Origin of the sequence: Gordonia sp. JH63 (assembly GCF_009856645.1) — a bacterium.
Taxonomy (GTDB): Bacteria; Actinomycetota; Actinomycetes; order Mycobacteriales; family Mycobacteriaceae; genus Gordonia; species Gordonia hongkongensis.
The window spans coordinates 4,833,627-4,948,969 of record NZ_CP047235.1; the positions used below are offsets into that span (position 1 = coordinate 4,833,627).

The window sequence follows — 115,343 nt, forward strand, 5'->3', positions numbered from 1 at the left end:
ACCGAGTAACGGGAGAACTTCCTCGCGGAGAGGATTCAGGTGGAGAGTTCCTTGTGGCGGCGTCGATAATCCGCCGCCTTCTTGCGATTGCCGCATTCAGCCATGCCACACCACCGCCGTGAGCCGCCGCGCGACACGTCCACGAACAACCGGGTGCAGTCAGGGTTCGAGCACTCGCGCATCTTGGCGAGGTCGGCGGACGCGAGCAACTCGATGGCGTCCCGCGCGAGCAGACTCAATCCATTACGAGTCGTCCCTGTCACTTTCGCCATTCCGTCGATGTCCAGCGTGACAGTGGGCAGAGGCGTGGCGGCAGCAGAATTGAGCACGGCAGCGGACTCGGGATCGAAGTTCCTCCTGCCGACGGACGTGTCGTCGCCGGAGCCGAGGCAACCGACCACCACGTCGTAGATCGCCTCACGAACCCGTCGGGCGTACTCGATGTCCACGGTGTCCGGATCGTCCACCAGGTCGAAGAGTCCCGCTTCGGAGAACCACCGGGACAGGTCACCGGAGTCGCCGAGGAGTTCGGTACGTATGGTTCGACGCCACAGCATCGTACCCGCGAAATCGAGGCTCGACCGCCCGCTGACGAACACAAAACCCGACACATAACCATCTTGACAGGTGACGGTGCTCGATTCAACGTATCGAGGTGTTTCCCCGCCGAGAAACAGCCGAGGCCCCGGCAACCAGAACGGTTGCCGGGGCCTCGGTTGGTCACGAAAACGCTAGAGCGCCTTGAGTTCCTCGATGACGCTGTCGACGCTCTTCTTGGCGTCGCCGAAGAGCATGCTGGTGCCGTCGGCGAAGAACAGCGGGTTCTCGATACCGGCGTAACCCGAACTCATCGACCGCTTGAGCACGATGGTCGATCGCGCCTCGTCGACGTTGAGGATCGGCATGCCGTGGATCGGGCTACTCGGATCATTGCGCGCCGCGGGGTTGGTGACGTCGTTGGCGCCGATGACGATGGCGACGTCGGTCCGGCTGAACTCGCCGTTGATGTCGTCCATCTCCTTCATCGAGTCGTACTCGACGTCGGCCTCGGCCAGCAGCACGTTCATGTGCCCGGGCATGCGACCGGCGACCGGGTGGATCGCGTACTTGACCTCGACACCCTTGGCCTCCAACAGCTTCGCCATCTCCTTGACCGCATGCTGGGCCTGCGCCACGGCCAGACCGTAACCGGGGACGACGATGACCTGGTTGGCATATGCCATCTGGATCGCGGCGTCGGCAGCCGAGGTCGCCTTGACGGTGCCGCCGGCCGCACCCGGACCGCCCGCGGCAGCAGCATCGCCACCACCGAACGAACCGAACACGATCGCGGGGATCGACCGGTTCATCGCCTTGGCCATGAGGTTGGTCAGGATCGAACCCGACGCGCCGACGATCATCCCGGCCACGATCAGCGCCGTGTTGTCCAGCGCGATACCCGCGGCCGCAGCCGACAGACCGGTCATCGCATTGAGCAGCGAGATGACGACCGGCATGTCCGCACCACCGATGGGGAACACCACGAACAGACCCATCACGCCCGCGGCGACCAGGACTCCGACCATCCACCAGACGCTCGCGCCACCACCGTTGGAGGCGTTGACACCGAGATAGATCGCCAGCCCCAGCGCCACGATCAGCAGCACGATGTTGGCGGCCTGGAACAGCTTCGCGTTGGAGACGAAGGTCTTCTCCAGCCCCTTGGGCATGATCTCCTGCAGCTTCGCGAACGCCACCAGCGAACCCCAGAACGAGACCGACCCGATGATTGCGGCGATCAGCGAACCGATCACCAGCGGCGACGCCGGTTCGACGTTGTGGAACGACGAGAACCCGGAGGTCTCGATGAACTCGGCCCACGCGATGAGCGCGACGGTGCCGCCGCCGACGCCGTTGAACAGCGCCACCAGCTGCGGCATGGCCGTCATCTTGGTCTTGAGTGCGGGCGGAATTCCCAGCGCCACACCGAGAATCAGACCGACGGCGATGAGCACCCAGTTGATCGTCGGTACGCCCTCGGTCGAGTGCCCGTCGGAGCCGACAGCTCCTTCGTTCCACACGTAAAGCAACGTTGCGGCGACGGCCAGACCCATACCGACCGCGGCGATCCAGTTGCCACGCACCGCGGTCTTCGGTCCGGTCAGACCCATCAGACCGTAGATGAACAGGGAGAACGAGACGATGTAGAGCGCGGTCACCAGGTAGCCGACGCCCTCACTCGGGGTATGCGCACCCGCCGCGAGTACCAGCTGTGACACAGAAGTCTCTGGGGAGCCGTTCACTTGGCCACCTCTTTCTTACCCTTGAACATGCCCAGCATCCGGTCGGTGACCGCGAAGCCACCGATGACGTTGAGCGTGCCGAACACCAGCGCGACGAACGCGATGATGCGCACACCCCACCCGGCGTCGGCGGGCAACTTGCCCAGCACGACCAGTGCACCGAGCACGACGATGCCGTGAATGGCGTTGGTGCCCGACATCAACGGAGTGTGCAGGGTGTTGGGGACCTTGGAGATGACGGCGAAACCGACGAACCCGGCGAGCACCAGGATCGCGAGATTCGCGAGAAGACCGGCATACATCAGGCAGACACCTCCTGCTCGGTACGGGTGACACACGCAGCCGCGACGACCTCGTCGTCGAAATCCGGTGTGATGGAGCCGTTGTCGTCGAGCATCAGCTCGATCAGCGCCAGCAGGTTCTTCGAGTACAGCTCGCTGGCGTGCTCCGGCATCGTGGCCGGCAGGTTCAGCGGAGCGGCGATGGTGACGTCGTGTTTCACGACGGTCTGACCCGGCTCGGTCAGCTCGCAATTACCGCCGGTCTCACCGGCGAGGTCGACGACGACACTGCCCGGCTTCATACCCTCGACCGCGGCCGCGGTCACCAGACGCGGAGCCGGACGACCCGGCACCAGCGCAGTGGTGATCACCACGTCGAAACCCTTGATCGCGTCTTCGAGAGCCTGCTGCTGCTGCGCGCGCTCGTCGTCGGTGAGCTCACGGGCGTACCCGCCCTCACCGGCGGCGTCGATGCCCAGATCGAGCCACTGCGCGCCGACCGAACGGACCTGCTCGGCGACCTCGGGACGCACGTCGTAACCGGTGGTCCGCGCACCCAGACGCTTGGCCGTGGCCAAGGCCTGCAGCCCGGCCACACCGACACCCAGGACCAGCACCGTCGCCGGCTTCACCGTGCCGGCCGCCGTGGTCAGCATCGGGAAGAACCGCGTCGACACATCCGCGGCCACCACGACCGACTTGTAACCTGCGACATTCGCCTGCGAACTCAGCGCGTCCATCACCTGGGCGCGCGAGATACGCGGAATGGCTTCCACCGCGTACGCCTCCACGCCTGCTTCCCGCAACGTGGCGATCTGATTGTCGGCGTTGCGCGGCGCGAGAAAGCCGATCAGCTTCTGCCCGCTCCGCAGCTTCGCGATCTCCGCATCCGACGGCGGCGACACCCTCAGGACCACATCGGACCCATATGGATCGCCGATCGTCGCACCGGCCTCGGTGTACGCCTCGTCGGGGATCAGGGCGCCGAGACCGGCCCCCGACTCCACCACGACGGGCACACCCTTGCCCACCAGCGCGGCGACGACCTTCGGGACCAGCGCCACCCGGCGCTCTCCCTCGGCCGTCTCGCGCACGACACCCACTGTCATCTATCTCACCTGTCTGGTCCGGCGCCATCGAGCAGCGCCGCGGTTCGGCGCCAGGACTCGGCGCGTCTTGTCAACGAGGTGACCCGCTTCCAGATCGTGCAGCTCCGCCATGTGGGGGCGCAGCGGACGACCTGACGCAGGTCACGAGGTGCTCGGATGGGACAGGATGACTGTCACCCGGCTCACATAACGGTGCGATGAACATAACATGCGCTCTCAGCGAGAGTTCAGGTGAGTCAGATACCTCACTCAACCCTTGACGCTGCGGTTTTCGCTATTTCTGGACAGGTGTCTGTACAGATGTCGTCCCGCTGGCCTGCCGAGTCTTTCCGGGCTTGGGCTCCGCGTCGCCCTAGACGATGGTGTAGGTGCGGTCGTCGAGTCCGCTCGCGCCGTCGGGTGCCGGTGCCTGATAGCGCTCGATCTGCGGCTTGCCCTGCTTGTCGATCGCCCGGCACTCGAGGGTGTGGTTGCCCTTGGTCGCCTGCCAGGCGAACCGCCACTGCCGCCACGTGTCGATGCTGTACTCCGTCGTCAGCTCCGCGGGTTGCCATGGCCCCTGGTCGACGCGCACCTCGACGCGGTCGACGCCCGTGTGCTGGGCCCATGCGGTGCCGGCCACGACGACCTCCCCGGCCGGATGCTCGGTGCCATCGGCCGGACGGTCGAAGCGCGACGCCATCTTGATCGGGCCGAGCGCCGACCACCCGCGTGTCGTCCAGTAGGCCTTGGCCTCGGAGAACCGCGTGATCTCCCAGTCGATGACCCATTTGGTCGCCGAGACGTACCCGTACAGCCCCGGCACCACCTGCCGGACCGGGTATCCGTGCTCGAGGGGAAGCGGCGAGCCGTTCATCCCGACGGCGAGAAGCGCGTCGCGCTCATCGGTCACCGCCGAAATCGGTGTGCCGCAGGTCCATCCGTCCACACTCGTGGACAGCAACATGTCCGACCCGGGCCTGACCCCGGCAAGATCGAGGACCTCGCGCATCGGCACCCCCAGCCACTTGGCGTTGCCGACGAGGTCGCCACCGACCTCGTTCGACACGCAGGCGAGCGTCACGATCCGCTCGGTCATCGGCATGGCGAGCAGGTCGTCCCAGGACAGGGTCACCTCGCGGTCGACGTCCCCGTGAATCCGCAGTCGCCACTCGTCGGTCGTGAGCGTCGGAACCTGCAACGCGGTGTCGATGCGGTAGAAGTCGGCGTTGCTGGTCATGAAAGGGGTTGCACCCGAGAGCTCGAGCTGCGCACCGGCCGGGATCGGCGGCGCCTGGCTCGCCGCACGCGGCAACAGCACTCGGGCGCGGTCGGCGACGACGCCCGCAGTGTCGGCGAGCACTCGCCGGGCCACGACACCGACGACGACCGCGGCGGCCGCGATACCGCCGGCGGTGAGCACGAAGCGGCGCGAGAAACCCGACCGCACAGCCGATGTGGGCTCGTCGCCCGCGGCGTCGGGATCCGCCTCGGGGGACTCCGCCCCCTTGGGACGTAGCTGCGCGATGAGGACGCGCAGCACAACGATCCCGACGACGCCGGCGATGATCGACGGCAGTGCGTGCGTCCAACCGGCATCGGGACGGTTGAGTGCGGCCAGCATCCCGACCAACCCGAAGGCTCCGATGATCACCGAGCCGAGCGGAGGTCGTCGTCGTTCGAGGTATCCGCACGCCGCCGCGAGCACCGCGATGATGATGCCCATCCCGATGAACAAGGCGAGCTTGTCGGCAACGCCGAACGTCTCGATGGCCCACTTGCGTACGGCCTCGGGCGAATGGTCGACGACCGACGAGCCGACTGCGAAGTACGGGGAGGCGTCGGGCGAGATCGGGACGGCGGCCAGTTCGCCCGCGGCGAGGGCCGCGCCGACGGCGACCACGCCGGCCAGCGCGGGAGCCGGCGAGGATGCGTGACGCGTGGTGATCGAGGCCATATCCCTTGGTACCGGAGAACCCTGTGAATATGCCGTGCGCCGGATGGTCCGAGACCGTGCGGTGACCACCGACGGCACCCCGTCGACGAATCGTTATCAAGACTAGAACAGGTTCTAGTTTGTCCGCTAATCTGAGCGGTATGGCTACCAGCACCGAGATCCCCGAGACCGTCGCACTTGATTCGGTGAGTGAGTTCTCCGACGAGGTCGACGTCGTCGTGATCGGATTCGGCATCGCCGGCGGATGCGCCGCCGCCGAGGCCGCTGCCAACGGCGCGCGTGTGCTGTTGCTCGAGCGCGCCGCCGCGCCCGGCGGCACCACCTCGCTCTCCGGTGGATTCTTCTACCTCGGCGGCGGGACCGCAGTACAGCAGGCCACGGGCCAGGACGACTCCGTCGAGGAGATGGAGAAGTACCTCACCGCCGTGTCGATCGAACCCGAGGCCGACAAGATCCACGCCTACTGCGTCGACAGCGTCGACCACTTCAACTGGCTCGAAGGACTCGGCTTCACCTTCGAGCGCAGCTTCTATCCGGAGAAGGCCGTGATCCAGCCCGGTACCGAGGGACTGATGTTCACCGGCAACGAGAAGGTCTGGCCGTTCAAGAACCAGGCCGTCCCCGCGCCACGCGGGCACAAGGTCCCGGTACCCGGGGAGACCGGGGGCGCGAAGCTGGTCATCGATCTGCTCGTCACCCGTCTCAACGAGCTGGGTGCCGAGGTCCGGTATGAGACCGGCGCCCGCCAGTTGGTCGTCGACGAGCAGGGTGCGGTCGTCGGCGTGACGTGGAAGACGCCCGACGCCGAGGGCGTCATCCGCGCGGACTCGGTGATCATCGCCGCCGGCGGTTTCGTGATGAACCCCGACATGGTCGCCGAACACACCCCGCATCTCGCCGAAAAGCCGTTCGTGCTCGGCAACACCTACGACGACGGCCTCGGCCTGCGCATGGGCCGATCGGTCGGCGCCGCACTGAAATACATGGACAAGGCGTTCATCACCGCGCCGATCTACCCGCCCGCAAGCATGGTCATGGGCGTCATCGTGAACAAATTCGGCGAGCGGTTCGTCACCGAGGACTCCTACCATGCGCGGACATCGGGATTCGTCCTCGAGCAACCTGATTCGGTGGCTTACCTCATCGTCAACGAGTCGCACATGAACGAGAAGCAGAACTACCTGGTCCCGTTGATCGACGGCTGGGAGACCATCGAGGAGATGGAGCGGGACCTCGGCATCCCCGAGGGCAAGCTGCAGGCGACCATGGCCCGCTACAACGAGAACGCAGCGAAGAAGGAAGACCCCGACTTCCACAAGGCACCCGAGTTCCTCGAGCCCCAGGACACCGGACCGTGGGCGGCATACGACCTGTCGCTCGGCAAGGCCATGTACGCCGGGTTCACCATGGGCGGTATGGCGACGTCGTTGGACGGCGAGGTGCTCGACGAGTCGGGCACCGTCATCCGCGGGCTCTACGCCGCCGGGGCCAGTGCCACCAACATCGCGCAGGACTGCAAGGGATACTGCAGCGGAACGCAATTGGGCGAGGGCTCCTACTTCGGCCGGCGCGCCGGGCGGCACGCGGCGGCACGGGTCGCCACCAGCGCCTGACGGTCGGGCACCCGATCGAAAACCGCCCGCCGGCGAACCATAGACGACGAAGAGTCGTCGGCGTAGCCGGCGAGGGCGGTTTCCGATCAGCGCCGCGGCGTGAACCCGCGGAGTCGCAGGCTGTTGCCGACGACGAACACCGACGAGAGCGCCATGGCCGCGCCGGCGATCATGGGATTCAGCATCCCGGCGGCGGCGAGAGGAATGGCCGCGACGTTGTACCCGAAGGCCCAGAACAGGTTTCCCTTGATGGTGCCGAGGGTTCGACGCGCCAGAGCAATGGCATCGGCCACCGCGCGCAGGTCACCGCTCACGATCGTCAGATCGCTGGCGGCCATCGCGACGTCGGTGCCGGTACCCATCGCGAGGCCGAGATCCGCCTGCGCAAGCGCCGCGGCGTCGTTGATCCCGTCCCCGACCATCGCCACCACGTGGCCCTGCTCCTGCAGTTCGGCGATCACCTCGAGCTTCCGCTTCGGACTGACCCCGGCGGTGACGTCGTCGATTCCGACACTCGAGGCCACGGCCCGGGCGGCGCCCTCATTGTCGCCGGTGAGCAACATCGGAATCAGACCCAGTCGCCGGAACTCGGCGATCGCCGCGGCCGACGAGGGTTTGACCTGGTCCGCCACCACGAGAACCGCGACGGGAACAGATTGTCGGGCAGGCTCTTCGGAGGAATCCTCGGCGATCAGGACGACGACCGCGGTTGCGCCGTCGGATTCCGCGACGACCACCGCATCGTCGAGCGGCGGTGGCAGGGGCGCGTCGATCGTGTTCGGCGACACCACTGTCACGAACCGGTCGCCGACGATCCCGGCGACACCGGCGCCCTGCGTGGACACGAAATCACGGACGCGGGAGTCGATGTGGTCGCGTCCCGCGTCGACGATGGCCGCCGCGATCGGGTGTTCCGATCCCGACTCCACCGATGCCGCCCAGCCCAGGACCTGTTCGCGCGCATAGCCGTCGGCCACGGTGATCCCGGACAGCGACATCTCACCCGTCGTCACGGTGCCGGTCTTGTCCAGCACGATCGTGTCGACGCGTCGCGTCGATTCCAACACCTCCGGGCCCTTCAGCAGGATGCCCAGCTGTGCCCCTCGCCCGGTACCGACCATCAGGGCCGTCGGAGTGGCGAGTCCGAGCGCGCACGGGCACGCGATGATGAGGACCGCGACGGCGGCGGTGAACGCGAAGGTCACATCGCCACCGGCGAAGTCGGTCGTGGACGCCACGCCGAGCCAGAAGCCCAGGGTCGCAAGCGAGATCGCGATCACGATCGGGACGAACACCGACGAGATCCGGTCGGCCAGTCGCTGGACGTCGGCCTTGCCCTCTTGCGCCGCCGTCACCATGCGGGCCATCTGGGCGAGCGCGGTGTCGGAACCGACAGCGGTCGCACGCACGACGAGCAGACCGCTGGTGTTGACGGTCGCGCCGACCACCGAGTCGCCGGAGGTGACCTCGACCGGCACCGACTCACCGGAGACCATCGACGCGTCGACCGCCGACGCACCGTCGACGACGACTCCGTCGGTGGCGATCTTCTCACCGGGCCGGACCACGAACTCGTCGCCGACCGCCAGCTGCGCGATGGGGATTCGGGACTCGGCGCCGTCGGACCGTCGGACGACGACGTCCTTGGCCCCGAGGTCCATCAGCGCGGCGAGTGCGTCACCGGCCCGCCGCTTGGCGCGCTTCTCGAAATAGCGGCCGGCCAGCAGGAAGGTCGTGACTCCGGCCGCGGCCTCGAGGTAGATGTGCGACGATCCGTCGGTCCGCTGGGGCAGCAGGTCGAATCCGTGGGTGAGCCCGGGCGTGCCCGCGGTGCCGAGGAACAGCGCGTACAGCGACCATCCGAACGCCGCGAGGGTGCCGACGGACACGAGGGTGTCCATCGTCGTGGCGCCATGGCGCAGGTTGATCCACGCTGTGCGGTGGAACGGGTAGGCCCCCCACACGACGACCGGCGCGGCGAGCGTCAGGGACAACCACTGCCAGTACGTGAACTGCAGCGCCGGGATCATCGCGAGCGCGATCACCGGCACCGAGAGGATCGCGGAGACGATCAGGCGCTGCCGGAGACCGTCCAATTCGGGATCGCCGGACCCCTTATCTGGGTTCTCCGGAGCGTCCGCCGACGAATCGGTCAGGATCGGCGACGCGTCGTAGCCGGCCGCGCGGACCACCTCGACGAGGTCGCCGGGCGCCAGACCCGCAGGTACCTCGACGTGGGCACGTTCGGTCGCGTAGTTCACCGACGCGGTCACACCGTCGATCTTGTTGAGCTTGCGCTCGATACGGTTGGCGCAGGACGCGCAGGTCATGCCGGAGATGTCGAGGTCGACCAGTTGTCCGGTGCTCGCGGTCATGGGTGACCACCTTCATGCGGGTCGGATGTCGGTTCGCCGGTGACGACGCCGTGTGACGGTGCGTCGTGAGTCACCGGCTCCACGTCGGGGCCCCACGCACGCCCGACGCCGAACGCGATCACGAAGACCGCGATCAGCGCGACGATGTAGGCCAGGGGCCCGGTGACAACGGATCTCATGGTCAGACCAGCGCGTAGCCGGCTTCGGTGACGGCGGCCGCGACCTCGTCTCGACCGAGCTCACGGTCGGCCGCGACCCGCACCGAGCCGTCGTCGACGGTGACCTCGACACTGGTCACGCCCGGCAGCGCCTCGATCTCCTCGCGAACGGACGCGGCACAGTGGCCGCAGGTCATGCCGGTGACGGTGTAGGTGCTGGTGGTGCTCATGCGTGAACTCCTCGGATCGTCGAAGTCAACGGGGTTGGATCAAGAAGGACGGTCAGGACTTGACCAGGCGAGAGATCGCGGCCATGGCTTCGTCGACCTTGGCCTTGCCGGCCTCGTCGCTCTCCTGCGCGGCATGCACGACGCAGTGGGCCATGTGCTCTTCGAGGAGGCCGAGGCTGACCGCTTGCAGCGCCTTGGTCATCGCAGACACCTGCGTCAGGATGTCGATGCAGTAGGTGTCTTCCTCCACCATCCGCTGCAAACCGCGCGCCTGACCTTCGATGCGCTTCAGGCGGCGCAGATAGTCATCCTTCCGGCCGATGTAGCCGTGCTGGTGCTCGTCCATGATCTCTCCCGTCCGAATACCCCTCAAGGGTATGCCCGACCAGGTATACCACCGTCGAACCCGAAACGGTACCCCCCTACCGTATGCGCCGGCTGAAGGAAACGTGCGCGCGTCACCCTCCGCCCCCTGAGGAGCGAGCTTGCGAGCGAGGGAGCGGTTGTGAGAACCAGCGGTGTCCTGGTTTTTCGGATGCCCCTACGAGCGGAGTGCTGCGGCCAGTTTGGCCAGGGCGGCGGCGACCTCGTCGAGCGCGTCCCCGATGGCGGCAACACGCGCCGCGTCGAATCCCGGAGCGGTGGAGTCGGGCACGGGCACGGCCGGGACGTTCCGCGGCGCGATGCCCTTCGTCTCCGAATTCGGGACACGGACGGACGGGCCGGCCTGGCCGCTGCCTGCCTGTCCGTCGAACGATCTGCCGGGGTCTGGCGCCGGCGAGTAGGCGACGTCGTAGCCGTCGGTCCGGTGGCGTCGGCCGTGGTAGTCCTCGGCGGCCAGCGGCTCGGCATTGGTCGACCGGCGTCCGCCGCGGTACTCACCCGGTTCGGGCTCGGCCGCCGGGGGTTGCGTCGGCAGGGCAGCCGGGTGCGAGTCGGGCAGGCGGTGCGAACCCATCCGTGACGAACCCATCTGTGACGAACCCATCTGCGGCGGCGGCTGACGCAGTGGGTCGACGGCGTGATCAGGCGCGACGGTCTGCGGGTTGGAAGCGCTCGCGCCGGTCATCACCGACGGTGCGTGGCCGTTGCTGCGCGCATAGAAGTGCGGGCCGCCGTGCCCGGCGAAGAACACGCATCCGGCACCCTCTGGGGACGGAACCGGGCACGGATTGCGTTCGATGAGCGACTGCGCGCGGTCGTCGAAGTCGTTCCATTCGAGCCACAGCCGGCGGTCGTGCCGTGGGTGAGTACTCGCGTCGGTGGCGTGATTGCCCCGATGGCCGATCGCCAGACGGCATTGCAGCAACCAATCGGAGTCACCCGACAGCCCCAGCGCCGCGCGTTCGGTCGGCCGGCACACCACCGTCGACCAACAGCCTTCGCCGTTCATACGGACTCCCCTTCATGCCTTGCATCGCCGCGAGATCTTCGCGCGACCACACCCGTGTGGCGCGCACGGTCGTCTTCTCGTACCCGTCGGCTTCCTGCCGCCCGGTGGCAAGCCCCCCGGCATGCGCTTCTGCGGTGGCCCTCCCCCGGTGGCCACGGTGCGGTGAAGATCCCGCGGGTCAGTGTACGAAGCGGGCCGGTCCGGTGCCACCCTCTTGGCCCCGCGCGTCCGAACCGAGGAACGCGAGGATCCTCGCGTTCACCTCGTCCGGCTGGTCGAGGTGCAGGAAATGGCCCGCCCCGGCGACGACCGCGGCCGCACTGCCCGCCGGCAACACCTCGCGGACCGCGTCCGCAAGACGCGACTGCATGCACCCGTCGTCTGCACCATGCAAATACAGTGTGGGAGAACGTGATTCGCCCAGCCAGTCGTTCCGCAACGCGGCGTACCGAGGATGGGTCCGCGGCCGGCGAAGTGCGCGGTAGTACCCGAGCGCGGCTGTCCGATGGGCACGTGTGGGCAGCGCCGCGAGCGCGTGGTCGACGTCCAGTCGGTGGTCGGGCCGGACAGGGGTCGCCGCCGAATCCAGCCGCCAGCGGCGCCACAGGAGCGGGATGAGGCGGTCGAGAGTCCGTTCGGGCAACCACGGCAGCTGATTGAACGCGATGTACCAGCTCATCACCGCCTGACGCGCGAGCGTCTTGACGCCGTCGACCCCACTTCCGATCGAGCGCCGGACCGCCGGAACCGGCGGGACCGACATCGAGACCACCCGCGCGTACGGATTGTCGTCGCGGTGCGCCACCGCGTTCGCCGTCATCGCGCCCCAGTCGTGCCCGATCAGGACGGCGTCGGCGCCGGCTCCGACCGCGCGATGAACCGCCAGCGCATCGTAGGCCAGCGCCGCAACGTGAAAGTCGTTGTCCTCCGGTATCTCCGACGGTGCGTAACCGCGTGTGAACGGGGCGACCACGCGGTACCCGGCGCCGGCGAGTTCGGGCCCGAGATGCCGCCACGTCCATGCCGAGTCGGGAAATCCGTGCAGGCACACGGCCACCGGACCGGCCGCGGGACCCCACGCGAGCGCATGCAGGGTGATGTGTCCGAGCTCGAGGGTGATTCGTTCCGGGTCCCCGAGAACAGGGGCGCGGGAATCCGGGCCGTCGCGATCGGGGGCGCCCTGGGGCCCCGAACCGTCTGCGGAGATCTGGGTCATCGGGGTCAATCTATCTCCCACGGCACCCCGGAGGCGTCGACTTGACCGGCCCGCTCAGCCGGGTAGGCCCACGGGACGGGCCTCCCGCAATTCGCCGTCGACGATCCGGAACACCCGCGACTCCGCCACATCGGCGGTCAACGGGTAATCCGTGCGGACATGCGCTCCGCGGGATTCGGTGCGCGCGGCAGCGGCGGCGACGACCGCGGACGCGGTGAGCGTGAGTGCCGCGTCCTCGATGTCGCGTACCGAGTCGGCCGTCCGACGCGGCGCGGCGGCGAGCGTCGCGGCGACTTCGGCGAGACCGGCAGCCGACCGTCGTAGCGCGACATGACGCGTCATCATGTTCTGGAGCTGTTCGCGGTCCAGGACGGGGACCGGCTGCTCGGCCTTCAGTTCGGCGCATTCGGGGACCGGGATCTCGCGACGCGCGACTGCCACGGCGGCCGCGCGACGGCCCATCACCAGGCCTTCCAGCAGGCTGTTCGATGCCAGCCGATTGGCGCCGTGCAGCCCGGTGCGCGCGACTTCGCCGGCCGCGAGCAACCCATCGACCGCGGTGCGGGACGACTCGTCGGTCACGACCCCGCCGCACAGATAGTGCGCGCCGGGGACGACCGGGATCCGTCCGGACGCGGGGTCGAGGCCGGCCGCGCGGACACCGGCGGTCACCGTCGGGAAGCGGGCCTCGAAGTCGCCGACGTCGGCGATGTCGAGATACACGCACGGGTGCCCGGTGAGCTCGATCGCGGTCTGCACCGCGTCGGCCACCACGTCGCGGGGAGCGAGATCGCCCATCGGGTGGACGCCCGCGGTGACCGACCGGCCGTCGACGTCGATGAGCCGTCCGCCCTCGCCGCGCACCGCCTCGCTGATGAGGGTCCGCCGACCCCGCGCGCCCGCGGTGTAGAGCATCGTCGGGTGGAACTGGATGAACTCGAGATCGGACACCTGCGCCCCGGCGCGCAGTGCCAGCGCGATGCCGTCGCAGGTGGCGCCCGCCGGATTCGTGGTGGCGGCGTAGAGGTGCCCCGCCCCGCCGGTCGCGAGGAGCACGGTCGGGGCGAGGACCGACGTGGGACGGCCGTCGCGCAGGCACGCGACACCGACTGCCCGGCCGTCGTCGAGGTGGATCGCGGTGGCGATCGTGTCGTCGAGGAACCGGATCGGCGGCACGTCTCCGCCGGCGGTCTGCCGGACGGCCTCGTGCAGCGCGCGCTGGATCGCGGCCCCGGTCGCGTCGCCGCCGGCGTGGATGATGCGCCGGCGGGTGTGGCCGCCCTCACGGGTGCGCAGGAGCAGACCGTCGGTGTCCCGGTCGAATTCGGCACCCCAGCCGATGAGGGCCGACACCGAGTCCCAGCCGTCGGCGAGGATGGGGCCCGACGCCGCGGCATCGGTGAGACCGCCGCCGGCGGCGACTGTGTCGGCGAGGTGGCGGTCCACGGAATCGGCGTTGTCCGAGCTTCCCGTCTCCGCGCCGGGCATCACGACCGCGACACCACCCTGCGCGTAGAACGTGGACGTGGGTTGCTCCGCGTTCGCGACGTCCCAGCCCGGCCCCTTGTTGAGCACGACGACCCGGAGCCCCTCGTGGGCGGCCCAGAGCGCCGCCGTCAGTCCGGCGATTCCGGCACCCGCCACCACGAGGTCGGCGCGGACCGTCTCCTCGGTCCCGGTCAGTCCGCGAGTCAACCCGCTCATGTCAACCGCCTCTCGCCGCGGCTCAGGGTGCCGCCGGCCCTCCGGGCAACACCCCGGATGTGTTTTCGATTCCCAGTCGAAAACCCTACCCTGCGGGTGCGCCACCCGAAATGCTCGGCGGCCCGCCGGCTCCGATGTTTGATCGTCTCCGGCCCCGATGTTTGAGCGCCTCCGGCAAGGGCAAACCCGGTCAGCATGAAAACCCTCTGGTTCGACCCCGCAGGTGAGGCAGCCCCCGAGTACCTGCCCGATGTCCGCCCGGAGACGATGCCCATCGACGTCGTCGACAGATTCGACCAGGTCATCGTCGGAGGTGGCATCACCGGTCTGACGACCGGCCTGCTGCTGGCCCGCGCGGGCCAGTCGGTCGCGGTCCTCGAAGCCCGGCACATGGGTGCCGCGGCGACCGGCCACACCACCGGCAAGCTCTCGCTGCTCCAGGGCACTCGACTGTCGTCGATCGCGAGCCGCCACGGCCACTCGGCCGTACAGGACTACGTCGACGCCAACCGCGAGGGACAGGCCTGGTTGCGCCACTATCTCGAACTCCGCGGCCTGCAGGTCGACGAACGCGCTGCCCTCACCTTCGCCGCCACCGCGTCCGGCGCGAAGTCGGTGGAGAAGGAGTTCGAGGCCTGCCGCGCTCATGACCTGCCCGTCGAACACGTCGACTGCCCCGAGTTGCCCTTCGACGTCCGCACCGCCATTCGCCTCGACGGTCAGGCCCAGATCGACCCGATGGTCGTGCTCCGCGCCCTGGCCGACGACCTGCGCGCACACGGCGGCCACTTCTACGAGGGCGTCCGCGTGCAGGGTCTCCGCCACGGCTCCCCGAACGTCCTCTCGACCGATGCCGGTGACGTCCGCGCCGACTCGGTGGTCATCGCAACCGGACAGCCCTTCCTCGACCGCGGCGGCTACTTCGCCCGGGTCCATCCCCAGCGGTCCTACGCCGCGGCGTTCACCGTCGACGGGGACATCCCCCGCGAGATGTACCTTGGCTCCGACAACCCGTCGGTCTCTCTGCGGACGGTCTCCCGGCCGGGCTACGACCGCGAACTGCTCATGGTCGGTGGCTTCGGACACGAGGTGGGCCGGACGAAGTCCGAGCGACAGCATGTCCTCGACCTGATCAGCTGGACCCAGAAGCACTTCCCCTCGGCACAGATGGTCGCGCGCTGGTCGGCTCAGGACTACACGACGATCGACGAATTGCCCTATGTCGGACCGATTCTGCCGGGCGTCGACTCGGTGCAGGTGGCGACCGGGTTCGCCAAGTGGGGTCTGACAAACGGCGTCGCCGCGGCGCTCGCGATGACGGGACGCATCCTCGGTTCCGAACCACAGTGGTCGACGACCCTGCGCCCGTGGCGCACGACCGAGATCAGCCGCCCCGGCTCGCTGGCCTCGGCGGTGTCGGCCAACGCGCAGGTCGCGGGATACATGGCCGCCGGTTACCTGTCGCTGCTGAAGCCTACCGACGGCGCACCCGAGGAAGGCGACGGCAGCGTCGGGCGTTCCGGCGTGAAGCCCGAGGGCGTGTGCACCGTGCAGGGCCAGACGCGGTCCGTCGCGCCGCTGTGCACGCACCTCTACGGCGTGCTGCGATGGAACGACGCCGAACAGTCCTGGGACTGCCCGCTGCACGGTTCGCGATTCAGCCACACCGGCGAGGTCCTCGAAGGTCCGGCCACCCGGAACCTGGCCTCGCACAACGACTGAGCGGGACACAGCGGACCGTCGGCGGGCCCGACGACGGTCCGCCGGGTCAGTTCCGGGCGACGGTCGGCGCCGAACCGGCAAGCGCGGCCTCGCCCAGCATGCGGCGGAACACCGGACCGGTCAGCGTCGCGATCGGGCGCTGCACTGCTCCGGCCAGGACGCGGACACCGACGTCGAGTGCTCGCGCGTCGAGGCCCACCGGAATGCGGTCCCGGCCGCTAAGGGCGCCGTGCAGGATCGCCGCTGCCGCGGCATCGGGCCGCGTCCCGGGCAGGCGGCGGTTGAAACCCCGCGTCACGAAGTCCCGCACCCCGGGCGTCACGTACAGCGCGCGGGCGGCGATCTCGGTGTGCACGACGCCGGGATGAACACTGTGCACGCGGACGTCGGACCCTTCGGAGCGAAGCTGTAGCTGGATGGTCTCGGAGTACCCGCGCGCGGCGAACTTGGAGGCGGAGTACGCCGACTGCGTGGGGCAACCGAGAAATCCGAAGGCGCTGGAGGTGTTCACGATCGACCCGCCGCCGGCCGCCTGTAGATGCGGGAGGAAGGCCACGGTGCCGTTCACGACGCCGCCGAGGTTCACAGCCATGATCCGCCGCGCATAATCGTCGTCCTCCTCGAGAACGCCCGCCACCATCGTGATCCCGGCATTGTTGAACACCATGGCCGGCGGGCCGGACCGACCGATGACGGCGTCGGCATATGCGGTCATCGCATCGGCGTCGGACACATCGACCTCGTCGAGATGCACCCGGCCACCGGCGTCGCACAACCGCACCGTCTCCTGCGCGGCCGGAAGGTCGACATCGCTCAGGAACACCTCGACACCCGCACGATCGAATCGCCGCGCGAGTGCCCGGCCCATGCCCGCCCCGGCACCGGTGATCACCACCGGCCGCCCGGCGCAGCGCCGACGGAGCCGGCCATCGGAGACCTGCGGATGCCACAGCCGCGCGGGCGGAAACGCCTGGTCCATGCGCAGCGACCGCAGTTCAGACCAGTTCGTCACCCGTGCGGACTACCCGCTTGCCCCGGCGCTACACATCGCACAGAATCGCCGGGCACGGCTGCACCTCGACTCGCGCGTTCACCGCCCGCGTCCGTCGTCGGCGTTTACGGTCGGGGGCCGCGGGTAACCCGCGCACCGGACAGCGAGGCCCGGAGCACACCGGCCGGATGAGATCGATACGGACGAGGGGAGTCGACCGTTGAGTGTGTCGGATGCAGTGGTCGTCGGGGCCGGCCACAACGGGCTCATCGCCGCGATCCGGCTCGCCGATGCGGGCTGGGATGTCACCCTCCTCGAAGCGCAGCCCGAGGTCGGCGGCGCGGTCCGGAGCGCCGAGATCACCCCCGGATACGTCACCGACCTGTTCAGCGCCTTCTATCCACTCGCGGTGGCGTCGCCGGTCTTCGCCGACCTCGACCTCGCCGATCACGGTCTGGAGTGGAGCCGCGCACCGCTGGCCTTCGGCCACCCCGCCGGGCCCGACGACGTCAACGCGCCCGTCGTCTTCCCCGATGCCGCGGACACCGCCGCGCACCTGGCCACCTTCGACGAGCGTGACCGGCGCGCCTGGCTCGACCTGGTCGAGCAGTGGCAGCAACTCCGGCCCGCCATCCTCGACACCCTGTTCGGTCCGTTCCCCCCGGTCCGCGCGCTGTTGTCGCTCCTCCGCTCGCTCGGCACGGCCGACGCCCTGCGCCTGGCCCGGTTCCTGATCCTGCCGGCCGATCAGATGGTGCGTGAACTGTTCCACAGCGAGAAATCCGGTCTGCTCATCATCGGCAACTCCCTGCACGCCGACATCCCGCTCCACGCACCCGGTAGCGGGTTGATGGGGTATCTGCTGACCATGCTCGGCCAGGACACCGGTTATCCCGTACCCGTGGGCGGGGCGAGCGCGCTGCCCGCGGCCCTTCGACGACGCGCCGAGAGCGCCGGCGTGACCGTCGTCTGCGACACCCGCGTCACCCGGATCGACGTCCAGGGCGGGCGGGCCACCGGGGTCGTGGACAGTACCGGCCGCCGATGGCCGGCGAAGCGCGCCGTTCTCGCCGACGTGGCAGCGCCCACGCTCTACACCGAGCTGCTCTCGGCCGACGACGTGCCCGCGCGCGTCCTCGACGACCTGCGGACCTTCACCTGGGACACCCCGGTGGTCAAGGTGAACTATGCGCTGCGTGAGAAGATCCCATGGCGCAGTACCAATCTCAGCGGAGCCGGCACGATCCATCTCGGCGCCGACGCGCGCAACATCGCCTACGGGACCGCCGACATCGAAACCGGCCGTGTCCCGGAGCATCCGTTCCTACTCTTCGGCCAGATGACCACCGCGGACCCGGGCCGGTCCCCCGCGGGCACCGAAAGCGCTTGGTCCTACAGCCATCTCCCGCGCGGGGTGACCGACGACGAGGCGGCCCAGCTGCTGGCCCGCAGGATGGACGCCGTCCTCGAAGCCCACGCGCCCGGTGTCTCCGACCTCATCGTGGGCCGGCATGTCCAGACCCCGCACGACCTGCAGGCCGCCGACGCCAATCTCGTCCACGGGACTGTCAACGGCGGTACGGCACAACTGTTCCAGCAGTTGATCTTCCGTCCGACGCCGAACCTGCGCGGTGCGTCGACGCCGGTTGATCGCCTCTACCTGGCGGGGTCGGGTGCGCACCCCGGTGGCGGCGTCCACGGCGCCTGTGGCAACAATGCCGCGCGTGCGGCCCTCGCCTCAGACGGGTTCCGCGGATTCCCGCGAAGAGTGTTCGACCGCAACATCATCCGACGAATGACCAAGACCGACAACAACCACTGAACGGAGCAGCGGAGCATGAACCGAGTCGAACGTCATACGAGTGCCACACCGGCGCAGGTCTGGTCGGTGCTGTCCAATGGCTGGCTGTACGCCTCGTGGGTCGTCGGGGCCTCCCGCATCCGCAATGTCGACCACACATGGCCGCAACCCGGATCGAAGATCTATCACTCGGCGGGGGTGTGGCCGGCCCTGCTCAACGACGAGACGGAATCCGTCGAGTCGAAGGCCGGGCTTCTCGAATTGTCGGCCGCCGGGTGGCCTTTCGGTCGCGCACGGATCCGCATGACGATCGAGAAGGACGGTGACGGTTCCCTCATCGGCATGGAGGAGTTCGTGGAGACCCCGCCGCTGAGATGGATTCCGCCGACCATCCAGGAAACCGTCATGTCACCGCGCCTCAACGAATGCCTGAAACGGCTGGCGATGCTCGCCGAGAACCACGCGGGCTGAGAGGGTTGCAACCGGGTCGGTGCGGGTACGCCCTGTGGCATGACCACAGCACTCGCCATCAACTGCACCCTCAAACCCTCTCCTGCTGAATCGAGCAGTGAGCTCATCGCCCGACACATCCTGGACGCACTCGCCGAGCAGGGCGTGACCGGGGACATCGTCCGGGCGGTGGATTTCGACATCCGGCCGGGAGTCGAACGAGACATGGGCGACGGTGACGAGTGGCCCGCGCTCTTCGAACGGGTTGCGGCCGCCGACATCCTGGTGATCGCGACCCCGACGTGGCTGGGCCACATGTCCAGCGTCACCCAGCGTGTTCTCGAACGTCTCGATGCCGAGATCTCCGAGACCGACGACGCCGGCCGCCCCGGCATGCTGGGCAAGGTGGCGATGTGCGGTGTCGTCGGCAACGAGGACGGCGCCCACAAGATCATCGCCGACGTCTTCGGTGCGCTCAACGACATCGGGTTCACGATCCCCGGACAGGGCAACACCTACTGGAACGACGAGGCCATGGGCGGCCGAGACTACAAGGACCTCGATTCGGTTCCCGACCCCGTCGACTCCGCCACCCATGCCGCCGCCCGAAACGCGGCACACCTCGCCCGACTGCTGTCGCAGAACAGCTTTCCGCCCTACGAATGATCGGTGATCGACCGGCACGCCTTCTATGGTCGCCGCCTTCGTGTCGCTGGTCAGCAGCAGTCGAGCCTGTCGGCCTCGGAGATTCTCACTCGGCCCGCAAACCAGCAACCGAGACGGATCAGCTTCGGCATCGACGACGCTCCCCCTCGTATTGCTGACAATCGCAGCGTTTCGCCATTGGCGACTACATTCATTGCACGGCAAAACTTTTCGTCGATAGTGGATTTTTGTGACTAAGCCGCAGGATCAGTCGTAGCACATCAGCAGAGCGACCTACCGGACGTGACAGCCGTCAGAGCTCGTAACGTGTGGACGTCAGCACGAGTCCACCCCAACGAACGTTCGCGTCAGTCAGTCCGGGTGTCTAAGGTCAGCTAGTGGGAACGAGTAGGCTGCGCGGGATTGTGGTCGTGGTCGTGACCTTTGTGGTCGTGATGACGTTGGGTGCCACTGCGCTGTTCATCTGGCGGGCGCGGGAACCTGCTTCGTGGCCGCCCCCTGACCTTGGCAGTGTCCCGTCTCTGGTGTGGTCTGTTCATGCAGAGCATGTGCCGGGCCACGATGGCGAAGCGTTGCTGGCTTTGCCTGACACACTGGATGCCTACTACGGCTATGTATCGGTCCTGGACGCGCCCACTGTGATTGTGGGCGCTCTCGGCCGTCTTGCATCCGGCAGCGATGTAGATGAAGGCAGGCGAGTCGAGTCGGTGACGCTCGTCGGATTTCATCGTGTCGACGGATCGGTGCAATGGGAGCGCTCCATCGGCCGCGTCCGGCAATGTTCCGACAGTGTCGAGTCCGGCGTGATCGCCTGTTGGAACGACGATCGCGTGTTGTTCGTGGATACTGTCGACGGTCGCCTTCTGTCGGAGCTCAGCCCCAAGATGGCCAACGTCGATGTGGTGATGGCGGGCGACCGCGCCTACGTCACCGGCATCAAGTCCCAGGGTGGCCGGCACCACCTCGTGGTGTCCGCGGGGCCGCCATCCGCGCCGGGATCAACGTACACGCGTTCAGTGCCGGTGGCTGGGCCACTGTCGGGGATCGTCGACGTACTGCCATCGGGAGAAGTCGTCGTTGTGACAAACCTCGAGGATGCCGCCATGTACCGCTTCTCTGTGCACGACTTCGATTCCGGTCGAGCGGGTTTCAGTCTCGACTCGACTCATCTGCTCGTCGTAGGTGATGGACTGTTCCTCAACAGCCCGGTCATGGTCGACGGCGGCAGTCGACAGCAAATCCTCGACGAGCAGGGAACGGTGGTCTCCACGGCCGCAGTGCCTGCCTACACACATTCCGGGATGGCCGAGGCCACCAGCGAGCAACCGCCGGTACTGATGGCCGACGGCGCCTACGACCCCGAAACCGGGCGCCTGCTGTGGCGCGACCCGCTGCTACTGCGTCGCGACAACAGCGGCGCTGTTCAAGCCATGGCTGGTCGAACGGTGATCGTGGCAGCTCAAGAGACCGGCGATCTCATCGGGTTCGATTCCGCGACGGGCGAGCAGCGCTGGCGAACACGATGGAAAGACGCCTACTGGGTGTACGGCGGAATGACCGACGGGCGGCACTACGTCTTCAGCGACTACACCGGATTCCACGCACTACGCATCACCGACGGTGCCGTTGTTTGGTCTAAGCCTCTGCCCGAAGGCGCCGATCCCCGTCGAACCACGATCCTCAACGCCGGCGGCAACATTCTCATCACCGCAAACGCCACCATCTCGATGTGGCGTGGACAAGCACTCTCGCCGTAAACGCCCCGCATCTCTACAGTGCGAGTTGCGGGTACTTCTGTAGCGCTGCCGCGAGGTCGTCGCCTTGCAGCACCCCCTCTGTCATCTGTTCCCAGTCGAGGCGTGCTGCATGGACGGCGTGAAAGATCGAGTGGCTGAGCCAGTTGCTGTCACCGCGGCCGCGGACAGCGAACTCGACGTCGTACAGACTCTGTCCAGGTCTGCGCCGTCGGCGTGAGGCCGAGTGTTGTTCGTCGTGCTGCCCGTTTCGTGCCGACGTCAGTCCGATACGGCCTGGCTGGTAGCGACCGACACACGCAACGATGGGTGCCACTACGTCGTACAGTGCGGCAGCGAAGCGTTCGGCCTCATCGCGGGTGGCAAAGATCTGGTACTCGAACTCGATCACCATCGACTCATCGAACGGCTCGTAGTCGTCTTCTGGGACCACCCAGTCGTCGTCCGTCATGTACCTGAGAATCGCACTTCGCGGCCCACCGGGTGTCGTGATTTCGCGTGACCCTCATGTTTTCGGTTCATGCCAGGCCGGCCGATTGCACCGGGCGCCTGCGTCGCATCGATTCCGCGAACGGCGCCCGCACCGACGGGATACCGGTGTGCCGGCCGCCGATGCGCGGTGAGAGAACCGGCGATGTAGACCACGCCCGTCATGCGTGGCAGGCGCCGAACTGATCTTCCGGGTTATCCCCACAGCGGCTTTCTGGGCCGACCTCGACGCGCGCCCGGAATCTACCGGACGACCTTGATCGTCTCCAGCGCATCGTCGGCGGCATCGGGGAGGTTCATGCCGGCGTTCTTGCCGGTGCGCAGGTACTCGACCACCGCCCCGTTGAGGACCTCGCCCGGTACCACGACGGGGATGCCGGGCGGATAGGGCGTGATCTGCTCGGCCGCGATCCGGCCGGGGGCCTCGTCGAGGGGCACGGCCTCAGTGTCGCCGAAGAACGCGTCCCGGGGCAGCATGCGGCTCTCCAGTTGCAGCTCGTCCGGGTCGGGTTGCTCGATCTTCGGCGGCGTCTCGAACGACCCTGCGGCGCTGGACAACTTACGCAGGGCATCGAGCAGACGCGCGGCGGTGTCCTCGTCGTCGGCGTGCGACAGGGTGGCCAGGATGCGACGGTGATCGCTCAAACCGACGTCGACGCGACAGTTCTCGCGCAGCCAGTCGGCGCACTGGTAGCCACTGGCGCCGAGTTCGTCGACGTCGATGAGCACCTGCATCTCGTCCAAGTCGTGGCTCGCCTCCTCGTGGAGTAGCTCGTCATGCATCACGTTCAGACCCGGGATCTCGTCGACGCTGCGTCGGACAGACCGCGCCAGTTCGAGTGCCCGGCCGAGGACTTCCCGGCCGGATTCGACCATGTACCGACGCCAGCCGTCCAGTGCCGAGTAGACGAGCACATTGGGGCTGGTGGTCATCAGGAGGTCGGCGCACTGCGACAAGCGCGAACGATCCACCAGGTCGCCCTGTACGTGGAACACCGAACCCTGCTCGAAACCGGCCCCCATCTTGTGGACGCTGACCACGCAGACATCGGCGCCGGCATCCATTGCCCAGGTGGGCAGCTCGTCGTGAAACGGCAGATGCGCGCCCCAGGCCTCGTCGACGATCAGCGGCTTGCCGAACTCGTGGCAGACGTCGGCGATGGCCCGGATGTCGGCGCAGGTGCCGTACGGCGTGGGACTGACCAGCAGGAAGCCCGAGGCCTGCGGGTCGGTCTCCCACGCCTTGCGGACCTCCTCCGGCGACGGCGGGTGGGTCAGGTGGAACGTCTCGTCCCAGCGCGGACGGACCCAGCGCGGCCGCAGTCCCGAGAAGATCAGTCCCGCGACGATCGACTTGTGGGCATCCCGGGTGATGAGCAGTTCGCCGTTCTCCCCACCGGCGACGGCCATCATCGCCGCCTTCACCGACAACGAACTGCCGCAGGTGGAGAAGAACGCCATCTCGGCGCCGACCGCCTCGGCCATCAGATCCTCGGCGTCGGAGAGGTAGCCGCCCGTCATGCGCCGGTCGTCGAGGCCACCCGACGACAACACATCCGAGGCGAACGCGTCCGCACCGATCGCCGACCGGGTCCGCTCGTCCACCCCGCGGCCCTGGCGGTGGCCCGGCGGCGTGAACCCGTATCGTTCGTCGCGGTGGTACGCCTCGAGGGCGTCCAGGAGCGGTGCGCGGGACTGGTCCATGATGCGATGCCTCCCTGTTGATCCGGTTGTCCGATGTCGTACGGCTCAGCCTTTCTCACCGTCCGCGAGATGACCCGCGTCCTCAGAGGCCTGGCGGCGCAACCGCTCTCGGTATCCATAGGTGGCCCGCAGGACGTCGTCGTAGCTGTCGGCACTGGAACCGAGGGCGCCGGCGAAGATCCCCATCGAGGTCGCCAGCCACGCAAGGTACACGTAATTGCGCAGCCCCACCGGATATCCGAGCTGCGAGGCGAGGAAGTTCTTCTCGATGACGATGAGCGCAGCCGCCAGTGTCGCCAGGAACAACCCGGCGTACAAGACCACCGCACTGAACACGACGGTGCACACCGTCGCCATGTTGTAGAGGCGCGCACGCGGTTTCGCGGTGACCGTCACCCGTTCCCACAGGCGATTGTTGACGATGAGCCACAGCGAGGCGAGCACCAACGACAGCAGGGTGATGGCGGCGAGACGCCACGCACTCAGCGCATTGGCCATCGACCAGATCGTGGAGAAGAAGATGCCGAACGACGCCGCTGCGGCGGCTGCGGCGGTCATGCCGGTGAGGGTCGGGATCAGCCGCCACGGCCGATTTCCCCGCACCATTCCGGCCATCAACTTCAGACGACGCGAATAACCCTCGGCGCATACGTATTCGGTGTCGCCGTCACCGATGACGACGATGCCGCGCTGCCGCTCGAACTCGCGCATGGACCCCTCCCCGGTCACCGCCTCGGCGATGGTCGAGATCAAGGTTCGCAGCGCTCGCCGGGGAGCGGGTCCGAGAGCTGGGAGCGAGACGACGGCGGCGTTGCGTTCGCGGTCGAGTTCGGCCAGCACCACAAGGTTTCGTGGGCTGCGATCGTTGCCGTCGGCGTCCCGCGGCTTGTACAGCCGCGGCATCTCGGTGACGAACACGATTACCTCGTCGGCCGAGTCATCCGTGCCCCAGACGGTCTCCAGATCACCGCGCGGCGTCATCTGCAGTGTGGTATCCCTCGTGACGGTGTGTCCGCGGTACTCCAGTGACAGCTCGTCGGCGATCTGCTCGAAGCGGTCCTCACCGCGCTCGATCAGAGCGGCCGGAAGCCCGTGTTCGGCGACGATCCGCAGCGCTACGGCGCGCCGCCGATCGTCGTTCTCGGTGGTCATGTGCGTCTCTGCCGTCATGATCAGGCGGGGCCTCAGTCCGGCGGCTCGGACTCCCCCGCCGCAGGAGAGTCCGGGTTGTCCTCGTCGTCGCGGGCGGTGGCGGCGGAGGGATCCACCTGCTCGTCCGTGTCGGGTTCGTCGACGGTCCGCTCCTCGAGTTCGTCGACCTTGCGTCGAGCATCATCCGGCGTCGCCTCGGGCGTGCCGGTTTCGGCTGGTTCCATGGGCAATTCCTCAGACATCAGATTCATCGATCCTTCGGTCGGTGTCTCGCGATGGAGCCTCTGTCGCATGTCCGGTTTCCCGGTGACGGCATGACGTAAACGCGATCACGCCCCGGTCGCGAGATGTGGATCGGCCACCGGCTTGGACTCGGCCGAACCGCGTTGACGTAGAACAACCGACAAGACGACGATCGCCGCCACCGCGATGAACTCGCTCTGCCAGTTCTGCATCGACTCGAACCAGAACTGCGAGGTGGCCAGGTACTGCCACACCGAGACCGCGCTCTCGCCGTGCTGTTGTTGCTCGTCGCTGTAGGCGCGCGCACCGCCCACGGCGTGCAGCGCGAACGAGGCGAAGAAGAGTGCGAAAAACGCGATGGTGAGCGAGTTCTGGTAAACGAACAGCACCGGCCCGCCGCGTCGCACCGGCCACGGTGCTGCGCGCATGTCGTCGGCGGCACGCGGGTCCGCGTCCTGCGGGGCAGGACCGTCGACGGGCTTCGATTCCGACGAACCCTTCTGATAGAGGAACGCGGTCAGCACCACGTACATCCCCATCTGCAGGAATTCCGATTCCCAGTTCTCGAAGGTCGCTTCGACGAACTCGCCCGTCGTCAGGTATCGCAGCACCGAGATCGGTGGCGAGCCGTGCGAGGCCTGCTCCGCGTTGTAGACGTGCCACCCCGAGACAATCATGCCGAGCAGGAACACGAGAAACAGACCGAAACACACGAGGAACAAACCGTTGTCGCGCAACAGCTCACGGCCTCGCCGGAGACCGCCCTCCCGTGTGGCCACCAGCACTCACCCCGTCTCAGTCGTCGGCGGACATCCTCGGCGCATAGCGAAGGACCGCTCCGATCCCGTCGCGCGGGGCAACGCGCTCGTCGATCCGGACCAGATCGGCGCCGGTGAGAACCGCCGCCACCGGCAGGGCCTCGTCGGCACGCAGCGTGCGTTCCGGGGCCAGGCCCAGCTCAGAGAGGTTCTCCGCCGTCGGCGCGATCGTGGCGAGGCCCCCCGCGGCGTCTCCGCCGTCGAAGACCGTCGCATCGCCGAGGTCGCCGATGATCAGCGTCTCGACCTCGCCGTTACGCAACGCCCCGCACACGGCCGTCAGTCCTTCGACCGCGAGGGCCGGGCGATGCCCGAGTCCTGCCTGCAGACTCTCCGCCGCGTCGGCCATCGTGCGATTCTGGCGCAGTTCGAGTTCGGTGGTCACCGCCTTGCGGACGTCGTCGTCGGCGATGCCGCTGTCCCGGGCGCCGAGTTGGAGGTCGACCAGTCGCTCGGCGAGCCGCTCGGGAGCCGTTGAACGCAGATCCGACATCGACGAGAGCTCACCGATCACGAACACGAGCTCGGGGTTGTCCGAGTCGACGATCGCGGTCAGCCGGTCGGCGATCTGACGAATGTTCTTGCGGTTCTGCTCGTCGCTGCGCTGCTGCGGGTCCCCGTACCCAGGCGATTCCGCACCGGCGGCGTGGTGGATCGGATAGCCTTCTCCCTCAACGCTTTCGCGCATCAACGAGGATCCGCCGGCTTCGAAGAGCTCGATGTCGGCGCCGGCGTGATCGACCGCGGCGATCACATGTCTCGGGGCACTCGTGCCGTGTTCGACCAGCGGAACCAGGTACGGCACCGGCGAATACCGTGCCACGGATGTGACCGGTGGCCGGATGAGATGGTCGTCGAGGAGGACGCCGTCGGGACCGGCGATCACCGCACGGCCACTGGGCCCGACGGCCGGCGTCCCGTCGAGCAGGACGTTGCCGATCGACTCGGCCACCGCCGCGTCGGCCCCCGCCGACTCGAGCTCCTCGCGCAGGGCTCGCCACCGCAGCTCCATAGTGTGAGCGGCGTCCTCGGTGTTGTGGGAGTCGTCGATGTAGATGGTGGCGAACGGACCGGTTGCAGTTGCCAGCTCGCGGAATCGGGTCGAAATCATGCGCGGCCTCCTTGCCTGTCGTCGGGGCACGTCGACTCTCTCGACGGGTGCCCACCGGATTCAGGCCGCAAACATGACGGCACACCCCTACAGCGTCGAGGTGTCGATCACGAAGCGGTAGCGCACATCCGATGCCACGACGCGGTCGTAGGCCTCGTTGATCCGGTCGGCGGAGATCACCTCGATCTCGGCGCCAATGCCGTGCTCGGCGCAGAAGTCGAGCATCTCCTGGGTCTGCGCGATGCCGCCGATCATCGAACCCGCGAAACTCCGCCGCTTGCCGATCAGCGCGCCGGCCGGGACCTCGATCGGGTGTTCGGGGAGACCGAGTTCCACGAGTGTGCCGTCGAGGGCGAGCATGCCCAGGTACTTGCCGATCGGAAGATTCGCCGACACGGTGTTCAGGATCAGGTCGAAGGTGCTGCGCAGTTCCCGGAAGGTCTGCGGATCGCTGGTCGCGTGATAGTGGTCGGCGCCGAGCCGCAGGCCGTCCTCCATCTTCTTCAGCGACTGCGAAAGCACCGTGACCTCGGCGCCCAGCGCGTGCGCGATCTTCACGCCGACGTGGCCGAGCCCGCCGAGTCCGACGATGGCGACCTTCTTGCCCGGTCCCGCACCCCAGTGCCGCAACGGCGAGTAGAGGGTGATGCCGGCACACAACAACGGTGCGGCCTCGTCGAGTGCGAAGCCGTCGGGAATCCGCAGGACGTAGTTCTCGTCGACGACGATCGAGGTGCTGTAACCGCCGTGCGTCGGCGACCCGTCGCGTCCGACGGCGTTGTAGGTACCCACATTGCCCCGCTCGCAGTACTGCTCCTCGCCGAGCCGGCACGGTTCGCACTCACGGCACGAGTCGACGAAACAGCCCACGCCTACCCGATCACCGACGGCGTACCGGGTGACGCCCTCGCCGACGGCCGCGACCGTCCCGGCGATCTCGTGGCCGGGCACCACCGGGAACCTCGTCCCGCCCCACTCGTCGCGCGCCGTGTGGATGTCGGAATGACAGATGCCGGCGAACGCGATGTCGATCGACACGTCGTTCGGACCGAGATCGCGCCGTTCGATGGTGGTCGGTTCGAGCGGGCGATCGGCTGCCGGCGCGATGTAGGCGTTGACCGTGGTGGGCATGCAGAACTCCTCGGTGTGATGCGGGGTCGGGTGAAGCAGGGTCTGGCGAACTCCGGGCCCCACCGCTCCCTGAGGAGGCCCGGAGCTTGCGGACGGCCCCCACCGCTCCCTGAGGAGGCCCGGAGCTTGCGGAGGGCCGTCACGAAGGGTCTCGCGACGAACCCCACCGGGCACACCCCGTGAACGGAAGAGGCCCGAGCGAGACCAACGGACTGACACGAACAGATGCGGGCCGATGCATGTGTCCGATGTGGCCAGTGTGCCCGCCGACCCCGCCGCATCGCCATAACAGCACGTCGCAGGGCCGCGTAGGCGATCCGCCGTCGCCCTATGGCACTGGATTCGCCGCCGAAGATCGTTACAATGACCGACGGTGACGATCAACAGCTCAGTCGACGACGGTCAGCGCACGCAGTTGCACCCGGTGTCCCCGATCGCCGAGCTCACGCGATTCGGGACGACCACCGCTCACGCGGCTGCGGGCGTCGGACGCTTCGTCCTCCACACGGCAGGCGACGCCCTACGGGGTCGCCCACCCGGCGCCGCCCGCGTAGCGCACGAGATCCGGACCACGTTCGAACACCTGGGTCCGACCTATGTGAAGCTCGGCCAGCTCATCGCCTCGAGTCCCGGCGTCTTCTCCGAGTCGATGTCCACCGAGTTCGAATCACTCCTGGACCGCGTGAAACCCGCCGACCCCGCACTCATGCGTGCACAGTTCATCGCCGAACTGGGCCGGGCACCCGAGGAAGTCTTCGCCACCTTCGATCCGGTGCCCATCGCGTCGGCGTCGATCGCCCAGGTGCACACCGCGACCCTGCACGGCGGCGAGGAGGTGGTGGTCAAGATCCAGCGCCCGGGCATCGCCGACCGCCTGGCCCCGGACGTCGCGATCCTCGAGCGCCTGGCCGGCCTTGCCGAGATCTCCGAGTACGGGCGCATGCTCAGCGCGCGGCACGTGGTCGAGGACTTCGCGGCCGGCCTCGACGCCGAACTGGACTTCCGCATCGAGGCCGACACCATGCGCGAGTGGTTCGCCTGCCTGCAACCGGGCCCGTACGGCGACCGAGTCCGCGTGCCGCACGTCTACGACGACTTCACGACGCAGCGCGTGCTGACCATGGAACGAATCCACGCCATCCGCATCGACGACGTCGCGGCCGTACGCGCCGCAGGCCACGACGGAGTCGCGCTGTGCCGCAACCTTCTGCTGTCCCTGCTGGACTCGGCATTCCACGGCGGTTTGTTCCATGGGGACCTGCACGCCGGGAACGTCCTCGTCGACGACGCGGGCAAGCTGGTCCTCCTCGACTTCGGCATCGTCGGGCGATTCACCCCGCGCACCCGGCGCATACTCCGCCAGCTCGTCGTCGACCTCGTGGTCCGCGGGGACTACGAGTCCGCCGGCCGGGCGATCTTCCTCCTCGGCGCCGTCCACAAGCCGGGTTCGACGTCGCAGGGCGCGGAGGACATCAAGAAGGTGACGACTCCGCTGTCGACCACCGACCTCGGTTCGATGTCCTACACCGACCTCGGGCGGCAACTCGCCGCCGTCGCCAAGGCCCACGACGCACGGCTCCCGCGTGAACTCGTCCTCGTGGGTAAGCAGTTGCTGTACGTCGAGAAGTACACGAAACTGCTGGCGCCCCGGTGGAAGGCCATGTCCGACAAGGAGATCTACGGCTACATGGCCGGCATCCTGAAGGAGGCCGAACGCGATCGTCGAGCCGCCCAGGGCTGACTCCCCGCCGCGAATCCCGGCATGTCGGACCGACTGTGGCCAACTGTGGCAAACGCGACAGTTAGGGTGGGAGCGATTAGCTGATTCCAGGAGTCACACATGAGACGTTTTGTGCCGGCAGTGCTGGCCTTCTTCGGCGCTGCGTGTATCGCGGCGGCCATCGCCATACCGCTCTACCTCGTGCCGCAGTTGAAGGTGGTTCCGCTCGATCTGGACATCACCTCTGACGCGACCACGGTGGCGGCGGACGGTTCGACTGGAGAGCGCTTCCCGGCGGTGATCTTCGACCGCTGCTCGGTGTCCGAGGATCGTGCCCGCACTCTCGAGGCGCATCTCACCCAGCAGCGACGCTCGATCATCATCGAACCGTCGGACAGCCGCCAGGCGAGCCTGCAGTCGGCGCAGACCGTGCGCATCGACCGCCTGCGCGACGCCGAGGGAACCGAGACCGAACCCAGCTTCGCGGCTGCGGGCGAGACCCGCACCTGTGAGGACGGTCTGCTGACCGCGACCATCGACCGCGTGTCGGTGAACCGCAAGACCTCGGCACCCAACGGGGCGGTCAGCTCGCTGCAGCTCGAGGCGGTCCCCGAGGGCGGCAACGTCAATGACGTGTCGGTCGCCATCGACAACCGCACCGGATACCAGTACAAGTTCGGTTTCGACGTGCAGCAGCGCGACTACCCGTACTACGACCTCAACACCCGCCAGGACTGCGCGGCGAAGTTCGAGGGCGAGGAGACCATCGACGGGATCAACACGTATCACTTCGTGTGTGACGTCCCGGAGACCGATCTCTCCAACCTCCCCAACGCGCAGGGTGAAGCAGCTCTGGGCACGATGCTGACGATGCCTGCCCGCTGGTGGGGCATCACCGGGCGCGGAGTGCGGGCGAACGACCCGATCACGATGCACCGGTACGCCGCCGCGACCCGCCACGTGTGGGTCGAGCCGGAGACCGGGACCATCGTCGACGGTCGTGAGGACCAGCACCAGTACTTCAAGTCGCCCGACCAGAGCGACGCCACCCCGGAAGCGGTGCGCGAGTTCCGGATGGACGCCCTGAAGGGCACCTTCAAGTGGACCGACGACACCGTCTCCAACCAGGCGAGCAAGGCCAGCGGCTACGTCGACCAGCTGAAGGTCGGCGGCTTCTGGGTGCCGATCATCCTCGGCATCGTCGGGGTGATCCTGTTGATCGCCGCCGCGCTGCTGCTCTTCCGCGGACGCCGCGACGACAACCGGGTCGATGACACCCCGGCGCCGACGACACCGCCCGCCGACGAGCGCGACACCACGCTGATCAATCGCGACGCACCGCCGGCCGGTGCAGCACCCGCGAGCGCCAACCCGTGGGAGCGGCCGACCGAGCAGATCCCCAAGGTCGGTGACACGCCGCCGCCCGACGACTCGGCCACGCGCACCTTCCGCAAGCAGCCGCCGCCCGAATAAGCAGCGACGCAACGACCACCGCGGGCGCATCCGGTACCACCGGATGCGCCCGCGGTGTTGTGTTTGTGGTTAAGGGGCGGTGACACACCCCTCCGTAGCCCGGCCCACCCAAGTGACCTCGACGGACGCGCGGGCACGCTTCGCGTGCACGAGCTGCTCGGCCAGCAGGGGTTGCGCGGGCACGCTACGCGTGCACGAGCTGCTCGGCCAGCAGAGGTGCGAGCCCACCCCCGCGGGTTGAGCCGGCACCGAGCGCAGCGAGGCGCCGAGTCGAAGCCCCTCCGCAACCAGTCCTACCCTAGTGACCTCGACGGACGCGCGGGCACGCTATGCGTGCACGAGCTGCTCGGCCAGCAGGGGTTGCGCGCGGCAGAGTGTCTTCCGCTCCCTGAGGAGCGCCCGGAGCTTGCGGAGGGCGCGGCCAACCCCGCTCCCTGAGGAGCGCCCGGAGCTTGCGGAGGGCGCGGCCAGCCCCGCTCCCTGAGGAGCGCCCGGAGCTTGCGGAGGGCGCGTCACGAAGGGTCGGCGACAGAGGTTGCGAAGACCCTTCGTGACGCTCGCAAGCTCGCTCCTCAGGGAGCAGGGGGTGACGCTCGCAAGCTCGCTCCTCAGGGAGCAGGGGGTGACGCTCGCAAGCTCGCTCCTCAGGGAGCAGGAGGGGTCCGCACGACAAGGGCCGGTGACCCGAAGGTCACCGGCCCTTGTCAGAGGGTCTGACTCAGAAGAAGGCGGGGCGGAAGGTCTTGGCCCACGACTCCTTGAAGGTGCTCTGCCAGTAGTCCCACCAGTGCGCACCGTCCGGGGTGATCCGGGTGGTGAGCTTGACGCCCGGGACGAGCGCGAGGCGGCCGATGTAGAGCTGGCTGGAGGTCGACGCGGCGACCTCGAGCGGGATCATCTGCGCGAACTTGACGGGGTCGAAGTTGGCGCTGGCCGGGTTGACCGACGAGTCGTACTTGCTGCCGACACCGCTACCGGACGAGACGTAGACGTTCTTGCCCGCCAGGTTGCCCGCGCTCAGGAACGGGTCGTTCTGGAACCAGGTGCCCGCGGGGTAGAAGCCCCACATGTTGAACGGGTTGCCGCCGACCTCCGCGACCGAGGCCATGATGCCCTGGGTGAAGCCCGGCATGGTGACCGTCGGGTAGCCGCTGTAGGACGCGACCGCCTTGTAGAAGTTCGGGTGGCGCGATGCGAGGTTCAGCGCCGAGGTGCCCGACATCGAGAGTCCGGCGATGCCGTTGCGACGGCTGTCGCTGCCGTGGCGCGCAGCCATGTACCGCGGCAGTTCGCGGGTCAGGAACGTCTCCCACTTGTTGACACCCAGCTTGGGATCGGGGGTCTGCCAGTCGGTGTAGAAGCTGCCTGCGCCACCGAACGGGATGGCGACGTTGGTGCCCTTGCCGGCCATGTAGCGGGCGACGTCGGTGTTGATCAGCCAGCCGCTGTTGTTGTTCGGGGCACGGAGTCCGTCGAGCAGGTACAGCGTCGGCTTGGGTCCGCCGCCGCCGGCCGAGACGATGCACACGGGCACGGTCCGGTTCATGGCGTTCGAGCGGACGTACTCGACATTGCAACCGTTGGCCGCGGAGGCCTCCGGCGGAGCTGCGACCAGCGTCGCACCCGACACGGCCACGAGAGCCACGAGTCCGGCGACGAGGCGCTTACGGGCGCGTGTCAGCATTCGTCAGTTTTCCTTTGGATCACCACGGCCGGAGCCGGCCGCTTGCGGGTCTTGCCTACCGGGTACTACTGCGGGCTTGCATACGGAGTCGTACGTAGGGGGATTGTATTGGTCCCCCCGGGCAGCGGTACCCGTCGTGCTGAAGTGTAACGGCACGATAACGCCTCGGCAAAGGCGAGAGCGAGTCCTGTGATGACATCTTTTGGTGGTGCACGTCACAGCACTCGCCGTTGAACAGCTCATTTCGTACATAGGCGGCGCATGTGGCGAATTCTTCATCTGTTCGGGCCACACATCCTCGATCTTCCCGTTACCGGTTTGCCCGGGCAACGGTGACCGTCCGATTCTCCGGTGACGGGCCGGGCGCCCGGGCCGGCCGAGGCCATCGACGTCAAGTCCGCTCGGCCCGCTCCCCGAACAACTAGGGTCGGGACGTGCACATGGACGAGTATCTGTCCGCGGACGCGACCACCCTGGCCGGTCACGTGGCCTCCGGCGAGGTGACCGCCGCCGAACTCCTCGACCTCGCACGAGCCCGCGCAGACGCGGTCAATCCGTCGCTCAACGCCATCGTGATCCGCATGGACGCCGAAGCCGACGCCCGCGTCCGCAGTGACCTCACCGGGCCTTTCGCCGGCGTCCCGTTCCTCATCAAGGACCTCGCGCAGGACTACCGCGGGTATCCGACGACCCGCGGCTCGCGCGCCCTCGCCACGCACATCGCCCGTGAACACTCCTTTGGCGTGCGCCGGTTCCTCGACGCCGGCCTCGTCGTCTTCGGGAAGACGAACACCCCCGAGTTCGGCGCGAAGGCCATCACCGAACCCACCCTCTGGGGACCGGCGCGCAACCCCTGGGACCTCGACGTGACGCCCGGGGGATCATCGGGCGGCAGTGCGGCCGCGGTGGCCGCCGGGATCGTGCCGGCGGCCGGGGCGAGCGACGGCGGCGGTTCCATTCGCATCCCGGCCGCGTGTACCGGGTTGTTCGGGCTCAAGAGCTCGCGTGGCCTGATGCCGTTCGGTCCGCAGACCGGTGAACCGCTGTTCGGGATGGGCGTCGAAGGTGTGGTGACCCGGACCGTCCGCGATGCCGCCGCACTGTACGACGCCCTGATCGGACCGACGCCGTCGTCGACCTACCCGGCGCCGCTGCACACCGAGACCTACAGCGCCCGGATCGCGACCCCGCCCCGGTTGCTGCGGATCGGGTACACCACGACCTCTGCGATCAACGCGAATCCGCACCCGGAGGCCGTCGCCGCGGTCGAGCACGCGGCGTCGACCCTGACCGATCTGGGCCACCAGGTCGAGGAGGTCGATCCGCCGCACGACGACGCCGCCCTCGCCCGCGACTTCCTCGACATCTGGTTCGCCAAGTGCGCCGCCCAGGTCGACGAGGTCCGACGCCTCACCGGCGCTCCCGACTCCCACTTCGAGGCCGACACCCTGACGCTGGCGGAACTGGGCCGGGCCGCCGGCGTCGTCCCGCTGTTCACCGCGCTCGACCACATCAACGACCACGTCCTGGCCCTCGACCGCTTCCATCAGACCCACGACCTGCTGCTGACGCCCACCCTCGCGGTACCGCCGCCGCGGGTCGGGTCGATGACCACGCCGCCGGTCCTGCAGCGGGCATCGCGGGTGGCCGCCCGCGCGCGGTCCGGCCGTGCGATCTCCCGCTTGGGGATCGTCGACAAGCTCATCTACGAGAGCCTCGGCTGGGTGCCGTACACGCAGCTCGCCAACCTTACGGGCCGGCCGGCGATGAGCGTGCCGCTGCACTGGACCGATGCCGGCCTCCCGCTCGGCGTGCAGTTCGTCGGCCGACTCGGCGCCGACGGCGATCTCCTCGCCCTCGCTGCGGGCCTCGAAGCCGCCGCGCCGTGGTTCCACCGGTACGCCGACATCGCGCTGTAGTACGGGGCTAATCTCGTCTGCGAATGCACATGTCCCGGGACCGGCCCGGTCATTTTGGCGGTGTGAGGAGATGCGGTGGCGGAGCACGGGGCCGACGCGGTGGTCGTCGGTGCGGGACTGGCGGGTCTCGTGGCGACATACGAACTCACCAAGGCCGGACGCCGCGTCGTCGTGGTCGACCAGGAGAATCGCAACAACCTTGGCGCGCAGGCATTCTGGTCGCTGGGCGGGTTGTTCATGGTGGACACGCCGGAGCAGCGTCGGCTGGGCATCAAAGACTCCGCGGATCTCGCCCTGCAGGACTGGATGGGGTCGGCCGGTTTCGACCGTGACGACGAGGACTACTGGCCGCGTCAGTGGGCCCGCGCCTACGTGGACTTCGCCGCCACCGAGAAACGGCAGTACCTCCACGACCTCGGGTTGCGCATCACCCCGATCGTCGGGTGGGCCGAACGCGGCGGCGGGTTCGCCGACGGCCACGGCAACTCCGTGCCCCGCTTCCACCTCACCTGGGGAACCGGACCCGAGGTCGTGCGGGTCTTCGCCGAGCCGGTCCTGGAGGCGGAGAAGCGCGGGCTCGTCGAGTTCCGGTTCCGGCACCGCGTCGACGAGCTCATCGTCGACGACGACGGCGCCGCCGTCGGCGTGCGGGGTGTCACGCTCGCCCCGACCGACGCCGAACGCGGCCAGGCGTCGAACCGGGATGTGGTGGGCGACTTCGAGATCCGTGCCGGGTCGGTCATCGTCACCTCGGGCGGCATCGGCCACAATCACGACCTGATCCGCAAGAACTGGCCCGTCGAGCGTCTCGGCCCCGCGCCGGAGACGATGATCTCGGGCGTCCCGGCGCACGTCGACGGCCGGATGCTGGAGATCAGCGAGACCGCCGGCGCGAACATCGTCAACCGTGACCGGATGTGGCATTACACCGAGGGCATCCACAACTGGGACCCGATCTGGCCCGACCACGCGATCCGCATCATCCCCGGCCCGTCCTCGCTGTGGCTCGACGCCAACGGCAACCGCCTCGCACCGCCGAACTTCCCCGGCTTCGACACCATCTCGACGATGAAGGCGATCCTGGCGGCCGGTCACGACTACTCGTGGTTCGTCCTCACCCAGACGATCGTGGAGAAGGAGTTCATGCTGTCGGGTTCGGAGCAGAACCCCGACATCACCGCGAAGGACGTCAAGCTGGCCGCGAAGAGCCGGCTGGCGAAGGGCGCCGCGGGACCGGTCGACGCCTTCGTGCGCAACGGCGTCGACTTCGTGGTCGCCGACAACCTCCCGGAACTGGTCGCCGGGATGAACAAGATCGCCCGCGGCCCCGAACTCGACCTCGCACACCTCGAACGCATCATCTCCGCACGCGACGCCGAGATCGGCAACAAGTTCTCCAAGGACGCGCAGCTGATGGCGATCACCAATGCCCGACAGTTCGTCGGCGACAAGATCGTTCGGGTCGCCAAGCCGCATCGACTGCTCGATCCCGAACACGGCCCGCTGATCGCGGTCCGGCTCAACATCCTGACCCGCAAGACCCTGGGCGGGCTCGAGACCAATCTCGACTCCCAGGTCCTGCGGCCGGACGGCACCGCCTTCGACGGCCTGTTCGCCGCCGGCGAGGTCGCGGGCTTCGGCGGCGGTGGCGTCCACGGGTACAACGCACTCGAGGGGACGTTCCTCGGCGGATGCATCTTCTCCGGCCGCGCCGCCGGCCGGGCGGTGGCGCGGGCCACAACGCGCCGCTGACCCGTCACCGGTCAGCGTCGAAAAGGGTTGCCTGCCCTATACATTCGCGGCACGATCTGCTGCCCCACGGTTGGTACGCATGGGCTAGTGTGTTCAGCGTGCCGGTGCCCCAGACGATCCTGACGCGGAAGACGAAGTCGGCGATCTTCCTCGTCTTCACCATCAACGACGGCGGTGAAGACGCGGTTCGCGCTGCGCTGGAAGACATCCCCGGCCTGAACAACGCGGTGTCCTCGCGGGCTCCCGAGGCGGCACTGGCCGGGATCGTGTCGATCGGCTCCGCGGCGTGGGACCGCCTGTTCACCGGCCCTCGACCCCGCTCGTTGCGGCCGTTCGTCCCCTACGAGGGCGAGGTCCACACCGCCCCGGCGACGCCCGCCGATCTGCTCGTGCACATCAAGTCCGACGACATGGGCCTGTGCTATGAACTCGGCGCCAAGATCACCGAAGCATTCGGGGACGCGGTCACCGTCGTCGACGAAGTGCACGGGTTCCGCTACTTCGACCTGCGCGACCTCATCGGCTTCGTCGACGGCACCGAGAACCCGATCGGACAGGCGGCGATCGACGCGATCACGGTCGGCGGGGAGGACCCGGACTTCGAGGGCGGCAGCTACGTCGCCATCCAACGCTACGTACACGACCTGTCGTCGTGGAACGACCTGAGCACCGAGGAGCAGGAAGCCGCGATCGGGCGCACCAAGCTCGACAACGTCGAGATGGCCGACGACGTGAAGCCCCCGAACTCCCACATCGCGCTGAACGTCGTCGAGGACGAGAACGGCGAGGAGATCGACGTCGTGCGGGACAACATGCCGTACGGCGACGTCTCGGGTGCCGGTGTCAACGGGACGTTCTACATCGCCTACTCGGCAGCGCCCGACGTCACCGAGGAGATGCTGCGCAAGATGTTCATCGGCGACCCACCCGGCACATACGACCGCCTCCTCGACTTCACCACCGCGGTCACCGGGTCGCAGTTCTTCACGCCGACCCTCGACTTCCTCGAAGACCTGCCACCCGCGCCCGACGCCGCCCCCACGGCTTCCCCCGCCCCGACGACACGTTCCGACGGCTCGCTCGGCATCGGTTCACTGCACTGACGACACCCTTCCGACCACCGCACCAGGAGGACACCATGAACAACCTGCATCGCGAACTCGCACCGATCTCCGACGCGGCCTGGGCGGAGATCGAAGAGGAGGCGACCCGCTCGTTCAAGCGCAACGTCGCGGGCCGTCGCCTCGTCGACGTGACCGGGCCGCTCGGCTCCGACACCGCATCGGTGACGCTCGGACATCGCACCAAGATCGACTCACCGTCGCAGGGGATCACTGCCTTCCAACGGCGCACCCAGTCGCTGGTGGAACTCAAGGTCCCGTTCACGGTGTCCCGCGAGGCCATCGACGACGTCGACCGCGGCGCCAAGGACTCCGACTGGGACCCGGTCGTGGAGGCCGCGCGCGAACTCGCGCTCGCCGAGGACCGGGCGATCTTCGAGGGTTACGCCGCAGCGTCGATCACCGGTATCCGCGCCGAGGCCGCCGCCACCCCGATCCCGCTGCCCGCCGACGTGCGCGACTACCCGGAGGCGGTCAGCCAGGCGCTGAGCACACTGCGTCTGGCGTCGGTCGACGGTCCGTACGCGGTGGCCCTCTCGGCCGAGGCCTACACCCAGGTCAACGAGACGTCGAACCACGGCTACCCGATCCTCGAACACATCCAGCGTCTGTTCACCGGCGACATCGTGTGGGCGCCCGCGATCAGCGGCGCGTTCGTGATGAGCACCCGCGGCGGCGACTTCGAACTGACCATCGGCCAGGACGTGTCGATCGGCTACGACTCACACGACGCCGACGTGGTGAACCTGTACTTCCAGGAGTCGTTCACCTTCCTCACCCACACCGCCGAGGCAGCCGTCGCGCTGACCGAGCCGCCGACCGTCTGAGCAGCCGCCCGCGGTCCCCGCCTGCGCGGATTACCGGTGGGCAGATACTCGGCGGCGTCCGTTGCGAGCGGCAACTAGTCTGGCGCAGGTGATCGCAGTGAACTCCGGCCGGCTCTCGCTCCCGGCGCCTACCGTTGCCTTCGGCCCGCTCGCTTCGCTCCCGGCGCCTAGATGCTGACCCGACTCGTCCGCACCTACCTCTCCCGGTACCGCATCAACGTCGCGCTCGTCATCGTGCTGCAACTGCTGGCGACCATCGCGATGCTGTACCTGCCGAGCCTCAACGCCGACATCATCGACAACGGCGTCGCCCGCGGGGACACCGGTTACATCCTGCGCATCGGCGGCTGGATGTTACTGGTGAGCGTCGCCCAGATCATCGTGACGGTGACCGCGCAGTACTTCGGCGCGCGCGCCGCCCTCGGGGTCGGGCGCGACATCCGGGGCGACCTCCTGCATCGGGTGAACTCGTTCTCCGCACGCGAGGTCGGCACGTTCGGCGCGCCGTCACTGATCACCCGCACCACCAACGACGTCCAGCAGGTGCAGCTACTCATCGTGATGAGCAGCGCGATCCTGGTGATGGCGCCGATCATGTGTATCGGCGGGATCGTCATGGGCGTCCGGGAGGCGCCGGCCCTGTCCTGGGTCATCGCCATCGCGGTGCCCATCCTCGGGGTGTCGATGGGGGCCATCATCGCGAAGATGATCCCCGGCTTCCGCGCGATGCAGGAACGGATCGACAACGTCAACCGCGTCCTGCGCGAGCAGATCACCGGCATCCGGGTTGTGCGGGCGTTCGTGCGAGAAGACTACGAACGCAAGCGTTTCGCTGTCGCCAACGACCACCTCGCCGACGCGACCCTGCACGTCGGCCGGTTGATGGCCCTGATGTTCCCGGTCGTCATGGTGATCACCAACGTCACCATCGTCGCGGTGATCTGGTTCGGGGGGCACGCGGTCTCCGACGGTTCGCTGGAGATCGGCGCACTGACCGCGGTGATGAGCTACGTGATGCAGATCCTGATGTCGGTGATGATGGCGTCGTTCCTGGCGATGATGGCCCCGCGCGCGGCGGTCTGCGCTGAACGCATCTCCGAGGTCCTCGCCACCGACACCTCGGTCCATCCGCCGACTGAACCGGTCGGTTTCGCCACCCACCCCGGTACGGTGGAGTTCGATGCCGCCGAGTTCCGCTATCCCGGCGCCGACGACCCGGTGTTGAGCGGCATCGACTTCCGCGTCGAGCCGGGCACCACGACCGCGATCGTCGGCTCGACGGGGTCGGGCAAGACCACCCTCGTCGGGCTGGTGCCGCGGCTGATCGACACGACCTCCGGCACGGTCCGGGTCGGCGGTACCGACGTCAAGCGGCTCGATCCCGACGAGCTCCGGTCGGTCGTCGGTCTGGTGCCCCAGCGGCCGTACCTGTTCTCGGGAACCATCCGCTCGAACCTGCTGCACGGTAAGGCCGACGCCACTGACGACGAGATCTGGGAGGCGCTGCGCATCGCGCAGGCGGAGGACTTCGTGTCCGCGATGCCCGACGGTCTGGACACCAAGGTGTCCCAGGGCGGGACGACCGTCTCCGGCGGGCAGCGGCAGCGCCTGGCGATCGCACGCGCCCTCATCCGGCGGCCCGCGATCTACCTCTTCGACGACTCGTTCTCCGCGCTCGACCTGACCACCGATGCGCGGCTGCGCGCCGCACTGCGCCCCGCCACCCGCGACGCCGCGGTCATCGTCGTGGCGCAACGCATCTCGACCATCGTCGACGCCGAGCAGATCGTCGTGCTCGATCGCGGCCGGGTCGTCGGGCTCGGTACCCACGACGACCTGCGGCAGTCGTGCCCGACCTACGCCGAGATCGTCGAATCGCAGATGGCGATGGAGGAGCGCTCATGACCCGGCCCGGAGGCCCGCCGATGGCGGCCGGACCCGAATCCAAGCCTCGCTCGTTCTGGCCGTCGGTCAAACGCGTTGTCGCACAGCTCGCGTCGTACCGACTGCTGATGACGGTCACCCTCGCGTCGCTGGTCGGCTCGGTCGTGCTGATCGCGATCGCGCCCCGCGTGCTGGGTTACGCCACTGACCTCGTCTTCGACGGCGTGATCGGCCGCACCCTGCCCGAGGGGCTCACCAAGGAACAGGCGGTGGCCGGGCTCCGCGAGAGCGGAGACGACACGTTCGCCGACATGGTCTCGTCGATGGACGTGACCCCCGGCGTCGGAGTGGATTTCGGCGCCGTCGGTCGCGTGCTGTTGATCACCCTCGTGCTGTATGTGGTGTCCTCGGCGCTCGCCTGGCTCGCCGGGTACCTGCTGAACATCGTCGTCGTCGGCACCATCCGCCGGCTCCGCGACGACGTCGAGGCCAAGGTGCATCGCCTGCCGCTGCGCTACTACGACACGATGCCGCGCGGCGAGCTGTTGAGCCGGGTGACCAACGATCTCGACAACCTGTCGCAGAGCATGCAGCAGACCATCTCCCAGTTCGCGAACTCGGTGCTGACGGTGATCGCGCTGCTGATCATGATGATCTGGATCTCGCCGCTGCTGGCGCTCATCGCGGTGGCCACGGTGCCGCTGGCGATCATCGCGACCGGCATCATCGCGAAGCGTTCGAAGCCGCACTTCTCGGCCCAGTGGTCGTCGACGGGCGCGCTCAATGCTCAGGTCGAGGAGGCCTTCACCGGGCATGAGCTGGTGACCGCCTTCGGCCGTCAGCGCGAGATCGAGGCGACCTTCGACGAGCGCAACGAGAAACTGTACGAGTCGAGTTGGCGCGCACAGTTCATCTCCGGCGTCATCATGCCGACAATCATGTTCCTGGGGAACCTGAACTACGTGGCGGTCGCGGTCGTCGGTGGTCTGCGCGTGGCGTCGGGCTCGCTGAGTCTCGGTGAGGTGCAGGCGTTCATCCAGTACTCGCGCCAGTTCACGCAGCCGCTGACGCAGATCGGTTCGATGATCAACCTGATGCAGAGCGGTGTCGCCTCCGCCGAGCGGATCTTCGACATCCTGGACGCCGACGAGCAGTCGCCCGACGCCGCGAATCCGAAGACGCCCGCCGAGGACAAGGGACTCATCGAGTTCGACGACGTCTCCTTCCGCTACGTCGAGGACAAGCCGCTGATCGAGAATCTCAGCCTGGTGGCGCGCCCCGGGCACATGGTCGCGATCGTCGGCCCGACCGGCGCGGGCAAGACCACCCTGGTCAACCTGATCATGCGGTTCTACGACGTCGATTCCGGCGTCATCCGGGTCGACGGCGTCGACTCGACGGACATGACGCGCGACGACCTGCGCGAGCGCACCGGTATGGTGCTGCAGGACTCGTGGCTGTTCGGCGGCACGATCTACGACAACATCGCCTACGGCGATCCCACCGCCTCGCGAGAGGAGGTGCTCGACGCCGCCCGGATGAGTCACGTCCACCACTTCGTGCGCACCCTCCCCGACGGCTACGACACCGTGCTCGACGACGAGGGCGGTGGCGTGAGTGCCGGTGAGCGGCAGCTCATCACGATCGCGCGGGCCTTCCTCGCCCGGCCCACGATCCTCATCCTCGACGAGGCGACGAGCTCGGTCGACACCCGCACCGAGCTGCTCATCCAGAAGGCGATGGCCAATCTGCGGTCGGATCGCACGAGTTTCGTCATCGCCCACCGGCTCTCCACGGTGCGCGACGCCGACGTCATCGTCGTCATGGAAGACGGGCACATCGTCGAGCAGGGCAACCACGACGAACTGCTCGCGGCCCGCGGCGCCTACTGCCGGCTGTACGAAAGCCAGTTCACCGGGGCCATCGAGGCGGGCTGAGACCCTTCGTGACGCTCGCAAGCTCGCTCCTCAGGGAGCACAAGAAGGCTCGCTTCGCTCGCACCTCAGGGAGCAGGAAAAGCGCGTCCCCACCCCGCTCCCTGATCGGAAAGCGCCACACACCCATTGGTCCCTGAGGTGCGAGGAGCGATAGCGACGAGCCACGAAGGGCCTGGTAAGGCACCTTGCGAGCCCCTTCGTGGCTCGCTTCGCTCGCACCTCAGGGAGCACAAGAAGGCTCGCTTCGCTCGCACCTCAGGGAGCACAAGTAGGCTCGCTTCGCTCGCACCTCAGGAAGCAAGAAGAGCGCGTCCCACCCCGCTCCCTGAGGAGCGCCCGGAGCTTGCGGAGGGCGCGTCACGAAGGGTCACGCCGGCCGCTCGTTGCGCGCCGCCCGTTCGACGATGGTGGCGATGCGTTTGGTCTTGGTCTCCGGTCGTTCCGCCATCGCCAGTTGCGACAGCCCGAACTTGCGCGCGCTGGGCGGGAACGCGTCCCAGTTGGCCCGCGCGACGGGATCGGCGTCGAGGGCGGCGGCGAGTTCGGGCGACTCGATGAGCGCCTCGGCGTCGTCGAACAGCGTCCACAGGCCGCGGGCCTGAGCGTCGTCGATGACGGCCTGGCCGGCGGGCTGGATGCGGCCGGCGGCCGCGAGGTCGGCGACCCGCGCCTTGTTCGACGCCGACCATCCGCTGTTGCGACCGCGCCGGGTGAACCACATGCCGCGGCGGTCGTTGTCGATCACACGGGTGTGACCGTCGATCCACCCCCAGCACAGCGCTTCGCGCACGCACTCGTCGTAGTCGAGCGGTTCCCGGCCCGAACCCTTGCGCCAGAACACAAGCCACACCCCCGGCGAGGCCTCATGGTTGTCGCGCAACCACTCTCGCCAGGCCTCGACGGTGTCGAGGCTGAGCTTCGGCGCGTCCGGGTCGGCCATGTGCTCACCCTAATGACCTCGGCCTTCTCTCGGTACAGTTGAGCCGTGAACGAGATCGTCGACTTCGCCGAGAGCTACTGGTGGCTGATCTTCCCGGTCGGCGCGGTCGTCGGCGGGTGGGCCGGTTCGATCGGCAAGTACAACGAGAAGCGACGCAAGGACAAGATCGAGCTCGCCCGGATCAAGGCGAACGCCCAGATCGAGCAGCTGAAGCTCACGACGACCTCGGCCGACCAGTTGCGCCGGGTCCGCAAGCAGCACAACGCGCTCAACGAGAAGTGGTTCGCCTACGAACTCGATCTCGCGACTCTGATCGAGTTCCCGCTGATGACCGACATGCGCGAACCGTTGACGCTGGCCTTCCACCGGGCCCGGGTCCGCGCGGATGATCTACGGTCCGAATCGGATTCCGCCGCCGCCGGCACGGCCGAGGCCTCCATGTCCGCAGCCGACTTCGCCGAGTACCGCGATGCGGTCGGCGACTACGCCGCCGCCTTCGACGCCGCCGAGCGAGAGGCGCGGCGTCGCAAGCAGACCGGGTTCTCCCCCATCGAACGCGAGGCGCTCGACCGGGCGCGCAAACTCATCAACGTCGCCGCCGACACCGGCGCCACGCCGGCCGAGAGGCAGGCCGCCTACAAGAAGGTCCGCGCCGAGCTAGACGGCATCATCGACGTTCCCCGGGTGGCGGCCGCACATCTCGAACAGCAGATCGCCGGCGCGCTGGAGCGCGGCTCGGACTGAACGTTCCGGGTCGATCAGAGGTCCGGGATCGGGAGATCCAGGTTGGGCGCGATGATCCCGCCGTCGACCTCGAGGATCTTGCCGGTGACGTACGCACCGGCGGGCGACGCCAGGTAGAGCGCCGCCGCGGCGATGTCCTCCGGATCACCGAGGCGGTGCAACGGCGTGGAGGTCTCGACCTCGGTGCGCATCCCTTCGTCGCCGGCGACGATCTCCAACGCCGAGGTCAGGATGGCACCCGGCGCGATGCCGTTGACCCTGATCTTCGGGTTCAGATCCATCGCCGCGATGCGGGTGTAGTGCGCGAGAGCGGCTTTCGCGGTGCCGTAGGCGGCATAGGCGCGTCCGGGCACGCGGCCGACCGCGGAGGTGATGTTGATGATCGACCCCTGGCCCGTGGTCGCGAGGATCTGCTTGGCGCCGGCGACGACCAGCGCGTGCGCGTTGCCGACGTTGAAGTCGAAGGCGTCCCGCAGGTGCTTGGGACTGGTGTCGAACAACGGCCGCGGCATCGCACCGCCGACGTTGTTGACCACGGTGTCGAGGCGACCGAACTCGTCGACCGCAGTCTGGGCGAGTGCCGCCGCGGCGTCGGGATCGGCGAGATCCACGGCGACGGCGTGCGCCCGTCGGCCCGCGGCACGGATGCGGTCGGCGACCTGCGCGAGGTCGGACTCACTGCGGGCCGCGATCACCACGTCGCCGCCCGCCTCGGCGAAGGCGACCGCGATCGCCGCCCCGAGTCCCCGGCTCGCGCCGGTCACGATGGCCACCTGGTCGTCTATCCGGAATCTGTCGAGAATCACCCGTCGACCATGCCACGGCGAGACGCGAAACGAGAACGTGTTCTAGAAACTGGGGGGAACCCCGAGGTCACACCGTCTCAGTAGTCGCGGTTCGTGGTCACCACGGACAGGAGTTCCTCATCCGCGACGAATCGGCGCAGGTTCTCGGCGACCCACGGCGCGAGCTCACGCGTCAGCCCCGACGCCGGGTTGGCGACGTGCGGGGTGATGATCACGTTCGGAAGGGACCAGAGCGGATGGTCGTCGGCGGGCGGTTCCGGATCGGTCACGTCGAGCGCCGCCCCCGCGATCTGCCCGTCGACCAGCGCGCGGTGCAGCGCCTCCTCGTCGACGAGGGGCCCGCGCGCGACGTTCACCACCCACGCGTGCGTGGGTAGCGCGGCGAGGCTCTCGGCGTTGATCATGTGCCGCGTCTCCGGCGTCGACGGCGCGGCCAGCACGACGTGGTCGAAGGTCCCCCACAGCTGATCCAACTCATCCGACCGTCGGACCTCGTGCGCGCCGGGCACCTCGCGCCCGGACCGGTTCACTGCGACGACGCGAGCGCCACATGCCCGAAGACGCGGAGCGAGGGAGGCGCCGATCCCGCCGGCTCCGACGATGGCGACCGTGGAACCGTGCAGCGACCGGACCGCGGTGTCGATCCGCTCCTTGTCCCAGTGGCGCAGGACGGCGGTGTTGATCTGCCGGAGCCCGGCGAGGAGCAGAGCCAGTGCGTGTTCGGCGACGTTCTCCGCATAGAAGCCGGACGCATTGGTCCAGATCCGACGGTCGTCGAGGACGTCGGCGGCCACGAAATCCTCGATCCCCGCGGTCTTGAGCGCCACCCATTCGACGGCGTCCGGCAGCTCCGGGAACTCCCCGGGCGGCCCGATCCACACCAGCACCCGGGCTTCGTCGAGACCGACGATCCGGCCGCCCGCACCTTCGATCGCGGCGACCAGGTGCTCGTCGCGGACGGGTTCGACGGCCACCGCCACCGGCGTCATCGGGCCACCGATCGGGCCGCGGTGGTCGCGAGTTCGTCAGCGATCTCGTTGAAGTGATCGCCGGCATGCCCTTTGACCCAGCGCCACTCCACCTGGTGTCGCTTCTCCTCCTCGACCAGACGACGCCAGAGATCGGCGTTCTTGACCGGCTTGCGATCCTTGGTCTTCCAGCCGTTGGCCTGCCAGCCGTTGACCCACTTCATGATGCCGTTGCGCACGTAGGTCGAATCGGTGTAGATGATGACGGTCGACGGCCTGGTCAGTGCCGCCAGACCCTCGATGGCGGCCGTGAGCTCCATCTTGTTGTTCGTCGTGTCCGGCTCGGACCCGGAGATCCGCTTCTCGGTGCCCTTGTAGCGGAGCACCGCGCCCCAGCCACCCGGGCCCGGGTTGCCCAGGCAGGCACCGTCGGTCGAGATCTCGACGACGGCCGAGCCGGCCGCCGGGTCTGCAGAGGTGCCATCGGTTGCCTGGTTCGCGGAAGCTGTCACGCAGGGAAGCCTACGGCAGCCGCGACCCCCGATCGCAGGCTCACGGTTAGGGTGGAGTCATGGTTGTGTGGGACCCGACACGCTATCTGCAGTTCGCTGACGTCCGTGCGCGTCCGTTTCTCGACCTCATCGCACAGATCCCGACCGACCCGCTGTCGGTGATCGACCTGGGTTGCGGACCGGGTCATCTCACCAAGCACCTTCGGGCACGCTGGCCGTCGGCGGAGATCCTGGGCATCGACGATTCGGCGGAGATGGTCGATCGCGCGATCCGCGACAACACCGATCCGCATGCCAACTACGACGCCGCCGACGTCTCGCAGTGGACGCCTCACCGGCCGGTCGACCTGATGATCTCCAACGCGATGTTTCAGTGGGTACCCGACCACCTCGACGTCATCGACCGACTGCTCGGCCACCTCACCGACGGAGGCGCGTTCGCGCTGCAGGTGCCCAACAACACGGACTCCCCCACCCACTCTGTCCTCGCCGATCTCGCCGCGACCGAGCCGTATCTGGGAGCTTTCGGCGACCTGCGGGCACTGCCCCGACTCGACGCCGAGATGTACCTCGAGTTCTTCGCCGGCCGCGGTTACCACGCCGACGCCTGGGAGACGACCTACTTCCACGTGCTCGACGGCCAGGACCCGGTGTTCGACTGGATGTCCGGCACCGGCGCCCGCCCGTACATGCAAGCGCTGTCCGACGAACTCCGGGTGCAGTTCGTCGCCGATCTCAAGCAACGCCTCGCCGAGGCCTATCCCCGACGCGAATGGGGCACGGTCCTACCCTTCCGCCGCACGTTCGCGGTGGCCACCCGCCGCTGATCCGCTGGGCGCCGCGATCCAAGAGAAGCAACTCCCCCACTGCTCCCTGAGGAGCGCCCGGAGCTTGCGGAGGGCGCGTCAACCCCCCTGCTCCCTGAGGAGCGCCCGGAGCTTGCGGAGGGCGCGTCACCCCCCCTGCTCCCTGAGGAGCGCCCGGAGCTTGCGGAGGGCGCGTCACCCCCCCTGCTCCCTGAGCCTGGATCCGTGGATGGGTGCGGGGTGTCGATAACGTGAAAATGCCCTCTGAGCTGGAATGATTGGTGGTGTTGAGACACAAAACATTCCAGCTCAGAAGGCACTTTCAGTGAAAGTATCGCATAGGTTCTCCGCCACGTCCGCCATGTTCGACGACGACAACCTGGTGTCGCACGCCGGGCTGGTAGCGGTCATGAGAGTGGCTGAGTCGACCGGGTTGGCCGCATCGCTGGGCGACCGGGTCGATCTCGGTACCACCCAGGTCGCCTCCGCTGGGGCAAACCTCGAGGCGAAACTATTGACCGTGGTCGCCGGATTGTGTTGCGGCGCTGACAGTATCGACGACCTCGGGATGGTCCGTAGTGGTGGGCATACCCGTCTGTTCGACCGCGTGTACGCCCCAGCCACGATCGGACAAACCCTACGCGAGTTCACCCCCGGCCACGCCCGGCAACTCAACGCCGTGATGACCCACACCTTGCCGGCGATGTGCGCCACGGCGGGTCTGCTGCCCACCGACGGGTCCCGGGTGTTTGTCGATATCGACTCGCTACTACGCCCGGTCTACGGCTACCAGAAAGAAGGCGGCTCCTACGGGCACGCCAAAATCGCCGGGCGTGAACTGCTGCGCAAAGGGTTGTCCCCGCAGGTCACCACCCTGTCCGCGCCCGGGTATGCACCGGTGATCGGCAACGCCTGGCTACGGGCCGGGCGCACCGCTTCCGGAAACGGGGCAGCGAGAATGATCGCTGAAACCCTGACCACCGCACGCCGCTGTGGGGCGAGTGGGGAGATCACCGTCCGCGGCGACGCCGCCTATGGCACCGCCGCGGTGATGCGCACCTGCCAACGCCTCGCAGCGACGTTCTCGCTGGTCCTGCGCACCAACACCGCGATCACCCGCGCCATCACCGCGATCGGCGACGACGCCTGGACGCCGGTGCACTATCCCGGGGCGGTCACCGACCCCGACACCGGCGAACTGATCTCTGATGCCGAAGTCGCCGAAACCACCTACACCGTGCAACCGGACTCCACCCAGCCGGTCACCGCCCGACTGATCGTGCGTCGGGTCACAGCCCACCACCCCGCCGGCACCGACACCCTGATGCCCGCCTGGCGGTACCACTCGTTTTTCACCAACACCACCGACGACACCGTCACCGCCGACCTCACCCACCGCCGCCACGCCATCATCGAAACCGTGTTCGCCGACCTCATCGACGGACCGCTGGCCCATCTGCCCTCCGGACGGTTCGGCGCCAACGCCGCCTGGCTGGCACTGACCGCGATCAGCCACAACCTGATGCGCACCCTCGCCGCACTCACCAACACCCCCAAACTGCGGGCCGCGCGGGGCGCTACGCTGCGCCGCACACTCATCGCGATACCCGCCCGACTAGCCCGACCAGCACGAACCCCGGTCCTGCACCTACCCCGACACTGGCCCACCCAACACGCCTTCACCACCCTATGGACCGCAGTGCATACTCCCTGACCTACCAACCACACCCGCCCACCCACCACCAAGGAACCCCAGTGAAAAAGCTGACACAGGTCAGCGAATACCACACGCCCACAACCTAATCAGGCGATCACGCGCCCCAACCCACCCCACCTGAAACCCCTTCCACGGATTCAGGCTGAGGAGCGCCCGGAGCTTGCGGAGGGCGCGTCACGAAGGGTCTTCGCAACCCGACTCACCAAGACCCTTCGTGACGCTCGCAAGCTCGCTCCTCAGGGAGCAGGAGGAAGGCTCGCAAGCTCGCTCCTCAGGGAGCAGGAGGAAGGCTCGCAAGCTCGCTCCTCCCGGGTCACGCACCGGCTTCGGTTTGGCATCGACGCTTCTCCCAGCTGACACTTCTGCAACACTGACACCACTTGTCGTTTCTTCTGGGGGTGCGTCCATGCGTCCGGCCCGCCGCATCTTCTCGACCGTTGCCGCTGTCGCCCTCACGGGCGGCCTGCTCGCCGCTGTGTCCGCACCCGCCGAAGCCGCGGTCTGCAACGCCACCGGCATCACCGGGGGCGATGTCGGCAGCACCGGCAGTTCGGGCTCCAGCGAGCTCGGCTGGGGCAGTCTCGACTTCGGCAGCTATCGGGCGGATGGGAAGAAGCCGCAGGGACCGCTCCCGAAGCTCACCGGCGCCAGCAAGGCCATCTCCTGGGTGACCGGTCCCCGAAGTCCCGCCCGCACCGACACCCGTTTCGGGATCACCGCGACCGACGTCGGCGTGCCGTGGGACAACGGCTCCGGTCAGATCCTGATGGCCTTCGGCGACACCTGGGGCCGATGCGCGGGGCAGATGGCCTGGAAGCACAACACGATGCTGCGCAGCGACGCGACTTCCGACCTCGCCAAGGGAATCCGATTCCCGAACGCCGTACCCGGATCGGTCCGGTCGGGCGCCTCGGTGACACCGGCCCACCCGACGTGGGCGCAACCCATGTTCAACGCGGTCGGGGTGCGCAACATCGAGGTCGGGCGGATTCCCACCGGCGGGATCTCGATCAACGGCACGCAGTTCGTCAGTTTCATGTCGATCCACCGGTGGCTTGGCCCAGGCCGCTGGAACACCAACTATTCGGGAATCGCCGTGTCGTACAACAACGGTCAGACCTGGACCGTCGACAACAACACCCTTCGCTGGAATGCCGATCTGACGATCCCGGGCGTTCCCCAGGTGACGCGTGGCCACAACCGGTTCCAGATGGGCGCCTTCCTCCGGAGTGGCGAGTACATCTATCAGTACGGCACCCCGAATGGGCGTTTCGGCTCTGCTCACGTGGCCCGTTTCCGGCCCGCCGACATCCTGAACCTCGACCGGTACCAGTACTTTCGCGGCGGCACGGGCTGGTCGTCGAATCCGGCCGAGGCCACGCCGATCGTCGCCGGCCCGGTCGGCGAGATGTCCGTGGCGTACAACGCATTCCTCGGCCGGTTCATCATGCTGACCGAGCGGTCGGGGACGATCGTGATGCGCACGTCGCCGTCACCCGTGGGTCCGTGGAGCGGCGAGCGGGTGCTCGTCTCGCACAAGCAGTCCAGCGGTCTGTACACGCCCTACATCCACCCTCGATCGTCGGGTAGGGACCTCTACTTCGTCGTCTCCCGGTGGGACGACTACAACGTGATGCTGGTTCGGACCGACCTGTCGAAGGTACGTCTGTGAGCCCGCGCATCGTGCTGATCCGCGCGGTGAACGTCGGCGGTGCAAAACTACCCATGGCCGAGTTACGCGAGCTGGCAGCCGATCTCGGGGCAACGGAGGTCTCGACCTACATCGCGTCGGGGAACCTGATCTGTTCGCCGCCCGCGGATCCCGAGCGGTTCGACCGCGCGCTCGAGACCTCGCTGCAGGATCGCTACGGCTGGTTCCGGGAGGTCATCAGCCGCTCGCCCGAACAGGTCCGGGCCGCGCTCGAGGCGCATCCGTTCGACGTCGTCGACGACAAGTACTCCTACGTCTACTTCCTGACCGGCGAACCGGCGCGCGACAAGGTGACCGCGTTCGAACGCAGGGACTTCGGCGACGATGCGGTCCGGGTCGTCGGGTCCGACCTACACATCCGTTACGCCGACGGGGCTGGGCGCTCGAGGCTGACCGCACCGGTCATCGCGCGCGGCCTGGGCGTGCAGGGCACCGGCCGCAACCTGCGGACCGTGCGCACACTGCTGGAACTCGCGGGCCCGTGAGTGTCGCCCGCTGGCCGGTCTTCCGACACGGGCGTAGCGTCGGAGAAGGAATCATCAGGACGAACCAGGCGAACCAGACATTCGCGTCGAGAGGAGTCCGCACATGAGTCAACCGGTCCCGCCGCCCCCACCTCCGCCCGAGCCCGTGCCGGCGCCCGAGCCCATCCCGGAGCCGCCACCGGAGCCGCCGATTCCCGTTCCCACCCCGCCGCCGGCTCCCGACCCACAGCCGTCTCCCCCGCAGCCGGACCCGCCGCCACGGCCGACGGTGATCTGACCGTCAGCCGCGCGACAGCACTCGGGCGACACGGTCGAGGTCGGCGAGCTGTTCCTCGCGGGGGGCCTCCCATAGCTTCTTCGGCAGCTTCTCGAGGTCCTTGATCCCGGCTTCGGCTCGGTCGAGGGTTTCGGTCGCCTCCTCGCCACCGAGGTCCACCGATGCGATGAGCCGGTCGTCGAGTTCGAAGACCGCGTCGTCGAGGCGGTTGCGTGCCGCGACGAGTTCGTCGTCGTGCGGGATCGCCGGGTTGGCATGCACGTCGGCGATCGCGTACCGAATGCGCCGATGCAGCAGTGCTTCCCGGGTGTTGTCGGTGGCCCAGCTCTCCGGCGCCCGACCCGGTCGGCCGGGAATCAGGTCGGTGGATCGGGCGAAGGTGCGCACCCGTTTGTCCGAGTCGTACGCGAACCAGGCGGCACCGCCGAGGATGAACAGGGCAACCACCACGGTGGCCACGATGATGATGACCGCGATCATGTGGTCAGCCTACTCAGGACGACTGCACTCCCTTGGGTGCCTTTCCCGACATGAAACCGAACAGGTATCCGGCGACGCGTCGCATCTGGATCTCGTCGGCGCCTTCGGTGATCCGGTAGCGCCGATGGTGCCGGTAGATGTGTTCGAACGGCTCGTGCCGCGAGTATCCGCGTCCGCCGAACACCTGCATCGCCTGGTCGGCGGCATCGCAGCACAGCCGGTTCGCCTGGTAGTTGCACATGGAGACCTCGGCCGACGCGGCAAACGGCCCGTAGGTGTCCATCTTCCAGGCGGTTTCGCGGATCAGCGCCCGGATCATCGCGCACCGGGTGTGCAGGTCGACGAGCGGGAACTGGATCGCCTGGTTCGTCGAGAGCTTCTTGCCGAACGGCGCGCGCTCGTTGGCGTAGGCCACCGCACGGTCGACGCAGTACTGGGCGGCACCGAGACTGGAGGCCGCCTGCCGGATGCGGTTCTCGTTGAAGAAGTGCTGCACGACCTGCAGGCCGGCTCCCTCCGCCCCGAACACCGCGGAGTTCGGCACCCGGACGTCCCGCAGCGTGATGTGCGCGTGGTCGGTGGGCATGTTGAACGTCCAGAGATATTCCTCCACGGCGAAACCCGGATCCTGCGGGTCGACGAGGAACGCCGTGATGCCGCGGGCCTCGCCCGGTTCGCCGCTGGTGCGCGCGAAGATGATGTCGCGATGGGCGGCGTGGATACCGGTGTTCCACGTCTTCTCGCCGTTGATGATCCAGTCGTCGCCGTCGCGGACGGCAGTCGTCTCCATCCACGTGGCGTCGGAGCCGTGGTCGGGTTCGGTGATGCCGAAGGCGAAGAACTTCGTACCCGCGGCCAGGCCCTCCACCCATTCCTCCCGCTGCTCGGGGGTGCCGTACTCGAGCATGAGGAGCAGCCCGATGTTGTTGCCGACGATGGCGTGCTCGTTCTGCAGATCGCAGTGCAGCCCTAGACCTTTCGACGCCAGGTGCTCGCGGATGATCGCCATCGCCAGGTTCGATCCGTCCCGACCACCGAACTCGGACGGGAAGGGGTAGCGGAAGTGGCCGGCCGCATCCGCGCGTCGTCTCGCCTCTCCCAGAAGAGCTTCCCACTCCTTGTTCGGCAAACCACCACGCTCCCAGTCTGTTCGGGAGTCCTCGCGCCGATGGTCGAAGAAGCGGATGTTGTCGTCGGTCTGCTCGAGGGGAATGATCTCCGCCTCGATGAAGGCATCGAGTTCGGCAAGATAGTCGGTCAGCGACTCGGGCAGTGCGAAGTCCACGATGAACCCCTCTCGGTTGGGATCGGATGTCCGGCGGTCACGGGTGAGGGACCGCGAAGTACTTGGGGTTGGCGACCAGGAGTCGCGCCCGCACGTCGGCGACGACGGCGTCACGGACCTTCGGGTCGGTGCCGTCGAGTTCGCCGGAACGCAGGGCCTCGCACAGCGCGTGCTGATCAGCGACGCCGAGCGCGCTCAGCCGTTGCGCGCTCGCTTCGGCGTCCCGTGCGCCGGTGAGCATCTGTCGCCGCACGACGTCGACGACGTTGCCGGCCACTCTCGTATGGAAACGCACCTGCGGCGACACGTCTGCCTGGACCGCGTCGGACCGCAGGAATTCGGTGAGCGCCTCGAGTAGTTCGACTGCGGTCGGTGAGCCGTAGAGATCGTTGTCCGGTTCCTCGGCCGGTGCCTCGGCCAGCGGATCGGGTACCGGTCCCGGCGACACGAGACCCAGGTCGAGCAGTGCGTCGAACTCCTGCTCGGCACTTCGGCGTCCGATCGCGGCCAGTTCGACGGATCGTTCGACGCCATCGAGGTGCCGGGCGGCCTGCACCGCACAGATCAGTCCCCACTTGACGGTGGCGTAGAGCTCCCACCAGCGCAGGGCTTGTTCGGTGGGACGCCAACCCGCCTCGCGCGCATAGGCGTCGAGGAGCGAGGTCCGGTCACCCATCCCGGCCACGGGCGTCGACCCTCCGAAACGCCACGCCTTCGCACATAGCCAACCTAGGTCCTCGACGGGATCGCCGAGGTGTACCAGTTCCCAATCCAGAACCGCCGCAACTCCTTCGGCGTCGACGAGCAGATTGCCCAGCCGGAAGTCGCCATGCACGAGCGTGTGCCGTGGTGACGGTTCGGGTCGGTTGTCGGTGAGCCACTGGGTGGCCAGCACCAGGCCGGCCGGCATCGCATCGAACTCGCGTGGGAACAGGTCCCGCAAACCGTCGATCGGATCGCCGAGATCACCGAGACCGGGCGTCTGTGTGACGTCTATCCGGTGGATACGTGCGAGGATCTCGCCGCACTGATCGACGAATCCGGCGCGCGCACCCTCGTAGGCATCGTCTCGCAGAATGCGCCGCGGGATGGATTCTCCGTCGATGAAATTCATTGCCAGATAGGGGAATCCCAGCGCGTTGTCGTCCTCGTCGAATCCGGCGTCGAGGATCTCCGGCACCGGCACCCCGGCGTCGGCGGCGGCACGCAGGACCTGCGCCTCGGCCCGCAGTCCGCCGTCGTCGGTTGCAGCGGGAACCGCGCGGATGATGATCGGCTCGACCTGCCCGGTTCCGTCGACGAGGGTGGCCGCGTACGTCGCCCTGCTCGCGCCCGCCGGCAGGAGTCTCGCGCCCTCGACCGAGAGCGTGCCACCACGCTCCTCGCCGAGGCGGGACGCGATCTTCGCGGCGACACCGTCCGCTTCCGGTACTCCCACGCCCGATCCGTCCCTTCGCACCGTCGCCCGGCGGATGTAACCGCCACCACAGCGAAGCTAGCACGGGATCTGAATCCGGCCTCAGAAATCCAGGCCCGGAGTCTCAGGACTTCGGTGCCTGGAACTCCGGTTGGTCGATGATCCGCACCCACGATCCGTCGGCCTGCCGCGCCACCACCTGCGCGCGGGCGCCTGCACCATCACGGGGTGGAGTCGACGTGAGTGCGAGATCGTCCCCGAATACCAGGGTCGGCAACGGCGGTTCCGGCGCGAAGGTCGGCCGGTGCGCCAAGACCGATGCCCAGAGATCCCGGATCGCGGCCCGTCCGCGCGCGACCTCACCGCGCCGGCCCCGGGGCCGCACCGTCGATCTCGCCTCGCTGCGCGACCGATCGCTCATCTGCCTGCCCCGCGGCGCGGGTATCCGAAGCGTGTTCGACGCGGCGGCCTCGGTCGCCGGAGGAGCCATCCGACCCGCGATCGAGGCCTCGTCGCCGGACGCCATCATCGAGTTGGTCTGCAGCGGAATGGGAGTCGGCATTCTCAGCGAGTCGATCGCCGCGGCCGACGACCGCGTGGTCGCGGTGCCGATCCGGGATGTCGATGCCACCGCACATCTGGGATTGCTCTGGAGGTCGGGGAACTCCGCTGCTGCAGCACGGTTCGTCGAAATTGCCCGAGACGCGTTCGCGGTTGGTGACTGATGAACTCGAACTCGACTGATGGACTTCGATCGAAGTCCATCAGTCGAGTTGACGTTCGTCGGTCGGGTGCGTCGGCCCGGGATCGGCGGCGGCCGAGGCCTCCAGCGACGGGGCGACCACGCTCGCGGGGTCGGTGGGCTTGCCCGCGATGAGGTCGCCGATGCTCAGACCCCAACGGCCCCAACGGTCGTCGAATCTCTTCGCGCGGGCCCGCGCTTTCTCCGTCTTCGCCGGTGCGTACCGCCGGCGCGCCCACGCCGAGTGTGGCCGGGCCAGCCGGATGGCACCGGCCCAGGCGAACACCGGGATGAAGACGCCGACGATGGCGGTGGAGAACTTGCCCTTGAGCACGCACAGGATCGCGCAGGCGACATTGATCGGCACGGTGGCCACCAGCGCGACGGGACCGATCTCCACGTCCGCGTCGTCGAGCGGGTTGAACCCGAGGACCGCCATGCCCAGCGCGGCCACAGTCAGCGCCACCACCTGAACCGAGAGCTGGCCCTCCGGTGACCAATACACGTCCTGAAGGCGCAGGATCAGTGCGAACTCGTCGAGCACCAGTGAGGCGCCGACACCGATCAACACCGCACTGATCTCCGCACCGGGCGACGCCCCGTTGACACCCACCGAGAGGAAGGCGCCGACGATCGTCAGGATCAGACCGGGCACCATGTGGTGCACGTGCACGCCGTCTGAGACGTTGTTGCGGAAGGGGCCCTTGCCCGCCCGGATGAGTCGGGTGATCACCCGCGTGACGATGAACGTGATGACGAACGACGCGAACAGCAGGAACAGCGGCAGTCGTTGGTGCGTGAGCTCGTCGAGGAAGTTCACCGGGTCACCGTCGGCGTCAGCCGGGGACGATACCGGTGCGGCGCTGCTCGATGATCAGGCAGCGGTCCTCGACGTACAGCAGACCCGCATCCTCGGCGATCGCCCGCGCCTCCGCCGAGATGATCCCGAGCTGCAGCCAGAGCGCGGTCGCGCCGGCGGCGACGGCCGCCCGGGCGACGTCGGCGCACTCGGGTCCCGGGCGGAACACGTCGACGAGGCCGACGTGTTCCGGGATGTCGGCCAGGGTGCGGTACACCTTCTCCCCGACGATCTCGTCGGCCGCGGGATTCACCGGGATGATCCGCCAGCCACGGTTCTTCATGTACGCCGGCACCTCGTTGGCGGCCTTCGACGGATTGGCGCTGGCACCGACCACGGTGATCGCGTTGTAGGTGGACAGGATCTGCTCGACGACATCGTCGGTGTTGCTCGGGGCGGTCATCCCACGAGTGTAGGTGGGTGCGGGCGAGTCATCGGAGAACTCCGTGCACGACGATCGCGCTCATCTGATCGGCCCACGCGGTCTCGAAGTCGCGATTGTCGAGCAACAGCGCATGCAGCATCGCCGCCCCGCCGACGACCTCGATGAGCCGATCCGGATCGACATCGGGATGCACCTCGCCGCGATCGACCGCGATCACCAACCGGTCACGCAACGCGCCGAACACCTCCGCGAACCCGGCGTGCACACGCGCCGCCAGCTCGGGTTCGGCAGCCATGTCCGAGATCAGACCGGGCAACGCCGCGCGGGTGACGGGACTGGCGAACAGGTCGCGCGCCGCTCCGACCATCGTGCGGATGTCGGCGCCCACCTCTCCGCTGGACGGCGGGAGTCGTGTCATGCGGGCGAACGCCAGATCGTGCACCAACTCCGCCTTCCCCGACCAGCGGCGGTAGAGCGCGGTCTTCGTCGTCCCCGCACGATCGGCGATCGCGGCCATCGTGAGTTTGCGGTATCCGACATCGACGAGCAGTTCGGCTGCGGCGTCGAGTACCGCGGAGTCGATACGCAGGTCGCGCGGCCGCCCCGAGACCGCTTCTCCCGTCTCAGTACTCATCGCTTGCCAACTCTCGCATAGAGATTTCCCGAAGTCGCTGCGGACCGCACGACCGTTCTGCTGTCATAACGCTACTCACCGTAGCGAATCCGCCGGTATCGATCACAGGGGGTGCCATGGCCACCGAGCCAGCCGTCGAGCAGATCGACCATCTGCAACGTTCCAGCCGCGACAACGCCTCGGTCCCCGAGACGCTCGCGCGCTGGCTGTCCGAGCAGGACGACACATCCGATGTCGTACCGGAGGTCACGGTCGCAGCCTCCGGAGACAGCAACGGCATGTCGTCGGAGACCATCCCCGTCTCCGTGTCGTGGCCCGGCGAGCCCACCCGGCACTGGGTGATGCGGATGGCGCCGTCGACCACCGACGTCCCCGTGTTCCGCTCCTACCGAATGGATCATCAGTACGAGACGATGCGCTTGATCGCCCGGCTCAGCGACGTCCCGGTCCCCGCGGTACATCACCTCGAACCGAGTGGCTCGCTGCTGGGCGCCCCGTTCTTCCTCATGGACCGGTGCGAGGGCGAGGTCCCACCCGATGTCATGCCGTACACGTTCGGCGACAACTGGTTCGGGGACGCCGCCGAGTACGATCGCCGGCGGGCCCAGGAGTCCGCGGTCGGCGTGATCGCCGCCCTGCACTCGATCCCCGACGCGGCCCGGCAGTTCGACTTCCTCTCCGACGACCTACCCGCCGGTGACACTCCCCTCGCTCGTCTGCTCGCCTGGTTGCGGGACTGGTACGACTTCTCAATCGAGGGGATCGGGCGCTCGCCTCTCGTCGAACGGGCGCTCGCCTGGCTCGCCGACAACTTCCCCGACGATGCCGCGAACGCCGAACCGGTGCTGTCCTGGGGAGATTCGCGCATCGGGAACATGATGTTCGTCGACTTCACCCCGACGGCGGTGCTCGACTGGGAGATGGCGCGCACCGGTCCCCGCGAACTGGACATCGCCTGGGTGATCTTCGCACACCGGGTTTTCCAAGAGCTCGCGACGATGGCCGGCCTTCCCGGGCTGCCGGACCTGCTCCGCGAGAACGACGTCCGCGACACCTACCGCGAGCTCACCGGAGTCGAGTTGGGCGACCTGCGCTGGTTCTACGTCCATGCCGCGGTCCAGTGGTGCTGTGTCTTCATGCGGACCGGCGCCCGCCGCGTGCACTTCGGCGAACTTGAACGTCCCGACGACGTCGACGGCACCCTGTTCTACCACCGACCACTGCTCGAACGACTCCTCGAGGAGGACTGACCACATGAGCCGACGCGGCCTGGGGCCGATGGACGAGTATCCCATTCACCAACTGCCACAACCGATCGCCTGGCCGGGCAACAGCGACCGCAACTTCTATGACCGCGCGTACCTCAACGCCCACGACCGCAGCGGCACCATCTTTCTCATCACCGGGATCGGTTACTACCCCAACCTGGGTGTGAAGGACGCGTTCGTGCTGATCCGGCGGCGGAACCCGGACGGCACCGACACCCAGACCGCGGTGCACCTCAGCGACGCGATCGACGACAACCGGCTCGAGCAGCGCGTCGGCAACTATCGGCTGAGCATCGAGAACCCGCTGCGCGCGCTGCACCTGACGCTGGACGAGACCGAGGGCATCGCCCTGGATCTCCACTGGGAGGGCCTGTTCGACGCACTGCTCGAACAGCCGCACGTGATGAGGCAAGGCGCAAAGGTCACCCTCGACGCGCAGCGGTTCGCGCAGGTCGGCAGCTGGCGTGGTTCTATCACCGTCGATGGCGAGGACATCGTCGTCGACCCGTCGACCTGGATCGGCACCCGCGACCGTTCGTGGGGAATCCGGCCGGTCGGCGAGCCCGAGCCCGCGGGGCGGCCGGCGGATCCACCGTTCGAGGGCATGTGGTGGCTGTACGTCCCCATGGCCTTCGACGACTTCCAGCTCGTCCTCATCCTCCAGGAGGACCCCGACGGCTACCGCACACTCAACGACTGCTCGCGCGTGTGGAAAGACGGCCGCGTCGAGCAACTGGGCTGGCCGAACGTCTCGGTCCATTACGCCCCGGGCACCCGGGTACCCACCGGTGCAACGATTTCCACGACCGGGGCGGGGGGATCCTCGGTGACGCTGGAGGTGGAGTCCCTGCTGCCCGTGCCCATTCATGTGGGCGGCGGTTACGGCGGTGACCCCGACTGGACCCACGGCGCTTGGCGCGGAACGGACTTCACCGAACGCCGCACCTACGACATGAACAGTGCCGAGATCGTCGGTCGCATGCCGTTCGGCGTGATCGATCACGTCGGACGCGCCGAATGCCGGGAGTCCGACGGCACCACCCGCACCGGTTGGGGGCTCTTCGAGCACGGGGCACTGGGCCGGCACGACCCCTCCGGGTTCGCCGACTGGCTCAGTGTCGCACCGGAGTGAGGAGCGACTAGTTCGACGCGCGTAGCCGATACCCCATGCCGCGCACCGTCTCCAATCGGTGAGAACCGATCTTGTTCCGCAGGGCGCGCACGTAGACGTCGACCACATTCGACGCCGGGTCGAAGTCGTAACCCCAGACGTGGCCGAGGATCTGTTCGCGCGAGAGCACCTGATCGGGGTGACGCAGGAACACCTCCAGTAGTGCGAACTCGCGCGCGGTGAGGTCGAACGTCTCCGCACCCACCCGGGCGCGCCTGGACTTCAGATCCAACCGAAGATCCCCGGCGGACAGCAGGTTCTCCGACGCGACCGCCGAATCGTCGACGAGCCGCAACCGGATGCGCGCCAGCAACTCGGCGAACTGGAAGGGCTTGGTCATGTAGTCGTTGGCGCCGCCCTCGAGTCCGTTCACCGTGTCGCTCACGCTGTCCCGGGCGGTGAGAACGACGACCGGCGTCGAGATCCCCTCGCCGCGCATCGAATACAGCACGTCGAAACCGTCCATTGCCGGAAGTCCGATGTCGAGGACCACCATGTCGAAAGCACCGCTGCGCACGGCTTCGAGCGCGGACAAGCCGTCGGACACGTGCTCGGTGCTGTAACCCGCCGCCCGCAATCCGTTGCCGATGAACGACGCGATCCGCGCATCGTCCTCGGCGATCAGAACCCGGCTCATCGCCGCTCTCCTTCTCCTGATACCGACGACGCTGTATCGACGTAGGTGGTCATGTCGGGGGCCGGGACATCGATGCCGAACGTTGCACCGTGGCCGGGAACACTGCGTACCCAAGCGATTCCGTGGTGGGCGTCGGCGATGGCCCGCACGATCGCGAGGCCCAGGCCGGCCCCGGACGAGTGTTGCGGCGACGACGCCGACCGCCCGCGCTGAAAGCGCTCGAAGATCCGCGCCGCGTCCTGCTGCTCGACGCCCGGGCCGTCGTCGGTGATCCAGATGGACAGATGCCGCTGCTCTCCGACGCCGGCGAAGCGTGAACCCAGCTGGATGACGGATCCCTCGCGGGTGTGCCGGACCGCATTGGACGCGTACTGCAGCATCGCCTGGGTGATCCGCTCGTGATCGACGGTGCACGGCCCCTCGGCGACCTCCATGAGCAACCACTGCCGATCACCGAGCGGTTGCACCTTGGACTCGATGTCGAGCATCAACTGCGCCGCGTCGGTCGGCCTGGCCACCACGAAGTCGGGTTGCTCGGACTTCGCCAGCATGAGCAGATCGGCGACGATGCGTCCCATCCGTACCAGCTCGCTGTCCACGAGATCGAGGGTCTTACGCCGTTCTGCCGGATCGTCGGGCAACAACTCGAGATGACCGCGCACCACCGTGATCGGCGTCCGTAGCTCGTGCCCGGCGTCGTCGACGAACTGCCGCTGCGTCGTGTACGCGTCCTCGATCCGGTCCAGCATCGCGTTGAAGGTCTGGGCCAGCGCGGCCACGTCATCACGGCCGATGACCGGCACGCGCGCGGTGAGGTCGTTCTCGCTGATCTCCGCGGCGACCATCCGCACGCTCCGGACCGGAGCCAGGATCCGTCCCGCGACGAGATAGGCCACACCGGTGGTGACGATCATCCCGCCCAACCCGACCATCGCGAGGACTCGCATCGTGCGGTCCACCAGTTCCCGCCCCGGGTCGGTGTAGATGCCCACGATGAACGTCCCCGGTTGCGCCGCCTCGGACGCCGGATCGGCCGACCCACCACCGGCCGGCTCCAGATCGACCTTGCCCCAACGAATTTCTCCATGAGCGGTCATCAGCACCCCGGCCGCCCCGCTCTGGGCGCGCAGTTCGTCGAGCACACGGCGTCCTTCGCCCGGCTCCGGCCAGGCATTACCCGGCAGTTCGAGGATCTCGGTGTCGCCGACGACGCCGGCCATGACCTCCCCCTCGCCGGCCGATTGCCGCGACAGGAACACCTCGAGCAACCGTGACACCGAGGTGAACGGTTCGGTGGTCGTCGGGTCGACCCCCTCGGCCGCGAACGTCCGGAACTCACTGGCCTCCTGCGCGACGTAGTTGTTCACGCGGGTGTCCACGTCGCGGAGCAGCAGGTTGCGCGTCACCACGAACACCACCACCAGCAGCAGGAACGTGGTGAGCATGATCCAGGCCGTGATACGCCAACGCGCCGAGAGCGCCGGACGCTGGCGCACACCCGCACTCTCGGCTGGATTCGGCCCGCTCGCTCCGCTCCCGGCGCCGGCTGCCTCCGGTTTCGCGTCGTCAGTCGTCCTGGTCGTCATCGATGTCATCGTCCCAGTCGTCGCCCTGGTCGTCCCAGTCGTCGTTGTCGTCCCGACCGTTGTCGTCCCAGTCGTCATCACAATCGTCGTCGCGATGGGCCGCGTTGACGTTGCACCAGTCGTCGTCGTCGGAACCCAGGTTCGGCGGGACGGCCCGCTGCACCGGAGCCCCGGCCGGGATCTGGGGAACCGGCGCCGGGGCAGGCGGGGTCTGGGCCTGAGGCGTCGGAATCTGGGGTGTCTGCGACGACACGTCCACGGACACGGCGTCCGACGCGAGGTCGGGCTCGGGCGAACGGATGAGGAAGAAGCTGGCGGTCACGACGGCAACCGCGAGCGCACCGAGGGCGATGGTGGCGAGTACTCGTGAGAAGTTCATGTCAACGACTCTGGCGGACGCCGGGGAGCCGTCCATGAGTCGAAGATGAAGGTTTTTTCATCTACGAACTGCGTGCACCGACGTCAAGAACTCGTCGATGCGGGGCCACGTCTGTTCGACCGCAGCCGACCCGGCGATCAGACCCAGGTGACTGGTCTCCACCGTGGTGAACTCGACGCGTGGCGCCCCGGACAGCAGCTCCACGCCGTGGTGGGCCGCGGCCCAGCTGACGATCGCATCCCGGTGACTACCGAACAAGGCGACCGGGACATCGACATCGGCGAGGTCGACGACGCGCCCGCCGAAGTCGAGCACGCTGTCGGCCAGCTCACCGCGCATGATGAAGTTCTCCCACATCTGCTCGGACACCTTGCCGGGATAACCGGGCATCGTCTCCTGGAAACGGTCGATGGCCTTCATCCGCACGAGGGCGTCGGTGTCGTCGGCGTTGCACAGGATGTAGCCCGGCTTCTTGAGTTCGCGCTGCCAGGCCGTGCCTCGATAGGCGAGGCGGACCAGCGGCGCGGGGATCCCGCCGAGCGCTCGCAGCGCCATCGTCACCGGCGCGGTGCCGACCGGTTTCATCAGCGTCTTGACCAGTGGATACGGCGGGACCTTGGAGTAATCGAGAGGCGTCCCGACCGCGACGACCGACGCCACCGGCAGGTCCGGGTTCGCGGCAGCGGTCATGAGGCTGATCGTCCCGCCGATACTCCACGCGAGCAGATCGACCCCCGCGGGATCCCGCGACGTTCCGGGGGTCGGGTCATCGGCGCTGCCGTAGAAGTCTGCGACGGTCGCGGCGACGGCCCCGGGGACGATGTCGTCGAAGAAGTCGGCGAACCCGAGGTGTCGGTCGTCGCGGGTCATGTCGCCGAAGTCGAGAACGTACGGAACCCGGCCGGTCGACAGGAGGAACTGCACCACCGACAGCCCGTCGGCGAGGTCGTAGCACGATGTGGACACCGCGAGCGGCGGGATCAGCAGCACCGGTCGCCGTCCCGTGCCGACGGTTGCGATCACCTCGTCGTCGGTGCCGTACCGCCGCAGCGTGCGGTGCGGTCCGTCGGCGATCACCGTGTGCGGCGTCTCGTGGGACTCGCCGATCTGTCCACCACGTGCCAGATGGACCAGCGTCGCGAGGCCGTCGAAACCACCCACCACTACCTCCCAGTCTTCGTCCGGGGACATTCAACACACCCCGCCCGGGTCATGCCCGGGCGGGGTGTGACCGTTTGGTGCACGACGCCCGCGGGTACCGGATCCGACGAGGCGCCGATGCCGTAGTCGGCGCGTACAAGGAGGTACACGGCCATGGCCGAAGAACTGAACGGCACCACCATCGCTTTCCTGGTCGCCCAGGAGGGCGCCGAGCAGGTCGAACTCACCGAACCGTGGAAGTCGGTCGAGGCGTGCGGCGGCAAGCCCGTCCTGGTGTCCACCGACTCCGGCACGGTGCAGGCGTTCAACCACCTCGACAAGGCCGACACCTTCCCCGTCGACACCCCTCTCGAGGACGCCCGCGTGATGGACTTCGACGCGCTGGTCCTGCCGGGCGGTGTCGCGAACCCGGATTTCCTGCGAACCTCGGAGCCCGCCGTCCGCTTCGTGCGCAGCTTCTTCGATGCCGGCAAGCCGGTCGCGGCCATCTGCCACGCGCCCTGGACCCTGATCGAGGCGGACGTTGTCCGCGGCCGCACCCTCACGTCGTTCCCGAGTGTGCGCACCGACGTCATCAACGCCGGCGGCACCTGGGTCGACGAGGAGGTCGTGACATGCCGCGACGGGGACAACGTGCTGATCACCAGCCGCAAGCCCGACGACCTCGCCGCCTTCAACGCCGCGATCGTCGCCGAGTTCGCGCGCACGAACGTCGCGAGCTGACCGCCCCGTCGGGGACGTCAGACGACGGACAACGGTGCAGATTCCCTGCCGGTCAGGGTGAGCAACGCCTGCTCGCCCTGACCGGTGAGCAGTGCGGTGGCGGCCGCCGTCGACAGCGCTGACGCCAGCACCTCGGCCGGCAGCGGGAGATCGGAACCGATCGCCCGCGAGATGTCGAGACCGTGCACCGCGAGTTCGAAGGTCCGGGTGGGCAGGTAGTCGGACAGCATGATGCCGCCGAACGGCGTCGTCAGGGGCCGATCCCCCGTTCCCGCAAGGGCGTCGACGGCCTGTGCGCGCCGCTCCCGGACCCCGGCGCGCGGATCGTTCCCCAGGGACAGCCCGGCGTCCACTCCTCGCTGTCGGACCGACGCGGGGTCTCCGTAACCGCGGATCGATGCGAAATAGGCCGCGGTCGAGGTCAATTCGACATCACCACCAGGCTCGGCCAGGTAGGTGACGACCGTCGTCAGCGATCTGCTCGCATGTCCGACGAGCGATCGCAACGACCATTCGCCGAGACCGGTTCCGTCCCAGCGATCGTCGGCGATCAGGTTCACCAACCGCGTCAGATGTTCGGCACCGGCCGTGAAATCGTCGATCGCACGTGTCAGTGTTCCCCCTGCCATCTCAGTCCTTCGGAGTGCCGGCTGTCGTCGACGACGTCCCGCTCGCGGTCGCGATCTTGCGGACACGGTCGTAGAGGAGGGCGATGGTCGCGGCGAACACGATGACGCCGAGGATCTGTGCCCAGGTCCCGAAGCCGTCGCCGACGATCGCCAGCGCCGAGTCATCCCCTGTGGCCGCCACGATCCCGGCGAAGACCACGCCGAAGAGCGCCTCGCCGACGATCAGACCGGTGGCCAGCAGGACACCCATCCGCTTCTTGTGTTCCACTGCGCCGCCGCTGCGTTCGGCCCACCGGTTGTAGTAGTGACCGATGAAGGCGCCGATCGGGATGATCAGGACCACCGACATCGGCAGGTACATACCCATCCCGACAGCCAGCGGCGGCAGCCGGAAACGCCCTGCGCGAACAAGGAGTTCGTCGATCACGATCACCACCGCGCCGATCAGGGCGCCGATTCCGACGAGTCCCCAGTTCAGGTCCGCCCCGAGGACACCTTGCGCGAGGGTCGTCAGCAGCCCGGCCTGCGGTGCCGCGAGCGCGTCCTCGGTGGCACCCGGCGCGCCGACGAACCCGAAGGCCTCGTACATCAGCTGCAGGATCGGCGGGATCACGGCCGACCCGAACAGCACGCCGATGATCAGCGCCACCTGCTGTTTCCACGGTGTCGCCCCGACGAGTTGACCGGTCTTGAGGTCCTGCAGGTTGTCATTGGAGATGGTCGCGACGCCGAAGACGACCGCGGCCGTGAACAACGTGTAGGCGATGAGCGCGTCGGTCTGCGAGTCGTCCGCCGGCCCGAAGGTCAGCTTCACGAGCAGTGCGGCGATGAGAACCACCAGGATGCCCACGCCGGAGATGGGGCTGTTCGACGACCCGATCAGGCCCGCCATGTACCCGCACACCGACGCGACCGCCAGTCCGATGACGAACACGAAGACGATGCTGACCACGATGATCCCGGTGGCACTGCCCTCCAGAACCGTGTCGCGCACGAAGTCCCACAACAGGATTCCGATCGGGATGAGCAGCACGAGGATGCTGCCGCCGACGATGTTGATCGGCATGTCCCGCTCGGTGATGTCGACCGTGACCCCCTCCCGACGCGATCGCGAGGAGACCATGGCCGCCCGGATTCCCCGCACGATCGGACCGATGACCTTGATCAGCGTCCAGACGGCCGCGATGGCGATCGCCCCGGCCCCGATGAGTCGCACGTCGTTGGCGAAGATCGAGCTGACGGCGTCGCCGAAATCCTCCCCCGCCGTGCGCCCCTGGGTCTCGATGGGCAGCAGTACGACGTAGGAGATCACCACCCCGACGAGCATGGCGATGCCCACGGTGATCCCGACGAGATGGCCGATGCCGATCAGCGACATCGACAACCCGGCACTGAACAACGTTCCGCCCGTGCCGATCCTGATCGTCGTCGAGATCGAATCGCTGAGGACCTGGAGTTTGGTGAGCAGGGCGAAACCGGCCGACGCGAGCGAACCGATGACGATCGTGCGCAGGCCGGCCTTGTTCTCCGCGGCGCCGCCCGCGGAATCGCCGACCTTCAGTACCTCTGCTGCCGCAACGCCTTCCGGGTAGGGCAGGTCGGAGCCGGTGACCAGCGCGCGCCGTAGCGGGATCGAGTACATGACGCCGAGGATTCCGCCGATCGCGCAGACCGCCACCGTGATCCAGTACGGGAAGCCCGTCCACCATCCGATGATGACCAGACCGGGTATGACGAAGATGATCGCCGACAGCGTGCCGGCGGCGGACGCGATCGTCTGGACGATGTTGTTCTCGACCACCGAGTGGTTGGCGAAGTACCGCAGAATGCTCATCGAGATGACGGCGGCCGGGATCGCGGTGGCGAACGTGAGGCCCACCTTGAGTCCGAGGTACACGTTGGCGGCCGTGAAGACCAGCGTGATGATGCCACCGAGGACGGCACCTCGGAGCGTCAGTTCTCGCAGGTTCGCCGTGGCCGGAGGCGCAGTCGCCATCTGGTCCCCTAACAGTCGGGTCCTGCGACCGGCGGTCGGTCGGACGGTGGATCATCCGGACATTCGTCGATCCACCTTAGGCCCGGATGACCACTCGCGCTGCGACTTCCCGCGCAGCCGGGGTCGGTTCGCGTGTCGCGTCGACGCACCTCCGTACGGCACTGACCGCTTTGCGGTGTTTCGGCGAGTCGGACACGGCCACCATCCCGGCGTCTCGATCGGCGACGGTAGGGCATCATCGATCCATGAGCGAAGGGAAGACGGAGCAGTCTGCCCGCACCCGTGCGCTGCTCATCGAGGCGGCCGAGAAATTGATCGCCCTGAACGGGGTCGCGGCCGTGTCCAGTCGCCAGATCAGCAAGGCGGCCGGTCAGGGCAACAACTATGCCGTCGGCCATCACTTCGGTTCCAAGGACGATCTCCTCCGCGCCACCCTGACGTCGCACAACGTCCCGATCGAGCGGCTTCGCCAGAAATGCCTGTCGGAGGTCGGACCCGACCCCGGGGTCCGCGACTGGCTCCGCTGCCTCGTCGGGCCCGAGGTCGAGTACCTCGCACAGATCGGTGCGCCGAGCTACTTCGCCCGGTTCTTCGCCCAGGTGTCGAGCGATCCGTCCGCGACCGCCCTGCTCTATGCGGAGACCGCGCGATCGGAGGTCCTCATGACGATCCTCGACCGGTTCTACGCCACCTTGCCGACCTTTCCCGACGACGTGCTCGAAGTGCGCAACAACCTGACGCGCCACATGATCGTCAACGCGCTCGCCGACATCGAACGGGCCGCCGAGGACGGCGGGACTCGAACAGCCCCATGGGAGCACGAGCGCGACCTGGTCGTCGATGCGCTGACCGGGATGTGGCTCGCGCCGGCCGCCTCCCGGTGATCAGATGACCGTGCCGACATCCCGGGCGACGATCCGGTCGAGAGCGCGCTCGGCGACCGCCGCGATGGTCATCGACGGATTGCAGGCCGCCGTGTTGCCCGGCATGAGCGCGCCGTCGATGACGTAGAGCCCGCGCTGGCCGTGGACGCGCCCCTCGAGGTCGCACACCGCACCCATGTTGGCCCCGCCGAGCGCGTGCCAGGTCGAGGGGAACACCGCATTGGTGTCCGTCAGGACGGCGTCGGGTCCGGCGATCCGGCGCACGGTCCGGTCGATGTGCTTGGTCTGGATCTCCGAATCGCCCTCGTGTGGCCAGCGGATCACCGAATCTCCGGTCGCCGAGTCGTAGGAGATGACGCCACGTCCCGAGCTCACCCCGAAGCCGACCATCATCGTGGTGCCGGCGTACACGGGTAGTGGCGGCAGCGATGCCTGGATGACGGTGAACGCGCTCTTCGGATCACTCCAGTTGGGGCTGCCGAAGACCACCGGTCCGCCCTGTACCGTCCCGAAGTCGATACTGGGGCTGGTCCAGGTGTAGATCCGGTCGGCGTTGGTGCCCCATCCGTGCCCCACCCCGTCGGGCAGGCCCGGCACGGTTCCGGTCGCGCGCGCCTTCACCAACAGCTTGGTCGTGTTCACGCTGCCCGCCGACAGGATGAGTGTCCCTGCGATCAGTTCGTTGTGCTCCAACACTTTCCCGGACTCGTCGGTGCGTTCGACCTCGAGGGACCATCGGCCGTCGGGTCGGCGGGCGACCTGCCGCACGGTGTGCAGGGTTCGGACCTGAACCCGCCCGGTCGCCTCGGCCTCGCGGATATAGGTGACGTCGACGCTGTGCTTGCCACCGTTGTTCACGCCGATGGCGCCGTCGCCGTTGGTGTAGGCGGGCTTCATCTCGCCACGCAGCTCGGCCGCGGCATACCCCCAGTCGATCGGCATCGGGATCTTCTGCAGCGGAAGGCCCTCGGCCCGAACTCGTTTCGCGAACTGTCGCGGTGCCAGGTATTGCGGGGAACGCACCACAGAGTTCGGCGCCACCGCGACCTTCAGCATCCGCGCGACCCGCGGGTAGTGCACACGGTTCATCAGTTGCCAGTCGAGTGCGTTCGGGAAGTGCTCGTTGAACACCGCCTCGCTCGGTTGCAGTGTCATGCCCTGGTAGACAAGGGAACCACCGCCGAGGCCGGCCGGGCAGAGTGCGGTCATGTTGACGCCCGCGACCGACTCGAACAGTCCCACATAGGGTTCGACGCTCAGCGGCTTGCCGAAGAGGTTCGGGGTCGACTCGTGCCACAGGATCCGCTTGTCCGGACTCGACGCACGCGGGAAGGTTTCCGAGTTCGGACCCGTCGGCCACCGCCGACCCCGCTCGAGCAACAGGACCGGCACGCCGGCCTGCGCGAGCCGGAGGGCCGCGACGCCACCGCCGAATCCCGAGCCGACGATCACCACCCGATGCTCTTCGCGTGTCCGCCGGATACGTCGCGATGGATCTCCCGACGCCGGTCCGGCTCCGGTGACGGCAGCGGCCGCCGAACCCGCCGCGGTCATCGCCGCCGCTCGCAGGAAGGTACGTCTCGTCGGTGATACCCCGGTCATGGCTCTCCTGTCGTTCGGCGCGAGATGGCGCCGGGTGCTTGATGATTCGGCAGCTCGAGAGACGGTGGAGACCGTGGTCGCGGGCCGAGGACGCCGCGCGGGACGGACCGGGGCGTGGCCGTCGCGACACAGGATTTGTCATGGACGACCTATGTGTCAAGGGCCACTTCGGTGACCAGCGGTGATCGGGGACATCGCCGACGCAACCCTTGACAAGCCCTTCAGTCATGTGACTGAATCGTCGCGGGCGTGGGTAGGGCCGCCATCGGTGTACGGCCGATGCGCAGGCGTGAGTGCGGCGCGCCGCGCTCGCGTGGACCTGGTCGGGATCGTGGCCGAGTGCCGAAGAGCGAAGAGAGGACGGGGAGTTCGCCGAGCAGGCGGCAACGGAACGCTAGGATGACGCGACCATTTGTCGCGGGCGGGGAGTTGCATGTCTGATCATCTGCAGGGCAAGACCATCATCATCACCGGCGCCGGAGGCGGTTTCGGCAAGGTGATCGCGGAGATGTGCGCGGCACAGGGCGCTCACATCGTCGGTGTGGACATCGACGCCGACAGGCTCACCGCGGTCGCCGACGGCATCACCGCCACCGGCGGGTCGACTGTCGCACACGTCGCCGACGTCACCGACATGAACCAGATGAAGGGCGCCGCGGCGGCGGCCGTCGACCGGTTCGGTGCGATCGACGTGATCGTCAACAACGCCGGGGTGATGCCGCTGGCGTTCTTCGCCGACCACGAGCGGGCCTGGGAGAAGTGGCACCGGGCCATCGACATCAACATCAAGGGCGTCGTGAACGGCATCTCGGCGGTGTACGACCAGATGATCGCGCAGGGCCGGGGTCAGGTGGTCAACATCGCGTCGATCTACGGCAACGGCGGCTTCGAGGGCTCGGGTGTCTACAGCGCGACCAAGGCCGCCGTGACGATGCTGTCGGACTCCTTACGCATCGAGGCCAAGGGCAAGATCAAGGTGACGACGGTCAAACCGACCGGCGTGGCCGGCACCAACCTGGCGAGCTGGATCGTCAACGACCGCGCGATCCGCGGGATCGTCGGGCAACGTGCGGCGTCGTACCGCGAGCACATCACGGAGCTGATGCAGGGCACGCTGCCCGACGAGCTCGTCGACGTCGACTCGGTGAAGTACTGGCTGATCACCCCGGAGGATCTCGCCCGGGCGGTCGTGCATGTCATCGACCAGCCGTGGGGCATCAGTCTGTCCGACGTGACGGTCCGGGCCAGCGGCGAGGACTACCTGTACTGAACGTGGGCGCCGCCTCGGCCTAGTTCGACGGGCGGCGTCGTTCACCGCGGTACTTGCGGTGGTACTCGTCGTAGAGGTCCGAGTTCTTCTCTCGTTCGAGCTTGTTCACCAGGTCGGGATCGAGTCCGTGCTGGACGAGCCGGTGACGGCGGTAGACCCGGTTCAACGCGATCGAGAAGAAGAGGTAGGCCAGCAGGATCGGCATGGTCATCGTGATCCGGACGCCCCAGTCGGCCGGGACGAACAGCATCGGGGTCAGCACGATGATGCACGGCACCGCCCAGCGGACCACCATGCGTACCGACGCACCCGGGCCGGCCAGGTCGTTGGTCACCCAGCCGAGCATCGATTTCGGCAGACGCGCCCAGTAGGCGTACGTCACGTACTCCCAGGCATTCGGCTTGGTGCGCGGTGCAGAGGTCACCTGTCGATCGTGCACCACGTGCGGGAGTCGTCCGACGTCGCCTCCCCCACCCCGGCTGGGTAACCTGACCGGCATGGGTTCGGAGATGACCGCGTCGGCCGACGACCCCACCGGCCCGGATCCGATCAGCGGCCTCGAGGCCGAACTCACCGATTTCTGGCGACGGGGCCGGGTGCGCACCCGGTTGCGCGCCCGCGCCATCGACCCGCGGCTGGACCCGTCGTGCTACCCGCTCATCACCGTGCTGGCCCGGCACCATTCGATGCCGATGTCGGATCTGGTCACCGCCGTCGGCATGGAGAAGTCGACGGTGACGCGGCAGATCGACGCGATCGTGCGGCTCGGGCTCGCCGAGCGGCACCCGGACCCGCGCGATGCCCGCGCCCGCGTGGTCACCCTCACCGATCACGGTCGCGAACGTGTCGACGCCGTGCTCGCCTCGGCGGTCACCGATTGGCGTGCTCGGCTGGCCCAATGGGACCCCGACGACATCCGGACGCTCACGTATCTGCTGCATCGCCTCACCGAGGCCACCAACGATCCCGAGGCCGGCGAGGGGTCTCGTTGACCGGGCGTGGCACCGTCGGCGATCCTTGGCCGGTGACTCCGGACGAAGGACTTCTGCCCCTCGAGGGCATCACCGTGGTGGCGCTCGAACAGGCCGTCGCCGCACCGCTGGCCACCCGACACCTCGCCGATCTCGGCGCCCGGGTCATCAAGGTGGAACGGGTCGGTGACGGGGACTTCGCGAGGCAGTACGACGCGGCGGTGCGCGGCGGCGCCGCCTCGCACTTCGTGTGGCTCAACCGCGGCAAGGAGTCGGTCGCGCTCGACCTCAAGAGCGAGGACGGACGCCAGGCGATCCGAACCCTGATCGCCGGCGCGGACGTCTTCGTCCAGAATCTCGCTCCCGGGGCGGCCGCCCGGCTCGGCCTCGCCGCCGACGATCTGCGCGCCGACCAACCCGAGCTCGTCGTCGTCGACATGTCCGGATACGGCGACGCCGGACCGTATCGCGACCGCAAGGCCTACGACATGCTGGTGCAGGCCGAGGCCGGGCTGATCTCGGTGACCGGGACGCCCGACGAGATGTCCAAGACGGGTATCCCGACCTCCGACATCGCAGCCGGTATGTACGCACTGACCTCCGTACTGTCGGCGCTGTTCCGACGCGCCACCACCGGAGTCGGCGCGCGCGTCTCGGTGGCCATGTTCGACGCCACGGTCGAATGGATGGGCCACCCGATGTACATGCGCCTGTACGGTGGCCGGCAGATCGCCCGTGCCGGGCTCGGCCATGCGGCGATCGTGCCCTACGACAAGTACCCGACCGCCGACGGCGACATCCTCATCGGCGTCCAGAACGACCGCGGCTGGGACACGCTCACCCGCGTGGCCCTCGAGCGTCCGGATCTGGCCGACGACCCCCGCTATCGCACCAACATCGAGCGGGTCGCCCGACGAGCCGAGGTCGACGCCGCGATCGGCGCCGAGACCAAACGCTTCACCACCGACGAGCTCGACCGTCGCCTCGCCGACGCGGGCATTCCCGCGGCCGAGATCCGCGACCTCGAAGGCGTCGTCGCGCATCCGCAGCTGAGTGAGCGCGACCGCTGGCGCGAGGTGGACACCGAGGTCGGCCCGGTACGGGCGCTGCTTCCGCCGCTGACCTTCGACGACGTCGAGCTCGCGATGGGTCCGGTACCGGCTCTCGGACAGCACACCGAGGCGGTGTTGCGGGAATTCGGGATCGGCGTCCCACCGACGCCGTCGGCGTAGGATCGGCGGCACGGACCTGCAGCCCTCGGGTCCGCTTGTCATGCACGGATACGACGACCTCTCGGAGGCGATATGTCCGACGATTCTCTGTTCACCACCCGGGATTCGGGAGCACCCGCGGGGAGTGACGAACACTCCCTGACGGTTGGCGCCGGCGGCCCGATCGTCCTGCACGATCACTACCTGATCGAGCAGATGGCCCAGTTCAATCGCGAGCGCATCCCCGAGCGCCAGCCGCATGCCAAGGGCAGCGGCGCTTTCGGCACTTTCGAGACGACGCAGGACGTCTCGGCCTACACCTGTGCCGCACTGTTCCAACCTGGCGTGAAAACCGAGATGGTGGCCCGGTTCTCGACCGTCGCCGGCGAGCGCGGCAGCCCCGACACCTGGCGTGACCCGCGTGGTTTCGCACTGAAGTTCTACACCGACGAAGGCATCTACGACATGGTCGGCAACAACACGCCGGTCTTCTTCGTCAAGGACCCGATGAAGTTCCAGCACTTCATCCGTTCGCAGAAACGCCGTCAGGACAACAACCTTCGCGACCACGACATGCAGTGGGACTTCTGGACGCTCTCGCCGGAGTCGGCGCATCAGGTGACCTGGCTGATGGGCGATCGGGGGATTCCCAAGACCTGGCGCCACATGAACGGATACAGCTCGCACACCTACCTGTGGGTCAATTCCGAAGGCGTCAAGCACTGGGTCAAATACCATTTCAAGTCCGACCAGGGAGTCGAGCACCTCACCCAGCACGAGGCCGACCAGATGGCTTCTGCGGACACCGATTTCCACACCCGGGACCTGTTCGAGAACATCGCGGCGGGCAACCATCCGAGCTGGACTCTCAAGGTGCAGCTGATGCCCTTCGACGACGCGGTGAGCTACCGGTTCAACCCGTTCGACCTGACGAAGGTGTGGCCGCACGGCGACTACCCGCTCATCGAGGTCGGCAAGATGACCCTGCACACCAATCCGGTCGATCACCACACGCAGATCGAGCAGGCCGCGTTCGAGCCGAACAACGTCGTGCCGGGTATCGGTTTCAGTCCCGACCGCATGCTGCTCGCGCGCGTGTTCTCCTATGCCGACGCCCATCGCCACCGGATCGGCGGCAACTACAAGCAGATCCCGGTGAACGCGCCGAAGAACGAAGTGCATTCGTACTCCAAGGACGGGGCGATGCGCATCCACAACGTCCCCGACCCGGTCTACGCACCCAATTCCAAGGGCGGCCCGTCGGCGCTGTATCCCGGCCAGGGCGAACCGCAGTGGGCGGCGAACGGGGAGATCCTGCGCAGCGCCTACGTCGACCATCCCGAGGACGACGACTGGGGTCAAGCGGGGACGATGGTCCGGGAGGTCTTCGACGACGAGCAGCGTGAACGTTTCGTGGACAACGTCGTCGGGCACCTCCTCAACGGTGTCTCCGAACCGATCCTCCAGCGGGCGTTCGAATACTGGCATCGCGTCGACCCCGACATCGGCGCGCGGATCCAGTCCGGTGTGACCGAGAAGCAGGACGAATCCGATCCGAAGGCCGATGACCAGGCCAACCCCGCCCGGGCGTCCGCCCAGGAGAAGGCCAAGGCCGAGAAGGCCTGACATTCTCCGCGCAGTTCGCACCGAACCGTGGAACGCGCCCTCTGACGGGGGCGCGTTCTGCGTGGGTGGCCTACTAGGCTCGATGGCGTGAGTGTGCGCGCAGGCATCGTGGTCACCGGAACCGAAGTCCTCACCGGCCGGATCACCGACCAGAACGGGCCATGGCTGTCCGAGGAACTCCTCGAACTCGGGGTGGACGTCGCCCACATCACGATCTGCGGCGACCGGCCCGCCGACCTCACCGCGCAACTGCGCTTCCTCGCCGAGCAGCGGGTGGATCTGATCGTCACCAGCGGCGGGCTCGGCCCCACGGCCGACGACCTCACCGTCGCCACCGTCGCCGAGTTCTGCGGCCGCGAACTACTCCTCGATCCCGGACTCGAGGAGCACATCGCCGCGATCATCCAGCGCTGGCGCGGGATCGGATTCGACGTCGATTCCAGCCCGACGAGGGCGGGTATCCGCAAGCAGGCCCTGGTACCGGTGGGGGCAGTTCCGGTTCCACCGACCGGCACCGCGCCGGGTGTCGTCATCCCCGCGGCGGCCGGCGTGCCGACGATCGTCGTCCTGCCCGGCCCGCCCTCGGAGCTCCAGGCGATGTGGCCGACCGCGATCGCCACGGCTGCCGTCGCCGACGTCCTGTCCCGCGCCGACGATCTGCGTCAGGCGACCATCCGCGCCTACGGTCTCCTCGAAGCGGAACTCGCCGAGACGCTGCGATCGGCGGAGAGCGCGATCCCCTCATTCGGGCAACTCGAGATCACCACGTGCCTGCGGCGAGGCGAACTCGACATGGTCACCCGATTCGCCGCCGCAGATTCATCGGTCTACGACGCACTCCTCGACCTCCTCGTCGAACATCATGGGCGGCAGATCTTCTCGACCGACGGCTCCACGATCGACGATCTCCTGGTCGACGCCTTGGACGGGCGACTGATCGCGACTGCCGAATCGTGCACCGGCGGACTCGTCGCGGCCCGGCTCACCGACCGGCCCGGCTCCTCGGCCTATGTGATGGGCGGCGTGGTGTCGTACTCCAACGACGCCAAGTCGGATCTGCTCGACGTCCCGGCCGAGCTCATCGCCACGCACGGAGCCGTCAGCGAGGAGGTCGCCGCCGCGATGGCCGAGGGTGCGCTCGCACGGTTCGGAACCGATGTCGCGGTGTCGACCACCGGAGTGGCCGGCCCCGGTGGCGGCACCGAGACGAAACCGGTCGGCACCGTGTGCTTCGGTGTGGCTCTACGCGACCGGCCCACGGTCACCGTCACGCGCAAGTTCCCCGGTGACCGCGAGCGTGTCCGGTCGCTGACCACCACTGCCGCACTGCATCTCGTCGTACGCGCGCTGACCTCGGGCACTTCCTGACGCGAGCCAACCCCCTGCTCCCTGAGGTGCGAGGAGCGCAAACGACGAGCCTCGAAGGGTCAGAGCGGGCCGGTCGGGAGGTGCCGGCGGACGAGCTTGCCGGTGGGGTTGCGGGGCAGGTCATCGACGAAGACGACGTCGCGGGGCACCTTGTACCGGGCGAGGTGCTTCTTGGCGTGCGCCTTGATGTCCTCAGGCGTGGGGTTCGCATGTTCGGCGGCGACGATGAAGGCGCGCAGACGTTTTCCGTATTCGTCGTCGTCGACGCCGATGACCGCCACGTCGTCGATGTCGGGATGCTCGCCGAGCAGGTTCTCCACCTCGAGCGGGTAGACGTTCTCGCCGCCGGAGACGATCATGTCGTCGTCGCGGCCGTCGATGTGGAGGAGCCCGTGCTCGTCGAACCGGGCCATGTCGCCGGTGGACATGTAACCGTCGATGATCTCCTTGTTGCGGCCGTCGGTGTACCCCTCGAACGGGGCGCCGTTGCGCACGAACAGCCTGCCGCGCACGTTGGTCCCGGAGATCCGGTTGCCCTTGTCGTCGAAGAGCGCGAGTCGGCTCGTGACCGGTGCGCGGCCCACCGTCCCCGGTGCCAGACGCAGCTCCTTCGGTTGCGCGACCGTGGCGATCGCGACCTCGGTGGAGCCGTAGAGGTTGTAGAGCACGTCACCGAACGTGTCCTGAATGGCTTCCGAAAGTGTCGGCGACAGAGCCGAACCCGCGAGCACGACGATCTTCAGCGACGACACGTCGTACTTGCCGATGACGTCGGGACCCAGGGCGACCATGCGGTGCAGCATGGTCGGGACGGCGACCAGCACCTCCGCCTTGTGCTCGGCGATCGCGGCGAGGGTCTTCTCCGCGTCGAACCGACGCATCACCACGGTCTTGTTGCCCAGCGCCGTCCCCACCCCCCACAATGCGAAACCGGTGGAGTGGAAGATCGGCGAGACGATCACCATGGCGCTGCGCTGCGGCAACGAGATCCGGTCCAGCAGAAGCGCACTGGCGAACGGTGACATCTTGGATCGCTGGGCGCCCTTGGGCAGTCCGGTCGTGCCGCTGGTGAGGATGACGAGTCCACCCCACGCGGCTGGTTCGGGCGGAGTCGACGTATCGCCGGTGGCTGCGATGTCGTCGAGGGTCTGGACGCCGTCGCCGACGGGGCGGTTGCCGTCGATCCAGGTGACGATGCGCAGGGTGTCGGCGGGGAGGGAGTCGGCGAGGTCGGTGAACTCCTCGTCGTAGAGCATCGCCACGATCTTCTCGCGTTCGGCGACCTCGGCGAACTGGGTCTTGCCGAAGCCGGTGTTCATCATGGCCAGGCGGAACCCGGCCTTGCCCGCGGCGCTCATGGTGGTGAGCAGACCCCGGTGGTCCCGCGCGATGACGCCGATGACCGATCCCGGCTTGATGCCGGACGCGAGCAGGTGGTTGGCGAGTGCGTTGGCGTGCGCATTGAGTTCACCGAAGGTGAGCTCGCCGTGCTCGTCGGCGACGGCTCCGGCCTCGGGATACTCGTCGGCACCGTGTGCCACAGCCGCCGCACACGGACCGATGATCTTGGCCCGCTTGACCGTGGTCAGCAGCTCCTTGGGTTTCGTCGGATCCACGAGACCCGATCGCCGCAGGACCTTGAACGCCCCAAAGGCATCCTGCGCCGATTCCACCACCGTGCCGACCGCACCGGTCACCGAGACCATGTCCACCCCACCTTCCGCGGCTGGGCCGCGTCGTCGCTCTCTTCCGGTTCGCTGCGCGCCCGACGCACCCTGGTCACCGTCGTCACCAGCCGTGCCACAGGTGCAGGATATGCCGACCATGCCGACCGATGTCCGTTTCACCCGAATCGGTTGTCACACTGATCAGTTCACCGCATTTCGCACTCAGGTCACCGTTCGCCGTCCCGATGGGGTCGACCGAACGGCGATCTCGTGGCGACAGGCTACCAAGTCTGACAACTCGCGTCATCAGATTGGAGCCCCACGTGCTCTCGGGTCAGTACGGCGGTGGGTCGATGCGGTCGAGTTCTTCGCGGGCTCGTTTGTTTCGGGCGCGTTCTTGTCGCCGGCGGGCCAGTTTGGCGTCCAGTCGGCTGTGTGTGCGCTCCGGGTTGTCGGAGGCGATGACCCGTGGTGTGGGTGGGGCTTGGGCGGCTTGCTCGAACCGGATCCGCCGAAGGTTCGGGAAGGTGTCTTCCAGCGTCTCGGCGTCGCCGGGCAGAGTGACCCCTTCGGGCGTTTCGTATTCGGTGACCAGGCGACCGTCGTCGTCGCGGTACTGCACATCAACCCAGTCCCCGTGGGTCTTGAAGAGGTGACTGGGGCGGCATTTGGTGTTGAGGTTCTCACTCGACGTCGCCCCACCCCGGGCGGGGTCGGTGTGGTCGTACTCGGTGACATGGTCGAGATCGCACGCGAATGCCGAACGGGTACAGCCGGGTTCGGTGCAATACCCGTCCCGCACCCGCACGAAATCAGCACACGACGCGGTGGGCCGATACCCGTTGCCGGGATGGGTCGCCGGATACACCACCGCCACACCCGCGGCGGTGACATCGGTCGAGTCGCCGAAGTGGGTTGCGGTGGAATGCTTCTCGCTGTCGGCTCGGGTGTCCTCGGCTGGTGCCGGGCGTTGGGCGGTCCGCCGCTGGTCATCGTCATTGGTGCTGGGGGCGACGTAGGTGGGTTGGGTGCGGGCGGGGGTGACCGGGGACAGCGTGGCGTCCGGGCGGGCGGCGAGGTCACGGACATGCTCATCGCTGATGATGCCGTGTTCGTCGAGAAACCCCACCCCGGGTGCCCCGGCCAGGGTCGCGGCATCGGTCACCACATGGATCACGACCTCGGCGCGGACCGCGTCGAGGACGCTTTGCGGGTCTGGGATGTCGGCAGTGCACGGCTGTTCATCGTCGCACTGGCAGTCGAAGCTGGTGCGGGTCAACAGCGCGAACATCGCATCGGATCGTCGTATCCCCTGGGTGCGGCCATCCCGCTGACAGACCGAGTCGGCGAGGATGGCGACGGCTTTGGCCGAGATCCGCACGTTTTCCGCCGACATCACGGCGGTGAGTTCGGCGGTGCCGTCGGGCAGTTCGTGGGTCCACACCCCACGCTGATCCATCGCGTCTTGGCGGCGTTGCCGTACCGCGTCGGGGTCGTGGCGGAACACGAGGCGGTCGACCATGTCCCGCAGCCGCGCCCGATCCCACACCCCTTTCCGGCGACGCACCGTGTCGGCGATCTCGGCATCCAACGCGGGGGTGATCGGGTCATCGGTGGGGATCAGTTCGGTGCGGGAGATGACCAACCGGATCTGCCACTGCGACAGGACCCCGTCACGCAGGGTGTCGGCAACCTCGGGGAGCCGATCCCGCAGCGCGATCGCCTCATCGATCAGGGTTTCGGCGTGCCGGCGGGACACCCCGGCCTGGCGGGCGATGCGGGCCGCGCAATCGGCATGGCCGTCCATCACGAACCCGGACGCGCTGGTGGTGATCAGGCGGTCGGTCATCGCCGCGATCGTCTGATAGCGGTGCCAGGCGAGGTAGGACTCGCCGCGCCGGGTGGCGTCGAGGCCGGCCATCAACAACACCATGTCGGTCTCGGCGGCGTGGGCAGGATCGACCCCGGCGACGAACTGGCCCGGTAGATCGGTCCAAGCCTTCACCACGCCCCCCGACGCCTGTCCACTCACCCGCTGCGACCAGGTGATCCGTTGAAAAACAATGTAAACCCGGCCACCGACAATTCCGGTTGAGTCTCCACAGGAGTGACATCGTTGTCGACGAAATGGGCTCTGGGCGTTGCGGTATGGTGCCGTCCGGGTTGGCGATGGCTGAGTTCGTCGGGTTGCCAGGTGGTTTCGACACGGCGACTCGCCTAGCGGCTCGTTGCCGGCTCAACCAGCGGGGGTGGGCGACTCGCCTAGCGGCTCGTTGCCGGCTCAACCGGCGGAGGTGTGCCAGCTCAACCAGCGCGGGGAGGGGCGCCTCGCTCCGCTCGGGGCCGGCTCGACCAGCGACGGATTTCGCGGCTGCGCGCCGAGCGCTCCGCAGGTCAGCGACGACGACTAGGCCGAACGCGCCGATCCGGAACCGCTCCGCCGGCGCTCACACCGACGCCGCGCGGGCCCGTCCGAGCATGGCGCGCGCGACGGTGTCGACGTGCACGCCCTCGTCCTGGAACAACAACTGGTCGGTCTTGGCCCGCCGGAAGTGGTGATGCAGCGGGTGCTCCCACGTGAACCCGATCCCGCCGTGGATCTGGATGGCCTCCTCCGCGGCGTACATGGCGGCCCGCGAGGCCAGCACGCGAGCCGACGCGGCCCGCTCGGCCAGATCCGCGTCGTCGAAGCGGTCGACATCCGCGGCGTCGAGGACCGTCGCCTCGGCGAGCTCGGTGGCCACGAGCATGTCGACGAGGCGGTGTTTGAGCGCCTGGAAGGATCCGATCGTGCGACCGAACTGCTGCCGCGTCTTCGCGTACCCCACCGTCATCTCGAGGCACCGGCGGGCGATACCCACCTGCTCGGCAGCCAGGGCGATCATCAGCAGCGACCGCACCCGGCGCAGCCGCGCCTCGAGTTCCGGCCCCGACACCCGGGTCGCCTCGACACCGGTGAACTCGACAGTCGCGAACTCTCGTGTGAGATCCAGGCTTTCACGCTGGTGGCGGCCGATGCCGGCAGCGCCACCGTCGACGACGGCGAGTTCCACACCGGACGCGGTGTGCGCGACGACCACGAGCACGTCGGCCGACGCCGCGTCGAGGACGACGTCCTGCCGTCCGTTCAGGACAAGCGTTCCCTCATCGGTGACCTCCGCACCGATCGACGAGGAGACCACGGCGGGGCCGCAGACGAGCGCGGCGCGCCGCTCCCCGGACGCGATGGCCGGCAGGTGTGCCCGTCGCCCCTCGTCGTCGGCGGCATGGAGCAGGGTGAGGCCGGCCATGATCACCGACGAGAGGTACGGCGAGGAACCGAGACAGCGACCGTGGGCGGTCATCACGACCGACGCGTCCTTCACCCCGTACCCGGCCCCGCCCAGATCCTCCGGAAACGGGATCTCGGTCAGTCCGAGTTCCCGAATCGACGGCCAGACATCCTGCGCCGGAGCGTGTTCCGACCACGCATCGGTGAGGGCGGCTTGCAGATCGCGCTGCTCCACGGTGAGTTCGATGGGCATGTGTACTCCTAGCGGGGTTCGCGCGGCAGTCCGAGGCCGCGTTCGCCGATGATGTTCCGTTGGATCTCGTCCGAGCCGCCCGCGATGCGGTACCCGGGTGCGCCGAGCAGATGCTCCGACCATGCGAACGTGTCGGGCTCGCCGGTGTCGGCGACGATCCGGTCGCCGAGGAACGACGCCGCGGCGTCGCCGACGCGCTTCAGGTTCTGCGTCCACACGAGTTTGCCGATGGAGCCCTCGACGCCCGGCACGGCACCCGCCCGTTCACGTTCGGCGTAGCGCGCCACCATGAGCGCCGCCGCCCGCTCGTAGATCGCGGCATCGCCGAGACGTTGCCGGGCCAGCGGGTCGTCGGACAGTCCGAGACGGTCGACGAGGCGGGCGAGGTCGACGCTGTTGCCGCCAGCACTGACGATCCCGGCGCTCGAGTTCCGCTCGAAACCGAGTGTGGTGAGCGCGACCTTCCATCCGTCGCCCTCGGCACCGACCCGCAGGGCGTCGGGCAGTTCGACGTCGGAGAGGAAGACCTCGTTGAACGTCGACCCACCGGACATCTGTCGGATCGGCCGCACCTCCACGCCGGGCGTGTCCATCGGGACCATGAATGCGGTCATGCCCTTGTGTTTCGGCGCCGACCGATCGGACCGGGCGATGAGCAGACCCCACTCGGAGAACTGCGCGCCAGAACTCCACACCTTCTGGCCGTTGATCCGCCAGGTGTCCCCACTCCGAACGGCTTTCGTCGACAAGCCGGCCAGGTCCGAACCCGCCCCGGGCTCGGAGAACAGTTGGCAGCACAGCTCGTCCGCGCGCAGGAAGGGGCGGACGAACCGCTCCCGCTGCTCGTCGGTCCCGAGTGCGTGCAGGGTCGGCGCCACCAGTTCGACTGTCACCAGGACGTTCTCGTGCCGGTCGGGGGCCTGGTACCCGCGTTCGAGGTTCACGTAGACGCGTTCGTGGCCCGCGGTGAGACCCGGCCCGCCCCAGTCCGGGCCCCAGGTGATCGCGCCGAAGCCTGCGTCCACGCGTCGGGCCTGCCACGCGCGCGCCGCGTCGATCAGCGCACGTTCCTCGTCGTGTGTCCGATTGTGGAAGATGGCGTAGGTCGGGTCGTGCTCCTGTGCAGCCCGGGCCGGGAGTTCGGCGTCGAGCCAGGTCCGCGCCTGTTCTTCGTAGTCATCGAGCGTGATCGCGCCCGGTGCGGTCGTCGTCATTCTCGTCGTTCCTGTCCTGCTCGGTCGTGCTGTCCTGCTGGATTTCTCACCGTTCGTGCGCCGCGGAGATGGTCACGGCCTGCATCTGCGGCGGTGTGGTGTTGCGGTCGCGGGTCCAGTCGCGGAGGGCGAACTTCTGGATCTTCCCGCTGGCCGTCTTCGGCAGGGAGTCGACGACGAACACGCTCTCCGGGACCTTCTGCATCGCCATTCCTCTCGCGGACAGGAACTCTCGAACCTCCTCGAGGGTGAGGTCGACGGCGTCCCGGGTGACCACGAAGGCGCACCCCCGCTCCCCGGTTCGGGCGTCCGGCCCGGCGACGACCGCGATCTCGGCGACCGCGGGATGCTCACTCAGTTCGTTCTCCACGTCGTGGGTGCTGATCTTCTCGCCGGACCGATTGATGATGTCCTTGATCCGGCCGACGATGTGGATTCCACCGTCGGCATCGAAGTAGGCGAGATCACCGCTGCGGAAGAATCCGTCGGCGGTGAAGGCCTCGTCGTTGAGCGATGCGTCGAGGTATCCGAGGAAGGTGTCGGGCCCGCGCCACAGCACCTCACCGACGACGCCGGTCGCAGCGATACCCCCGGCGCCGTCGGACACGATGACCTCGGTCGGGGCGAGCACGCGGCCATCGGTCCCGGTACGCAGGCGGGGTTCGTCGGAGCGATTGGCGGACGTCACCGACGGCCCCTCGGTGGCGCCGTACATCCGCGTCACGGTGCCCAGCACCTCGGTGGATCTGGTCACCAGCGAGTCCGGGATGTCGGCACCCCCGCAGATGATGTAGCGCACCGACGGTGTGCGTACGCCACGCGCGACGGCCGCGTCCAAAAGGCCACGTAGGAACGGGGTCGCGAAGATCATGAAGCTGGCGCGCTCCTCGAGCACCCTCGTCAGTGCGACCTCCGGGTCCCACGCGTCCTGGAGCACCACCGGCGCACCGAGGAGGAAGGGCAGGGTGAGGGCGCAGTTCACGCCCGTCACATGCGTCACCGGCGACGGGTTGAACACGACGTCGCGCTCGTTGAGTCCGAACGTGTCGATCATCGACATGTTCTCGAACACGAGGGTGTTGTGACTGTGCAACGCGCCCTTCGGATCGGCGGTGGTCCCCGATGTGTACAGCAGCAGGCATACGTCGTCGGGATCGGCGGGCGGCAGTGCGCGCACCGCCTCGATCATCTCCGGCGTCGCGGACGCGATCAGATCGGCGAGTCCGACGGTCTGGTCGTCGGTTGCCCGGCCATCGGTCGTGACGACCAGGTCCAGTTCCGGAAGTCGTTGTCGGAGACTCGCATACATCGCGACGTGATCGAATCCTCGGTGTGTTCCGGGAACGAAGGCGACCTTGGTGCCCGCCTGGCCGAGGATGAACCCGACCTCGCGTTCCCGGTAGATCGGCACGATCGGGTTGGCGACACCTCGGACCCGATGGATCGCGTGGAAGACGACCACCGCGTCGGCCGAGTTGGGGAGCTGGAACGACACCACGTCGCCCGGCTGCACACCGCGGTCGTGGAGCGCCGCGGCCAGGCGCAGGGATTGCTGTTCCACATCGGCGAAGGTCAGCCGCCGGTCGCCGTCGATGACCGCAACCGTGTCGGGATACCGCGCGGCGGCCCGCTCGAGGAAGTGATCGACCGTCTGGTCGCGCCAATGCCCCGCCGCCCGGTAGCGCACGGCGAGATCGGGACGTGGAGAGTGCGTGGGACGCATGGTGATTCCTCCGGATGCTCTTGCCGATTGCTCGTGACGCGTTCTACAGTAACCCACGTCTCACTAAATATGTACATATTAGTGCCCCCAGAGTCCACTCCCAGAAAGAGACCTCATGGCATCCCAGGATCGACGGAGCCGGCGAGCGGTCGTCGCGGCCGGCATCGGAACGGTGGTCGAGTACTACGACCTGACGGTGTACGCGTACCTCGCGGTCGTGGTCAGCCCGCTGTTCTTCCCCAGCGATGACCCGACCGCCTCGCTGTTGTCCAGCCTCGCCGTCTTCGCGTCGGCATATCTGATGCGGCCGATCGGCGGCATCTTCTTCGGACGTCTCGGCGACCGCTTCGGCCGCAAGCGTGCGCTCCTGGTGTCGGTGATCCTGATGGGTGTGGGCACCACGCTCATGGCCCTGCTGCCCACTTACGCCGCGGTCGGGGTCCTCGCGCCGATCCTGCTGGTCATCGCCCGGTTGCTCCAGGGCTTCTCGGCGGGCGGTGAGCTCGGCGGCGCGCTGACCTACGTCTACGAGATCGTCGGACCGAAGCGTCGCGGTCTGGGCGGATCGATCGTCGCACTGGGCTCGAACAGTGGCTTCGCCCTGGCTGCGATCGTCGTCGCGACCACCTCGGCACTGACCTCCGAGGCCCAGATGGACAGTTGGGGCTGGCGCATCCCGTTCGTCGCCGGCCTACCGCTGCTGGTCCTCTGCCTGTGGCTGCGAACCCGCATCGAGGACTCGCCCGAGTTCACCAAGACCGCCGAACGGCGCGAACTGCCGAAGGCGCCGCTCCGAGAGCTGTTGCGCAGCCAACCCGCCCAGGTCCTGCAGGTCCTCGGGTTGGGTATCGCCCAGAACGCGACCGGGTACATGGTGCTCACCTACATCGGCATCCACCTCGTCCGCGAGGGTGGATACAGTCAGACCGCGGTCACCTGGACCGCCGCCGGCGTTATCGTCTTCATCGCATCGTGTATGCCTTTGGCGGGAATCCTGGTGGACCGCTTCGGAAGTCGGCCCGTCCTCATCGCCGGACTGCTCACCGCCGCCACCCTCGCCTACCCCGCGATGGCTCTGATGACCGGTCACGGTCTGGCGGTGGCCGCCATCGCCTTCGCGGTGTTCGCACTGTGCACCCCGCTGATCCAGGTCGCCACCGCGCCGCTGTTCCCGTCGCTGTTCGACACGAAGGTTCGTCTGACCGGTGTGGCCCTCGGCTTCAACCTGTCGACGGTCCTGGCCGGCGGGACCGCCGCCTACATCGCCACGTGGCTCATCGACCGCACGGGCAACTCGCTCTCCCCCGCCTACTTCCTCATCGGTTCGAGCGCGATCGGTCTGCTGACGCTGTTGACGATCCGACGTAAGCACCGCGGACTCGGCGAGGCCGGTGACGCTGCCGACGACACCCCGGCCGTTCCCGCGCGTACCTGACCCGACCCGGCGTCATCCGGCGCCCGACAACCGAATCCGACGAAACGGACGCGGACCGCCTCTGCACGGTGTGGTCCGCGTCCGTTTCGGCATACTGTTCGAGAACTCAGTTCCTCGAACCCCGGAGGTTCACGTGGCCAGTGGTCTCGTCGCCCTGCTCGATGACATCGTGACCCTCACCCGGGCGGCCGCCGCATCTCTCGACGACATCGGCGCGGCGGCCGGCAAGGCCAGCGTCAAGGCGGCGGGAGTCGTGGTCGACGACACCGCGGTCACACCTCGCTATGTCCACGGTTTCACGCCCGACCGCGAGTTGCCGATCGTGCGCAAGATCGCCCGGGGCTCGATCCGCAACAAGTTGCTGATCATCCTGCCGGTGGCGATGATCCTCAGCCAGTTCCTTCCGCAGGCGCTTCCCTACCTGCTGATCGCCGGCGGCCTGTTCCTCTGCTTCGAGGGCGCCGAGAAGGTCTGGGAGGCGGTCGGCGGCGGCCACCACGCCGAGGAGCAGACCGCCGGTCAAGCCGGTCCGGAGTTCGAGAAGACGATGGTCAGCGGCGCGATCCGCACCGACCTGATCCTGTCCGCCGAGATCATGGTCATCTCGTTGTCCTCCGTCGAGTCCGAACCGTTCTGGACCCGTCTCGCGGTCCTCGTGGTCGTCGCCTTCCTGATCACCGCGCTCGTCTACGGCGTCGTCGCCGTCATCGTGAAGATGGACGACGTCGGGCTGGCACTGGCGCAGCGCGAGTCGCCGACGGTGCAGAAGAGCGGCCGCGGTCTGGTCCGCGCCATGCCCAAGATCATGTCGACGCTGACGGTCGTCGGTATCGCGGCCATGCTCTGGGTGGGCGGCCACATCCTGATCGTCAACGTCGGCGAGGCCGGCTTCCATTGGCCCGCCGATCGGCTCCACGACGTCGAGCACTGGTTCGAAGAGCTGGTCCACGGCGGCTTCGGCGCCGTGCTGTCCTGGACGGCCGGCACCGTGCTCTCCGCCGTCGTCGGCCTCGCGGTCGGTGCCATCATCGTGGCGATCCTGCACGTCATCCCGCGGCGCAAGAAGGACACCGCCGCCGCGCACTGACCCGAGGTCCGTCGACTGGGCGTCGATTCACGTCGACCGTGCACCCCGGGATCACGCGAGCAGTCGCGATAGGCCGATGAGCCCGACGACGACGATCACCCCGCGAAGCGCGCGAGGGGAGAGGCGCCGCCCGTACCTGGCGCCGAGGAAACCGCCGATGAGCGAGCCGACGGCGATGGCCGCCGCGGCCCACCAATCGATCCGGTCGAACGCGACCAGCGTGTACGTGACGGCGGCGACGACGTTGACCACCAGGGACAGCAGGTTCTTGGCCGCGTTCAGCCGTTGCAGGTGGTCCGGTACGACCACCCCCAGGATGCCCATCAAGAGGATGCCCTGCGCGGCGGTGAAGTAGCCGCCGTAGACACCAACGGCGAATGTCCCGAGGGTCATCGCCGCGATCCGCAGGGGACCGAGGTGCGATGGCGTGAGGTCTCCGCCGAGGGACGTGCGAGTGCCCACCCATCTCTGGATGTAGGGCTGCGCGACGACGAGGATCAGCGCGGCGACGAGCAGAATCGGGACCACGGTCTCGAACACCGTCTCCGGCAGATGGAGCAGAAGCCAGCAGCCGGCGATCGCGCCGGTGAACGACGCCGGAATCTGCCACCGGAGGCGCGGCCACTGGCCCTCGAGTTCACGCCGGTATCCCCACGTTCCGGACACCCCGCCGGCGACGAGGCCGATCGCGTTGGACATCGTCGCGGTGACCGGCGGGACGCCGAACGCGACCAGCGTCGGGAACGTGATGAGGGTTCCGCTGCCCACGAGGGCGTTGATCGCGCCCGCCCCGACGCCGGCGACGAGTACGACGACTAGTTCCCAGATGGTCACAGTCTCCGAGGGTGCCTTCCGAGCTATTCGGCGGGTGCACCGGGGTGGTTTCGACGCGCGCTCGAGCACGCAGGCCGGGACCTACTTGTCAGTTGATGCGGTCTCCGGTGGACGGGTCGAAGAGGTGCACCGCACTGTCGGACTGGCGCAGGCGGATACCCTCACCGCGCTTGGCCGGGGCCCGGTCGGCAGACCGCGCGACCATCACCATCGGATCGCCGTCGAGGTTGCGGACCGAGTCGTCGGCCAGGTTGGCGTAGATGTAGGTTTCGCTGCCGAGTTCCTCGAGGAGGGCGACGTCGGCGTTGAGTCCGGTGCCACCGTCGGACAACGCGAGGTGTTCCGGACGGATGCCCACGACCACGGACTCCAGACCGGAACGACGCAGCGCGGCCTGCGCTTCGGCGTCGATGTCCACGGCGGCGCCCGACACGGTGATCACACCGTCGACGACCGGCGCCACGAAGAGGTTCATCCCCGGCGAGCCGATGAACCCGGCGACGAATGCGTTGACCGGGCGGTCGTACAGTTCCGTCGGCGTGGAGAACTGCTGCAGCACACCGTTCTTGAGGACAGCGACACGATCCCCCATCGTCATCGCCTCGACCTGGTCGTGGGTGACGTAGACGGTCGTGGTGCCCAGACGCCGCTGCAGGGCCGCGATCTGGGTACGGGTCTGGACGCGGAGTTTGGCGTCGAGGTTCGACAGCGGTTCGTCCATGCAGAAGACCTGCGGTTCGCGAACGATGGCTCGCCCCATGGCGACACGCTGCCGCTGGCCACCCGACAGCTTCGCCGGCTTGCGGTCGAGGAAGTCGGTCAGGTCGAGCAACCGCGCGGCCTCGGCGACCTTGCGCTTGCGCTCGTCGGCGGGCACGCCCCGCATCTTCAACGCGAAACCCATGTTCTCCCCGACGGTCTTGTTGGGGTACAGCGCGTAGTTCTGGAAGACCATCGCGATGTCGCGGTCCTTGGGCGCGACGCCGACCATGTTGTCGCCACCGATCCGGATCTGACCCGAGTCGATCTCTTCGAGCCCGGCGAGCATGCGCAGGGCGGTGGACTTGCCCGAGCCCGACGGTCCGACGAGGACCACGAACTCACCGTCGTCGATGTCCAGGTTCAGTGAGTCGACGGCGAGTTTGTCCGCGCCGGGGTAGACGCAGCAGGCCTTGTCGTAGGTGATGGAAGCCATGATGTTCTCCGGTTTCTACAAAGGTGTTGTGCGAGTGCGTGTCAGAGGGAATGGATCACTTGATTGCGCCGCGCTGGGACCGGTGGCGCGGCACCGAACTGTGCTGTCACTTGATCGCGCCGAACGACAGTCCACGGACGAGCTTGTTCTGGGCGATCCAGCCGCAGATGACGACCGGCAGCGCGGCGAGCACGGATGCGGCGGACAGCTGCGCCCAATACAGGCCCTGGCCGGACATGAAACCGGTCAGAAACACCGGCATCGTCTGCGCGTTGACCGCGGTCATGTTGACGGCGAAGAAGAACTCGTTCCACGAGAAGATCACGCAGATCAGTGCTGTCGCTGCGATTCCCGGCGAGATGAGCGGGAGGATGACTTCACGCACAGAGGTCCACAGACTGGCGCCGTCGATGCTGGCGGCCTCGAGGAGTTCGCCGGGGACCTCGAGGAAGAACGACCGCATCATCCACACCGCGATCGGTAGGTTCATCGCGGTGTAGAGGATGACCAGCGTCCAGATGTTGTCGAGCATCCCGATCTCGCCGACGATCACATAGAGCGGGATGATTGCGGCGACGATCGGCAGCATCTTGGTGCTGATGAAGAAGAACAGCGCATCCTTGGTCTTGCGTACCGGGCGCAGCGACAGCGCGAACGCAGCCGGCACGCCGAGCAACAGCACCAGGATCGTCGACACGATCGTCGCGAACAAGGAATTCAACAGGGGTGTGGCGATTCCCGCGTCGAAGACGTCGCGGAACTGCTGCAGCGTGGGCTCGAAGAAGAAGGTCGGCGGGTTCGTCGCGGCGTCGCTCTCCTGCTTGAACGCCGTCAGCACCATCCAGAGCACCGGGAAGAAGAACCCGATCGCGAGGATCCAGGTGACGGCGGTGAGGGCTGCCTGGCGCGGTTGTCGACGACGGCGGATCTCGGTGCCGGACTGCGCGTCTGCCTCCCCGGCCGGCGTGCGGTCGGAGCGAATGTCGGTGGTCATCAGGCCGGCTCCTCTGTTCCGGAGAATGATTTGAAGATCAGTCGCAGGGCGAGCGTGGCGACGACGATCGTGCCGATCACCGTCACGACACCCATCGCCGCGGCCTGGCCGATGTCGAAGCCGAGGAACGCGCGCTGGTAGATGTAGTACGACAGATTCGAACTGGAGACACCCGGACCACCGGAGGTCATCATGTACACCGCGTCGAAGGTGTTCACCAGGTAGATGGCCCCGAGCACCGCACCCAGTTCGATGAACCGGCGCAGATGCGGGAGGGTGAGTTCCCGGAAGAGCCGGAAGCTCGTGGCGCCGTCGACGCGTGCCGCTTCCTGGATGTCACGGGGCATCGATTGCAGGCCCGCGAGGATCAGCAGCATCATGAACGGCGTCCACTGCCAGACCAATTCGGCCATCACGCTCATCAGCGGGAACTCCGACAGCCAGTCGGTCTCGATACCGAACGGACTCAGCGCCCAGTTGACGAGTCCGTTGGTCGGCGAGAGCAAGCTCGTCTTCCACAGCAGCGCAGCCGCCACCGGGGTCACCAGGAACGGCGTGATGAGCAGTGTCCGAACCACGCCCCGGCCCAAAAACTTCCGGTCGAGCAGAAGGGCGAACATCAGACCGAGGAGCACCGAGATGAGCACCGTGCCGACGATCAGCAGGATCGTGTTGACCGTCACCCGCCAGAACTGACTGTCGCCGAAGACCGCGACATAGTTGTCGAGACCGACGAACGCACGCGAATCCGGACGTACCAGGTTCCATGACTGGGTGGAGTAGTACAGCGTGAACACGAACGGGATCTGCGTGACCACGATCAAGAAGATCAGGGCCGGCAGGAGCGGGCCGCGACGCCGCCAGCCCTCGGCGCGCGTGACGTGATCACGCGAGGACGTCAGCGGTGCCTTCGGGGTCGTGTCGGGTGGTGGAGTGGAGACTGCGGTGGCCATGATCACTGCTCCCTTTGGTAGGACTTGCCGACGACCTGGGCGTACTCCTGTGCCTGGGCGAGCGCGTCGTCGACACTGATCTGACCGGCGATGGCTGCCGAGATCTGTTGACTCACCCGGGTTCCGAGGTCTTGGAACTCCGGGATCGCGAGGAACTGGACGCCGGTATAGGGCACCGGCTCGAGGGTCGGCTTCAACTGGTTCGCTGCGCGCATCGCGCTCAGTGTCTGCTCGGCGAACGGCGCGGCGAGTTCCTTGTAGGCCGGCAGTTCATACGTGGACAGGCGGCTGCCGGGTGGAACGTGACTGGGCCCCAGGGACTCCGAGACGTACTCGATGTAGCTCTTGCTGGTCATCCACCGGATGAACTTCCACGCCTCGTCCTGGTGCTCGCTGCTGGTGGGGATGCCGAGCGACCAGGTGTAGAGCCAGCCGTTGTCTCCCTTGGCCATACTGGGCGCCGGCAGGTAGCCGACGTCCCCGGCGATCGACGAGGTGTCCGGGCTCTCGAGCACCGACACCGCCGAGGTCGCGTCGTACCACATCGCGACCTGGCCCTGCGACAACAGGTTTCCGCACTCCTGGAAGCCCGACGACGCGGCACCGGCCTCGCCGTGGTTCCGGACGGTGTCGACGTAGAACTTCACCGCCGCGGCGACCTCCGGACTGTCGAGCTGCGCGTTCCAGTCCTCGTCGTACCAGCGGCCGCCGAAGGCGTTGATCACCGTGTTGAGTGGGGCGAGCACCTCACCCCAGCCGGGCTTGCCGCGCAAGCAGATGCCCGCGGTGCGCTCGTTGTCGAGCTTGGCCGCCGCCTCCGCGACCTGTGGCCACGTCGGTTGGGCCGGCAACGACACCCCCGCCTCGGCGAAGAGCTTCTTGTTGTACATCAGGAACGACGACTCGCCGTAGAAGGGCGCCGAGTACATCGAACCATCGTGAGACAGAGCCGTTTTCAGCGTCGGGATGAAGTCGTCGGCGTCGTACTCGGGATCCGCATCCATGTACGGGCTCAGATTCACGAGCCAGCCGTACTCGCCCCACATCGGGGTCTCGTAGTTGCTGATCATCACGACGTCGAACTCACCGCCGCCGGTGGCCACCGATGCGGTGATCTTGGCCCGCGCCTCGTTCTCGGAGAGGGTCACGAATCGCACCGTGACGCCGGGATTCTGCTCCTCGAACTGCGTGGACAGCTTGACCGCGTCCTGCATCTGCGAGTTGGAGACCATCGCGACGGTGATCTCGCGACCACCGCCGCCGGTGAGTGAACCGGCGCCGGAGCAGCCGGTCAGCACCAGCGTCACGGTCGCGATGATCGCACCCAGCGCCCATCGCACTCGGTGTCGGGAGAACATCATTGTTCGCCTTTCTCTTGCACCACAAGCCATTCGGCGGTGGCGAGGTCGGTGACGAGAATGGTGGCGTAGCCACCGCGCAGTGCACCGAGGATGGATTCGCGACGGTGTGTGCCACCGGACACGAGGATCGATGTCGGGCAGGCCCGGACCGCGTCGAGCGACACCGAGACGGTCCGATCGACGAGACTGGAGGGCACCGCGACGCCGTGCGCGTCGTAGAAGCGTCCGCCGATCTCTCCGACCGCGCCGAGTTCCAGGAGTTCGTCGAGGACGACGGCATCGATGAACGAGCCCTCGAACAATGTGGTCGACGTCGACACCGACCCGACGCCGAAGAGCATCACCTGTGCACCGCGTGCCGCCGAGAGCGCCTGCGACAGAATCGAATCACGGTTCACGGCGGTGACCGTCTCCGGGTCGACATAGAGCGGTGCGACCAGCCGCAGCGGACGGGCATGAAGACGTTCGGAGAACCGGGACAGTGCATGGTCGACGCCGGTGTGGTACTCCACCGAGGTCATCGAGCCGTCCATCTGCACGACCCGCTGACACGACGCCGATGCGGCCATGGCGTCGGCGACAGCCACCTGCTCCGGCCCCCAGGTGAATCCGAAGGTGTCGGTCGCCTGGATGCGGCGGGTGAGCACCGAGGCCCCGGCGCGGCCGAGCGCGGCGTTGCCGGTGGTGGTGCCGTCGGCCACCTCGTCGATGATGAGCACCTCGTCGAGACCCAGGGTCTCTTCCACCGCGCGTTCGAGATCGGTGTGGATCGAGGCCGAGAGGTGCGCCGGCGCAGCCACGGACACGCGGACGAGGCCTTGCGCCCGGGCTCGCGCCACCAGCCGACCGGCGGTCGGCCGCGAGACGCCCAGGCGTGATGCGATCTCGGCCTGGGTGAGCCCCTCGAGGTGGTACATCGTCGCGGCGCGGACGAGAAGACGCAGGTCTTGGCCGGAGTCGGGAGTTCCGCGCGAGGCCGCGCGGACTGTCGAGACGGACGGCTCGCCGTCGTCGCTCGTCGACTTCCGAGGTGCCATGGTCGCGTGCCCCGTCCCTGTCGTCGCCGTCGCCCGTTGAGCCAACGACGGTGAGCATCTGCTCACTGGCGGTCAATGTGCTCAATAAGCTAGCATCCGGGTGTGACCCACGCAACAACCGATCGCCCCATAGCGGACGTTCCTGACGCCATGCGCGCCGCCGTCCTGCATCCCGATCTCTCGGTGACCACCGAAAGTCGCAGGTCGCCGCACCCGGAGCCCGGTGACGTCACGGTGGCCGTACGCGCGGTGGGGGTCTGCGGGTCCGACACCCACTACTTCCGGCACGGACGGATCGGCGAGTACGTGGTCCGCGAACCGCTCGTCCTCGGTCACGAGGCGGCCGGGGTCGTCGTCGCCGTCGGGGAAGGGGTGGACCCGGGCCGGGTCGGCGAGCGGGTGTCCATCGAACCGCAGCGTCCCGACCCGACCACAGCGGAGAGCAGACGCGGTGACTACCACCTGTGCCCACACATGCGGTTCTACGCGACGCCTCCGGTGGACGGCGCCTTCGCCGAATTCGTGACCATCGGAGCCGATTTCGCGCATCCCGTGCCACCCGAGGTCTCCGACGAGGCCGCCGCCTTGTTCGAGCCGCTCTCCGTGGGCATCGCCGCGATGCGCAAAGCCGAGGTGTCGGTGGGCGGCTCGGTCCTGATCGCCGGCGCGGGTCCGATCGGCCTGATGGTGGCGCAGGTCGCCCGGGCGTCCGGTCTCGCGCGCATCGTCGTCAGTGAGCCCGATGAGCAGCGACGTTCTCGCGCAATCGAATTCGGTGCCACCACGGTGATCGAGCCCGGAACCGGGAGCGAACCCGTCGATGCCTTCGTCGATGCCAGCGGTGTCGCGGGTGCGGTCCGGGATGGACTGGCCCGGGTGCGTCCTGGCGGGCGCGTCGTCCTCGTCGGGATGGGCGCCGACTCGATGGAACTGCCGGTGTCGCTCATCCAGAACCGCGAACTGGTGCTGACCGGGGTGTTCCGCTATGCCAACACCTGGCCGACGGCTCTCGCGCTGGTCCGGAGCGGCGCCGTCGACCTCGATGCTATGGTCACCGCCCGGTTCGGACTCGACCAACTCGCCGACGCGCTCGACTCCGATCGCACACCCGGCACCATCAAAGCTGTGGTCTACCCGTCTCTTTCGAGATACCTGCCCGGGCCCGCCGATACCGCCCTGAACGAGACGGAAGGAACTCGTCGATGAGCACACCCCTGAACAACGAGACGATGTCGGGCCTCGCCGGCGTGGACGTCCCGACCTACGACCGTTCGGGCGTCACCCCCGGGATCGTGCACTTCGGTGTGGGCGCGTTCCACCGTGCACACCAGGCGATGTACCTCGACCATCTCCTCGCCACCGACGCGTCGGCGAGCGGGTGGGGCATCTGCGGGGTCGGCGTCCGTACGGCCGACGCCGCGATGCGCGACGCCCTGGGGCCGCAGGACGGACTGTTCACACTCACCCTCAAACACCCCGACGGCGCCGTCGAGACCTCGGTGATCGGATCGATCGTCGAATACCTCTACGCTCCAGACGATCCTGAGAAAGTCATCGAGCGGCTCAGCGACCCGGCGACACGCATCGTCTCGCTGACGGTGACCGAGGGCGGCTACAACTTCTCACCGTCGACCGGCGAGTTCGACGCCACGAACCCGGACATCGTCGCCGACCTCGAGGCCAGTGCGCGGCCGCGCACCGTCTTCGGACTGGTGACCGAGGCACTCGCGCGGCGCCGGGACCGCGGTGTCCCGTCGTTCACGGTCATGTCGTGCGACAACATCCAGGGCAACGGACACATGGCACGATCGACCTTTCTTGCCTATGCGCAGCTACGCGATCCGGAACTGGCCGCGTGGATCGAGACCAACACCCGGTTCCCGAACTCGATGGTGGACCGCATCACCCCCGCGACCCCGCCCGGACTGGCCGCCGAGGTCGCTGATCGCACCGGTGTCGACGACAACTGGCCGGTGGTCGCCGAGCCCTTCACGCAGTGGGTGCTCGAGGACGACTTCTCGATGGGACGCCCCGCACTGGAGCAGGTGGGAGTCCAGGTCGTCGAGGACGTCACCCCGTACGAGCTGATGAAATTGCGACTGCTCAACGCCGGTCACCAGGCGCTGTGCTACTTCGGATATCTGCTCGGGTACCGCTACGTCCACGACGCGGCGTCCGACCCGGACATCGAGAACCTGTTGCGCCGGTACATGACCGAAGAAGGAGCCACCACCCTCCGTCCACTTCCCGGCGTCGACGTCGAGGAGTACATCGACACCCTCCTCGAACGTTTCGCCAACCCGGCGATCGGTGACACCATCGCGCGCCTCTGCCAGGACTCCTCCGACCGCATCCCGAAGTGGCTGGTCCCGGTGATCCGCGAGCGCCTCGAACGGGACCAGCGAAGCGACCTCGCCGCTGCGGTCGTGGCGAGCTGGACCCGCTACGCCGAGGGTACCGACGAGGCGGGGAAACCGATCGACGTCGTCGACCCGCTTGCGGCCGAACTCGTTCCGCGAGCGCAGCGGTCCCGCACCGACCCGCTGGCCTTCGTCGCCGACCCCGAGCTGTTTGGGACCCTCGCGCAGGATCCGCTGTTCACCACTCCGTATCTGTCGACGCTGGAGTCGTTGCGCAGCAAGGGAGCCCGCGCGACGCTGATCGACCTGCTCGCATGACGACGCTGGTCGCCGGGATCGATTCGTCGACCCAGTCATGCAAGGTGGTCGTCTGTGACGCCGACACCGGGCAGGTGGTGCGCACCGGACACGCTCCGCACCCCGCCGGTACCGAGGTGCACCCGGATCACTGGTGGGACGCACTGTGCGCTGCGGTCGCCGCCGCGGACGGCTTCGACAACGTCTCCGCGGTGTCCGTGGCGGGCCAGCAGCACGGCATGGTCTGTCTGGACGGGAACGGCCGGGTGGTCCGGGAAGCGTTGCTGTGGAACGACACCCGTTCCGCACCGAGCGCTGCTGCTCTCGTCGACGAGTTCGGCGGGTCCGAGCAGTGGGCGCGCTCGGTCGGGGTGGTGCCGGTGGCTTCCATCACCGCGACCAAACTCCGCTGGCTGGCCGACCACGAAGCGGCGCACGCCGACGCCACGGCTGCGATCTGTCTTCCGCACGATTGGCTGACCTGGCGACTGCGCGACAGTCGCGACCTCGCCGAGTTGACGACCGACCGCAGCGACGCCTCCGGCACCGGCTATTTCAGCGCGGCGACCGGCGAGTACCGAACCGATCTGCTCGACGCCGCGTTCCGCGGCCGTCGACCGCTTCTGCCCCGGGTCCTCGGCCCCGCGGAACGGGCCGGCGTCACGCCGTCCGGCGTCGTCGTGGGCGCCGGCGCGGGCGACAACGCCGCAGCCGCACTGGGACTGCACGCCGGCCCCGGGGATGCCGTTGTCTCCCTGGGCACGTCGGGCGTGGTCAGCGCCGTCGGCGACGTGGCGCCGAATGATCCGTCGGGTCTGGTGGCCGGGTTCGCGGACGCGACCGGGCGTCACCTGCCTCTGGTCTGCACCCTGAACGGCGCCCCGGTGCTGGCGTCGACCGCGTCGATGCTCGGCGTGGACCTGGCCGAGTTCGCCCGGTTGGCCATGTCGGCTGAGCCCGGCGCGGGTGGCGTCACGATGGTGCCCTACTTCGCCGGCGAGCGCTCGCCGAACCTCCCCGACGCGACCGGCACGCTGACGGGGCTGACCGCGGCCAACTTCACCCCGGCCGCGATCGCCCGCGCGGCCGTCGAGGGCCTGGTCTCGTCGCTGGTGTTCTGCCGCGAACGGATCGAGCAGCAGGGCATCGACGTCGAGCGTGTGCTGCTCACCGGCGGTGGCGCGAAGTCGGCTGCGGTGCGCCACATCGCACCGGGTCTGTTCGGCGGCGAGGTCGTCGTCCCCGCCGACGGCGAACACGTGGCGCTCGGTGCGGCGCGACAGGCCGCGTGGGCCCTGACCGGTGAACTGCCCGCGTGGGAGACATCGACCCAGACGCTCACCGGGACGCCCACGCCCGAGGTGTACGCGCACTACCGGGAGGCCTCGCTCATGGTGGAACGCGAGGCGGGGCGGTAGGACTGCGGCGGCCCGGATACGCCGAACGTCCGGCGGCCGTGCGCACTTGCCGGGACAATGGCCCGGGGTCGGTACACAACCGAGGAGTGAGCGATGGTCGATTGGGACGGTGACCGGTACGCGGACGTGAGCGCCTTGCAGCGCATGGTCGCCGAGGAGTCGATCGGCGACCTCGAACTCGCCGGGACCGAACGCCTGCTGGACATCGGGTGCGGCGACGGCTTCATCACGATGCTGCTCGCCGACCGGCTGCCGTCGGGCTCGGTCGTCGGCGTCGACGCCTCGCGCCGGATGATCGAACGCGCGCTCGTGCGGGTCCCGGCGGACCTGCTGCGCGTCCAGTTCCACGTCGACGACGTGCTTGCCCTGCCCTTCGACGACGACTTCGACATCGCGGTGTCGTTCAACGCGCTGCACTGGGTGCACGACCAGGTGGCGGCGCTGCAAGGAATCGCGCGCAGTCTCGTCGACGGCGGTCGGGCGGTGCTGCAGATGGTGTGCGCCACCGAGAGACCGAGTATCGAAGACGTGGGGATGGAGGTCGCGGCGCAACCGGAGCGGAAGCGCTACTTCGACGGCTTCGACGCGCCCTACGTCCACGTGGAACCATCGCGGTTCGGGGAACTCGCCACCGACGCCGGGTTCATCGTGGACGACCTGACGGTGAAGGATCTGAACTGGCAGTTCGAATCGGTCGACGACTTCCGAGCCTGGTTCGCGGTCGGGGCGTCGGATTGGACGAGCCGCCTACCGGACAGTGCAGTCGACGACTTCGTCGACACGGTCATCGACCGCTACACCGACGTCGTCGGCGAACCCGCACTGTTCCGGTTCAGTCAGTTGCGCGCCTCGTTGTCGAAACCTGCTCGCCTCGAGAACCTTTCCTGACCTCCGGTCACCCCGGCCCCTGATCCGAAAGAACCTCAGCCACACCGGCCCGTCCCGCTCCCTGAGGAGCGCCCGGAGCCTGCGGAGGGCGCGTCACGAAGGGTCTGCCGCGCATCTCACCAGGACCCTTCGTGACGCTCGCAAGCTCGCTCCTCAGGGAGCAAGAGGGGTCGCAAGCTCGCTCCTCAGGGAGCAAGAGGGGTCGCAAGCTCGCTCCTCAGGGAGCAAGAGGGGTCGCAAGCTCGCTCCTCAGGGAGCAAGAGGGGTCGCTGCCTGCACCCTCACGCACAGTCAACGGGCCGGGGGTCAGTCCGGCACGTAGTTGAAGGTGTCCGGATCGGGACCGATGCGCTCGTCGTTGTTGAGGCGGTCGATCTGGGCGACCTCGTCGTCGGACAGTTCGAAGTCGAACAGTGCGAAGTTCTCCTCGACGCGCGAGCGGGTCACCGACTTCGGGAAGACGATGTCGCCGCGCTGGATGTGCCACCGCAGGGTGACCTGCGCGGGCGAGCGGTCCTTGGACTTGGCGATCTCGGTGATGACCGGGTCGTCGGCCACCTTGCCCTGGGCGATCGGGGACCATGCCTCGGTGGCGATGCCGTGCTCGGAGTTGAACGCCCGCAACGGGTTCTGCGACAGATACGGGTGCACCTCGATCTGGTTCACCGCGGGTACGACGTCGGTCTCGTCGAAGAGACGCTGTAGATGCGCCTGCTGGAAGTTCGACACGCCGATTGCTCGCGCCTTGCCGTCGACGTAGGCCTTCTCGAGCGCCTTCCAGGTCTGGACGTAATCGCCCACCTCCGGCAGTGGCCAGTGGATCAGGAAGAGGTCGAGCTGCTCGACGCCGAGGTCGGCAAGGGTTCCGTCGAGCGCCTTCAGGGCGTCGTCGTAGTCGTGGAAGCCGTTGTTCAGCTTGCTGGTGATGAAGATGTCATCGCGCGGAATGCCCGAATCGCGGACCGCTTCGCCGACGCCCTTCTCGTTGCCGTACATCTCCGCGGTGTCGATGTGGCGGTATCCGACCTCGAATGCGGTCAGAGTTGCTTCACGCGTGTCCTCCGGCGGAACCTGGAAGACTCCGAAACCCAACTGCGGGATAGTGATTCCGTTGTTCAGTGTGATGTTCGGGACTGCCATGAGCACTTGTCCTCTCTCTAGGGGTCGTCTACACCTGCCCCGCACCCGCGCGGCGGGCGGTGTGGGGCCACGCTGTGGTTCAAGGCCGCCGGCCCGCCCTGGTATTCCCGGCCTGGTCACGAACGGGTGCCACCGTCGCCGAGCACCCGGCCGAGGAAATCCGGCGACAACGCTGCCGGAGCGGGACGGTCACCGGCACGAACACTGCGGGCGACGTCGTCGACGAGCCGGGTGAACTCGTCGCCGCCATCCAGCGGAAACCGAACCATGCCCGACGCTGCGCACTGCGCCAGGACAGCCAGGGTGTGTGCGCGTGCCTCCTGCGTCCGACCGGCCGCAGCGAGACACACCGCCAGTAGTCGTCGCGCCCGCAGAAACGCCCGGTGGCGGCCACTGCCGGCCAACCGGTCCACCCACTCCTGCGCCCACCGACAGGCGACGTCAGGGGCTTCGGCGGACTCGCCGGCGTCAAGCATCAACCGGATCGCGGTCTCCGCATGGAGCTGCGCGACGATCGCCGCGATGCCGCGTGTCGGCACCTCGGCGCCGGCATCGACGCGCGCAGACACCCTACGACGAGCCGGCAGGTGCCTCATCACCTGCTCGTTCTCGGCGACGGCACGCAGCCGTGGGGTGTCGAGCCGCTCGGCGATGTCCACGGCTTCGTCCAGGTAGGACGCCGCGACCGCCCGGTCACCGTGGCACAACGCCACGCGCGCCCCGACGAGGTGGCGAGCCTCGATCATGTCGACGACGCCTTCGGCGGCCCCGATGAAGAAGCTCTCGTCGAGCAGTCGTTCGGCCTCGGACACATCACCGCGCTCGTACCGGACCGCCGCGAGAAGAGCGCTGGCGAGCTGCGCACCCTGCGACTGGGTCGACGAACCCTGTTCGCGCGACAACCGGAGTCCCGTACGGAAACATGCTTCGGCACGGTCGAGGTCGAGCTGCTCGACGTAGGCGAGCCCGTCGAGGCCGTAACCGTACATGACCGCGTACGGACCGGTGTTACGTCGGTGTGCCGGGATCGCGCGTTGTTGCCAGCGGTGAGCCTCGTCGAAGTCGAATCGCAAGGTGGCGCTGAGGGTCCCGACATTGTGGATGGCCGACACGAGGAACGGCGACAACCCGTCGAGGTCGTCGGCCAGGCGCGCCACCAGTTCGTCGAGCCCGTCGAGCCGGTCGGAGATGGCGCGCACGCACGCCTCGGCGATGTCGGCCTCACGCCGAATCCCCAGGGCAGCATCGGACCTCGCCCGTCGCTCGAGTGCGACCCGCGCCCGTTCGAGGGAGGCTTCGGCGAGCGCGGCGCGGTGCAGGAGAAGGTTCGCCCACGCGAGCTGCATCTGCAAGATCGGGTTGGCCGCCACCGCCACGGGCGGCAACTTCTCCATCAATGTGATCAGGGTGGTCATTCGCGAGTGTTCGATGAGTGACCGGCCGTCGGTTTCGACGAGTTCGATGGCGCGGTCCGCGTCACCGGCGGCGAGCGCATGGTCGACCGCCTCGGTCAGCATCCCGTGCCCCGCGAACCACTCCGACGCCCTGCGGTGCAGTTGCGGAATGAGTTGCGGCTCATCCCGTTCCAGCCTGCGTCGCAGGAACTCGGCGAACAGGGAGTGGAACCGGAACCATTCGCCGGCCTGGTCGACCCGGGTGAGGAACAGGTCACGGAGCTCGACCTCCTCGAGCATGGCCTGTCCGCGCGCCTCGCCGCTCAGCGTGGTCGCGAGATCGGCGCAGATCCGTTCCGGCAGCGAGACGGTGAGCAGGAAATGCAGGACCTCCGGTTCCAGCACGCCCAGGACGTTCTCGGCGAGGAAGTCACCGATGGCATGGTGGCGACCGGAGATGTCGCCGATCAGCTCGCCGGGATGCCCGGATCGGCGCAGCGACACGCATGCCAGTTGCAGCGCCGCGACCCAACCGTCGGTCGATGACCACAGTTCGGCGACCTCGTCGCCCCGCAGGTCCAGACCGGCGACATCAAGGAGGAACCGCCCGGCTTCCGCCTCGTCGAAACACAGTGCTTCCATGTCGATCTCGATGATCTCGTCGTGGACGTGCAAACGACTGACCGGGAGGCCTCGCCGGGTTCGGCTGGTCACGATCACCTGCAGGTGATGGCAACCGTGTTCGAGCAGATAGTCCATCACCCCGATGACCGTCGGGTCCGTCACCCGGTGCCAGTCGTCGACGATGAGCGCGATGCGCCGGCCGTGCGCGTGGACCTCGTTGATCAACGATGTCAGCACGTACTCCTCGGCGCGATCGCCGTGCTCCTCGACCGCCGCGGCGCAGTCGCCGACGGCGTCCGGGGCCGCCCGGCGCAGTGCCTCGACGAGGTCGGCGAGAAACCGTGCGACGTCGTTGTCGGTGTCGTCGACCGTCAGCCACGCCACCGGTACGCCGTCGACGGCGAGCTCCTCGGCCCACTGGGCCGCGACCGTGGTCTTCCCGTAGCCGGTGGGTGCGTGGATGAGCGTGAGACGGCGCAGCTTCCCGTCGCGCAGTGTCTTCAGGAGTCGGGTCCTGGTGACCTGCGCCCGAGGCCGGATGGGTGGGCGGAACTTCGTCGACGGCATGGGCAGCGTCATCGTCGTCCGCCGCCGCCGCGGCGTCGTCGAGGTGGCAGGCTCCGAGGACCCGTCCGGCAGTGCCATCCCGTCGAGTGGCACCCCGAGCCGCCGCTGCGCGTTCCGCAGTTCCTCGCCCAGCCCTGCCGCCGACCCGGAGCGGTCCGCGGGTTCGCGCGCCATCGCATGTTCGATGCAGCCGGACACCTCCGCGGGGAATCCGGCCGACGTGAGATCGGGAACTCCTTCGCTCGCGACGCGGAGGAAGTGCGCGACCACTTGCTCCCCGCTGCGCCTCTCGAACGCCGCGTGGCCGGTCAGCGCACAGAACAGGGTCGCGCCCAGCCCATAGACGTCGGAGGTCACCGATGGCGTCGCACCGGCGAGGAGCTCGGGCGCGGTGAAGGCGGGCGAACCGGTGACCAGATCGGCGTCGGTCTCGAAGCCGCCGGAGATCCGGGCGATGCCGAAGTCGGTCAACTGGGGTTCGCCGTATTCGGTGAGCAGGATGTTCCCCGGCTTGATGTCGCGGTGCAGGGTGCCCGCCCGGTGGGCCGTCTCGAGCGCACCGGCCACCTTGATGCCGAGCCGGAGCACATCGCGCCAGTCGAGCGGACCGTCCCTGCGGATGCGCAGGTCCAACGACGCGTGGGGGTGGTATTGCATCACGATGAACGGAAAGCCCTCGGGCGTGGACCCGACCTCGAGGATGTTGACGATGTTCGGGTGCCCGGAGAGTCGCCCCATCGCACGCTGCTCACGCACGAACCGCTCGAGGTTCTGGGCGTCGAGGTGGTCGGTCAGCACCTTGACCGCGACATCGCGGTCCAATGCGGGTTGGCGACAGCGATATACGGCACCGTAGCCACCACGACCGATCTCGACCGGATCGGCGAAACCTGCTTCCACCAGTTCACCGGCGACGTCGCGGACGGCATCGCGTTGTGTGGTCAGCGGATCGTTCTCGGCCATGACGTGCCTCGATCGCAGGTCGATCGCGTGGTGCCCTGTCCAGCCTACTCACGCAGACCCCGAACACCCGGGTTTCGTTCTCGAACGGGGTACCCGCGCAGCGGACCGCCCACACCGATTGCGCCCTGCGTTTCCCAACGGTCCTCATCTGTGACAGAGTTGACGGGCGGCCATCGGTCTTGGTGGTTGCGCACACTGAAGAAAGAAGTACAGCAGTATGGCACAGGGAACCGTCAAGTGGTTCAACGGCGAAAAGGGCTTCGGCTTCATCGCTCCCGACGACCAGGGCGCAGATGTCTTCGTCCACTACTCCTCGATTCAAGGTAGCGGCTTCCGCAACCTCGAAGAGAACCAGCGCGTCGAATTCGACGTCGAGCAGGGTGCCAAGGGCCCCCAGGCTACCAACGTCAGCGCGCTCTGAGCTCCTGACTTTCGCGAAACGCCCCGGACGGCCAGTCGGTCGGATGGGGCGTTTCGTCGTCTCCGGACCGAACATCATCTGGCCGGACCGGTTACACACGAAAGTCTTCGCGGCGCGTCGGTCGTCCTGACGAAAACCACCCCCCTCGGTGTAGTCCACGTCACAATGAGGCGGGGCAGGACCCCAGAGACGTGAGGGTGATGCAGGTGACCGATCCGGTGGTGGTGCTGACCAAAGCCCGTACGTCGTGCGAGATGCGGGCGGTACGCGAGTGGACGGCGGCGAACTATCCGGACGCGACGATCTCCCGATCGGCGGAGATCGACTTCGACGGCATGGCGCCGGAGACGTTGCTCGTGCCTGTCCGGGCGGTCTGGCTCCCGGCGGTCCGGCAAGGTGAGCGGCGGGTCACGCTGGGCGACGTCCTGGTGCTGTCCAATCCCCGGCGGCCGCTCGGAGCGGTCCAGCCGCTGATCCGGAAGAGACGTCCAGACAGTCTCCGCGTCGTTGCCGGTGCACCCGCCACGATCGAGGAACTACGCACCCGGTATGCCCATCACCAGGCGCAGGGTGAGCCGTTCGCCCAGTTCGTCCTGTTCCAGGCGTCGGTGTCGGCCGAGCGAGCCGAACGCCAGATCGTCGGTGATCGCTACAAGGTCCCCCGTCTGGTCGCCGAGCAGATCAGCAGTTCGTCGCGATTCCAGACGTCCGCGGCCAAACTCGCAGCCGAACTGGGTCGGCCCACCGATGCGGTGGTCGCCGAGGCCACCGACAAACTCTCGACCTTCGTCGCCACCCAGAGCCGGCTCATGGACGACGTGTTCTCGGCGACCTTCAACCGACTGCACGAGCGGGCCTGGAACGTCACCGTCGACGTCGAGAACCTCAACACCCTGCGCACCCTCAACAAGTCCACCGGCCTGATCTTCCTGCCCTCCCACCGGTCCTATGTCGATCCGCTGGTCCTGGCGAAAGTGCTGCGCAACAACGACTTCCCACCCAACCTCGTGCTCGGCGGGAACAATCTCTCGTTCTGGCCGGTGGGCCCGGTGGCCCGCCGCGCCGGCATGATCTTCATCCGACGCAAGTTCGGCGCGGACCCGGTCTACAAGTTCGCGATGCGCTCCTACCTCGCCTACATCGTCGAGAAGCGCTTCAACCTGGAGTGGTACATCGAGGGCGGTCGCAGCCGGACCGGCAAGCTCCGGAAGCCCAAACTGGGACTGCTCACCTACGTCGTCGACGCGGTGGGGCAGCTCGACGAGGCCGACGTGACGATCGTGCCGACCTCGATCGTGTACGACCAGCTCCAGGAGATCGGCGCGATGGCGGCCGAGGACGCCGGTGGCACGAAGAAGCCCGAGGGCGTCGGGTGGTTGTTGCGCTACGCGAAGGCGCAGCGCGCCTACCTGGGCGAGGCCCGGGTGCGATTCGGGACCCCCATCTCGCTGCGGACCGCTCTCGCCGACGCCGGCGAGGGCCGCGCGCGGCTGGAGAAGGTCGCGTTCCGGGTGATGGACGAGATCAATTCCGCCACCCCGATCTCGGCGACCTCGCTGGCCGGTTTCGCCCTCCTCGGCGCGCACGACAGGGCGTACACGCTCGCGGAGATCGAGGCCATCCTGGCTCCCCTGCTCGACTACATCCGCCGGCGCGAGCTACCCGGCCCGGACCCAGCCCTGTGCCGCGGGGTCGGGCTGACCCAGACTCTCCGGGTCCTCGCCGGCAACGGCGTGGTGAGCTGCTTCGACGGCGGTTCCGAACCGGTGTGGTCCATCGTGCCGGACAATCACGCGGTCGCGGCCTACTACCGCAACGGGGCGCTCCATCACTTCGTCGACCGCGCGATCGTCGAGGTCGCCATGCTCGCCGTGGCCGACGGTGACGTCCGGGCCGACGACATCCCGCCGGACGAACACCCCGTCGGATACGACGAGACGGCCGACGGTCCGCTCGCCGACGAGGGGCTGCTCGCGGCGTCGCAACGGGAGGCCCTGCGAATCCGCGATCTGCTCAAGTTCGAGTTCTTCTTCCCGGCCAAGACCGAGTTCCTGCACCGACTCGGTCTCGAACTCGATCTGCTGGCCCCGGGCTGGCGTGCCGTGACGCCGACGCAGGAGTGGACCTACGAGGTACTGCACGGCCACACCGGCGGACTCCTCGCCCGACGCACCCTGCAGCCGTTCTTCGACGCCCAACTGGTCTTCGCGACCAAACTCGTGGAACTCGGCACCGCATCGCGCGACAAGGAGGACCTGATCGTCGAATGCCTCGGTCTGGGACGCCAGCTGTCCCTGCAAGGTGTTGTGCGCAGCAAGGATTCGGTTTCCAAGGACCTCTACGACGGCTGTTATCAGCTCGCCGACAACCGCCACCTGATCCACGGCGAGGAGGTCGCGGACCTCGCGACCGCCCGCCGGGACTGGCTCGACGAGGTCGAATCGATGCGCGAGCGGCTGGCCCGGATCGCGTCGATCGAGGATCTCCAGCGTGCCGTGGGCGGAGCCGACACCATGGACACGGTCTGGTCGGAGGGGACACGATGAGTGCCTTCACCGACCGGATGCGGGCCATCCGGTCGGCACCCACCGGTAAGAAGGTCGCCGCGCTGTTCGACTACGACGGCACCCTGATCGAGGGCTTCTCCGCCGCCGCCATCATGCGAGCACGCTTGCGCAGCATGGAATTCGGTTTCGGCGAACTCGCCGACTTCCTGCTCATCGGATTGCGCGGCGTCGTGTCCGAACAGGACTACGCGGAAGTGCTCGACGCCACGCGTCCCACGTTCGCCGGCAAGACCTACGCCGAGCTGATCGAGTTCGGCGAACACCTCTTCAAATACGAGACGGCGGCCAAGCTGCGGCCGCAGATGTGGCAGATCCTGCGCGCGCATCGGGAGATGGGACACACCATCGTCATCGCGTCGTCGGCGACCCGATTCCAGATCGAACCCATCGCGCGGGAGATCGAGGCCGACTTCGCACTCGCCACCGATGTCGAGGTCGTCGACGGGGTGGTCACCGGCAACATCCGGGGACGCCCGCTTTGGGGTCCGGGGAAAGCCGCTGCGGTACGCACCCTCGCCCGTGAGCACGGCATCGACCTCGACGCCTCCTTCGCCTACAGCGACGGCAACGAGGACATCCCGTACCTGGAGTCGGTGGGCAACCCGGCGGCTGTCTCCCCGCGCCGAATACTGCGGGCGGAGGCCGAATCCCGCGGCTGGCCGATCATCGACCTGAAGAACCCCACGTACAACCGGCTCGGGATGCTGGCCCGAACCGGCGCCTTCTACGGTTCGTTTCTCGCCTCCGCCGCGGTGGGCGTCACCACCGGGCTCGTTCGACGCGATCCCGCCGCACTCGTCGAGGCCCTGCCGACCGGTACCGACGTCGGGCTGTCACTCGCCGGGATCCACGTGCAGGTCCTCGACGGAGGCGAGTACCTCACGTCGGCGCGGCCGTGCGTGTTCCTGTTCAACCACCAGTCGAAACTCGACCTGCCGGTGATGATCAACCTCGTGCGGTCCGAGGCCACGGGGGTGGCCAAGAAGGAGGTGCAACGGGTTCCGGTGGTCGGGCCGATCCTTCAGCAGGCCGGGTTGGTGTTCATCGATCGCGCCGACCCGGGCCGCGCGATCGAACAGCTGGCGCCGGCCGTCACAGCTCTGCGGGACGAGGGAATGTCGCTCGTGGTCGCGCCCGAGGGCACCCGGTCGCCCACACCACGTGTCGGCAGGTTCAAGAAGGGTCCGTTCCACATCGCGATGCAGGCGGGTGTCCCCGTCGTACCGGTGGTCCTGCGTAACACCGGCGAGTTGATGTGGCGCGGTGCGCAACTCATCCGACCGGGGACCGTCGAGGTGATGGTGCTGCCGCCGGTGGACACCAGCGACTGGTCGCCCGACGAGATCGGCGACCGCGCCGAGGAGGTCCGGCAGATGTACATCAGCGCCCTGGCCGACTGGCCGCTGGACTTCTTCGCCGACGACGACGCCCGGCCACCCGTCGAGGTACCGGAAGAGAGGCAAGTGTGAGCGAGGAACCGGACCTGACCGACGGGGTGGACCGACCGCTCGACTGGGCCAACGAGCCCCACATGAGCTCGGTGGACACCATCATGTGGCGAGGCGACACCGATCGCCGGATGCGCGGGACCATCTGCATGCTCGAGGTGTACGACTGCGCCCCGGACTGGGACCGGCTCGTGGCTGCCCACGAATGGGGAAGCCGAATGGCCCCGCGATTCCGGCAGCGCGTCGTCGACTCCCCGTTCGGCATGGGAACGCCCAGCTGGGCAGTCGACCCGGACTTCGACCTGCACTACCATCTGCGCCGAATCCGTCTGGGCGGCAACGGCAGCATGCGTGAGCTGCTCATCACGTGCGAGCAGCTCGCGATGACCGCGCTCGATGCCGCACGGCCGCCGTGGGAGGGCACGCTGATCGAAGGGCTGCCGGACGGCAGGGCAGCATATTTCCTGAAAGCCCACCATGCGCTCACCGACGGCCTGGGCGCGATCATCGGACTGGCCCAGCTGCATTCGCCCACACGCGAACACAATCCGGGCAAACCCCAGCCGCCGAGCCCCGATCCGGTGAACATCACGCCCGTCGACCTGCTCCGCCGGCAGGTGGGCGAGGAGATCCGGCGGATCCCGCATCGTGTCGACACGACATTCCGCGGCGTCCGCGCGCTGGCGCATCCCCGCCAGGCATTGAGTTCCGTTCTCCGATATGGTCGCTCGGTTCCACGCGTGGCGGGCCTGGTCAGCCCCCCTGGTTCCCCGCTGCTCGCGCATCGGAGCCTGTCGTGGCGTTTCAGCGCGTTCGAGGTCCCGTTCACCGACCTCAAAGCGACCGCGACGGCGACGCGGGCGTCGATCAACGACGTCTACCTCGCCGGGCTCATCGGCGGCTTCCGCCTCTATCACGAGAAGATGGGCACCCCGATCGAGACGATGCCGGTCGCGATCCCGATCTCGGTGCGGCGTCCGGAGGATCCGGCGGGTGGCAACCGGATCGCGGTGGGACGGCTCGCCGGACCGGTCGGGATCGCCGACCCCTTCGAGCGGGTCCTCACCATCCGCGAACAGGTCCGCGTCGCCCGGCACGAACCGGCCGTCGACATCTTCAACACGCTGGGCTCGGTGATGGCCTGGTTGCCCGGATCGGTGCTCATGCAGTTCAGCGGCACGACCAGCCAGAACGATCTGCAGGCCAGCAACGTGCCGGGCATTCCGTGGGACACCTACGTGGCCGGCGCCAAGGTCGAGCGGATGTTCCCGTTCGGCCCGCTGCCCGGTTGCGCGATGATGGCGACGATGATCACCCACAACGGAACAGCCTGTCTCGGAATCAATTCCGACGGCGCCGCGGTCACCGACCTCGAGTTGTTCGCCGACTGCCTCGTCGCCGGTTTCGGTGAGGTGCTGGCTCTCGCCGCCGACGACGACGTCGTGCCGGGGGTGCTGCGACGGGTGGTGTGAGGGAACTCGTGGCCCACGTTCTGTGCATTCGAACCAGTCCGAATGGTCAGAACCGAGTAGAATCGGCTCATGAGAACCCTGAGCAGCACAGAAGCCAAGGCGCGCCTCAACGCCGTGCTGGCTGAAATCGAGAGAACCGGGGAAGAGATCACTATCACCACGCATGGCCGACCCGTCGCAGTACTCAGGCCCGTGGCACCACCTCCGCGTCGATTCGGGCAGTTCCCGGCCATGGTTGTTCCCGACGACTTCGACGCACCGCTGTCCGCCGACGACCTCGAGCGCTGGGAGTCGGGTTCGTGACCGATGTCCTGCTGGACACCAACGCGGTCCTGTGGCTGGTCAGCGAACCGGACCGGCTGTCACCCACCACCTTGGACATCCTCGCGAATCCCGGCAACGCTCTCTACGTGTCGGCTGCGTCGGCCTGGGAAATCGCCATCAAGACGCGGCTGGGCAGACTCGACGGAGCGCCGCTCCTCGCCGCGTGGGAAGAAACCCTCTCGTCCATGTCAGCGACCGACCTCGCCATCGATTCCAGCGACGCGGTGACAGCAGGACAGCTCGCCTGGGAACATCGCGATCCCTTCGATCGCATGATCGTCGCTCAGGCCACCCGCCGAGGTCTGACCATCGCGACGAGCGATCAGGTCATCCAGACCGGCACGCTGACACCTGTCATCGACACTCGCCGGTGAGTCCTCGGTGTCAGTCCCCTCCCCTAGAGTGGAACTCATGGACTTTGATGCGTTCACCACTCTGTGGGAACGCCATCCCGCGTGGCGGCTCCTGCGCGCCCACCACTCCCCGCTCATCCTGACGTTTCTCGGGACATTCTTCGTCGAGGGCAACCGTGGTGCGAGTTCAGCTGGAGAACTGGCCACCGCTCTGGATGATCTGCTCTACGACCTGAACACCTCGCTACCCACCAACGACGGTTCGGTTCGATTTCCCAAAGAACCCCGCGCCTACCTCGAGGATTGGGCCGGCACCGAGGCTGGGTTCCTACGACGCTTCTACCCCTCCGGCGACGACGAGATCTATTACGAGGTGACGCCGGCTTTCGAGAAGGCGTACGCCTGGATCGTCTCTCTACAGGGCAGAGCGTTCGTCGGTACCGAGTCGCGACTGCACACCGTCGTCGAGCTTCTTCGGCAGATCGTGCACGGCACCGAGGTAGACCCCGAGGTTCGACTGGCAGAGCTGCGGCGGCGTCGCGCCGAGATCGATGCAGAAATCGCCGCCGCCGAGTGCGGCGAACTGGCGTATCTGGATCAGACCGGGGTTCGAGACCGCTATCAGCAGGTGGCGTCGACCGCACGTGAACTGCTCGCCGACTTCCGAGAGGTAGAAGAACAACTTCCGCCTTCTTGATCGCTCGGCCCGCGAGAAGATCGCGTCCTGGACCGGGCCCAAGGGCGAACTCCTCGCCGACCTGGTGGGCAGCCGATCCGAGATCGCCTCGTCCGATCAGGGTCGTAGCTTCGGGTCGTTCTACGAATTCTTGCTGTCCGATTCGCGCCAGACGGAACTGGCAGACTTGCTTGCGAAGGTGTCGTCGCTGGAGATGATCGACGTCGACGAGCGCATCCGCAGCATCCATCACGACTGGTCCGAGGCTGCCGACCGAACCCAGCGCATGGTCCGACAGATCTCTGAACAGCTACGCCGATTCCTCGACGATCAGGTCTGGCTGGAGAATCGCCGCGTACTCGACCTGGTCCGGTCCGTAGAGGCTAGCGCCCTCGAGATTCGTGGCAGGACACCAGATTTCGGGCTCACTGTGGATCAGACCGGTATCGAGATCGCGCTGCCGTTCGACAGGCCACTCTATCAACAACCCGCCTCTGCGACCGTCGAGAGTCGGGTCGAGGACGCGACCGAGAACCTGGACGCAGACCTGTTGTTCGCCCAGACGTTCGTCGACCAAGCCCGCCTGGCAGCCAACATCCGCAGCATCCTCCCGGAGAGATCGTCGGCACTGCTATCCGATGTGGTCACCATGTATCCGATAGAACAGGGTGCGGCCGAGATCGTCGGTTACCTCGCCCTCGACGATGACGATGTCAGCGTCGACATCGACGACACCGACGAGACCCTGCTCGAGTACGCCGACCCGAGTGACCCGAGCACGGTCAAACGTGCCCGGCTGCCGAGTGTCACTGTGAGGCGACGATGACCGACGACCACGCAATTTCGAGTGCCATAATCCGATTGATGCGGGGCGTGGTGTACCGCGAATCGGACGAGGACATCTGGGCCACACTCGAACGCTCGGGAGCCGGCGTACGCGATCACTTCACCACGATCGGCGTCGATGTCATCGTCGACGAGTCCGAGGGCTACGCCTATCTGCGCTCGCACCCGGAAGAGGAAGGCGAAGAGCCACTTCCGCGGTTGGTCCGCAGGCGGGCGCTGACCTACAACGTGAGCCTGCTGCTCGTGCTGCTACGCAAACGCCTGCTGGAGTTCGAGATCACCGGCGGTGAAGGACGACTCGTCCTGTCAACGGATCAGATCGTGGAGATGCTACAACTCTTCCAAGCCGAATCGACGAATGAGGCGCGCCTGGTCGAACAGGCCGATAACACCATCAAGAAGGCCGTCGAACTGGGCTTCCTGCGCCAGTTACGTGGGCAGACCGACCAGTGGGAGGTGCGTCGCATCATCAAGGCGTACGTGGATGCGCAAACACTGTCGGATTTCGCGGGCAAACTGCGCCAATACGCAGGAACCGCGGGCCCCGATGACTGACGGTCTGTTCTCAGCGGTCGAACTCGGGGGTGCCGGAGGCGCCGGGTTCCGATTGCAGCACGTCGAGGTGTTGAACTGGGGCCACCTTCGACCGACAGGTGTGGCGGCTCACCCCCGACACAGACACCGCACTACTCACCGGCGACATCGGGTCGGGCAAGTCGACGCTGGTGGATGCGGTGACCACACTGCTGATGCCCGCACACAAGATCGCTTACAACAGGGCCGCGGGAGCTGAGGCCAAGGAACGCACGCTTCGCTCCTACGTCGAAGGCCACTACAAGTCCGAACGACAGGAAGCAACCGGCCGCTCTCGCTCCAAAGGCCTTCGGCAGGAGCGCAATACATACTCGGTCATCCTGGGCGTCTTCAGCAATCGGGGATATGACGAGACGGTCACCCTGGCGCAGGTTTTCCAGCAGCGCGACACCGCCGGACAGCCCTACCGGTTCTACGTCACCGCAACCAAACAACTCGCCATCACGACGGACTTCGCCGATTTCGGTTCAGATTTGCGCGACCTTCGTAAACGCCTACGGTCCGGCGGGGCCGAGGTGGTCGACGAGTTCCCGAAGTACTCCACTTCGCTGCGCCGATTGCTAGGCATCCGATCAGAGCAGGCGTTGGAGCTACTACATCAGACCGTGTCGATGAAGTCCGTGGGCAATCTGAACGATTTCGTGCGCAACCACATGCTCGAGCCGAGCGACGCCGGCGAACGTGTCCGCGACATCATCGACCATTTCGACAATCTCACGAAGTCGTACGACGCGGTCAAACGCGCCCGCGAGCGCCCACTACTCGTCGAGGCGAAGAGATCGCTCGATGCTGCGAGCGCCGACGCCATCGGCCGAGAAAAAGAAGCGGCCCGACGTCAGGAGACCATCCGGACCGAGCTCGACGATCTGCAGAAACGCACCAGCAACCTGCCACCCGACCAGGTCCAGATACGCGAACAGCTGGCCACCGACACCGGCCTGACACCTGCCGACCTGCCCTACGCGGGTGAACTGATCGACGTCGTCGAAGAACACAGCGAGTGGCGTGGCGCTGCCGAACGTGTCTTGCGTGGCTTCGCACTGTCGCTACTGGTACCGCAGCAGCACTACGATGCCGTGACGAACTGGGTCAACTCCCGCCGACTCACGTTCCACAATCACGGCGGCCGGACTGTCGGTGCCCGACTCGTGTACGAACGAGTGCCGATCCGTCGAGTTCCCCTGCAGAGAAATGACTCTGATCTACCGATTCTCGCTGACTGCCTCGAGATCAAGAGCGGGCCGTTCGAGGGCTATCTGCGCGACGAACTCCTCCGGCGCGCCGAACATCAGCGGGCCGCCACCATCGAGGAGTTCCGCGCTGCCAAGCGCGCCGTCACCCGCGAAGGTCAGGTGCGGTCCGGTGGCCGTCACGAGAAGGACGACCGACACCGGGTCGACGACCCACGCCGATGGGTGCTCGGATGGGCCAATGAGCGCAAGATCGCGGTCCTACGAGAGGATCTCGACGAGTCCGACCGCGAGCGCGTGGCTGCTTCGGCGGAGGTGGTGGCGCTGTCGGAGGAACGCGACGCCACCCAGAATCGCAGCGAGTCCCTGGCGCGGCTGGAAGGATTCCATTCCTGGGCCGAGCTCGACATCGAGGAAGCACAACGACGCGTCGCCACCCACGAGGCCGAGCGCGCCCGGCTCGAATCGGGGTCCTCACGCCTTCGCGAGATCACCACGGCGCTGGAGCAGAACGCCGCGCTCGCGGATTCCACGGCTGCCGCGATCGACGACCTCACCGGCAAGCTCGCAACCACCGCCGCCGCGAGTCATCGGGCCGAGCAGGACAAGAAGAGCGACGACGAGTTCGTCGCGGACCACCCGGAGGCTGAACTCGACGCCGCACGAGCATGCTACGACGCTCTGGAACGTCGGCTGGACGGCGGTGTTCCGGCAAGGGCAGCAGACTGCACCACAGCTCAAACGACACTGACCGCGACGCTTCATCAACGGATCGAGCGCCTCACCCGCGAGCTCGGCGGCTTCGGACAGCGCCTGGCGCAGCACATGACCGAGGTTCTCCGCCGGTGGCCGGACCTGCGATCGGACATGGATGCCGACGTCGATGCCAGGGCGGATTTCGTCGCCCTCCGCGAACGGGTCGCGACCGACGATCTGCCGCGCTTCGAGTTCGAGTTCAAAGAACAGCTGAACAAGAACGCCATTCAAGAACTCGCCGGCTTCAACAACTGGCTCAACCGGCAGGCCGCATCCATCGACGAACGCGTGCGACGGATCAACGAAGCGCTGGGCGCCGTGCCCTACAACCCCGGTCGGTATATCCGGTTGGAGCGCGAGTCAACCACGAATCAGGATGTGGCACAGTTCCGCTCCGACCTGCGGAACCTGACGAGCGACAGTCTCGCAGTAGACGGCGATCAGTATTCGGAGCAGCGTTTCCTCGACGTCAAACGCATCATCGAGCGCTTCCGCGGACGGGACAATCACGCCGACCTCGACAAGAATTGGACGCGGCGTGTCACCGATGTGCGCAACTGGTTCGTGTTCTCCGCATCCGAACGCGATGGCGAGACGGACGTGGAGTGGGAACACTACAGCGATTCCGACGGCAAGTCAGGTGGGCAAAAAGAAAAGCTCGCCTATACGATCCTGGCCGCGTCCCTTGCCTACCAGTTCGGACTCGAGTGGGGTGTGAAGAAGTCGCGCGACTTCCGGTTCGCCGTCATCGATGAGGCATTCGGGCGCGGCTCTGACCTGTCGACCCGTTATGCGCTGGACCTGTTCGCCAAATTGGGTCTGCAGCTCCTGATCGTCACCCCTTTGCAGAAGGTGCACGTCATCGAGCCCTACGTGAAGGCGATCGGATTCGTCGACAATCCGACGGGCACTTTTTCACGCCTGCAGACGATGACGATTGAGGAATACCGGTCACGCCGTGACGGGCGTCTGCGGTGACCGATCGTTGGACCACCCCGGCCGACATCGCCGTCAAAGCCAGACGCCGCTGGGACGACGGGACGCTGCTCCGGACGTTTGCGAACCGAGAACCATTCGAGCCCATCGAGATTCCGCTGCGCGGGCCCACCGCGTCGCAGATAGGAGCAGATCTCGGCGCCGCTCGCGACTGGGTCACGGCGTTGGACGGCGGACGTCGTGGCGACACCAGGTACTCCCTCGTCTGGCAAACAATCGGCGGCCGGCACGTCGGGCGTAACACGCTTCCACGACGGGCGATCATCTCCACCTATGAGCAGGCGTGGGCACTTCTGAACGTGAAGGCAGCGGTACAGCAGTTCGAGAGGTTGCTCGAGCTCGCCGCCGACGATCCCGCGGTCCACGCGTGGCTGTTCCAGAACCCGTTTCGCGCAATAGATCTGGCATCGGAGTTTCCTCGACTGATCGACGCGCACCGATGGCTCGACACGCATCGGGACTCCCGACGCTTCCTGCGTGAGATCAGCGCACCTGGGGTCGACACCAAGTTCACCGAAAGGCACCGGGGAGTCTTGGCGTCGATACTCGGAGTGTCGTCGACGGCGTCCGGTTTCGTGACCGGGCTGGGTTTGCAGACGAAACCAGAGTTCGTGAGACTACGACCGTCACCGTCGCTGGGACTTCTCGAGCACGTTTCGGAGGTGAGCCTCCGAGCTGACGAGCTCACCCGGATCGACTTGCGTCCCTCGCGCGTCCTGGTCATCGAGAACGAGATCACCTATCTCAGCGTCGATGTTCCAGCCCACGGAGCCGTGTTCTGGGGCAAGGGATTCGAGGTCGACAGAATCGGGCGCCTTCCCTGGCTGACCGACGTGCCTGTTCGGTACTGGGGTGACCTCGACACACACGGCTTCGCGATTCTCGACCGGCTACGTGCCTGGCTTCCGCAGACCGAATCGATCTTGATGGATCGCGAAACATTGTTCGCGCATCGCGATCGATGGGTTACCGAGCCGAGCCCCACCACAGCCGCACTCCGCCACCTCTCACCCGCAGAACACGACCTGTACGCCGACCTCGCGGACGACTCGCTCGGTGAGCGGGTTCGGCTCGAGCAAGAACGCATCGACTGGGCGTGGGCTCTGGAGCACCTCGAAAGGTAGACGTG

Annotated in this window: 95 protein-coding genes and 3 pseudogenes; 45 read left to right on the forward strand and 53 right to left on the reverse strand. The window is 67.6% G+C overall.

Features of this window, described 5'->3' with window-relative positions; all coding sequences use genetic code 11:
* Positions 1-35: 35 nt before the first annotated feature.
* The 5 genes from GR168_RS21430 to GR168_RS21450 all read right to left on the reverse strand — a co-directional run bounded on the left by GR168_RS21430 (position 36) and on the right by GR168_RS21450 (position 5,608).
* Positions 36-611 carry an ABATE domain-containing protein gene (locus tag GR168_RS21430; protein WP_058253808.1) on the reverse strand — a complete coding sequence of 192 codons (576 nt, stop codon included), beginning with the start codon at positions 609-611 and terminating at the stop codon, positions 36-38.
* Positions 612-731: 120 nt separating this feature from the next.
* The gene (locus GR168_RS21435) at positions 732-2,258 is read right to left on the reverse strand and encodes an NAD(P)(+) transhydrogenase (Re/Si-specific) subunit beta (RefSeq protein ID WP_058253807.1); all 1,527 of its coding nucleotides are present in this window, start codon (positions 2,256-2,258) and stop codon (positions 732-734) included.
* Positions 2,259-2,278: 20 nt separating this feature from the next.
* Positions 2,279-2,584, reverse strand: coding sequence for an NAD(P) transhydrogenase subunit alpha (locus GR168_RS21440; RefSeq protein WP_058253806.1), 306 nt, complete (start codon positions 2,582-2,584; stop codon positions 2,279-2,281).
* Positions 2,584-3,672: a Re/Si-specific NAD(P)(+) transhydrogenase subunit alpha gene (locus tag GR168_RS21445; RefSeq protein ID WP_058253805.1), complete on the reverse strand. Its 1,089-nt coding sequence runs from the start codon at positions 3,670-3,672 to the stop codon at positions 2,584-2,586. Before GR168_RS21445 ends, GR168_RS21440 begins: the two co-directional genes overlap by 1 nt.
* A gap of 352 nt (positions 3,673-4,024) precedes the next feature.
* Positions 4,025-5,608, reverse strand: a complete 1,584-nt coding sequence (locus GR168_RS21450; RefSeq protein ID WP_159371638.1) for a molybdopterin-dependent oxidoreductase — start codon at positions 5,606-5,608, stop codon at positions 4,025-4,027.
* Positions 5,609-5,748: 140 nt separating this feature from the next.
* On the opposite strand from GR168_RS21450, the gene GR168_RS21455 reads away from it, so the two are divergent.
* Complete coding sequence (locus GR168_RS21455; RefSeq protein WP_058253803.1) at positions 5,749-7,221, forward strand: FAD-binding protein; 1,473 nt, start codon at positions 5,749-5,751, stop codon at positions 7,219-7,221.
* A gap of 86 nt (positions 7,222-7,307) precedes the next feature.
* Here GR168_RS21455 and GR168_RS21460 read toward each other — a convergent pair whose 3' ends face one another.
* The 7 genes from GR168_RS21460 to nadB form a co-directional block, all read right to left on the reverse strand.
* On the reverse strand, positions 7,308-9,596 hold the full coding sequence (locus GR168_RS21460) for a heavy metal translocating P-type ATPase (protein ID WP_159371639.1): 2,289 nt from the start codon (positions 9,594-9,596) through the stop codon (positions 7,308-7,310).
* The gene (locus GR168_RS21465) at positions 9,593-9,775 is read right to left on the reverse strand and encodes a hypothetical protein (protein WP_159371640.1); all 183 of its coding nucleotides are present in this window, start codon (positions 9,773-9,775) and stop codon (positions 9,593-9,595) included. Before GR168_RS21465 ends, GR168_RS21460 begins: the two co-directional genes overlap by 4 nt.
* 2 nt (positions 9,776-9,777) lie before the next feature.
* Positions 9,778-9,984: a cation transporter gene (locus GR168_RS21470; RefSeq protein ID WP_010843166.1), complete on the reverse strand. Its 207-nt coding sequence runs from the start codon at positions 9,982-9,984 to the stop codon at positions 9,778-9,780.
* Positions 9,985-10,036: 52 nt separating this feature from the next.
* Entirely contained in the window at positions 10,037-10,330 is a 294-nt protein-coding gene (locus GR168_RS21475) for a metal-sensitive transcriptional regulator (protein ID WP_159371641.1), read from the reverse strand.
* A 195-nt stretch (positions 10,331-10,525) separates the two neighbouring features.
* The gene (locus GR168_RS21480; RefSeq protein WP_058253800.1) at positions 10,526-11,377 is read right to left on the reverse strand and encodes a hypothetical protein; all 852 of its coding nucleotides are present in this window, start codon (positions 11,375-11,377) and stop codon (positions 10,526-10,528) included.
* A 178-nt stretch (positions 11,378-11,555) separates the two neighbouring features.
* Positions 11,556-12,593 (reverse strand): alpha/beta hydrolase, encoded by a 1,038-nt coding sequence (locus tag GR168_RS21485; protein ID WP_058253799.1) that lies wholly within the window; start codon positions 12,591-12,593, stop codon positions 11,556-11,558.
* Positions 12,594-12,647: 54 nt separating this feature from the next.
* Positions 12,648-14,297: an L-aspartate oxidase gene (gene nadB / locus GR168_RS21490; RefSeq protein WP_058253798.1), complete on the reverse strand. Its 1,650-nt coding sequence runs from the start codon at positions 14,295-14,297 to the stop codon at positions 12,648-12,650.
* Positions 14,298-14,492: 195 nt separating this feature from the next.
* Here nadB and GR168_RS21495 point away from each other — a divergent pair, with 195 nt between their 5' ends.
* On the forward strand, positions 14,493-16,019 hold the full coding sequence (locus tag GR168_RS21495; protein WP_058253797.1) for an FAD-dependent oxidoreductase: 1,527 nt from the start codon (positions 14,493-14,495) through the stop codon (positions 16,017-16,019).
* A 46-nt stretch (positions 16,020-16,065) separates the two neighbouring features.
* On the opposite strand, the gene GR168_RS21500 is transcribed toward GR168_RS21495, so the two are convergent.
* Positions 16,066-16,914, reverse strand: coding sequence for an SDR family NAD(P)-dependent oxidoreductase (locus GR168_RS21500; RefSeq protein WP_275406228.1), 849 nt, complete (start codon positions 16,912-16,914; stop codon positions 16,066-16,068).
* Positions 16,915-17,230: 316 nt separating this feature from the next.
* On the opposite strand from GR168_RS21500, the gene GR168_RS21505 reads away from it, so the two are divergent.
* The 4 genes from GR168_RS21505 (at position 17,231) to GR168_RS21520 (ending at position 21,684) form a co-directional block, all read left to right on the forward strand.
* Positions 17,231-18,832 carry an NAD(P)/FAD-dependent oxidoreductase gene (locus GR168_RS21505; RefSeq protein ID WP_159371642.1) on the forward strand — a complete coding sequence of 534 codons (1,602 nt, stop codon included), beginning with the start codon at positions 17,231-17,233 and terminating at the stop codon, positions 18,830-18,832.
* Positions 18,833-18,847: 15 nt separating this feature from the next.
* Positions 18,848-19,282: an SRPBCC family protein gene (locus tag GR168_RS21510; protein ID WP_058253794.1), complete on the forward strand. Its 435-nt coding sequence runs from the start codon at positions 18,848-18,850 to the stop codon at positions 19,280-19,282.
* Positions 19,283-19,321: 39 nt separating this feature from the next.
* Complete coding sequence (locus GR168_RS21515; protein ID WP_058253793.1) at positions 19,322-19,927, forward strand: NAD(P)H-dependent oxidoreductase; 606 nt, start codon at positions 19,322-19,324, stop codon at positions 19,925-19,927.
* 416 nt (positions 19,928-20,343) lie between these two features.
* On the forward strand, positions 20,344-21,684 hold the full coding sequence (locus tag GR168_RS21520; protein ID WP_159371643.1) for a PQQ-binding-like beta-propeller repeat protein: 1,341 nt from the start codon (positions 20,344-20,346) through the stop codon (positions 21,682-21,684).
* A gap of 13 nt (positions 21,685-21,697) precedes the next feature.
* On the opposite strand, the gene GR168_RS21525 is transcribed toward GR168_RS21520, so the two are convergent.
* The 7 genes from GR168_RS21525 to GR168_RS21555 form a co-directional block, all read right to left on the reverse strand.
* Complete coding sequence (locus GR168_RS21525; RefSeq protein WP_078112601.1) at positions 21,698-22,132, reverse strand: hypothetical protein; 435 nt, start codon at positions 22,130-22,132, stop codon at positions 21,698-21,700.
* A gap of 281 nt (positions 22,133-22,413) precedes the next feature.
* Positions 22,414-23,874, reverse strand: a complete 1,461-nt coding sequence (locus GR168_RS21530) for an ornithine decarboxylase (RefSeq protein WP_078112600.1) — start codon at positions 23,872-23,874, stop codon at positions 22,414-22,416.
* 45 nt (positions 23,875-23,919) lie between these two features.
* The gene (locus GR168_RS21535) at positions 23,920-25,026 is read right to left on the reverse strand and encodes a hypothetical protein (protein WP_159371644.1); all 1,107 of its coding nucleotides are present in this window, start codon (positions 25,024-25,026) and stop codon (positions 23,920-23,922) included.
* Between the two features lie 32 nt (positions 25,027-25,058).
* On the reverse strand, positions 25,059-25,268 hold the full coding sequence (locus GR168_RS21540) for a hypothetical protein (RefSeq protein WP_058253814.1): 210 nt from the start codon (positions 25,266-25,268) through the stop codon (positions 25,059-25,061).
* 87 nt (positions 25,269-25,355) lie between these two features.
* Complete coding sequence (locus tag GR168_RS21545) at positions 25,356-26,048, reverse strand: DUF6766 family protein (protein WP_058253813.1); 693 nt, start codon at positions 26,046-26,048, stop codon at positions 25,356-25,358.
* A gap of 16 nt (positions 26,049-26,064) precedes the next feature.
* Positions 26,065-27,198: a hypothetical protein gene (locus GR168_RS21550; RefSeq protein ID WP_058253792.1), complete on the reverse strand. Its 1,134-nt coding sequence runs from the start codon at positions 27,196-27,198 to the stop codon at positions 26,065-26,067.
* Between the two features lie 87 nt (positions 27,199-27,285).
* Positions 27,286-28,329 (reverse strand): NAD(P)-dependent alcohol dehydrogenase, encoded by a 1,044-nt coding sequence (locus tag GR168_RS21555; RefSeq protein WP_159371645.1) that lies wholly within the window; start codon positions 28,327-28,329, stop codon positions 27,286-27,288.
* 373 nt (positions 28,330-28,702) lie between these two features.
* Between GR168_RS21555 and GR168_RS21560 the strand changes: the two genes are divergently transcribed.
* A complete protein-coding gene (locus tag GR168_RS21560; protein WP_058253790.1) occupies positions 28,703-30,070 on the forward strand; it encodes an AarF/UbiB family protein in 1,368 nt (455 codons plus the stop codon).
* 99 nt (positions 30,071-30,169) lie between these two features.
* Positions 30,170-31,522 carry a DUF3068 domain-containing protein gene (locus GR168_RS21565; RefSeq protein WP_058253789.1) on the forward strand — a complete coding sequence of 451 codons (1,353 nt, stop codon included), beginning with the start codon at positions 30,170-30,172 and terminating at the stop codon, positions 31,520-31,522.
* A gap of 718 nt (positions 31,523-32,240) precedes the next feature.
* On the opposite strand, the gene GR168_RS21570 is transcribed toward GR168_RS21565, so the two are convergent.
* Positions 32,241-33,206, reverse strand: a complete 966-nt coding sequence (locus tag GR168_RS21570) for an alpha/beta hydrolase family protein (protein WP_065632259.1) — start codon at positions 33,204-33,206, stop codon at positions 32,241-32,243.
* A 440-nt stretch (positions 33,207-33,646) separates the two neighbouring features.
* On the opposite strand from GR168_RS21570, the gene GR168_RS21575 reads away from it, so the two are divergent.
* The 6 genes from GR168_RS21575 to GR168_RS21600 all read left to right on the forward strand — a co-directional run bounded on the left by GR168_RS21575 (position 33,647) and on the right by GR168_RS21600 (position 42,646).
* Complete coding sequence (locus tag GR168_RS21575; protein ID WP_058253787.1) at positions 33,647-35,125, forward strand: amidase; 1,479 nt, start codon at positions 33,647-33,649, stop codon at positions 35,123-35,125.
* 75 nt (positions 35,126-35,200) lie between these two features.
* Positions 35,201-36,877: an FAD-binding dehydrogenase gene (locus tag GR168_RS21580; RefSeq protein ID WP_058253786.1), complete on the forward strand. Its 1,677-nt coding sequence runs from the start codon at positions 35,201-35,203 to the stop codon at positions 36,875-36,877.
* A 98-nt stretch (positions 36,878-36,975) separates the two neighbouring features.
* Positions 36,976-37,980: a Dyp-type peroxidase gene (locus tag GR168_RS21585; protein WP_159371646.1), complete on the forward strand. Its 1,005-nt coding sequence runs from the start codon at positions 36,976-36,978 to the stop codon at positions 37,978-37,980.
* Between the two features lie 35 nt (positions 37,981-38,015).
* The gene (locus tag GR168_RS21590) at positions 38,016-38,825 is read left to right on the forward strand and encodes a family 1 encapsulin nanocompartment shell protein (protein WP_058253785.1); all 810 of its coding nucleotides are present in this window, start codon (positions 38,016-38,018) and stop codon (positions 38,823-38,825) included.
* Positions 38,826-38,996: 171 nt separating this feature from the next.
* A complete protein-coding gene (locus tag GR168_RS21595) occupies positions 38,997-40,730 on the forward strand; it encodes an ABC transporter ATP-binding protein (RefSeq protein ID WP_159371647.1) in 1,734 nt (577 codons plus the stop codon).
* Positions 40,727-42,646 carry an ABC transporter ATP-binding protein gene (locus tag GR168_RS21600; protein WP_078112596.1) on the forward strand — a complete coding sequence of 640 codons (1,920 nt, stop codon included), beginning with the start codon at positions 40,727-40,729 and terminating at the stop codon, positions 42,644-42,646. The genes GR168_RS21595 and GR168_RS21600 overlap by 4 nt, the downstream gene beginning before the upstream one ends.
* Positions 42,647-43,013: 367 nt before the next feature.
* Here the strand turns inward: GR168_RS21600 and GR168_RS21605 are convergent, their stop codons facing one another.
* Positions 43,014-43,586 (reverse strand): YdeI/OmpD-associated family protein, encoded by a 573-nt coding sequence (locus GR168_RS21605; RefSeq protein WP_159371648.1) that lies wholly within the window; start codon positions 43,584-43,586, stop codon positions 43,014-43,016.
* Between the two features lie 45 nt (positions 43,587-43,631).
* Between GR168_RS21605 and GR168_RS21610 the strand changes: the two genes are divergently transcribed.
* Positions 43,632-44,330, forward strand: coding sequence for a hypothetical protein (locus GR168_RS21610; RefSeq protein ID WP_159371649.1), 699 nt, complete (start codon positions 43,632-43,634; stop codon positions 44,328-44,330).
* 14 nt (positions 44,331-44,344) lie between these two features.
* Here GR168_RS21610 and GR168_RS21615 read toward each other — a convergent pair whose 3' ends face one another.
* The 3 genes from GR168_RS21615 to rnhA all read right to left on the reverse strand — a co-directional run bounded on the left by GR168_RS21615 (position 44,345) and on the right by rnhA (position 46,616).
* Positions 44,345-45,136, reverse strand: coding sequence for an SDR family oxidoreductase (locus tag GR168_RS21615; RefSeq protein WP_058252777.1), 792 nt, complete (start codon positions 45,134-45,136; stop codon positions 44,345-44,347).
* A gap of 77 nt (positions 45,137-45,213) precedes the next feature.
* A complete protein-coding gene (locus tag GR168_RS21620; RefSeq protein ID WP_159371650.1) occupies positions 45,214-46,125 on the reverse strand; it encodes a D-isomer specific 2-hydroxyacid dehydrogenase family protein in 912 nt (303 codons plus the stop codon).
* On the reverse strand, positions 46,122-46,616 hold the full coding sequence (rnhA, locus tag GR168_RS21625; RefSeq protein WP_058252779.1) for a ribonuclease HI: 495 nt from the start codon (positions 46,614-46,616) through the stop codon (positions 46,122-46,124). Before rnhA ends, GR168_RS21620 begins: the two co-directional genes overlap by 4 nt.
* A gap of 59 nt (positions 46,617-46,675) precedes the next feature.
* On the opposite strand from rnhA, the gene GR168_RS21630 reads away from it, so the two are divergent.
* From GR168_RS21630 to GR168_RS21645, 4 genes are all read left to right on the forward strand, one after another.
* Positions 46,676-47,443 (forward strand): methyltransferase domain-containing protein, encoded by a 768-nt coding sequence (locus GR168_RS21630; RefSeq protein WP_058252780.1) that lies wholly within the window; start codon positions 46,676-46,678, stop codon positions 47,441-47,443.
* A gap of 304 nt (positions 47,444-47,747) precedes the next feature.
* Positions 47,748-49,136 carry an IS1380 family transposase gene (locus GR168_RS21635; RefSeq protein ID WP_159371651.1) on the forward strand — a complete coding sequence of 463 codons (1,389 nt, stop codon included), beginning with the start codon at positions 47,748-47,750 and terminating at the stop codon, positions 49,134-49,136.
* 409 nt (positions 49,137-49,545) lie between these two features.
* Positions 49,546-50,811: a DUF4185 domain-containing protein gene (locus tag GR168_RS21640; protein WP_159371652.1), complete on the forward strand. Its 1,266-nt coding sequence runs from the start codon at positions 49,546-49,548 to the stop codon at positions 50,809-50,811.
* A complete protein-coding gene (locus GR168_RS21645; RefSeq protein ID WP_159371653.1) occupies positions 50,808-51,335 on the forward strand; it encodes a DUF1697 domain-containing protein in 528 nt (175 codons plus the stop codon). Before GR168_RS21640 ends, GR168_RS21645 begins: the two co-directional genes overlap by 4 nt.
* A gap of 280 nt (positions 51,336-51,615) precedes the next feature.
* Here GR168_RS21645 and GR168_RS21650 read toward each other — a convergent pair whose 3' ends face one another.
* The 4 genes and pseudogenes from GR168_RS21650 to GR168_RS21665 form a co-directional block, all read right to left on the reverse strand.
* The gene (locus tag GR168_RS21650) at positions 51,616-52,092 is read right to left on the reverse strand and encodes a hypothetical protein (RefSeq protein WP_065629435.1); all 477 of its coding nucleotides are present in this window, start codon (positions 52,090-52,092) and stop codon (positions 51,616-51,618) included.
* A gap of 13 nt (positions 52,093-52,105) precedes the next feature.
* Positions 52,106-53,377: an acyl-CoA dehydrogenase family protein gene (locus tag GR168_RS21655; protein WP_058252783.1), complete on the reverse strand. Its 1,272-nt coding sequence runs from the start codon at positions 53,375-53,377 to the stop codon at positions 52,106-52,108.
* A 37-nt stretch (positions 53,378-53,414) separates the two neighbouring features.
* The gene (locus GR168_RS21660; protein ID WP_159371654.1) at positions 53,415-54,815 is read right to left on the reverse strand and encodes a phosphotransferase family protein; all 1,401 of its coding nucleotides are present in this window, start codon (positions 54,813-54,815) and stop codon (positions 53,415-53,417) included.
* 103 nt (positions 54,816-54,918) lie between these two features.
* A pseudogene (locus tag GR168_RS21665) lies at positions 54,919-55,146 on the reverse strand (DUF4440 domain-containing protein); the annotation flags it as partial.
* Between the two features lie 67 nt (positions 55,147-55,213).
* Between GR168_RS21665 and GR168_RS21670 the strand changes: the two are divergent.
* Positions 55,214-55,519, forward strand: coding sequence for a LysR family transcriptional regulator substrate-binding protein (locus GR168_RS21670; RefSeq protein ID WP_343213065.1), 306 nt, complete (start codon positions 55,214-55,216; stop codon positions 55,517-55,519).
* A gap of 39 nt (positions 55,520-55,558) precedes the next feature.
* Here GR168_RS21670 and GR168_RS21675 read toward each other — a convergent pair whose 3' ends face one another.
* From GR168_RS21675 to GR168_RS21685, 3 genes are read right to left on the reverse strand one after another with little or no spacing between them, the layout of a single operon-like run.
* On the reverse strand, positions 55,559-56,356 hold the full coding sequence (locus GR168_RS21675; protein WP_078112590.1) for a hypothetical protein: 798 nt from the start codon (positions 56,354-56,356) through the stop codon (positions 55,559-55,561).
* A gap of 16 nt (positions 56,357-56,372) precedes the next feature.
* Positions 56,373-56,798 carry a CoA-binding protein gene (locus GR168_RS21680; RefSeq protein ID WP_159371655.1) on the reverse strand — a complete coding sequence of 142 codons (426 nt, stop codon included), beginning with the start codon at positions 56,796-56,798 and terminating at the stop codon, positions 56,373-56,375.
* Positions 56,799-56,826: 28 nt separating this feature from the next.
* Positions 56,827-57,414 (reverse strand): TetR/AcrR family transcriptional regulator, encoded by a 588-nt coding sequence (locus GR168_RS21685; protein ID WP_058252787.1) that lies wholly within the window; start codon positions 57,412-57,414, stop codon positions 56,827-56,829.
* A 116-nt stretch (positions 57,415-57,530) separates the two neighbouring features.
* Between GR168_RS21685 and GR168_RS21690 the strand changes: the two genes are divergently transcribed.
* Positions 57,531-58,664: a phosphotransferase family protein gene (locus tag GR168_RS21690; protein WP_159371656.1), complete on the forward strand. Its 1,134-nt coding sequence runs from the start codon at positions 57,531-57,533 to the stop codon at positions 58,662-58,664.
* A gap of 4 nt (positions 58,665-58,668) precedes the next feature.
* Complete coding sequence (locus tag GR168_RS21695) at positions 58,669-59,814, forward strand: hypothetical protein (protein WP_078112587.1); 1,146 nt, start codon at positions 58,669-58,671, stop codon at positions 59,812-59,814.
* Positions 59,815-59,821: 7 nt separating this feature from the next.
* Here the strand turns inward: GR168_RS21695 and GR168_RS21700 are convergent, their stop codons facing one another.
* The 4 genes from GR168_RS21700 to GR168_RS21715 are packed head-to-tail and all read right to left on the reverse strand — an operon-like array spanning position 59,822 to position 63,616.
* Positions 59,822-60,490, reverse strand: a complete 669-nt coding sequence (locus tag GR168_RS21700; protein WP_078112586.1) for a response regulator transcription factor — start codon at positions 60,488-60,490, stop codon at positions 59,822-59,824.
* Positions 60,487-62,076, reverse strand: coding sequence for an ATP-binding protein (locus GR168_RS21705; protein WP_238994966.1), 1,590 nt, complete (start codon positions 62,074-62,076; stop codon positions 60,487-60,489). The genes GR168_RS21700 and GR168_RS21705 overlap by 4 nt, the downstream gene beginning before the upstream one ends.
* Positions 62,057-62,455 (reverse strand): hypothetical protein, encoded by a 399-nt coding sequence (locus GR168_RS21710; RefSeq protein ID WP_238994967.1) that lies wholly within the window; start codon positions 62,453-62,455, stop codon positions 62,057-62,059. The genes GR168_RS21705 and GR168_RS21710 overlap by 20 nt, the downstream gene beginning before the upstream one ends.
* A gap of 57 nt (positions 62,456-62,512) precedes the next feature.
* Positions 62,513-63,616, reverse strand: coding sequence for an alpha/beta hydrolase (locus GR168_RS21715; protein ID WP_078112584.1), 1,104 nt, complete (start codon positions 63,614-63,616; stop codon positions 62,513-62,515).
* Positions 63,617-63,769: 153 nt separating this feature from the next.
* Between GR168_RS21715 and GR168_RS21720 the strand changes: the two genes are divergently transcribed.
* Positions 63,770-64,339 carry a type 1 glutamine amidotransferase domain-containing protein gene (locus GR168_RS21720; RefSeq protein WP_058252794.1) on the forward strand — a complete coding sequence of 190 codons (570 nt, stop codon included), beginning with the start codon at positions 63,770-63,772 and terminating at the stop codon, positions 64,337-64,339.
* A gap of 17 nt (positions 64,340-64,356) precedes the next feature.
* Here the strand turns inward: GR168_RS21720 and GR168_RS21725 are convergent, their stop codons facing one another.
* Both GR168_RS21725 and GR168_RS21730 read right to left on the reverse strand, forming a co-directional pair.
* The gene (locus tag GR168_RS21725; RefSeq protein WP_078112583.1) at positions 64,357-64,968 is read right to left on the reverse strand and encodes a maleylpyruvate isomerase family mycothiol-dependent enzyme; all 612 of its coding nucleotides are present in this window, start codon (positions 64,966-64,968) and stop codon (positions 64,357-64,359) included.
* A 1-nt stretch (position 64,969) separates the two neighbouring features.
* The gene (locus tag GR168_RS21730) at positions 64,970-66,964 is read right to left on the reverse strand and encodes an oligopeptide transporter, OPT family (RefSeq protein ID WP_159371657.1); all 1,995 of its coding nucleotides are present in this window, start codon (positions 66,962-66,964) and stop codon (positions 64,970-64,972) included.
* A gap of 245 nt (positions 66,965-67,209) precedes the next feature.
* Here GR168_RS21730 and GR168_RS21735 point away from each other — a divergent pair, with 245 nt between their 5' ends.
* A complete protein-coding gene (locus tag GR168_RS21735) occupies positions 67,210-67,848 on the forward strand; it encodes a TetR/AcrR family transcriptional regulator (protein ID WP_078112581.1) in 639 nt (212 codons plus the stop codon).
* On the opposite strand, the gene GR168_RS21740 is transcribed toward GR168_RS21735, so the two are convergent.
* Entirely contained in the window at positions 67,849-69,450 is a 1,602-nt protein-coding gene (locus GR168_RS21740; protein ID WP_078112580.1) for a GMC oxidoreductase, read from the reverse strand.
* 433 nt (positions 69,451-69,883) lie between these two features.
* On the opposite strand from GR168_RS21740, the gene GR168_RS21745 reads away from it, so the two are divergent.
* Positions 69,884-70,720, forward strand: coding sequence for an SDR family oxidoreductase (locus tag GR168_RS21745; protein ID WP_078112579.1), 837 nt, complete (start codon positions 69,884-69,886; stop codon positions 70,718-70,720).
* 19 nt (positions 70,721-70,739) lie between these two features.
* Here the strand turns inward: GR168_RS21745 and GR168_RS21750 are convergent, their stop codons facing one another.
* Positions 70,740-71,162 carry a DUF5313 domain-containing protein gene (locus GR168_RS21750; RefSeq protein WP_078112627.1) on the reverse strand — a complete coding sequence of 141 codons (423 nt, stop codon included), beginning with the start codon at positions 71,160-71,162 and terminating at the stop codon, positions 70,740-70,742.
* A 55-nt stretch (positions 71,163-71,217) separates the two neighbouring features.
* On the opposite strand from GR168_RS21750, the gene GR168_RS21755 reads away from it, so the two are divergent.
* The 4 genes from GR168_RS21755 to GR168_RS21770 all read left to right on the forward strand — a co-directional run bounded on the left by GR168_RS21755 (position 71,218) and on the right by GR168_RS21770 (position 75,896).
* On the forward strand, positions 71,218-71,712 hold the full coding sequence (locus GR168_RS21755; RefSeq protein ID WP_065629451.1) for a MarR family winged helix-turn-helix transcriptional regulator: 495 nt from the start codon (positions 71,218-71,220) through the stop codon (positions 71,710-71,712).
* A gap of 32 nt (positions 71,713-71,744) precedes the next feature.
* Positions 71,745-72,923 carry a CaiB/BaiF CoA-transferase family protein gene (locus GR168_RS21760; RefSeq protein ID WP_078112578.1) on the forward strand — a complete coding sequence of 393 codons (1,179 nt, stop codon included), beginning with the start codon at positions 71,745-71,747 and terminating at the stop codon, positions 72,921-72,923.
* A gap of 72 nt (positions 72,924-72,995) precedes the next feature.
* Entirely contained in the window at positions 72,996-74,528 is a 1,533-nt protein-coding gene (locus tag GR168_RS21765; protein ID WP_159371658.1) for a catalase, read from the forward strand.
* 87 nt (positions 74,529-74,615) lie between these two features.
* Complete coding sequence (locus GR168_RS21770; RefSeq protein ID WP_159371659.1) at positions 74,616-75,896, forward strand: competence/damage-inducible protein A; 1,281 nt, start codon at positions 74,616-74,618, stop codon at positions 75,894-75,896.
* A 59-nt stretch (positions 75,897-75,955) separates the two neighbouring features.
* On the opposite strand, the gene GR168_RS21775 is transcribed toward GR168_RS21770, so the two are convergent.
* The 5 genes from GR168_RS21775 to GR168_RS21795 all read right to left on the reverse strand — a co-directional run bounded on the left by GR168_RS21775 (position 75,956) and on the right by GR168_RS21795 (position 84,024).
* Positions 75,956-77,602, reverse strand: a complete 1,647-nt coding sequence (locus tag GR168_RS21775) for an acyl-CoA synthetase (protein WP_159371660.1) — start codon at positions 77,600-77,602, stop codon at positions 75,956-75,958.
* A 295-nt stretch (positions 77,603-77,897) separates the two neighbouring features.
* Positions 77,898-79,571 carry an HNH endonuclease signature motif containing protein gene (locus GR168_RS21780; protein ID WP_159371661.1) on the reverse strand — a complete coding sequence of 558 codons (1,674 nt, stop codon included), beginning with the start codon at positions 79,569-79,571 and terminating at the stop codon, positions 77,898-77,900.
* A gap of 439 nt (positions 79,572-80,010) precedes the next feature.
* Positions 80,011-81,087 (reverse strand): acyl-CoA dehydrogenase family protein, encoded by a 1,077-nt coding sequence (locus tag GR168_RS21785; protein ID WP_159371662.1) that lies wholly within the window; start codon positions 81,085-81,087, stop codon positions 80,011-80,013.
* A gap of 8 nt (positions 81,088-81,095) precedes the next feature.
* Positions 81,096-82,301, reverse strand: a complete 1,206-nt coding sequence (locus tag GR168_RS21790) for an acyl-CoA dehydrogenase family protein (RefSeq protein ID WP_159371663.1) — start codon at positions 82,299-82,301, stop codon at positions 81,096-81,098.
* 46 nt (positions 82,302-82,347) lie between these two features.
* On the reverse strand, positions 82,348-84,024 hold the full coding sequence (locus GR168_RS21795; RefSeq protein ID WP_159371664.1) for an AMP-binding protein: 1,677 nt from the start codon (positions 84,022-84,024) through the stop codon (positions 82,348-82,350).
* 115 nt (positions 84,025-84,139) lie between these two features.
* Between GR168_RS21795 and GR168_RS21800 the strand changes: the two genes are divergently transcribed.
* Together GR168_RS21800 and GR168_RS21805 are read left to right on the forward strand one after the other, a co-directional pair.
* A complete protein-coding gene (locus tag GR168_RS21800; RefSeq protein ID WP_159371665.1) occupies positions 84,140-85,459 on the forward strand; it encodes an MFS transporter in 1,320 nt (439 codons plus the stop codon).
* Positions 85,460-85,592: 133 nt separating this feature from the next.
* A complete protein-coding gene (locus tag GR168_RS21805; protein ID WP_159371666.1) occupies positions 85,593-86,546 on the forward strand; it encodes a DUF808 domain-containing protein in 954 nt (317 codons plus the stop codon).
* Between the two features lie 51 nt (positions 86,547-86,597).
* On the opposite strand, the gene GR168_RS21810 is transcribed toward GR168_RS21805, so the two are convergent.
* The 6 genes from GR168_RS21810 to GR168_RS21835 form a co-directional block, all read right to left on the reverse strand.
* Positions 86,598-87,380, reverse strand: coding sequence for a sulfite exporter TauE/SafE family protein (locus GR168_RS21810; RefSeq protein WP_159371667.1), 783 nt, complete (start codon positions 87,378-87,380; stop codon positions 86,598-86,600).
* 88 nt (positions 87,381-87,468) lie between these two features.
* Complete coding sequence (ugpC, locus tag GR168_RS21815) at positions 87,469-88,575, reverse strand: sn-glycerol-3-phosphate ABC transporter ATP-binding protein UgpC (RefSeq protein ID WP_058252812.1); 1,107 nt, start codon at positions 88,573-88,575, stop codon at positions 87,469-87,471.
* Between the two features lie 106 nt (positions 88,576-88,681).
* Positions 88,682-89,569: an ABC transporter permease subunit gene (locus tag GR168_RS21820; RefSeq protein ID WP_078112570.1), complete on the reverse strand. Its 888-nt coding sequence runs from the start codon at positions 89,567-89,569 to the stop codon at positions 88,682-88,684.
* On the reverse strand, positions 89,569-90,522 hold the full coding sequence (locus tag GR168_RS21825) for a sugar ABC transporter permease (protein ID WP_058252870.1): 954 nt from the start codon (positions 90,520-90,522) through the stop codon (positions 89,569-89,571). Before GR168_RS21825 ends, GR168_RS21820 begins: the two co-directional genes overlap by 1 nt.
* Positions 90,523-90,524: 2 nt before the next feature.
* Entirely contained in the window at positions 90,525-91,883 is a 1,359-nt protein-coding gene (locus GR168_RS21830) for a sugar ABC transporter substrate-binding protein (protein ID WP_159371668.1), read from the reverse strand.
* Positions 91,880-92,920, reverse strand: a complete 1,041-nt coding sequence (locus tag GR168_RS21835; RefSeq protein ID WP_159371669.1) for a sugar-binding domain-containing protein — start codon at positions 92,918-92,920, stop codon at positions 91,880-91,882. Before GR168_RS21835 ends, GR168_RS21830 begins: the two co-directional genes overlap by 4 nt.
* Before the next feature lie 150 nt (positions 92,921-93,070).
* On the opposite strand from GR168_RS21835, the gene GR168_RS21840 reads away from it, so the two are divergent.
* The 4 genes from GR168_RS21840 to GR168_RS21855 all read left to right on the forward strand — a co-directional run bounded on the left by GR168_RS21840 (position 93,071) and on the right by GR168_RS21855 (position 97,883).
* On the forward strand, positions 93,071-94,126 hold the full coding sequence (locus GR168_RS21840) for an NAD(P)-dependent alcohol dehydrogenase (RefSeq protein ID WP_159371996.1): 1,056 nt from the start codon (positions 93,071-93,073) through the stop codon (positions 94,124-94,126).
* On the forward strand, positions 94,123-95,598 hold the full coding sequence (locus GR168_RS21845; protein ID WP_159371670.1) for a mannitol dehydrogenase family protein: 1,476 nt from the start codon (positions 94,123-94,125) through the stop codon (positions 95,596-95,598). The genes GR168_RS21840 and GR168_RS21845 overlap by 4 nt, the downstream gene beginning before the upstream one ends.
* Entirely contained in the window at positions 95,595-96,995 is a 1,401-nt protein-coding gene (xylB, locus tag GR168_RS21850) for a xylulokinase (RefSeq protein ID WP_159371671.1), read from the forward strand. The genes GR168_RS21845 and xylB overlap by 4 nt, the downstream gene beginning before the upstream one ends.
* 93 nt (positions 96,996-97,088) lie before the next feature.
* Complete coding sequence (locus GR168_RS21855; protein WP_159371672.1) at positions 97,089-97,883, forward strand: class I SAM-dependent methyltransferase; 795 nt, start codon at positions 97,089-97,091, stop codon at positions 97,881-97,883.
* A 306-nt stretch (positions 97,884-98,189) separates the two neighbouring features.
* Here GR168_RS21855 and GR168_RS21860 read toward each other — a convergent pair whose 3' ends face one another.
* Positions 98,190-99,023 (reverse strand): aldo/keto reductase, encoded by an 834-nt coding sequence (locus tag GR168_RS21860; protein WP_159371673.1) that lies wholly within the window; start codon positions 99,021-99,023, stop codon positions 98,190-98,192.
* Between the two features lie 116 nt (positions 99,024-99,139).
* On the reverse strand, positions 99,140-102,571 hold the full coding sequence (locus tag GR168_RS21865) for a serine/threonine-protein kinase (RefSeq protein ID WP_159371674.1): 3,432 nt from the start codon (positions 102,569-102,571) through the stop codon (positions 99,140-99,142).
* A 217-nt stretch (positions 102,572-102,788) separates the two neighbouring features.
* Here GR168_RS21865 and GR168_RS21870 point away from each other — a divergent pair, with 217 nt between their 5' ends.
* The 10 genes and pseudogenes from GR168_RS21870 (at position 102,789) to GR168_RS21915 (ending at position 115,338) form a co-directional block, all read left to right on the forward strand.
* Complete coding sequence (locus tag GR168_RS21870) at positions 102,789-102,992, forward strand: cold-shock protein (protein WP_058252822.1); 204 nt, start codon at positions 102,789-102,791, stop codon at positions 102,990-102,992.
* Between the two features lie 197 nt (positions 102,993-103,189).
* Positions 103,190-105,538 carry a glycerol-3-phosphate 1-O-acyltransferase gene (locus GR168_RS21875; protein WP_265968600.1) on the forward strand — a complete coding sequence of 783 codons (2,349 nt, stop codon included), beginning with the start codon at positions 103,190-103,192 and terminating at the stop codon, positions 105,536-105,538.
* Positions 105,535-107,028 (forward strand): HAD-IB family hydrolase, encoded by a 1,494-nt coding sequence (locus GR168_RS21880; RefSeq protein WP_058252824.1) that lies wholly within the window; start codon positions 105,535-105,537, stop codon positions 107,026-107,028. The genes GR168_RS21875 and GR168_RS21880 overlap by 4 nt, the downstream gene beginning before the upstream one ends.
* Positions 107,025-108,479 carry a wax ester/triacylglycerol synthase domain-containing protein gene (locus GR168_RS21885; protein WP_058252825.1) on the forward strand — a complete coding sequence of 485 codons (1,455 nt, stop codon included), beginning with the start codon at positions 107,025-107,027 and terminating at the stop codon, positions 108,477-108,479. Before GR168_RS21880 ends, GR168_RS21885 begins: the two co-directional genes overlap by 4 nt.
* 69 nt (positions 108,480-108,548) lie before the next feature.
* A complete protein-coding gene (locus tag GR168_RS21890; RefSeq protein ID WP_065629468.1) occupies positions 108,549-108,782 on the forward strand; it encodes a type II toxin-antitoxin system Phd/YefM family antitoxin in 234 nt (77 codons plus the stop codon).
* Positions 108,779-109,177 (forward strand): type II toxin-antitoxin system VapC family toxin, encoded by a 399-nt coding sequence (locus tag GR168_RS21895; RefSeq protein ID WP_065629469.1) that lies wholly within the window; start codon positions 108,779-108,781, stop codon positions 109,175-109,177. The genes GR168_RS21890 and GR168_RS21895 overlap by 4 nt, the downstream gene beginning before the upstream one ends.
* 37 nt (positions 109,178-109,214) lie before the next feature.
* Positions 109,215-110,658: pseudogene (locus GR168_RS21900) on the forward strand (DUF3375 domain-containing protein).
* Positions 110,655-111,233, forward strand: coding sequence for a DUF4194 domain-containing protein (locus GR168_RS21905; protein ID WP_065629471.1), 579 nt, complete (start codon positions 110,655-110,657; stop codon positions 111,231-111,233). The pseudogene GR168_RS21900 and the gene GR168_RS21905 overlap by 4 nt, the downstream one beginning before the upstream one ends.
* Positions 111,226-114,196, forward strand: a pseudogene (locus GR168_RS21910) (ATP-binding protein). Before GR168_RS21905 ends, GR168_RS21910 begins: the two are co-directional and overlap by 8 nt.
* On the forward strand, positions 114,193-115,338 hold the full coding sequence (locus GR168_RS21915) for a Wadjet anti-phage system protein JetD domain-containing protein (RefSeq protein WP_137810244.1): 1,146 nt from the start codon (positions 114,193-114,195) through the stop codon (positions 115,336-115,338). Before GR168_RS21910 ends, GR168_RS21915 begins: the two are co-directional and overlap by 4 nt.
* The last annotated feature ends 5 nt before the right edge of the window (positions 115,339-115,343 follow it).

Bases quoted from the DNA above. Each gene is read 5' to 3' on its own strand.
- GR168_RS21650 (WP_065629435.1), bottom strand. From the start codon at position 52,092: ATGATCGCGGTCATCATCATCGTGGCCACCGTGGTGGTTGCCCTGTTC.
- GR168_RS21705 (WP_238994966.1), bottom strand. From the start codon at position 62,076: ATGACGACCAGGACGACTGACGACGCGAAACCGGAGGCAGCCGGCGCC.
- GR168_RS21835 (WP_159371669.1), bottom strand. From the start codon at position 92,920: ATGGCACCTCGGAAGTCGACGAGCGACGACGGCGAGCCGTCCGTCTCG.
- GR168_RS21550 (WP_058253792.1), bottom strand. From the start codon at position 27,198: ATGATTTCGACCCGATTCCGCGAGCTGGCAACTGCAACCGGTCCGTTC.
- GR168_RS21860 (WP_159371673.1), bottom strand. From the start codon at position 99,023: ATGGCAGTCCCGAACATCACACTGAACAACGGAATCACTATCCCGCAG.
- GR168_RS21765 (WP_159371658.1), top strand. From the start codon at position 72,996: ATGTCCGACGATTCTCTGTTCACCACCCGGGATTCGGGAGCACCCGCG.
- GR168_RS21570 (WP_065632259.1), bottom strand. From the start codon at position 33,206: ATGCTGACACGCGCCCGTAAGCGCCTCGTCGCCGGACTCGTGGCTCTC.
- GR168_RS21880 (WP_058252824.1), top strand. From the start codon at position 105,535: ATGAGTGCCTTCACCGACCGGATGCGGGCCATCCGGTCGGCACCCACC.
- GR168_RS21590 (WP_058253785.1), top strand. From the start codon at position 38,016: ATGAACAACCTGCATCGCGAACTCGCACCGATCTCCGACGCGGCCTGG.
- GR168_RS21855 (WP_159371672.1), top strand. From the start codon at position 97,089: ATGGTCGATTGGGACGGTGACCGGTACGCGGACGTGAGCGCCTTGCAG.
- GR168_RS21530 (WP_078112600.1), bottom strand. From the start codon at position 23,874: ATGGACCAGTCCCGCGCACCGCTCCTGGACGCCCTCGAGGCGTACCAC.
- GR168_RS21890 (WP_065629468.1), top strand. From the start codon at position 108,549: ATGAGAACCCTGAGCAGCACAGAAGCCAAGGCGCGCCTCAACGCCGTG.
- GR168_RS21830 (WP_159371668.1), bottom strand. From the start codon at position 91,883: ATGATGTTCTCCCGACACCGAGTGCGATGGGCGCTGGGTGCGATCATC.
- GR168_RS21535 (WP_159371644.1), bottom strand. From the start codon at position 25,026: ATGACCACCGAGAACGACGATCGGCGGCGCGCCGTAGCGCTGCGGATC.
- GR168_RS21540 (WP_058253814.1), bottom strand. From the start codon at position 25,268: ATGTCTGAGGAATTGCCCATGGAACCAGCCGAAACCGGCACGCCCGAG.
- GR168_RS21445 (WP_058253805.1), bottom strand. From the start codon at position 3,672: ATGACAGTGGGTGTCGTGCGCGAGACGGCCGAGGGAGAGCGCCGGGTG.
- GR168_RS21475 (WP_159371641.1), bottom strand. From the start codon at position 10,330: ATGGACGAGCACCAGCACGGCTACATCGGCCGGAAGGATGACTATCTG.
- GR168_RS21740 (WP_078112580.1), bottom strand. From the start codon at position 69,450: ATGACCGGGGTATCACCGACGAGACGTACCTTCCTGCGAGCGGCGGCG.
- GR168_RS21840 (WP_159371996.1), top strand. From the start codon at position 93,071: ATGCGCGCCGCCGTCCTGCATCCCGATCTCTCGGTGACCACCGAAAGT.
- GR168_RS21820 (WP_078112570.1), bottom strand. From the start codon at position 89,569: ATGACCACCGACATTCGCTCCGACCGCACGCCGGCCGGGGAGGCAGAC.
- GR168_RS21775 (WP_159371660.1), bottom strand. From the start codon at position 77,602: ATGGTCTCGGTGACCGGTGCGGTCGGCACGGTGGTGGAATCGGCGCAG.
- GR168_RS21630 (WP_058252780.1), top strand. From the start codon at position 46,676: ATGGTTGTGTGGGACCCGACACGCTATCTGCAGTTCGCTGACGTCCGT.
- GR168_RS21495 (WP_058253797.1), top strand. From the start codon at position 14,493: ATGAAAACCCTCTGGTTCGACCCCGCAGGTGAGGCAGCCCCCGAGTAC.
- GR168_RS21825 (WP_058252870.1), bottom strand. From the start codon at position 90,522: ATGGCCACCGCAGTCTCCACTCCACCACCCGACACGACCCCGAAGGCA.
- GR168_RS21755 (WP_065629451.1), top strand. From the start codon at position 71,218: ATGGGTTCGGAGATGACCGCGTCGGCCGACGACCCCACCGGCCCGGAT.
- GR168_RS21605 (WP_159371648.1), bottom strand. From the start codon at position 43,586: ATGGCCGACCCGGACGCGCCGAAGCTCAGCCTCGACACCGTCGAGGCC.
- GR168_RS21485 (WP_058253799.1), bottom strand. From the start codon at position 12,593: ATGACCCAGATCTCCGCAGACGGTTCGGGGCCCCAGGGCGCCCCCGAT.
- GR168_RS21785 (WP_159371662.1), bottom strand. From the start codon at position 81,087: ATGCCCATCGAACTCACCGTGGAGCAGCGCGATCTGCAAGCCGCCCTC.
- xylB (WP_159371671.1), top strand. From the start codon at position 95,595: ATGACGACGCTGGTCGCCGGGATCGATTCGTCGACCCAGTCATGCAAG.
- GR168_RS21795 (WP_159371664.1), bottom strand. From the start codon at position 84,024: ATGCGTCCCACGCACTCTCCACGTCCCGATCTCGCCGTGCGCTACCGG.
- GR168_RS21640 (WP_159371652.1), top strand. From the start codon at position 49,546: ATGCGTCCGGCCCGCCGCATCTTCTCGACCGTTGCCGCTGTCGCCCTC.
- GR168_RS21510 (WP_058253794.1), top strand. From the start codon at position 18,848: ATGAACCGAGTCGAACGTCATACGAGTGCCACACCGGCGCAGGTCTGG.
- GR168_RS21695 (WP_078112587.1), top strand. From the start codon at position 58,669: ATGAGCCGACGCGGCCTGGGGCCGATGGACGAGTATCCCATTCACCAA.
- GR168_RS21690 (WP_159371656.1), top strand. From the start codon at position 57,531: ATGGCCACCGAGCCAGCCGTCGAGCAGATCGACCATCTGCAACGTTCC.
- GR168_RS21745 (WP_078112579.1), top strand. From the start codon at position 69,884: ATGTCTGATCATCTGCAGGGCAAGACCATCATCATCACCGGCGCCGGA.
- GR168_RS21480 (WP_058253800.1), bottom strand. From the start codon at position 11,377: ATGAACGGCGAAGGCTGTTGGTCGACGGTGGTGTGCCGGCCGACCGAA.
- GR168_RS21685 (WP_058252787.1), bottom strand. From the start codon at position 57,414: ATGAGTACTGAGACGGGAGAAGCGGTCTCGGGGCGGCCGCGCGACCTG.
- GR168_RS21680 (WP_159371655.1), bottom strand. From the start codon at position 56,798: ATGACCGCCCCGAGCAACACCGACGATGTCGTCGAGCAGATCCTGTCC.
- GR168_RS21600 (WP_078112596.1), top strand. From the start codon at position 40,727: ATGACCCGGCCCGGAGGCCCGCCGATGGCGGCCGGACCCGAATCCAAG.
- GR168_RS21720 (WP_058252794.1), top strand. From the start codon at position 63,770: ATGGCCGAAGAACTGAACGGCACCACCATCGCTTTCCTGGTCGCCCAG.
- GR168_RS21700 (WP_078112586.1), bottom strand. From the start codon at position 60,490: ATGAGCCGGGTTCTGATCGCCGAGGACGATGCGCGGATCGCGTCGTTC.
- GR168_RS21515 (WP_058253793.1), top strand. From the start codon at position 19,322: ATGACCACAGCACTCGCCATCAACTGCACCCTCAAACCCTCTCCTGCT.
- GR168_RS21620 (WP_159371650.1), bottom strand. From the start codon at position 46,125: ATGACGCCGGTGGCGGTGGCCGTCGAACCCGTCCGCGACGAGCACCTG.
- GR168_RS21440 (WP_058253806.1), bottom strand. From the start codon at position 2,584: ATGTATGCCGGTCTTCTCGCGAATCTCGCGATCCTGGTGCTCGCCGGG.
- GR168_RS21905 (WP_065629471.1), top strand. From the start codon at position 110,655: ATGACCGACGACCACGCAATTTCGAGTGCCATAATCCGATTGATGCGG.
- GR168_RS21565 (WP_058253789.1), top strand. From the start codon at position 30,170: ATGAGACGTTTTGTGCCGGCAGTGCTGGCCTTCTTCGGCGCTGCGTGT.
- ugpC (WP_058252812.1), bottom strand. From the start codon at position 88,575: ATGGCTTCCATCACCTACGACAAGGCCTGCTGCGTCTACCCCGGCGCG.
- GR168_RS21730 (WP_159371657.1), bottom strand. From the start codon at position 66,964: ATGGCGACTGCGCCTCCGGCCACGGCGAACCTGCGAGAACTGACGCTC.
- GR168_RS21800 (WP_159371665.1), top strand. From the start codon at position 84,140: ATGGCATCCCAGGATCGACGGAGCCGGCGAGCGGTCGTCGCGGCCGGC.
- GR168_RS21460 (WP_159371639.1), bottom strand. From the start codon at position 9,596: ATGACCGCGAGCACCGGACAACTGGTCGACCTCGACATCTCCGGCATG.
- GR168_RS21575 (WP_058253787.1), top strand. From the start codon at position 33,647: ATGGACGAGTATCTGTCCGCGGACGCGACCACCCTGGCCGGTCACGTG.
- GR168_RS21470 (WP_010843166.1), bottom strand. From the start codon at position 9,984: ATGAGCACCACCAGCACCTACACCGTCACCGGCATGACCTGCGGCCAC.
- GR168_RS21595 (WP_159371647.1), top strand. From the start codon at position 38,997: ATGCTGACCCGACTCGTCCGCACCTACCTCTCCCGGTACCGCATCAAC.
- GR168_RS21710 (WP_238994967.1), bottom strand. From the start codon at position 62,455: ATGAACTTCTCACGAGTACTCGCCACCATCGCCCTCGGTGCGCTCGCG.
- GR168_RS21735 (WP_078112581.1), top strand. From the start codon at position 67,210: ATGAGCGAAGGGAAGACGGAGCAGTCTGCCCGCACCCGTGCGCTGCTC.
- nadB (WP_058253798.1), bottom strand. From the start codon at position 14,297: ATGAGCGGGTTGACTCGCGGACTGACCGGGACCGAGGAGACGGTCCGC.
- GR168_RS21455 (WP_058253803.1), top strand. From the start codon at position 5,749: ATGGCTACCAGCACCGAGATCCCCGAGACCGTCGCACTTGATTCGGTG.
- GR168_RS21465 (WP_159371640.1), bottom strand. From the start codon at position 9,775: ATGAGATCCGTTGTCACCGGGCCCCTGGCCTACATCGTCGCGCTGATC.
- GR168_RS21555 (WP_159371645.1), bottom strand. From the start codon at position 28,329: ATGCCCACCACGGTCAACGCCTACATCGCGCCGGCAGCCGATCGCCCG.
- GR168_RS21870 (WP_058252822.1), top strand. From the start codon at position 102,789: ATGGCACAGGGAACCGTCAAGTGGTTCAACGGCGAAAAGGGCTTCGGC.
- GR168_RS21790 (WP_159371663.1), bottom strand. From the start codon at position 82,301: ATGACGACGACCGCACCGGGCGCGATCACGCTCGATGACTACGAAGAA.
- GR168_RS21865 (WP_159371674.1), bottom strand. From the start codon at position 102,571: ATGGCCGAGAACGATCCGCTGACCACACAACGCGATGCCGTCCGCGAC.
- GR168_RS21845 (WP_159371670.1), top strand. From the start codon at position 94,123: ATGAGCACACCCCTGAACAACGAGACGATGTCGGGCCTCGCCGGCGTG.
- GR168_RS21450 (WP_159371638.1), bottom strand. From the start codon at position 5,608: ATGGCCTCGATCACCACGCGTCACGCATCCTCGCCGGCTCCCGCGCTG.
- GR168_RS21525 (WP_078112601.1), bottom strand. From the start codon at position 22,132: ATGACGGACGACGACTGGGTGGTCCCAGAAGACGACTACGAGCCGTTC.
- GR168_RS21725 (WP_078112583.1), bottom strand. From the start codon at position 64,968: ATGGCAGGGGGAACACTGACACGTGCGATCGACGATTTCACGGCCGGT.